Annotated in this window: 107 protein-coding genes, 1 tRNA gene, 6 pseudogenes and 1 riboswitch (2 of these 115 running past the window's edge); of the genes and pseudogenes, 78 read left to right on the top strand and 36 right to left on the bottom strand. The window is 67.1% G+C overall.

The genetic code is table 11. From position 1 onward, the window contains the following. The 5 genes and pseudogenes from Atro_RS11415 to Atro_RS11435 form a co-directional block, all read right to left on the bottom strand. A protein-coding gene (locus Atro_RS11415; RefSeq protein WP_497922371.1) for a 4Fe-4S dicluster domain-containing protein crosses the window boundary here: on the bottom strand, positions 1-1056 show its 5' portion. 99 nt of this gene lie to the left of the window's left edge; the window shows 1056 of its 1155 coding nt (coding positions 1-1056); the start codon lies at positions 1054-1056; its stop codon lies beyond the left edge, outside the window. Between the two features lie 25 nt (positions 1057-1081). Continuing rightward, positions 1082-1615, bottom strand: coding sequence for a DUF3617 domain-containing protein (locus Atro_RS11420; RefSeq protein WP_497922372.1), 534 nt, complete (start codon positions 1613-1615; stop codon positions 1082-1084). A 39-nt stretch (positions 1616-1654) separates the two neighbouring features. Further along, positions 1655-2569: a transglutaminase family protein gene (locus tag Atro_RS11425; RefSeq protein ID WP_497922374.1), complete on the bottom strand. Its 915-nt coding sequence runs from the start codon at positions 2567-2569 to the stop codon at positions 1655-1657. Beyond that, a pseudogene (locus tag Atro_RS11430) lies at positions 2566-5060 on the bottom strand (circularly permuted type 2 ATP-grasp protein). Before Atro_RS11430 ends, Atro_RS11425 begins: the two are co-directional and overlap by 4 nt. 117 nt (positions 5061-5177) lie before the next feature. Next, entirely contained in the window at positions 5178-8540 is a 3363-nt protein-coding gene (locus tag Atro_RS11435; RefSeq protein ID WP_497922376.1) for a transglutaminase family protein, read from the bottom strand. A gap of 309 nt (positions 8541-8849) precedes the next feature. On the opposite strand from Atro_RS11435, the gene Atro_RS11440 reads away from it, so the two are divergent. The 3 genes from Atro_RS11440 to Atro_RS11450 all read left to right on the top strand — a co-directional run bounded on the left by Atro_RS11440 (position 8850) and on the right by Atro_RS11450 (position 11343). Further along, positions 8850-10085, top strand: a complete 1236-nt coding sequence (locus tag Atro_RS11440) for a methyltransferase (protein WP_497922378.1) — start codon at positions 8850-8852, stop codon at positions 10083-10085. 266 nt (positions 10086-10351) lie between these two features. After that, a tRNA-Thr gene (locus Atro_RS11445) sits at positions 10352-10427 on the top strand. 625 nt (positions 10428-11052) lie between these two features. After that, entirely contained in the window at positions 11053-11343 is a 291-nt protein-coding gene (locus Atro_RS11450; RefSeq protein WP_497922380.1) for a hypothetical protein, read from the top strand. A gap of 331 nt (positions 11344-11674) precedes the next feature. Here Atro_RS11450 and Atro_RS11455 read toward each other — a convergent pair whose 3' ends face one another. From Atro_RS11455 to Atro_RS11465, 3 genes are all read right to left on the bottom strand, one after another. After that, positions 11675-13507 (bottom strand): AAA family ATPase, encoded by a 1833-nt coding sequence (locus tag Atro_RS11455; RefSeq protein ID WP_497922382.1) that lies wholly within the window; start codon positions 13505-13507, stop codon positions 11675-11677. Positions 13508-13742: 235 nt separating this feature from the next. After that, entirely contained in the window at positions 13743-14774 is a 1032-nt protein-coding gene (locus Atro_RS11460) for a phage portal protein (protein ID WP_497922383.1), read from the bottom strand. Next, the gene (locus Atro_RS11465) at positions 14774-16531 is read right to left on the bottom strand and encodes a terminase ATPase subunit family protein (protein WP_497922385.1); all 1758 of its coding nucleotides are present in this window, start codon (positions 16529-16531) and stop codon (positions 14774-14776) included. Before Atro_RS11465 ends, Atro_RS11460 begins: the two co-directional genes overlap by 1 nt. A 155-nt stretch (positions 16532-16686) precedes the next feature. On the opposite strand from Atro_RS11465, the gene Atro_RS11470 reads away from it, so the two are divergent. The 27 genes and pseudogenes from Atro_RS11470 (at position 16687) to Atro_RS11600 (ending at position 35713) form a co-directional block, all read left to right on the top strand. Further along, complete coding sequence (locus Atro_RS11470) at positions 16687-17523, top strand: GPO family capsid scaffolding protein (protein ID WP_497922387.1); 837 nt, start codon at positions 16687-16689, stop codon at positions 17521-17523. Between the two features lie 24 nt (positions 17524-17547). Then, positions 17548-18615, top strand: a complete 1068-nt coding sequence (locus Atro_RS11475; RefSeq protein WP_497922389.1) for a phage major capsid protein, P2 family — start codon at positions 17548-17550, stop codon at positions 18613-18615. An 8-nt stretch (positions 18616-18623) separates the two neighbouring features. Continuing rightward, positions 18624-19358: a phage terminase small subunit gene (gpM, locus tag Atro_RS11480; RefSeq protein ID WP_497922391.1), complete on the top strand. Its 735-nt coding sequence runs from the start codon at positions 18624-18626 to the stop codon at positions 19356-19358. A 95-nt stretch (positions 19359-19453) separates the two neighbouring features. Continuing rightward, on the top strand, positions 19454-19918 hold the full coding sequence (locus Atro_RS11485) for a head completion/stabilization protein (protein WP_497922393.1): 465 nt from the start codon (positions 19454-19456) through the stop codon (positions 19916-19918). Further along, a complete protein-coding gene (locus tag Atro_RS11490) occupies positions 19918-20127 on the top strand; it encodes a tail protein X (protein ID WP_497922395.1) in 210 nt (69 codons plus the stop codon). The genes Atro_RS11485 and Atro_RS11490 overlap by 1 nt, the downstream gene beginning before the upstream one ends. A gap of 17 nt (positions 20128-20144) precedes the next feature. After that, positions 20145-20468 carry a phage holin, lambda family gene (locus Atro_RS11495; RefSeq protein WP_497927667.1) on the top strand — a complete coding sequence of 108 codons (324 nt, stop codon included), beginning with the start codon at positions 20145-20147 and terminating at the stop codon, positions 20466-20468. Continuing rightward, positions 20465-21298 carry an N-acetylmuramidase domain-containing protein gene (locus tag Atro_RS11500; protein ID WP_497922397.1) on the top strand — a complete coding sequence of 278 codons (834 nt, stop codon included), beginning with the start codon at positions 20465-20467 and terminating at the stop codon, positions 21296-21298. The genes Atro_RS11495 and Atro_RS11500 overlap by 4 nt, the downstream gene beginning before the upstream one ends. Then, positions 21295-21639, top strand: a pseudogene (locus Atro_RS11505) (Rz-like lysis system protein LysB); the annotation flags it as partial. The gene Atro_RS11500 and the pseudogene Atro_RS11505, both read left to right, overlap by 4 nt. Continuing rightward, positions 21560-21817, top strand: coding sequence for an Rz1-like lysis system protein LysC (gene lysC / locus Atro_RS11510; RefSeq protein ID WP_497922398.1), 258 nt, complete (start codon positions 21560-21562; stop codon positions 21815-21817). The pseudogene Atro_RS11505 and the gene lysC, both read left to right, overlap by 80 nt. Before the next feature lie 10 nt (positions 21818-21827). After that, complete coding sequence (locus tag Atro_RS11515) at positions 21828-22013, top strand: hypothetical protein (RefSeq protein ID WP_497922400.1); 186 nt, start codon at positions 21828-21830, stop codon at positions 22011-22013. Next, positions 22010-22540, top strand: coding sequence for a phage tail protein (locus Atro_RS11520; RefSeq protein WP_497922401.1), 531 nt, complete (start codon positions 22010-22012; stop codon positions 22538-22540). Before Atro_RS11515 ends, Atro_RS11520 begins: the two co-directional genes overlap by 4 nt. Continuing rightward, positions 22533-22988, top strand: coding sequence for a phage virion morphogenesis protein (locus tag Atro_RS11525; RefSeq protein ID WP_497922403.1), 456 nt, complete (start codon positions 22533-22535; stop codon positions 22986-22988). Before Atro_RS11520 ends, Atro_RS11525 begins: the two co-directional genes overlap by 8 nt. A gap of 182 nt (positions 22989-23170) precedes the next feature. After that, complete coding sequence (locus Atro_RS11530; RefSeq protein WP_497922405.1) at positions 23171-23713, top strand: phage baseplate assembly protein V; 543 nt, start codon at positions 23171-23173, stop codon at positions 23711-23713. Continuing rightward, positions 23710-24063, top strand: coding sequence for a GPW/gp25 family protein (locus tag Atro_RS11535; protein WP_497922407.1), 354 nt, complete (start codon positions 23710-23712; stop codon positions 24061-24063). The genes Atro_RS11530 and Atro_RS11535 overlap by 4 nt, the downstream gene beginning before the upstream one ends. Continuing rightward, positions 24060-24977, top strand: a complete 918-nt coding sequence (locus Atro_RS11540) for a baseplate assembly protein (protein WP_497922409.1) — start codon at positions 24060-24062, stop codon at positions 24975-24977. The genes Atro_RS11535 and Atro_RS11540 overlap by 4 nt, the downstream gene beginning before the upstream one ends. Further along, positions 24970-25512, top strand: coding sequence for a phage tail protein I (locus tag Atro_RS11545; RefSeq protein ID WP_497922410.1), 543 nt, complete (start codon positions 24970-24972; stop codon positions 25510-25512). The genes Atro_RS11540 and Atro_RS11545 overlap by 8 nt, the downstream gene beginning before the upstream one ends. Position 25513: 1 nt before the next feature. Continuing rightward, positions 25514-27421 carry a phage tail-collar fiber domain-containing protein gene (locus Atro_RS11550; protein ID WP_497922411.1) on the top strand — a complete coding sequence of 636 codons (1908 nt, stop codon included), beginning with the start codon at positions 25514-25516 and terminating at the stop codon, positions 27419-27421. Further along, positions 27421-27894 (top strand): hypothetical protein, encoded by a 474-nt coding sequence (locus Atro_RS11555; RefSeq protein WP_497922412.1) that lies wholly within the window; start codon positions 27421-27423, stop codon positions 27892-27894. Before Atro_RS11550 ends, Atro_RS11555 begins: the two co-directional genes overlap by 1 nt. Then, on the top strand, positions 27884-28180 hold the full coding sequence (locus Atro_RS11560; RefSeq protein WP_497922413.1) for a hypothetical protein: 297 nt from the start codon (positions 27884-27886) through the stop codon (positions 28178-28180). The genes Atro_RS11555 and Atro_RS11560 overlap by 11 nt, the downstream gene beginning before the upstream one ends. Positions 28181-28282: 102 nt before the next feature. Then, the gene (locus Atro_RS11565) at positions 28283-29473 is read left to right on the top strand and encodes a phage tail sheath protein (RefSeq protein ID WP_497922414.1); all 1191 of its coding nucleotides are present in this window, start codon (positions 28283-28285) and stop codon (positions 29471-29473) included. Between the two features lie 2 nt (positions 29474-29475). Beyond that, the gene (locus Atro_RS11570) at positions 29476-30039 is read left to right on the top strand and encodes a phage major tail tube protein (protein ID WP_497927668.1); all 564 of its coding nucleotides are present in this window, start codon (positions 29476-29478) and stop codon (positions 30037-30039) included. A 54-nt stretch (positions 30040-30093) separates the two neighbouring features. Beyond that, complete coding sequence (locus Atro_RS11575; RefSeq protein WP_497922415.1) at positions 30094-30393, top strand: phage tail assembly protein; 300 nt, start codon at positions 30094-30096, stop codon at positions 30391-30393. 8 nt (positions 30394-30401) lie between these two features. After that, the gene (locus tag Atro_RS11580) at positions 30402-30536 is read left to right on the top strand and encodes a GpE family phage tail protein (RefSeq protein WP_497922417.1); all 135 of its coding nucleotides are present in this window, start codon (positions 30402-30404) and stop codon (positions 30534-30536) included. Next, entirely contained in the window at positions 30514-33144 is a 2631-nt protein-coding gene (locus Atro_RS11585; protein ID WP_497922419.1) for a phage tail tape measure protein, read from the top strand. Before Atro_RS11580 ends, Atro_RS11585 begins: the two co-directional genes overlap by 23 nt. Positions 33145-33150: 6 nt before the next feature. Beyond that, complete coding sequence (locus Atro_RS11590; RefSeq protein ID WP_497922421.1) at positions 33151-33594, top strand: phage tail protein; 444 nt, start codon at positions 33151-33153, stop codon at positions 33592-33594. Then, complete coding sequence (locus tag Atro_RS11595) at positions 33591-34796, top strand: phage late control D family protein (RefSeq protein WP_497922423.1); 1206 nt, start codon at positions 33591-33593, stop codon at positions 34794-34796. Before Atro_RS11590 ends, Atro_RS11595 begins: the two co-directional genes overlap by 4 nt. A 149-nt stretch (positions 34797-34945) precedes the next feature. Continuing rightward, positions 34946-35713, top strand: a complete 768-nt coding sequence (locus Atro_RS11600) for an HNH endonuclease signature motif containing protein (protein ID WP_497922424.1) — start codon at positions 34946-34948, stop codon at positions 35711-35713. Between the two features lie 203 nt (positions 35714-35916). Here Atro_RS11600 and Atro_RS11605 read toward each other — a convergent pair whose 3' ends face one another. The 4 genes from Atro_RS11605 to Atro_RS11620 form a co-directional block, all read right to left on the bottom strand. Next, positions 35917-36096 carry a hypothetical protein gene (locus tag Atro_RS11605; protein WP_497922426.1) on the bottom strand — a complete coding sequence of 60 codons (180 nt, stop codon included), beginning with the start codon at positions 36094-36096 and terminating at the stop codon, positions 35917-35919. A gap of 154 nt (positions 36097-36250) precedes the next feature. After that, positions 36251-36805 carry a thermonuclease family protein gene (locus Atro_RS11610; RefSeq protein WP_497922427.1) on the bottom strand — a complete coding sequence of 185 codons (555 nt, stop codon included), beginning with the start codon at positions 36803-36805 and terminating at the stop codon, positions 36251-36253. Positions 36806-36963: 158 nt separating this feature from the next. Beyond that, a complete protein-coding gene (locus Atro_RS11615) occupies positions 36964-37431 on the bottom strand; it encodes a hypothetical protein (RefSeq protein ID WP_497922429.1) in 468 nt (155 codons plus the stop codon). A gap of 40 nt (positions 37432-37471) precedes the next feature. Then, positions 37472-37828, bottom strand: coding sequence for a helix-turn-helix domain-containing protein (locus tag Atro_RS11620; protein WP_497927669.1), 357 nt, complete (start codon positions 37826-37828; stop codon positions 37472-37474). 96 nt (positions 37829-37924) lie between these two features. On the opposite strand from Atro_RS11620, the gene Atro_RS11625 reads away from it, so the two are divergent. The 16 genes from Atro_RS11625 to Atro_RS11700 all read left to right on the top strand — a co-directional run bounded on the left by Atro_RS11625 (position 37925) and on the right by Atro_RS11700 (position 46897). Continuing rightward, positions 37925-38194 (top strand): DNA-binding protein, encoded by a 270-nt coding sequence (locus Atro_RS11625; RefSeq protein WP_497922430.1) that lies wholly within the window; start codon positions 37925-37927, stop codon positions 38192-38194. After that, positions 38175-38648, top strand: coding sequence for a YmfL family putative regulatory protein (locus Atro_RS11630; protein ID WP_497922431.1), 474 nt, complete (start codon positions 38175-38177; stop codon positions 38646-38648). The genes Atro_RS11625 and Atro_RS11630 overlap by 20 nt, the downstream gene beginning before the upstream one ends. Before the next feature lies 1 nt (position 38649). After that, positions 38650-38991 carry an ogr/Delta-like zinc finger family protein gene (locus Atro_RS11635; RefSeq protein ID WP_497922433.1) on the top strand — a complete coding sequence of 114 codons (342 nt, stop codon included), beginning with the start codon at positions 38650-38652 and terminating at the stop codon, positions 38989-38991. Further along, positions 38988-39341, top strand: a complete 354-nt coding sequence (locus Atro_RS11640) for a hypothetical protein (RefSeq protein ID WP_497922435.1) — start codon at positions 38988-38990, stop codon at positions 39339-39341. Before Atro_RS11635 ends, Atro_RS11640 begins: the two co-directional genes overlap by 4 nt. Positions 39342-39420: 79 nt before the next feature. Further along, positions 39421-39654 carry a hypothetical protein gene (locus Atro_RS11645; protein ID WP_497922436.1) on the top strand — a complete coding sequence of 78 codons (234 nt, stop codon included), beginning with the start codon at positions 39421-39423 and terminating at the stop codon, positions 39652-39654. 10 nt (positions 39655-39664) lie between these two features. After that, on the top strand, positions 39665-42376 hold the full coding sequence (locus Atro_RS11650) for a toprim domain-containing protein (RefSeq protein ID WP_497922438.1): 2712 nt from the start codon (positions 39665-39667) through the stop codon (positions 42374-42376). A 23-nt stretch (positions 42377-42399) separates the two neighbouring features. Continuing rightward, complete coding sequence (locus tag Atro_RS11655) at positions 42400-42735, top strand: DUF7673 family protein (protein ID WP_497922440.1); 336 nt, start codon at positions 42400-42402, stop codon at positions 42733-42735. Next, on the top strand, positions 42735-42941 hold the full coding sequence (locus tag Atro_RS11660) for a TraR/DksA family transcriptional regulator (RefSeq protein ID WP_497922442.1): 207 nt from the start codon (positions 42735-42737) through the stop codon (positions 42939-42941). Before Atro_RS11655 ends, Atro_RS11660 begins: the two co-directional genes overlap by 1 nt. A gap of 57 nt (positions 42942-42998) precedes the next feature. Further along, positions 42999-43448 (top strand): DUF2528 family protein, encoded by a 450-nt coding sequence (locus Atro_RS11665; protein WP_497922444.1) that lies wholly within the window; start codon positions 42999-43001, stop codon positions 43446-43448. After that, a complete protein-coding gene (locus Atro_RS11670) occupies positions 43441-43704 on the top strand; it encodes a hypothetical protein (RefSeq protein ID WP_497922446.1) in 264 nt (87 codons plus the stop codon). Before Atro_RS11665 ends, Atro_RS11670 begins: the two co-directional genes overlap by 8 nt. Before the next feature lie 200 nt (positions 43705-43904). Then, the gene (locus Atro_RS11675; RefSeq protein WP_497922447.1) at positions 43905-44246 is read left to right on the top strand and encodes a hypothetical protein; all 342 of its coding nucleotides are present in this window, start codon (positions 43905-43907) and stop codon (positions 44244-44246) included. After that, positions 44243-44497, top strand: coding sequence for a hypothetical protein (locus Atro_RS11680; protein WP_497922448.1), 255 nt, complete (start codon positions 44243-44245; stop codon positions 44495-44497). The genes Atro_RS11675 and Atro_RS11680 overlap by 4 nt, the downstream gene beginning before the upstream one ends. Then, entirely contained in the window at positions 44494-44706 is a 213-nt protein-coding gene (locus Atro_RS11685; RefSeq protein ID WP_497922450.1) for a DUF7696 family protein, read from the top strand. The genes Atro_RS11680 and Atro_RS11685 overlap by 4 nt, the downstream gene beginning before the upstream one ends. Further along, entirely contained in the window at positions 44703-44909 is a 207-nt protein-coding gene (locus tag Atro_RS11690) for a DUF4224 domain-containing protein (RefSeq protein ID WP_497922452.1), read from the top strand. Before Atro_RS11685 ends, Atro_RS11690 begins: the two co-directional genes overlap by 4 nt. Beyond that, complete coding sequence (locus tag Atro_RS11695; protein WP_497922454.1) at positions 44906-46054, top strand: site-specific integrase; 1149 nt, start codon at positions 44906-44908, stop codon at positions 46052-46054. The genes Atro_RS11690 and Atro_RS11695 overlap by 4 nt, the downstream gene beginning before the upstream one ends. Positions 46055-46723: 669 nt before the next feature. Further along, positions 46724-46897, top strand: a complete 174-nt coding sequence (locus Atro_RS11700; protein ID WP_497922456.1) for a hypothetical protein — start codon at positions 46724-46726, stop codon at positions 46895-46897. A 338-nt stretch (positions 46898-47235) separates the two neighbouring features. Here Atro_RS11700 and Atro_RS11705 read toward each other — a convergent pair whose 3' ends face one another. After that, positions 47236-47538: a hypothetical protein gene (locus Atro_RS11705; RefSeq protein ID WP_497922458.1), complete on the bottom strand. Its 303-nt coding sequence runs from the start codon at positions 47536-47538 to the stop codon at positions 47236-47238. A 1779-nt stretch (positions 47539-49317) separates the two neighbouring features. Between Atro_RS11705 and Atro_RS11710 the strand changes: the two genes are divergently transcribed. Together Atro_RS11710 and Atro_RS11715 are read left to right on the top strand one after the other, a co-directional pair. After that, entirely contained in the window at positions 49318-50607 is a 1290-nt protein-coding gene (locus Atro_RS11710; RefSeq protein WP_497922460.1) for a sugar MFS transporter, read from the top strand. A 200-nt stretch (positions 50608-50807) separates the two neighbouring features. Beyond that, positions 50808-51779, top strand: a complete 972-nt coding sequence (locus tag Atro_RS11715; protein WP_497922462.1) for a glucokinase — start codon at positions 50808-50810, stop codon at positions 51777-51779. 49 nt (positions 51780-51828) lie between these two features. On the opposite strand, the gene Atro_RS11720 is transcribed toward Atro_RS11715, so the two are convergent. Further along, a complete protein-coding gene (locus Atro_RS11720; protein ID WP_497922464.1) occupies positions 51829-52404 on the bottom strand; it encodes a hypothetical protein in 576 nt (191 codons plus the stop codon). 650 nt (positions 52405-53054) lie between these two features. Between Atro_RS11720 and Atro_RS11725 the strand changes: the two genes are divergently transcribed. Continuing rightward, the gene (locus Atro_RS11725; RefSeq protein WP_497922466.1) at positions 53055-54659 is read left to right on the top strand and encodes a malate:quinone oxidoreductase; all 1605 of its coding nucleotides are present in this window, start codon (positions 53055-53057) and stop codon (positions 54657-54659) included. 126 nt (positions 54660-54785) lie between these two features. Further along, positions 54786-55559: a haloacid dehalogenase type II gene (locus tag Atro_RS11730; protein ID WP_497922468.1), complete on the top strand. Its 774-nt coding sequence runs from the start codon at positions 54786-54788 to the stop codon at positions 55557-55559. 23 nt (positions 55560-55582) lie between these two features. On the opposite strand, the gene Atro_RS11735 is transcribed toward Atro_RS11730, so the two are convergent. Next, on the bottom strand, positions 55583-56338 hold the full coding sequence (locus Atro_RS11735) for a metallophosphoesterase (RefSeq protein WP_497922470.1): 756 nt from the start codon (positions 56336-56338) through the stop codon (positions 55583-55585). Between the two features lie 183 nt (positions 56339-56521). On the opposite strand from Atro_RS11735, the gene Atro_RS11740 reads away from it, so the two are divergent. From Atro_RS11740 to Atro_RS11755, 4 genes are all read left to right on the top strand, one after another. Next, positions 56522-57244, top strand: a complete 723-nt coding sequence (locus Atro_RS11740; RefSeq protein ID WP_497922471.1) for a phosphatase domain-containing protein — start codon at positions 56522-56524, stop codon at positions 57242-57244. Between the two features lie 414 nt (positions 57245-57658). Then, the gene (locus Atro_RS11745) at positions 57659-59506 is read left to right on the top strand and encodes a CDP-glycerol glycerophosphotransferase family protein (protein ID WP_497922473.1); all 1848 of its coding nucleotides are present in this window, start codon (positions 57659-57661) and stop codon (positions 59504-59506) included. 359 nt (positions 59507-59865) lie between these two features. Further along, on the top strand, positions 59866-60873 hold the full coding sequence (locus Atro_RS11750; RefSeq protein WP_497922475.1) for a hypothetical protein: 1008 nt from the start codon (positions 59866-59868) through the stop codon (positions 60871-60873). 38 nt (positions 60874-60911) lie between these two features. Further along, on the top strand, positions 60912-61730 hold the full coding sequence (locus Atro_RS11755; protein ID WP_497922477.1) for a CDP-glycerol glycerophosphotransferase family protein: 819 nt from the start codon (positions 60912-60914) through the stop codon (positions 61728-61730). A 210-nt stretch (positions 61731-61940) separates the two neighbouring features. Here the strand turns inward: Atro_RS11755 and Atro_RS11760 are convergent, their stop codons facing one another. Beyond that, on the bottom strand, positions 61941-62798 hold the full coding sequence (locus tag Atro_RS11760; protein WP_497922479.1) for a restriction endonuclease: 858 nt from the start codon (positions 62796-62798) through the stop codon (positions 61941-61943). A gap of 239 nt (positions 62799-63037) precedes the next feature. Next, positions 63038-63298, bottom strand: coding sequence for a hypothetical protein (locus tag Atro_RS11765; protein WP_497922481.1), 261 nt, complete (start codon positions 63296-63298; stop codon positions 63038-63040). Between the two features lie 128 nt (positions 63299-63426). Here Atro_RS11765 and Atro_RS11770 point away from each other — a divergent pair, with 128 nt between their 5' ends. Both Atro_RS11770 and Atro_RS11775 read left to right on the top strand, forming a co-directional pair. After that, entirely contained in the window at positions 63427-64299 is an 873-nt protein-coding gene (locus tag Atro_RS11770; RefSeq protein WP_497922482.1) for a BrxR family helix-turn-helix transcriptional regulator, read from the top strand. A 587-nt stretch (positions 64300-64886) separates the two neighbouring features. After that, positions 64887-65888, top strand: a complete 1002-nt coding sequence (locus Atro_RS11775; RefSeq protein WP_497922484.1) for a substrate-binding domain-containing protein — start codon at positions 64887-64889, stop codon at positions 65886-65888. Here Atro_RS11775 and Atro_RS11780 read toward each other — a convergent pair. Continuing rightward, a complete protein-coding gene (locus tag Atro_RS11780; RefSeq protein ID WP_497922486.1) occupies positions 65855-66835 on the bottom strand; it encodes a LysR family transcriptional regulator in 981 nt (326 codons plus the stop codon). The two genes, Atro_RS11775 and Atro_RS11780, sit on opposite strands and share 34 nt — an antisense overlap. A 193-nt stretch (positions 66836-67028) precedes the next feature. Here Atro_RS11780 and Atro_RS11785 point away from each other — a divergent pair, with 193 nt between their 5' ends. From Atro_RS11785 to Atro_RS11815, 7 genes and pseudogenes are all read left to right on the top strand, one after another. Continuing rightward, positions 67029-68543, top strand: a complete 1515-nt coding sequence (locus Atro_RS11785) for an efflux transporter outer membrane subunit (RefSeq protein ID WP_497922488.1) — start codon at positions 67029-67031, stop codon at positions 68541-68543. A 9-nt stretch (positions 68544-68552) separates the two neighbouring features. Continuing rightward, positions 68553-70730, top strand: coding sequence for an FUSC family protein (locus tag Atro_RS11790; RefSeq protein WP_497922489.1), 2178 nt, complete (start codon positions 68553-68555; stop codon positions 70728-70730). Next, on the top strand, positions 70720-70920 hold the full coding sequence (locus Atro_RS11795) for a DUF1656 domain-containing protein (protein WP_497922491.1): 201 nt from the start codon (positions 70720-70722) through the stop codon (positions 70918-70920). The genes Atro_RS11790 and Atro_RS11795 overlap by 11 nt, the downstream gene beginning before the upstream one ends. A 24-nt stretch (positions 70921-70944) precedes the next feature. Then, positions 70945-71838: an efflux RND transporter periplasmic adaptor subunit gene (locus Atro_RS11800; RefSeq protein WP_497922492.1), complete on the top strand. Its 894-nt coding sequence runs from the start codon at positions 70945-70947 to the stop codon at positions 71836-71838. Between the two features lie 592 nt (positions 71839-72430). After that, positions 72431-72699: pseudogene (locus tag Atro_RS11805) on the top strand (DUF2790 domain-containing protein). Positions 72700-72923: 224 nt separating this feature from the next. Then, positions 72924-73193, top strand: a complete 270-nt coding sequence (locus tag Atro_RS11810) for a DUF2790 domain-containing protein (protein ID WP_497922494.1) — start codon at positions 72924-72926, stop codon at positions 73191-73193. 101 nt (positions 73194-73294) lie between these two features. After that, positions 73295-73783 (top strand): nucleoside 2-deoxyribosyltransferase, encoded by a 489-nt coding sequence (locus tag Atro_RS11815; RefSeq protein ID WP_497922496.1) that lies wholly within the window; start codon positions 73295-73297, stop codon positions 73781-73783. 93 nt (positions 73784-73876) lie between these two features. On the opposite strand, the gene phaP is transcribed toward Atro_RS11815, so the two are convergent. Beyond that, positions 73877-74410: a TIGR01841 family phasin gene (phaP, locus tag Atro_RS11820; protein ID WP_497922498.1), complete on the bottom strand. Its 534-nt coding sequence runs from the start codon at positions 74408-74410 to the stop codon at positions 73877-73879. 257 nt (positions 74411-74667) lie between these two features. Here phaP and Atro_RS11825 point away from each other — a divergent pair, with 257 nt between their 5' ends. Next, positions 74668-77481 (top strand): DUF3141 domain-containing protein, encoded by a 2814-nt coding sequence (locus tag Atro_RS11825; RefSeq protein ID WP_497922500.1) that lies wholly within the window; start codon positions 74668-74670, stop codon positions 77479-77481. A 71-nt stretch (positions 77482-77552) separates the two neighbouring features. Here the strand turns inward: Atro_RS11825 and moaA are convergent. The 6 genes and pseudogenes from moaA to fdhD form a co-directional block, all read right to left on the bottom strand. Then, a pseudogene (gene moaA / locus Atro_RS11830) lies at positions 77553-78539 on the bottom strand (GTP 3',8-cyclase MoaA); the annotation flags it as partial. A 39-nt stretch (positions 78540-78578) separates the two neighbouring features. Then, on the bottom strand, positions 78579-79490 hold the full coding sequence (gene fdhE / locus Atro_RS11835) for a formate dehydrogenase accessory protein FdhE (RefSeq protein ID WP_497922502.1): 912 nt from the start codon (positions 79488-79490) through the stop codon (positions 78579-78581). Then, positions 79487-80134, bottom strand: a complete 648-nt coding sequence (locus Atro_RS11840) for a formate dehydrogenase subunit gamma (protein WP_497922503.1) — start codon at positions 80132-80134, stop codon at positions 79487-79489. The genes fdhE and Atro_RS11840 overlap by 4 nt, the downstream gene beginning before the upstream one ends. After that, positions 80131-81006: a formate dehydrogenase subunit beta gene (gene fdxH, locus Atro_RS11845; RefSeq protein WP_497927670.1), complete on the bottom strand. Its 876-nt coding sequence runs from the start codon at positions 81004-81006 to the stop codon at positions 80131-80133. The genes Atro_RS11840 and fdxH overlap by 4 nt, the downstream gene beginning before the upstream one ends. Positions 81007-81025: 19 nt before the next feature. Next, a pseudogene (gene fdnG / locus Atro_RS11850) lies at positions 81026-84082 on the bottom strand (formate dehydrogenase-N subunit alpha). Positions 84083-84180: 98 nt separating this feature from the next. Then, a pseudogene (gene fdhD, locus Atro_RS11855) lies at positions 84181-85016 on the bottom strand (formate dehydrogenase accessory sulfurtransferase FdhD). Between the two features lie 331 nt (positions 85017-85347). Between fdhD and Atro_RS11860 the strand changes: the two are divergent. Together Atro_RS11860 and Atro_RS11865 are read left to right on the top strand one after the other, a co-directional pair. Next, positions 85348-86328, top strand: coding sequence for an ABC transporter substrate-binding protein (locus tag Atro_RS11860; protein WP_497922505.1), 981 nt, complete (start codon positions 85348-85350; stop codon positions 86326-86328). Between the two features lie 411 nt (positions 86329-86739). Continuing rightward, positions 86740-87132 carry a GFA family protein gene (locus Atro_RS11865; RefSeq protein WP_497922507.1) on the top strand — a complete coding sequence of 131 codons (393 nt, stop codon included), beginning with the start codon at positions 86740-86742 and terminating at the stop codon, positions 87130-87132. Positions 87133-87257: 125 nt separating this feature from the next. Here the strand turns inward: Atro_RS11865 and Atro_RS11870 are convergent, their stop codons facing one another. Both Atro_RS11870 and Atro_RS11875 read right to left on the bottom strand, forming a co-directional pair. Then, positions 87258-88205 (bottom strand): ketopantoate reductase family protein, encoded by a 948-nt coding sequence (locus tag Atro_RS11870; protein WP_497922509.1) that lies wholly within the window; start codon positions 88203-88205, stop codon positions 87258-87260. Between the two features lie 59 nt (positions 88206-88264). After that, the gene (locus Atro_RS11875; RefSeq protein ID WP_497922511.1) at positions 88265-89263 is read right to left on the bottom strand and encodes an LLM class flavin-dependent oxidoreductase; all 999 of its coding nucleotides are present in this window, start codon (positions 89261-89263) and stop codon (positions 88265-88267) included. Positions 89264-89482: 219 nt separating this feature from the next. On the opposite strand from Atro_RS11875, the gene Atro_RS11880 reads away from it, so the two are divergent. Next, on the top strand, positions 89483-90832 hold the full coding sequence (locus Atro_RS11880; RefSeq protein ID WP_497922513.1) for a cation:proton antiporter: 1350 nt from the start codon (positions 89483-89485) through the stop codon (positions 90830-90832). Positions 90833-90834: 2 nt separating this feature from the next. On the opposite strand, the gene Atro_RS11885 is transcribed toward Atro_RS11880, so the two are convergent. Continuing rightward, entirely contained in the window at positions 90835-91725 is an 891-nt protein-coding gene (locus Atro_RS11885; RefSeq protein WP_497922515.1) for a LysR family transcriptional regulator, read from the bottom strand. 202 nt (positions 91726-91927) lie between these two features. Here Atro_RS11885 and Atro_RS11890 point away from each other — a divergent pair, with 202 nt between their 5' ends. The 3 genes from Atro_RS11890 to Atro_RS11900 all read left to right on the top strand — a co-directional run bounded on the left by Atro_RS11890 (position 91928) and on the right by Atro_RS11900 (position 95644). Continuing rightward, complete coding sequence (locus Atro_RS11890) at positions 91928-93739, top strand: sensor histidine kinase (protein WP_497927671.1); 1812 nt, start codon at positions 91928-91930, stop codon at positions 93737-93739. Beyond that, positions 93736-95118: a sigma-54-dependent transcriptional regulator gene (locus tag Atro_RS11895; RefSeq protein WP_497922517.1), complete on the top strand. Its 1383-nt coding sequence runs from the start codon at positions 93736-93738 to the stop codon at positions 95116-95118. The genes Atro_RS11890 and Atro_RS11895 overlap by 4 nt, the downstream gene beginning before the upstream one ends. Positions 95119-95251: 133 nt before the next feature. Further along, positions 95252-95644 (top strand): bacteriocin, encoded by a 393-nt coding sequence (locus Atro_RS11900; RefSeq protein ID WP_497922518.1) that lies wholly within the window; start codon positions 95252-95254, stop codon positions 95642-95644. Between the two features lie 66 nt (positions 95645-95710). Here the strand turns inward: Atro_RS11900 and aroE are convergent, their stop codons facing one another. Continuing rightward, on the bottom strand, positions 95711-96562 hold the full coding sequence (gene aroE / locus Atro_RS11905) for a shikimate dehydrogenase (protein ID WP_497922520.1): 852 nt from the start codon (positions 96560-96562) through the stop codon (positions 95711-95713). 212 nt (positions 96563-96774) lie between these two features. Continuing rightward, the gene (locus tag Atro_RS11910; protein WP_497922521.1) at positions 96775-97977 is read right to left on the bottom strand and encodes an ROK family transcriptional regulator; all 1203 of its coding nucleotides are present in this window, start codon (positions 97975-97977) and stop codon (positions 96775-96777) included. A gap of 43 nt (positions 97978-98020) precedes the next feature. Here Atro_RS11910 and Atro_RS11915 point away from each other — a divergent pair, with 43 nt between their 5' ends. The 5 genes from Atro_RS11915 (at position 98021) to dctM (ending at position 102754) form a co-directional block, all read left to right on the top strand. Continuing rightward, positions 98021-98143 (top strand): hypothetical protein, encoded by a 123-nt coding sequence (locus Atro_RS11915; protein ID WP_497922524.1) that lies wholly within the window; start codon positions 98021-98023, stop codon positions 98141-98143. 129 nt (positions 98144-98272) lie between these two features. Then, complete coding sequence (fucP, locus tag Atro_RS11920) at positions 98273-99595, top strand: L-fucose:H+ symporter permease (protein ID WP_497922526.1); 1323 nt, start codon at positions 98273-98275, stop codon at positions 99593-99595. A 220-nt stretch (positions 99596-99815) separates the two neighbouring features. Continuing rightward, positions 99816-100808 carry a C4-dicarboxylate TRAP substrate-binding protein DctP gene (dctP, locus tag Atro_RS11925; protein ID WP_497922527.1) on the top strand — a complete coding sequence of 331 codons (993 nt, stop codon included), beginning with the start codon at positions 99816-99818 and terminating at the stop codon, positions 100806-100808. Between the two features lie 33 nt (positions 100809-100841). Continuing rightward, on the top strand, positions 100842-101474 hold the full coding sequence (locus Atro_RS11930) for a TRAP transporter small permease (RefSeq protein ID WP_497922529.1): 633 nt from the start codon (positions 100842-100844) through the stop codon (positions 101472-101474). Beyond that, a complete protein-coding gene (gene dctM, locus Atro_RS11935; RefSeq protein WP_497922531.1) occupies positions 101471-102754 on the top strand; it encodes a C4-dicarboxylate TRAP transporter large permease protein DctM in 1284 nt (427 codons plus the stop codon). The genes Atro_RS11930 and dctM overlap by 4 nt, the downstream gene beginning before the upstream one ends. Positions 102755-102908: 154 nt before the next feature. On the opposite strand, the gene Atro_RS11940 is transcribed toward dctM, so the two are convergent. The 5 genes from Atro_RS11940 to Atro_RS11960 form a co-directional block, all read right to left on the bottom strand. Beyond that, a complete protein-coding gene (locus tag Atro_RS11940; protein WP_497922532.1) occupies positions 102909-103847 on the bottom strand; it encodes a 2-hydroxyacid dehydrogenase in 939 nt (312 codons plus the stop codon). A 30-nt stretch (positions 103848-103877) separates the two neighbouring features. After that, on the bottom strand, positions 103878-105431 hold the full coding sequence (gene garD, locus Atro_RS11945) for a galactarate dehydratase (RefSeq protein WP_497922534.1): 1554 nt from the start codon (positions 105429-105431) through the stop codon (positions 103878-103880). A gap of 21 nt (positions 105432-105452) precedes the next feature. After that, complete coding sequence (locus Atro_RS11950) at positions 105453-106844, bottom strand: MFS transporter (RefSeq protein WP_497922536.1); 1392 nt, start codon at positions 106842-106844, stop codon at positions 105453-105455. A gap of 130 nt (positions 106845-106974) precedes the next feature. After that, positions 106975-107886 (bottom strand): 5-dehydro-4-deoxyglucarate dehydratase, encoded by a 912-nt coding sequence (kdgD, locus tag Atro_RS11955; protein WP_497922538.1) that lies wholly within the window; start codon positions 107884-107886, stop codon positions 106975-106977. A 549-nt stretch (positions 107887-108435) separates the two neighbouring features. Next, positions 108436-109197, bottom strand: coding sequence for a FadR/GntR family transcriptional regulator (locus Atro_RS11960; protein ID WP_497922540.1), 762 nt, complete (start codon positions 109195-109197; stop codon positions 108436-108438). Between the two features lie 275 nt (positions 109198-109472). On the opposite strand from Atro_RS11960, the gene ligB reads away from it, so the two are divergent. Beyond that, positions 109473-111116, top strand: a complete 1644-nt coding sequence (gene ligB / locus Atro_RS11965; RefSeq protein WP_497927672.1) for an NAD-dependent DNA ligase LigB — start codon at positions 109473-109475, stop codon at positions 111114-111116. 101 nt (positions 111117-111217) lie between these two features. On the opposite strand, the gene Atro_RS11970 is transcribed toward ligB, so the two are convergent. Beyond that, the gene (locus Atro_RS11970; RefSeq protein ID WP_497922542.1) at positions 111218-111661 is read right to left on the bottom strand and encodes a c-type cytochrome; all 444 of its coding nucleotides are present in this window, start codon (positions 111659-111661) and stop codon (positions 111218-111220) included. Between the two features lie 225 nt (positions 111662-111886). On the opposite strand from Atro_RS11970, the gene Atro_RS11975 reads away from it, so the two are divergent. Together Atro_RS11975 and ahcY are read left to right on the top strand one after the other, a co-directional pair. Further along, positions 111887-112237, top strand: coding sequence for a hypothetical protein (locus Atro_RS11975; protein ID WP_497922544.1), 351 nt, complete (start codon positions 111887-111889; stop codon positions 112235-112237). Positions 112238-112339: 102 nt separating this feature from the next. Beyond that, a riboswitch (S-adenosyl-L-homocysteine riboswitch) is annotated at positions 112340-112467 on the top strand. Positions 112468-112474: 7 nt separating this feature from the next. Beyond that, positions 112475-113151 carry the beginning of an adenosylhomocysteinase gene (gene ahcY, locus Atro_RS11980; protein ID WP_497922545.1) on the top strand. Its footprint extends 730 nt past the window's final position, so the window shows 677 of its 1407 coding nt (coding positions 1-677); it begins with the start codon at positions 112475-112477; the stop codon falls past the right edge of the window.

A 113151-nucleotide genomic window follows, 5' to 3' on the forward strand; every position in this document is an offset into this window, starting at 1 on the left:
GCGCCCGCAGCCGACGCAGCCGGAGCTGCCGAACTGGTCGAACCAGGTGGACAGCTTGTGGGTCATCCACTGGCGGTAGCGGCCCTTGTCGGTCTGCCGCACGCTGCCGCCGTGGATATAGGAAAAATCCAGGGTGAAACAGGAATCCCACAGGCGCACCCGCTCGGCGGAGCCGCCCGCCAGGTCGCTGTGGTCCTCCACCGTGGTGCAGAAACAGGTCGGGCAGACCATGGTGCAGTTGGCGCAGGTCAGGCAGCGCTCGGCGACTTCGTCCCAGCGCGGATGCTCCGGGTTGCTCTGCAAGAGAGCCTGCAGATCAGCAGTGTCCAGCTGGCGGCCCATGCACCCGGCGGTACGCGCGACGACCGCCGCGGCGGCCGCCCGGTCGGCATCCAGCGCCGCTCGCTGCGGCAGGCCGGCCAGCACCTCGGCGCCCGCCGCGCTGCCGACCTCGACCAGAAATTCGTGGCGGCGCTCGTCGAGCAGTTCGGTCAGCGCCAGATCGAAGGCGCCCTCAGCCTTGGGCCCACTGCCCATGGACACGCAGAAGCAGGTGTCGCCGGCCTCGGAGCAGTTCAGCGCGACGATGAAGGCGGCGCGCCGCCGCTGCTCGTAGGCGCTATCCCGATAATCGCCCGCGCAGAGCACCCGGTCCTGGATGGCGATGGCCTTGAGGTCGCAGGCGCGCACGCCGAGAAAGGCATAGCGGGGCGTCGCCTCGGCGGCAGTGCTGAAGAGCAGTCCGCCCTCCCCCTGCCGCACCCGCCAGAGGGTTTCGACCGGCGGATGCAGGAAGCGCTTCCACGACTGCGGCGCGGCGGCGAAGCCGAACAGCGCCTGATCGCCGCGCCGTTCCAGGCGGTACTGCCCGGGCGCCTGGCGGTCGGTCCAGCCGGCCGGCAGGTCGGCGACCCCGGCGATCTCGTCATGGACGATCGCCCCGTCGCGCACGACCGGCCCGAGCACCTGAAAGCCGCGGGCGGCCAGGGCCTCGATCAGGGCCTGCAGGCCGTCGCAATCGAGGACGGCGGTCGCAGTGGTCGGCAGAACCTCCATTTCTCCTGCCTCCTCGTAGGAGTGGCTAGCGGGCTCCCTGGCCGGGTTCGAGTCCGCCGCAGTCGCTGCCCACCCAGCGGGCATGGGATTCCATATGGGTGACGCCGCTCTTGCCGGCGGTGACGATGTTCACCACGGTGGTGAATTCGCGGTCGCTGGCGAAGCGGGTTTCGCCCTCGCCCTGGGAGTCCGGGCAGTGGAAGCGGAACTTCCAGCGCTGATCGCTGCGCTCGGTCACTTCCTGGGTGCAGCCGGGGCGGTCGTCCTGGAACGGCAGCGCCTGGGACTTGACCTGCGCCTCGCTCAGGCAGGCGCGCATGCCCTTGTCGCCCATCTGGACGCCCTGGCGGGTCATCATCTCCTCCATCGCCTGGCGCCGTTCGGGCGGCAGCTTCTGCATCTGCGCGCGGATTTCCTGCATGTCGGGCAGCGGCATGCCGCCTGCCACCACCCCCTTGGACTCGAATTCCCAGAGGCCGGGAAGGATTTCCAGCGCCTGCGCCGGCAACGCAGCGGCCGCCAAGGCGGTCGCCAGAAACAAGGATAGCGGGGATTTCATCGGAAACTCCTGTTCGAAGGGCCGGACGATGGCCCACAGTCAAAGCGCGTGCCGCTCGGCCTCGGCCAGGGGCATGACGGTGACGCTCACCTCCGGGTCGTGGCTGCCGCCGCCGAGGATCACCCCGCGCAGCGGCGAGACGTCGGCAAAATCGCGGCCCCAGGCCAGGGTGATGTGCTCCAGGGCCGGGCGCATGTTGTTGGTCGGATCGAAGTCGACCCAGCCCTGGCGCGGGCAGTAGACCGAGACCCAGGCGTGCGAGGCGTCGGCGCCGATCAGCCGCGGCTGGCCGGGCGGCGGGGTGGTCAGCAGGTAGCCGCTGACGTAGCGCGCCGCGAGGCCGCGCGAGCGCAGGCAGGCGAGCATCAGGTGGGCGAAGTCCTGGCAGACCCCGCGGCGCTCCTCGAGCACCTGCTTGAGCGGCGTGGCCACCTGGGTGGCGGAGGCATCGAAGGTGAACTCCTCGAAGATCTTCTCCATCAGCGCCTGCACCGCCAGCAGCAGCGGCCGCCCGGCGACGAAGCAGTCGTCGGCGTAGGCGGCGAAGCCCTGCTCGAGGAGCACGTAGGGCGAGTCGAAGCGAAAGCGCGCCGCCTCCAGTTGCTCGGCATCCAGCGGCCGACCGCTGTAGGCCAGGCCCAGGCAAGCCTCCTCCCAGGCCGGCGAGTCGGCCAGGTCGAAGAGCGGGCGCGGCAGCACCTCGACCTGCAGCCGGGCGCGCACCTCCAGCTCGTGGTGCGGGCACTCGAAGGCCATGCGGGTCAGCGGGTTGCCGAACGCATCGAGGTCGTCGACCCGCCAGGTCGGCGGCGGGCCGATGTGCAGCTCGCGGCTGCGGCAGCGCTGCCAGGGACAGTCGCGCGGCCACAGGTGGGCCAGCTGCTTGGCCAGGGACACCGGCGCCGAATAGCGGTAGCGGGTGGCGTGGACGATGCGGTAATGGGCAGAAGTCATCGCGACTGGGTCCGTTGGCTGGCGTCGACGTGAACGAAGAAGCGCAGGCCGAGGTGGTCGGAAAGCCGCCCCGCCTCCGCGGAGACCTCGCAGAGCAGGTCGGCCAGTTCGTTCGGCGCGGCAGGATTGTCGGGATAGGCGAAGGGGTTGTATTCCAGACGCCCGAGGTCGAAGGCGGCCAGCCGATCGTGCAGGGCCTGCAGGTCCACCCCCGGCGCCATCTCGAAGCTGGCGCCGAGGCGGCGCAGCGAGGTGCGCAGCACGTGCAGCTGGTAGAGCACCGCATGGGGGTTCTGCTCGTCGAGCAGGAGCAGGTCGAGCACCGGGATCAGCTGCGCGGTGGCCAGGTAGCGGGTGCGGTAGGTGATGCTGCTGTTGCCCAGCTCGAGCAGCCAGGCCAGCGCCGACTGGTCGTGCACGGCGCGGCCGCGCAGGAAGCCGGCGATGCTCTCGGCGAGGAACTGCAGGCGCTCGATGCGGCAGCCGATCAGCAGGAACAGCCAGCCGTGGTCGCGGGTCATGTCGTCGAGGACGAAGCCGGCGAGGGCCGCCATGGACACCAGCTGGCTGTCGAGGAAGTCCAGCAATTCGCCGAGGTCGGCCTCCTCGTTCTCCAGGCAGTGGGCCGCCCGCTGCAGCTCCAGCAGGGCCTGCCAGTTCTGCTGGGACAGCTTGCCGCGCACGCTGGCTGCAGCCATGTGCAGGGAGTGCAGGTTGTTGCGCAGGCTGGACGGCCAGTCCTTGCCCAGCACGGCACGGCGCAGCCGGGTTTCCAGGTCGCAGTCGCAGGACGGCATCGGCAGCAGGCCGAGGCCTTCGGCCACCGACAAGGCGGCCTGCTGGGCCTGCGGATCGTTGCCGTTGTCGACGTAGCCGGCCAGCATGATGCGCAGCAGGCGGGCGCCCTCCTCGCAACGCTCGCTGTAGCGGCCGAACCAGTAGAGGTTTTCCACCACCCGCGACGGCAGATAGGGGTCGCTGCGCACGATGTCGGCCACCCCCAGCGGGCGCACCCACTGCCAGGGCTCGCTGGCGGCGTGGCGGCCACCGAGCACCCAGGTGTCCTTGCTCGCTCCGCCGCGCTGCATCGACAGCATCTCGGCATTGGCATGCGCGGCGACCCGGGTCAGGCCGCCGGGCATCACCCGGTAGCCGTCGGCGCTGGCCACGGCGAACACCCGCATGCCGATCGGCCGCGCCTCCAGCTTGCCGTGTTCGCCCTGCCAGACCGGCGCCCGCGACAGCTGCGGACGCTCCAGGCCGACATAAGCGTAGGGCTGCTGGCGCAGACGCTCGGCCAGGGCCATGCGCTGCCTGGCGTCCAGTTCGGGGCCGAACAGCGGGTCGAAATGCCGCGACGGATAGGCCGAGCGGATCATCAGCTGCGGCAGCTTCTTCAGCACCTCCTGCAGCACCGGCGGCTCGCCGCACCACCAGCTGGCGATGGACGGCAGCAGCAGATCCTCGCCGAACAGCCGCTGGCTGATCGCCGGCAGGAAGCCCGGCAGCCCCGGCGACTCCAGCACGCCGCTGCCGAGGGCGTTGGCCACCAGCACGCGGCCCGCGCGCACCGCCTCGAGCAGGCCGGGCACGCCGAGGGCGGAATCGGTACGCAGCTCCAGCGGATCGCAGTAATCGTCGTCGAGACGGCGCAGCAGGGCGTGGACCCGTTTCAGGCCGTCGAGGGTCTTCAGGTAGACGGTGGCGTCGCGCACCGTCAGATCGCTGCCCTCGACCAGCGGGTAGCCGAGCTGGCGGGCCAGATAGAGGTGCTCGAAGTAGGTCTCGTTGAAGCGTCCGGGGTCAGCAGCACCACCAGCGGCGTCTCGCCATCGGTCGGCGCCTCGCGCGCCACGGTCTCGCGCAGGGTGTGGAAATAGCCGGCCACGTACTGCACGCGCAGGTCGCGGTACAGGTCGGGGAAGGCGCGCGAGACGAACTGGCGGTTCTCCAGCGCATAGCCGGCGCCGGACGGCGCCTGGGTGCGGTCGGCGGTGACCCACCAGCGGCCGTCCGGCGCGCGCGCCAGGTCCACCGCGTAGACGTGCAGCCAGGTGCCGCCCGGCGGCTCGATGCCCCGGCAGGCCCAGAGAAAGTTGCTGTGACCGAACACCAGATCGGTGGGCAACAGGCCTTCGGCGAGCAGCCGCTGCGGGCCGTAGATGTCGGCCAGCACGGCGTTCAGCAGAGCCGCGCGCTGCGCCACGCCCTCGGCGAGCTGCTGCCACTCCTCGGCGGGGATGATGTTGGGCAGCAGGTCCAGCTCCCAAGGCCGGTCGGCACCGTCGGGATCGGCGTAGACGTTGTAGGTCACCCCGTTTTCCTGAATCTGCCGGGTCAGCAGGGCCTGGCGCTGGCGCAGCTGCGCCGGCGTGAGGCGCCGCAGGAAATCGAACATCGCGCGCCAGTGGGGGCGAACCCTGCCGTTGGCGTCGAAGACTTCGTGGTAGGTCGCGCCGTCGCGCGGATAGTCGGCAAACAGATTGGACATGGGTGACTCGAAATCAGGGAGATTGCGCCTCGCGCTCCCCTCCCCGGCACAAGGGCCCGGGGAGGAGATCCGCGCGAATCAGTCCCTCCGGGCCACTGCGCCCGGACGGAATGGCGCTCAGCGGCGGCGCAGGTCCAGGGTCATCGGCATCTCCCTGTTCTCGACCGGCGCGGCAGGCAGCAGTTTGCCCGGTGTGTGGCCGATACGGAAGAAGCGCGCGAGACGCCGGCTTTCCGCCTCGTAGGCATTGACCGGCAGCGTCTCGTAATTGCGCCCGCCCGGATGGGCGACGTGGTACTGGCAACCGCCCAGCGAGCGCTGCATCCAGGTGTCGACCAGATCGAACACCAGCGGGGCGTGTACGCCGATGGTCGGGTGCAGGCTGGAAGCCGGCTGCCAGGCGCGATAGCGCACGCCGCCGACGAACTCGCCGACCGTGCCGGTCGGGCGCAGCGGCACCGGCTGGCCGTTGCAGGTCAGCACGTAGCGGTCCTGGGGCATGCCGCTGACGCTCACCTGCAAACGCTCCAGGGAGGAGTCGACGTAGCGCGCGGTACCGCCGGTGGCGCCCTCCTCGCCCATCACGTGCCAAGGCTCCAGCGCCTGGCGCACCTCGAGGGCCATGCCCTGCACGGCGAAGTCGCCGAGTTTCGGGAAGCGGAACTCGAAGTGCGGGGCGAACCACTCCGGACGCAGCGGATAGCCGTACTGGTCCATCTCGTAGATCACGTCGTGGAAGTCCTGGGCGACGAAGTGCGGCAGCAGGAAGCGGTCGTGCAGCTCGGTGCCCCAGCGCACCAGGCGCTGCGGCTGGTACGGCTCGTCCCAGAAGCGCGCGATCAGGGAACGCAGCAGCACTTGCTGGGCCAGGCTCATCTGCGCGTGCGGCGGCATCTCGAAGGCACGGAACTCGAGCAGACCGAGGCGACCGCTGGCGCTGTCCGGCGAGTACAGCTTGTCGATGCAGAACTCGGCGCGGTGGGTGTTGCCGGTGACGTCCACCAGGAGGTTGCGCAGCAGGCGGTCGACCAGCCACGGCGGGCAGGAGGCACCCGGCTCGGGCATCTGCTGGAAGGCGATCTCCAGCTCGTAGAGCGAGTCGTTGCGCGCCTCGTCCACCCGCGGCGCCTGCGAGGTCGGGCCGATGAACAGGCCGGAGAACAGGTAGGACAGCGACGGGTGGTTGTGCCAGTAGCTGATCAGGCTGCGCAAGAGGTCCGGACGGCGCAGGAACGGCGAGTCGGCCGGGGTCGCGCCGCCGAGGACGAAGTGGTTGCCGCCGCCGGTGCCGACGTGGCGGCCGTCGATCATGAACTTCTCGCTGCTCAGCCGCGACTGGCGCGCCGCCTCGTAGAGGAGCTCAGTGCGCTCGACCAACTCGTCCCAGTTCTCCGCCGGGTGGATGTTCACCTCGATCACGCCCGGGTCGGGGGTGACACGGAAATGCCGCAGGCGCGGGTCGGCCGGCGGCTCGTAGCCTTCCATCAGCACCGGGCAGTCCAGCTCGCGGGCGGTCGTCTCGATGGCGGCGACCAGCTCCAGGTAGTCCTCGAGCCGGCCCAGCGGCGGCATGAAGATGTACAGGCGGCCATCGCGCGGCTCGACGCAGAGCGCGGTGCGCACGATACCGTAGGCCGACTCGAAGGGCGCCGGCGCCGTTTCCAACGTCCGATGCACGCCCTCGCCCGGCCGCGTGTCGCCACGCCCGGCGGCGCCGAAGCCTGCGCCCTCGCCGACTGCGGCCGACCGGTTGAGCGGCGCGTTGCGCAGCTGCTGGAGGATGCGCTGGCGGCTCGGCAGCGGCGGGAACGGCTGATTGGGATCCGGCGCATGCACGTAGGGCTGGTCCATGTCGCGGGCCCAGGGCAGCGAATCCAGCGGCAGGCGCCAGCCCAGCGGCGAGTCGCCGGGGATCAGCCGGCAGTATTCGTCGCGCAGGAACCAAGCGCCGGTCAGCCAATGGCCGCCGTCAAGGCTGCGCGTCAGCGGCAGGACATGGCCGACCGCATGGTTCAGGCCCTGCTCGAAGACCCGGCGCAGGCGCTCGCGCTCCAGCGGATCGGCCAGCCGCGCGTCCTCCGGAGTGACGTTCTCCGGCAGGCGACGTTCGCGCCAGAGGTAGTACATCCAGTCCTCGTAGGCCGGGAAGAAATGCTCGCCGGAGATCCCGAGGTAGCCGCAGAGGGTGTCGAGGAAGCGTGCGCCCAGCTGCGCGTCGGCGCCGTAACGGCGGGTCTCGTCGGCATACAGCGCCGGATCCTGCCAGACCGGCTCGCCGTCCTTGCGCCAGAAGCAGTTGAGCGACCAGCGCGGCAGTTGCTCGCCCGGGTACCACTTACCCTGGCCGAAGTGCGCCAGGCCCTTGGGCGCGTAGTGGTGACGCAGGCGGTGGAACAGGTCGGCGGCCAGGCGGCGCTTGTTCGGGCCCATGGCCTCGGTGTTCCATTCGGGGTCGTCCGGGTAGTCGAGGGCGACGAAGGTCGGCTCGCCGCCCATGGTCAGGCGCACGTCGCCGCGCGTCAGGTCGGCATCGACCTGGCGGCCGAGCGCGAGGATCGCCTGCCACTGCTCCTCGCTGTAGGGCTTGGTCACCCGTGGCGCTTCCCAGATGCGCTCGACGCGCATGTCGTGGGAGAACTCGCACTCGCACTCGTCGACCAGGCCGCTGATCGGCGCCGCCGAGGACGGCTCGGGGCTGCACGCCAGCGGAATGTGGCCCTCGCCGGCGAACAGCCCGGACGTCGGATCGAGGCCGATCCAGCCGGCGCCCGGCAGGTACACCTCGCACCAGGCGTGCAGGTCGGTGAAGTCCACCTCGGTGCCGCTGGGGCCGTCGAGCGACTTCACGTCGGGCTTGAGCTGGATCAGGTAGCCGGAGACGAAGCGCGCCGCCAGGCCCAGGTGGCGCAGCAGCTGCACCAGCAGCCAGGCCGAGTCGCGGCAGGAGCCGGAGGCCTTCTCGAGGGTCTCCTCGGGGCTCTGCACCCCGGGCTCCATGCGGATCAGGTAGCGCACGTCGCGCGCCACGCGCTGGTTCAGGGCGACCAGAAAGTCCACGCTGCGGGTCGGCGCCAGGTCGATGCCGGCCAGGTAGCGGGCGAACAGCGGCGTCGCCGGCAACTTCACCCGGTACGGCGCCAGCTCGCGCTGCTCGCCTTCGGTGTAGTCGAAGGGAATGGTCTCGGCGTAGGGCTCGAGGAAGAAGTCGAAGGGGTTGAACACCGCCAGCTCGGCGACCAGATCGACCTCGATCTTCAGCTCGCGGGTCTTTTCCGGAAACACCAGACGCGCCAGGTAATTGCCCTGCGGGTCCTGCTGCCAGTTGATGAAATGCTCGCCCGGGACCACCTTCAACGCGTACGAGAGGATGCGGGTGCGGCTATGGGGTGCCGGACGCAGACGGACGATCTGCGGCCCCACGTTGACCAGCCGGTCGTAGCGATAGTGGGTGACATGGTGCAAAGCGACATGGATCGACAAGGCGGGCCTCCTGCGTGGCCAGAGCGATGACAGAGACAGAAGATGTTAGCAACTCTCATACCTACATCTTTGTGTCACCGCGCGGGGACTTTACGCCCCGTTTTGGGTCTGCGAATGACAAAACGGGGCTGCGCATGAGCCAAAAAAGTGCATGACTCCGCGTTCTGCCCGTTTGCCGAGGAAACCGGTCGGATTTTAGCAGGCGCTTCGAACCCCGCCTCGGTATCCCGACGAAGGTACGTGTCTGCCTGCTCCGTGCACTGCCAGTCCCCGCTATAATCGCCCGCCCGGCCGACCCTCTCACGAACCATGCCAGACGTCCTGCCTCTCAGCGGCCCGCAGCTGCTGGAACGCTTCCGCGCCCTCAACGACTTCCTGCTCGAGCACCAGGCATTCTGGCGACCCCGGCCCTTCAACCTCCTGCATCTGCCCTGGGAAGAACGGCATCCCGCACTGGCCGCCTGGCTGCGCCAGCGCTCCCTGGAGGACGCCGAGGCCGACCACAACCATCCCGAGCGCCTTGCCGCCCCGGCACCCTTCCCCGCACTGGCCGCGGCCTCATTTGCCCTGAGCGAGGCCGGCGAACTGCCCGCCAGGCGGCAGGAGCAGGCACCGGAGCGCTTTGCGGTCGACGTGCCGGGCCGCAAGTGGCAGCAGATCGGCCAGTTCGCCAGCCGCTTGCAGTTCGCCGCCCGCCCCCGCCACTGGCTCGACTGGTGCGCCGGCAAGGGCCACCTCGGCCGCGCCCTGGCCCACGACGGCACACCGCTGACCTGCCTGGAATACGACGCCGAGCTGGTCGCGGCCGGCCAGTCGCTCAGCGAGCGCCTGCAACTGGCGGCCCGGCACCGGCTGCAGGACGTGCTCGCCGCCGATGCCGCCGACCGGCTCGATGCCAGCCACACCCCGGTGGCGCTGCATGCCTGCGGCGAACTGCACGTGCGCCTGCTGCAACTGGCCAGCGCCGCCGGCTGCCGGCAGCTGGCGGTGGCGCCCTGCTGCTACAACCGCATCGACAGCGATGACTACCGACCGCTATCCGCCGCCGCCCGCGCCTCACCGCTGCGGCTGTCCCGCGACGACCTGCGTCTGCCGCTCAGCGAGACGGTCACCGCCAGCGCCCGGGTGCGCCGCCAGCGCGACCAGTCGATGGCCCGCCGCCTGGCCTTCGACCTGCTGCAGCGGGAACTGCGCGGCGTCGACGCCTATCTGCCGACCCCCTCGCTGCCCGTCGCCTGGCTGCAGAAGGACTTCGCCGACTACTGCCGCGACCTCGCCGCCCTCAAGGAGCTCCCCGCCCCCGCCCCGCGCGACTGGCAAGCCCTGGAAGCCCGCGGCTGGCAACGCCTGGCCGAGGTGCGCAACCTCGAACTGCCGCGCGCCCTGTTCCGCCGACCGCTGGAACTCTGGCTGCTGCTCGATCGCGCTCTGTACCTGGAGGAACAGGGCTACCAGGTCCGCCTCGGCCGTTTTTGCGACCATCGCCTGACCCCACGCAACCACCTGCTGCTGGCCGAACGGGTTACCCACACCTCCCGTGGATAACTTTGTTGATGATTTCCGGAAAAGTACGTCCGAAGCTCGGCACCGGCCCTGCCAGGCTCCTTGATCGTTTTTCGAGCAAAAAGTAAAAGTCCAGCAAAAACAGGTGGTTGTTAAGGCGACTAAAAGTCGCACGACAACCCTCTTCAAAGGACTTGCCAAGCCCCGTCAATGTGAATAAACGCAACGGCAAAGCCCGACCAGCACATCCCAACTGCAGCCAAGCGTTTACTCGGCAAGCCAAACGGCTATAATGGCGGCCCTTCCTCGCCGGTATAGCTCAGCAGGTAGAGCAACTGACTTGTAATCAGTAGGTCCCGGGTTCGATTCCTGGTGCCGGCACCAATTAAATCAACGGCTTGCGTGCGCTGAAGGTTCAGATCAGTGACGCGAACGTAAAAATAGACGTAAAAAGCGGTCATCCCCCTGAGCCTCCCGCCAGAAAACAAAGCGGGGGGTCAAAAAAAGAGTAACATCAGTAGCGCGCCCGCCTGACTTTCTGTAATACATTGATTTTCAATGGGTTTTTCGTAAGCGGCAAAAGTAACCTCTGAGTAACACGGAAGTAGTCTGGTTACTCTTTCTGAATGTAATTTCAAGCATAAAATTTTTCCTTTATTTTCAGGTACTTACCAAAAGATTACTTCTTTGGTTACGCCCGTGTTACTCGCTCCCGTAACCACAGCCCCTCCGTATTTACTGGGCTAGAGCCCTGTTTCTAGGGCCTGCTACTCAAGTTACTCTTTTCTCAGACCCACCCCCTCCCTAGAGCCAGACGACCTACCTATCGCCCCGCCACCGCTCTTTGCCCCCCTCCCTGTGAAGGGATTTGAAGGTTTTCCCCACCCCTGATAACTCCCGCACCGCCCCCAGCCTGCCTGCGCTGCACCGCTCCGAAGGTGTGAAGAAAAAGCGACCAATTTAGCCCGCAGGTGCCGTGGGGGACAACTGCGCGCGCCGGGTGGTGGCCATGTTCGCCCGCACCGATGTCGCCAAGGAGTTCCGCCGCTGGGTGCTTGATGTGTTGGAAGGCCGGGTCGAGATTCATGGCTCGCGCAAGCTCGCCTCCGAGTTGGACCTCAGCTACCCGGTCGAGCGCTGGCTGGGCAGCAACCCGCTGTATGCCCGCTATCACCTCGATCCGGGCAGCGTGTTCATCACCGCCGACATGTTCTTCGACCAGCGCTCGCCCACCCTCACGGTGCTGGCCGAGCTGAAGCGCGCCGGCTACGACGTCGAGGCTTGCTACTTGGAGGTGTAGGGCATGCGGCATCACCTGGAAGTGTCGCGGGACTTCATGCGCGCGCTGCACCAGCGTAGCGGGGAGGCCTTGAGTCAGGGGGCGCTGGTAGTGTCGTGGCGAGGCGGGGCGCACGCTTGGTGCGCCCTGGTCATCCATGAGGGCCCGGTTGTCAGCAACGAGCACTCCATCAGGGACGGATGATGGAATGCCAGATACTATCGAGAATTTTCTTGGATGGACTGGCTAAGCGGCTCAAAGTCGGCGAAGTTAAAGCTGCATGAAATAACACCGGCACGGGGCCGGTGTTGGGTAAGTATTTTTGTTGTAAAAAATATCAGAAGATATAGGTTTATGAGTTTTTTTGCTTTATATGTGCGAATATATATTCGCACATGCTTTTTATATCTTCTGTTAGCTCCCATTCGATTTTACTCATGACATCCAATGCGGTCCTGCAGAATTTTACCTTATCTTTAATTGTTCCGCTTTCATCAGCAAAAAACCTTCGCTCATTTTTACCTTTTCCTTTTAAACCCAGTGCGCGATCTAGATGATATCCAATGCCTTCTATTGATATTGCATAATCGGAGTAACGAACCGATCGTAAGTCATCCTTATTTAATTCGTCTTTCGTTGATCTCTTGCTGTCAAACATTCTAATTGCTGTTTCTATTAATATTTCTTCAGGAATTGTGTTTTCAATTTCTTTGCCTTCTAAGACTAAAAGACGATTGCCAAGCTGTTTTGAAAGATTTTCTAGTCTGTTGCCTTTGCTTTTTATATCGCCGTCGGCGATAAGTATTGCTTCTGTGCAAAGTCTAATTGCGCAAAGTTCATCGGTATCATCGTCATCGAAATTCCAATGACCTAGTGTTCCGCCTTGATACTCGACAAATGAATAGTGATAATTCTCAAGGAACCCCTGGAGTAACTTCTTGCCAGGCTCATCTGATAGGCTTTGTATATATTTCTCCATAAATGATCTAACATAAAGTCTATCGGTAATTCCCTCAACCCAAATTGAGGAATTCGAAAGATAAACAGATGAAGCATGTACTCCAAGATCCGAAAGTATCTCTCTGTCTTTTGAGCACTCACGAATATAGAAGATACTGCTTGAGCCTGATTGCTTTTTTGTTAACCTATGAACAAGTACCTGATTATTTAGCTCTGCCAAGTCTAATAGATGATTTGAGTGAGTTGTTACTAGGTATTGATGATTGGTGTGCTCAAGTAGAAACAGTGCAAGCTTGCGAAGTAGGCCAGGGTGTAGGCCTATTTCAGGCTCCTCAATAAAGTAAATAGATTTTTCGTTCTCAAGGAAGGCTGCAGAAGTAATGATGATTACTTGCTGGAGTCCGTCACCAAGGTCATAAATTGGAAATTGCTTATCTTCACCAATTTTTACTGATACGGTATCTTTCCCATATTCAGGGATAAGCGTTATATCAGCACCACCAAAAAACTCTTCACCGATTATTCTCTCGTAAGCACGAACTTTATCTCGCTCTTCTGGCTGCCCAAGCAAAAACCTGGCTAGCAGTTCGTACAGATTGAATCCGGTCACTATGTTGAAGTTTTCAGGTTTGAGTCCGTGGAAATAATCTTTAAGTGTCCGCTTTGCGAAGAGATCACATTCCTCATCAAGAGGTCTCATACCTCTTAAGATAGGTATATAGTGTCGCTTAGGAAATGAGGTTTCAGATATGAATTCTTTAACTCCTCGCCGCATTGAGTCATGGAGTGAGTGGTCTAATACCCTTCTTATTTTAGTAAAATTTGAGGCACCCGTACCGCCAGAAGCTTGATGGCTATAATTGAAGATTTTTGCTATAAATTCACTTAATTTCGATGAGTGCTCTTTCAGTTTATCATAACGCTGAACATTGGAGTCAACTAAGCAATATAGCTCTTCTCCAGTTATAAAGAATGCTTCTTGGTCTTTTGGAAGATTATCAAGTACTTGCTTAATTGATATTTTAAGTTTTTCTGATGGCTCTTTAAAGTTAACCAGTAATTCTTTTTCTGAACTCAGGAACAACTTTCTTAGAAGCCTGCTTTTTCCGGTATTGTTTGCGCCTATTATTAAGTTTAGTCGGCCAAGATTAATATACTTATTGCGAGCTGGGTTTTCGCTTGAAATATAATCATCAAGTTTGCTTGACCAAATGCTTGAAATCATAAATCCTCTTGCTGTGCTGGTTAGATATATAAGGTAGTAACATTGTGCAAGATTATTTAAAATTTTAACATAAGTTCTATGCGTAAATATTATAAGAATTCATTTATGGTATTAGTTTGATTAAGCTTAACGGAATCTGTAATACTTTTGGATTAGAGATTACATTTGGCTAGTCAGTGCGTATGTTTCATCGACCTGTTCAGGGTGAAGCTTTGTTTTCATTTCATCAGCTTGGTTAAGCCAACTCATAGGGCCTGAATCGAATCACCTCCTCCCCAACCCACTCATTCACCGCCAGCATCCGCGCCTGGATCGGCTCCAGCTCGTTGGCCGCGTAGACCAGCGCCGCATCCTTCACCGAACCGAACCCGCCGGCGTTCTGCGGTACCACGCCCATCAGCTGCGGCGGGATGCGCAGCCCGGCCAGCATGTCGTCACGGGTGATGTTCTTGATGTTGCTGAACTCGTCCTTGGCCGCCACCTCGCTGACCGGGATCACCTGGACGCCATCCTTCTTGCCGCCCGGCGAGTAGAGGAACAGGTTGCGGAAGTTGCCCGGCCCCTTGGCGCTGCGCAGCGCCTCGCGCAGGGCGTCGACGTCCTTCTCGTTCTGCGCCGCGTCGCTCATGTAGAGGATGAAGCCGGCGTGCGAGCCGTTCAGGTAGTAGCGCCGGCGGAACAGGGTGGCCGACTCGTTGAGCAACGCCGACTGCAGCGCCGCCAGCCACTCCGGCAGGCCGTACACCTCCTGGTGGATGTCCGCCTCGCGGATGTGGCAGATGGTTCCCTCCTCGAATTCGTGCTCCTCCTGCCAGCCGCGGACCATGAAGTAGCGGTCCAGGTCCTGGCCGCGGCGCATGTACTTGGCCAGCGCAGGCTGCAACGACAGCGTGCCGCCCAGCCGGTTGCGCCGCCGCTCCAGGTAGGCATTGCCGCACCACAGCCAGTCCAGGGCGAACTGCTCGAAGGCCTCCCGGCTGAGCAGGCGGTGGGGGACGAATGTGCGGCTGAGCATGTTGCGCTTGAAGGTCAGCCCGGACTGCAGGTAGACGCTCGCCCGGGTCGAGCGGGCCAGGCCGTCCAGGTCAATCGGCGGCTCGTACCAGCGGCCGTTGAACCAGCATTCCAGGTAGTCGAGGATCTCGTTGCCATCGAGGACCGGCGTCGGATCGCCGAAGGTGAAGGCCTCGACCCCGCCGGCCGGCGCGGCCGACTTGTGGAGCTCGGGCGCGCGGAATGCCTGAACCAGGCGGCTGAGTGCGTTCATCAGTAGATCTCCATCACGCTGGTATTGGCGGCGGTCTGCCCCTCCAGCGGCTCGTTGTACAGGGCGTGCATGAGGGCCCAGGCCAGGTCGGCGTGGCCGGTTTCTTCGGTGCGGCCGGCGACGTAGGTCATCTGCCGGCCGCTGGCGGTCATGGTCTTGCGGATCGCCATCATCGAGCTGGCGAGGTCGGTCCAGCCGGCGTCGAACTCCAACCGGCCGTTGTGGATCACGTCCCAAGTCTTCATCACCAGACGGGTCTTCACCTCCGGCGAGTAGCTGAAGGTGGTCAGGTTCGGGAAGAACTGGCGCACCAGCTGGGCCACGCCTGTGCCCATGCCGGTGGTGTCGAGGCCGATATAGGTCACCCAGTAGCGCCGCGTGACCTGGCGGATGAACTCGGCCTGCGCAGCGAAATCCATGCCGCGGAACTGATGCTTTTCCAAGACGCGAAACTTGCCGCCAGGTACCAGCGGCGGGGCGACCACCACCAGGCCGGCGCTGTCGCCGGTTTCGGCCGGGTCATAACCGACCCACACCTGCCGGTCGCCGAACGGGCGCATGGCGAACGGCTTGAAGTCCTCGGCCCACTCGACCCAGCTGTCGACCTGGCACGGCTGCAGCATGGCCAGCGGGAAGATGCTCGCCCCGTCGTCGACGAACTCGCACATCAGCAGATTGGCGAACTGCTCGGCGTTGTACTCGAAGCGTAAATCGTCCAGGTCGAACAGATCGCAGCCGCGGCCGCTGGCGTCGAGGATGGTCACGATCTGCCGCCAGATCTTGTCCTCGCACCGCCGGCCCTGGGCCAGGGCGTCGTGGCTGATGTCGAATTTGATGTGGTCGGCCGTCGGCTTGCCCTCGTTCAGCCGTTCGCCGGTCCACCAGCGGTAGGCCGGGTGCCCCTTACTCGACGGCGTCGAGAAGTAGGTCTTGCGCCACCGTTTCTGAGCGGCCATGCCCGAGGCGACCTTGTTCAGCTCGTCGAAGCCGTGAACCCAGAAGAACTCGTCGAAGTAGAAGTTGCCGGAGCGGCCCTGTGCGGTGCGGTAGTTGGTGCCGAGGAAGTGCAGCTCGGCGCCATTCCACAGCACGATGGGGTCGCCGCTCAGCTGCCGGCCGAGCACCTCCTGGACGAAGGCCTGCATGTAGTTCTTGAACTGGTGGGCCTGGGCCTTGCTGGCCGACAGGAAGATCTGGTTGCGGCCGGTGGTGATGGCGTCGATCAGCGCCTCGCGGGCGAAGTAGAACGTGGCGCCGATCTGCCGCGACTTGAGGATCATCCGCGACCGCTGGTTGCCGGCCCGGTACCAGTCGAGCTGGTACTCGAAGCAGCCGTCGACGAAGGCCTCGGTGAGCCGCTCGATCTCCTCCTCGCCGAACTCGTTGCGCTTGGGCGGCTTCTTCGGCGCCTCGTTGCGCTTGGCGAGGTTCGGATTCAGATCGGTTTCGCTGCCGCCGCCCTGGTAACGCTGGATGCGCGCCTGCCGCTCGAGCTGGCGGTGCAGCAGGTCGATTTCCTTGAAGTCCCCGCCGGTCTTGTTGTCCTTGAGGATCAGCTGGACCAGCCGTGCCTCCAGGGCACCGCCGATGCGCTCGACGCTGTCCGCGCGGTCCCAGTCGTCGCGCTTCTTCCAGGTGTGCAGGGTCTTTTCGTTCTCGCCGATGGCGTCGGCGATTTCGGACACACGCCAGCCCATCCAGTAGAGGAATTTGGCCTGGCGGCGGGTGTCGGTGGGCAGGAGTTCGATGGCAGTCATGGCGGCGATGCTGCCCGCTCGCGCGCGTCGGCGCTGTCGCCCGGCCCTGTAGCGCGCCGCGCTACAACCCCCGTCGTTGCCGCTCCGGTGGCGCCTCCCGACTATGCCCTCACTGCATCGCCACTATCTGGCCAACGCTTTGAGGACAGCCCTGCATGAAGAAGAAATTCCGCTCCAAATGGTTCCGCGTCGCCGTCGAGGGCGCGACCACCGATGGCCGCCAGATCGAGCGCAGCTGGCTGGTCGATGCCGCCGAAACCTACAACCCCAACACCTACGGCGCCCGCGTCTGGCTGGAGCACTTCCGCAGCCTGCTGGCCGACAGCCCGTTCAAGGCCTACGGCGACGTGGTCGCGCTGAAGACCGAGGAAGTCGACGTGGCCGGCGTCAAGAAGCTCGCCCTGTTCGCCCAGATCGAGCCGACCGCCGACCTGGTCGAGATGGTCAACAAGGCCAAGCAAAAGATTTTCACCAGCATCGAGATCACCCCGAAGTTTGCCGACAGCGGTCGTGCCTACCTGTCCGGCCTGGCCGTGACCGACACCCCGGCCAGCCTCGGCACCGAAATGCTCGCCTTCAGCGCCCAGAACCCGGACGCCTCGCCGCTCAAGGCGCGCAAACAGCATGCGGACAACCTGTTCACGGCTGCCGAGGAGGCCGCCCTCGAGTTCGAGGAGGTCGAGGACAAGCCCGGCGTCGGCGCCGCCCTGTTCGCCCGGGTGCAGGAGCTGCTGAAGGGCAAGCAGGCCAAGGACGACGGCGAGTTCAGCCAGATCGGCCAGGCCGTCGAGGCCATCGCCGATCACGTCAGGCAGCAGGCCGAGGCCTTCGCTACCGAACAGCGCACCACAGCCGAACTGCGCACCCAGCTGCAGCAGGTCAGCAGCGACCTGGCCGCCCTCAAGGCCCTGCTCGGCAACACCCAGGACCACAGCCAGCAGCAGCGCCCGACCGCCAACGGCGGCAACGGCCAGATCCTGGCCGACTTCTAAGCCGCCACCCCTACGGAGCACCCCATGCGTAAAGAAACCCGCCAAGCCTTCAACGGCTACCTGACCCAGGTGGCCAAGCTCAACGCCGTCGACTCGGCGGCCGAGAAGTTCACCGTCACCCCGTCCGTCCAGCAGCGCCTGGAAACCAAGATCCAGGAGTCGAGCGCCTTCCTGCGCCGGATCAACATCATTCCGGTGACCGAGCAAGAGGGCGAGGCCATCCTGCTGGGCGTCAACGGCCCCATCGCCAGTCGCACCAATACCGCGGCCGGCAACCGCCGCAGCCCGGCCGACCGCAGCGCCCTGAGCAAGGACAGCTACAACTGCAAGCAGACCAACTTCGATAGCGCCTTCCCCTACGCGCTGATCGACGCCTGGGCACGTTTCCCGGACTTCCAGGTCCGCCTGCAGAGCGCCATCGCCGAGCGTCAGGCCCTCGACCGCATCATGATCGGCTTCAACGGCACGTCTGCCGCCGTCGCGACCGACATCGGCACCAACCCGCTGTTGCAGGACGTCAACATCGGCTGGCTGCAGAAGATCCGCACCGGCGCCCCCGAGCGCGTCCTCGACGAGGTGGTCGAAGCCTCCGGCAAGGTCACCATCGGCGTCAAAAAGACCATCCCAATTGCCGGGACCGATACTGAGGTCAAGGGCGACTACGAGACCCTCGACGGCCTGGTCTACGACGCTGTGCAGATGCTCGATCCCTGGCACCGTGCCCGCCCGGACTTGGTCGTACTGGTTTCCCGCGACCTGCTGCACAGCAAACTGCTGGCTGCCGTCGAGAAAGGCGCCGCCTCCAACCAGGAGGAGAACGCCGCCACCGAGATCGTCACCAAGGCTCGCCTGGGCGGCCTGCCCATCGTCGATGCGCCGTTCTTTCCGGACGGCACCGTGATGGTCACCACCCTGAGCAACCTGTCGATCTACTACCAGGAAGGCGCGCGCCGCCGGCATATCAAGGACGAACCGGAGTTTGATCGCATCGCCGACTACCAGTCCTCCAACGATGCCTATGTCATCGAGGACTTCGGCCTGGTCGCCCTGGTCGAGAACATCGAGGCCTTCGTCTACCCGAACCCGAGCTGAGGTGACGCATGAGCCTGAGCCATGCCCAGCGCAACCAGCTGCGCAAGCGTGCCGCCCGTGAAGCGGCGGCCCCCGAACTCTCCATGGCCGGCGCGACCATCTACGAGCTGCAGCTGCTGCAGCTCGCCCAGGACCGCGCCCGGCTCAAGAACATCCAGTCCGAGCAGGGCAAGGCCGAGCTGAAGCGTGAGCTGCTGCCGGTCTACCAGCCCTACGTCGACGGCGTGCTGTCGGCCGGGCAGGGCGCCCAGGACGAGGTGCTGACCACGGTGATGGTCTGGCGCATGGATGCCGGCGACTACGCCGGCGCCCTGGACATCGCCGCCTATGTGCTCGAGCACGGGATGGTCATGCCCGACCGCTTCGCCCGCACCACCGGCTGCCTGGTCGCCGAGGAGATCGCCAACGCCGCCATCAAGGCACAGAAGGCCGGCGGCACCTTCGAGCTGGCGGTGCTGGAGCGTACTCAAAAACTCACCGCCGAGCAGGACATGCCAGACGAGGCCCGCGCCAAGCTGAACATGGCACTGGGCCGCAGCCACCTGGAGGCCGCCGAGAGCCATGTGCAGGCCGGTGAACTTGAGCATGTCGGTGGCCACACCGAAATGGCCCGCAGCTACCTCGCCGCGGCCATCGACCTGCACAGCAACTGCGGCGCGAAAAAGGATCTGGAGCGCGCCGAGCGCCTCCTCAAGAAACACGCGACCCCGGAAGCCTCCGAGGCATCCGGTGCCGCGGACTGAGCGTCCCCACGCGAACCCGGCGGCGCGGGGCTGATCCAGGCAGTTCTCTGTCCAGGTGACGTCCCGCCCACCGCCGAACCTGGAGAACACCCAGCATGAGCGGATTCATCGCCAACGGCGGCAGCGCCGAGCCCTTCGTCCTGGGCAACGACGGCTGGTTTCCTGACATCGATGCCGCGCACCTGCGCGAGTCCATGCGCCTGGACGGCAGCATCACCAATGCCCGCCTCGAGGCCGCCGCGGTCAACGCGATGATTGCCGTCAACCGCGAACTCGCCGCCTACCAGGCCCGGGAGCAGGCCAACGGCCATGCGGCCCTGGTCGACGTGCCGGCCGTGGCGATCAAGGGCGAAAGCGAACTCGTCCACCTCTACCGTCGCGCCGTCTACTGCAGCGCCGGTGCCGAGCTGGCCGAGCGTTACCGCAGCTACGACGCGACCGCCTACGGCAACCAGCGCGCTGACGACCTCGGACCCAGCGTCGACGAATACCGCCGCGACGCCCGCTGGGCGATCCGCGACCTGCTCGGCGCCGTGCGCACCACCGTGGAGCTGATCTGATGGCCGAGGTCATCGCCCACCAGGGCGACACCGTCGACGCCCTCTGCTGGCGGCACTACGGCCGCACCGCCGGCGTCGTCGAGGCCGTGCTCGAGGCTAACCCCGGCCTGGCCGACCTCGGCCCGATCCTGCCCCACGGCCAGCGCGTGGTCCTGCCCGAGCAGGCCCCGCAGCCGCAGCGGCAAGACCTCATCAACCTTTGGGACTGAGAGTCCCTATGAACAGGATGCACCGCATGCCCGACAAACCGGAAACCTGGGCCTGGCTCGCCGCCTGGGTCCAAAGCAACTGGCCGGGGATCTACGCGGGCGGGCTCGCCTTCGTCATCGCCGTCTTCCGCATCGCCTACACCGGCGGGCGCCTGCGACAGCTACTGCTCGAGGCCCCGCTGTGCGGCTTCATCGGCCTGGGCGTCAGCTACAGCACCGAGCTGCTCGGCGTCTCGCCCAGCGTCGCCCCGTTCTTCGGCTCGATGGTCGGCCTGATCGGCGTCGAAACCGTCCGGGCCACGGCCCGCCGCTTCCTGGAAAAGAAGGCGGACCCGGCATGAACAGCCTTCGTCCCGACGACCGCAGCCAGGCGGTCCTGATCCTTCAGAAGCAGCTCAACGCCCAGGGCGCTGGCCTCTATCCCGATGGCCACTACGGCGAGCGCACCGAGCAGGCCGTGCGCGATTTCCAGCAGCGCGCCGGCCTGGTCGCCGACGGCGTCGCCGGTCCCAAGACTCTGGCCGCCCTGGCCGGGCAGGACACCGGTCACCTGCTCAAGCAGCGCGACCTCGAGCGGGCCGCCGAGCGCCTCGGCGTGCCGCTGGCCTGCGTGCTGGCCGTCAACACGGTGGAGAGCCAGGGGGAGGGCTTCCTGGCCAACGGGCGCCCGGTGATCCTGTTCGAGCGGCACGTCATGCGCGAGCGCCTGCTCGAGCACCGCTACACGCTCCCCGGCCTCGCCAGCCCCGAGGCGACCGTCGAGGCCCTGGCCGCCCGCTATCCCGCCCTGGTCAACGTCCGCCCCGGCGGCTATGCCGGCGGCGTCGCCGAACACCCGCGCCTGGCCCAGGCCCGGCAGATCCACGACAGCGCCGCCCTGGAATCCGCGTCCTGGGGCCTGTTCCAGATCATGGGCCACCACTGGCAACGCCTCGGCTACGCCAGCGTCCAGGAATTCGCCCATGGCATGGCCGAAAGCGAGGCGCAGCAACTGGAGGCCTTCGTCCGCTTCGTCGAGGCCGATCCGGCGCTGCACAAGGCCCTCAAGGGCCGCAAGTGGGCCGAGTTCGCCAAGCGCTACAACGGCCCGGCCTACGCCCGGAACCTCTACGACGTGAAGCTCGCCCGGGCCTACGAACAGTTCGCCGGCGCAGCGGAGGAGGCCGCATGATCGCCCGTCCCCTGCAGCTCGCCGGCCTGGCCAGCCTCCTTGTCGTCGCCCTGCTGAGCTACGGAATCGTCCAGCAGCGCGACAGCGCCAAGGCCGCTGCCCGGCAGGCCACCGAGCAGCGCGACCAGCTCGCCCGCCAGGCCGACACCCTGGCCACCGAGCTGGCCGCCGAGCGCGGCGCCCAGGCCCGGCTGCGAACCACCCAGGACAGCCTGCGCGCCGAGCTGGCCCGCCGTCACTCCCAGATAGAGGACCTCAAGCATGAAAACCAGGAACTGCGCGACTGGGCTGCTCAGCCTTTGCCTGCTGCTGCCCGCCGGCTGCGCGAGCGACCGGCCCTCACCGGCGCCGATGCTTACCAGGATTGGCTGTCCGGCCGTGGTGCCGTGCCGCCTGCCGGCGACCGCGCCGGCGAATAACGGCGAGCTGCTCGACGACAGCGAACGCCTCGAGGCCGCCTGGGCCGAGTGCGCCGCCCAGGTCGACATGCTCTACCGCCACCAGCAGCACAACCAATGAGATGCCCGCCATGGACGAAATCGCCGAAAACATCGACCGCCTCGAGGACCTGATCGACGCCCTGCATACGCCGTCGATGCCGGTGCGCCTGCACATCAACAGCCTGCAGGAGGACCTGCCGAAGGTGGTCGAGGGGCTGCGCGCCGGCTACCTGGCCGCCGGCGGCGACAACTACTGGGATCCGGAGCGCCCATGAACAAGCCCTCCAGCCTGCGCGCCCACCTGCTCGCCGCCGTGCCCGAGCTGCGCCATAACCCCGACCGCCTGCTGATCGTCATCGACCAGGGCCGGCTGCGCGCCACGGCCGCGGGCGGGCTGTCCTTCGAGTACGCCTACACCCTGAATTTGCTCTTCACCGACTACGCCGGCCACCCGGACGCCATTGCCATTCCGCTGCTGGCCTGGCTGCGGGTCAACCAGTCGGAGCTGCTGGCCAACCCGGCGCGCAACGCCGATGCCATCCAGTTCGAGGTCGACCCGCTGGCCAACGACAAGGTCGATCTGGCGATTACCCTGCCGCTGACCGAGCGGGTCATCGTGAAAAAGCAGGCCGACGGCACCCTGCAGGTCACCCATGCCGGGGAGCCGCACTACACCGAGCACCTGGAGAGCACCCACCTCGAGGTCTACGCCGACGGCGAGCTGATCGCCGAATGGGACACAGCCGCCCCGACCGGCGTCGCCCTGGAAACCCCGCACCCAGGACCGACCCGCTATGTCTGACGACCTGCGCGCTATCGAAGACTGGGCCGGCGTCCTGCTGGCCCGGCTCGGCGCCGGCGAGCGCCGCAAGCTCAACCAGGACATCGCCCGCGACCTGCGCCGCAGCCAGCAGCAGCGCATCGCCGCGCAACGCAATCCGGACGGCAGCCCCTTCTTGCCGCGCAAACCCCGCAAGGACCTGCGCGGCAAGAAGGGCGGCGTGCGCCGGAAGATGTTCGCCAAGCTGCGCCAGGCCAGGCACCTCAAGCTGCAGAGCACGGCGGACCGCATCGCCCTCGGCTTCGTCGGCCGCACCGCGCGCCTGGCCCGCGTCCACCAGTATGGGCTGCGCGACCGAGCAGAGCGGGGCGCCCCCGACGTCCAGTACGAGCGCCGGCAGCTGCTCGGCCTGACCGACGCAGACCTAGAGCTGATCCGCGACCGCCTCCTCGAGCACCTGGCTGGATGACACTGCCAAGGCCAAAGAAACACAAGATATGGTATCGCTGACCAGCTGATCGGACACAGGATGTTGTGTTCGGACATCAGAAAGCGGCGCGCTGCGGCCTCGGCTCGATTCCTTGGCCGCGCCCTGTAGCGCGCCGCGCTACAACCCCCGCCACGCGACAGCCGCGCCTGCGCGGGGCCAGCATGGCGGCCATGAATACCGCCGACCTCATCCGCCGCCTCGAAAACCTGATCCGCTTCGGCACCGTCGCCGAGGTCGATCCGGCCAAGCCGCGCTGCCGCGTAAAGACCGGCGGCATCGTCACCGCCTGGCTGCCGTGCTTCACCCTGCGCGCCGGCGAGGACCGCACCTGGGACCCGCCCAGTATCGGCGAGCAGGGCATCGTCTTCTCGCCGTCGGGCGATCCGGCCACCGGCGCCGTGCTCGTCGGCCTGAATAGCGACGCCTTTCCGGCGCCGGACGACAACCCGAACCGCCACCGTCGGACCTACCGCGACGGCGCGGTGATCGAGTACGACACCGCCACCCACACCTTGCGCGCCACGCTGCCCGGCGGGGGCAAGGTCGACATCGTCGCTCCGGGCGGCGTGACCATCCTCGGCGACGTGACCATCACCGGTCGGGTCACCGTGAGCGAGGACGTGGTCGCCGCCGGTATCAGCCTGCTCCAGCACGTTCACGGCGGCGTCCTGTCGGGCGGCGCCACCACGGGAGGTCCGCAATGACCGGCATGTCCCGCAGTACAGGCCTGGCCATCGGCGACCTCGAGCACCTGCGCCAATCCATCGCCGACATCCTCACCACACCGCTCGGCTCGCGCGTCATGCGCCGCGAGTACGGCAGCCTGATCCCCGAGCTGATCGACCAGCCGCTCAACGGCGCGACCGTCACGCGCCTGTATGCCGCCACCGCCACGGCGCTGATCCGCTGGGAACCGCGCGTGCGCCTGTCCCGCGTGCAGCTCAGCCTGGGCAGCGCGCCGGGCAGCGCCGTCCTCGACCTCGAGGGCAGCCGCGTCGACGGCAATGCGCGATTCAGCCTGCGCGTGCCGCTTTCCATGGGAGCCACCGCATGAGCCAATTCGTCGCCATCGACCTGTCGCAGATCCCCGCGCCGAAGGTCGTCGAAACCCTGGATTTCGAGCAGATCCTCGCCGAGCGCAAGGCCGCCCTGGTCGGCTACTACCCTGCGGACGAGCAGGCCGCCGTCGCCGCCCAGCTGGAGCTGGAGTCCGATCCGCGCACCAAGATGCTGCAGGAGAGCGCCTACCGGGAAATCGTCCTGCGCGCCCGCATCAACGATGCCGCCCGTGCTGTCATGCTGGCCTATGCGGTCGAGGAGGACTTGGACAACCTGGGCGCCCTGTTCCGCGTGCAGCGCCTGGAGATCACGCCGGCAGACCCAACGGCCACCCCGCCGGTCGCCGCGGTCTACGAGAGCGACAGCGATTTCCGCTACCGCATCCAGCTGTCCCTTGAGGGGCTGAGCGTGGCCGGGCCGGAGGGCGCCTACATCTTCCACGCCCTGAGTGCCAGCGGCCTGGTGCTCGATGCCAGTGCCACCAGCCCGACCCCCGGCGAGGTGGTGGTCACCGTGCTGTCCCGCGAGGGCGACGGCACCGCCAGCGCCGAGCTGCTCGCCACTGTCGAAAGCGCGCTCAGCGACGAGAGCGTCCGCCCGCTGACCGACTTCGTCCAGGTCCAGGCCGCCACGGTCATTCCGTACCAGGTCGAAGCGACCCTGTACTTCCTGTCCGGCCCGGATCGCACCGTGGTCATGGCCAATGCCCAGGCCGCCATCGAGGCCTACACCGAGGGCCAGCACCGCCTCGGCCTCGACGTGACCCTGTCCGGCCTCTATGCCGCCCTGCACCAGCCCGGCGTGCAGCGCGTCGACCTGGCCAGCCCGACCGCCAACCTGGTGGTCGACCGGCAGAGCGCCTCCTACTGCACCGCCATCACCCTGACCGACGGAGGCCTGGATGAGTGACAACCTGCTGCCGCCCAACGCCACGCCCCTGGAGCGCGCCCTCGCGCAGGCCTCGGCCCCCCTTGGGGCGCTCCCGGTGCCGCTGCGCGAGCTGTGGAACCCGGACACCTGTCCCGAGCACCTGCTGCCCTGGCTGGCCTGGTCGCTGTCGCTGGACAGCTGGCAGCCCTACTGGCCGGAGGCGATCAAGCGCGAACGCATCCGCCAGGCGGTGGAGATCGCCCGCCGCAAGGGCACGGCCAAGTCCGTGCGCGACGTGGTCAGCTCCTTCGGCTCCTCGCTGGCCCTGCGCGAGTGGTGGCAGACCACGCCCAAGGGCACCCCGCACACCTTCGAGGTGGTGCTGACCCTGGGCGCCGGCGTGCCCAACACCGCCGCCTACCAGGACGACATCATCGGCGAGATCGAGCGCACCAAGCCGGTCCGCAGCCACTTCACCTTCACGCTCGGGCTGTCCGCCACCGGTGGTCTCGGCCTGCAGGGCGTCGCCCGCCCCATCGTTTACCGCAGAATCCAGGCTGTAGAGGCCCCCTGACATGGCACTGCAAATCACCATCACCGACGCCGGCCGGGCCGAGATCGTCAACGCCCAGAACACCGGCACCGGCCCGGTCGTCATCAGCCAGATCGGCGTCGGCACCGGCCAGTACGTCCCCAGCAAGAACCAGACGGCCCTGCAGGGCGAGATCAAGCGCCTCGGCACCATCGGCGGCCAGGTGGTTGCCGACGACACCATCCACGTCACCGTCAAGGACGAAGGCAGCGACGCCTACGACGTCGGCGAGTTCGGCCTGTTCAGTGCCAGCGGCACGCTGGTGGCGGTCTACTCGCAGACGGCGGCGTCTGGCTGGATCATCGAGAAGGCCGGCGCCTCGACCCTGCTGCTGGCCGTCGACATCGTCCTGGAGAGCCTCGACGCCACCAGCCTGACCTTCGGCGACGTGGTGTTCATCAACCCGCCGGCCACCACCGAGGTGGCGGGCGTGGTCAGGCTCAACAACACCCTGACCAGCTCGAGCACCGCCGAGGCCCTGACCGCGGCGATGGGCAAGAAGCTGCAGGACGAAAAGCAGCCGCTGCTCGGTTTCTCCCCGGTGCAGCAGGGCGGCGGTGCAGGGCAGTCGACCAGCAAGGTATACATTGGCTGGAGTGAGGGAGGGCTGCGCCTGCAGGTCGATATCACGGATTTTGGCCTGATCTGGCCGATTGGCGTGACCGGCAATGCCGCAACCGCCACCAAACTGAAGACGGCACGCACGATCAACGGCGTCGCCTTCGACGGTACGGCGAACATCACTATCGCCGACGACACAAAGGAGCCAGCCCTCGGCTTCACCCCGGTGCAGCAGGGCGGCGGCACCGGCATGCAGCCGAACAAGGTTTTAATTGGTTACGACGGCGCCGGAAATCTGATCTTCCAGGTCGATGCGACGGCCTTCGGCAAGCTGTGGGGCGAGAACAACCAACTGGGGCTCGGCACCACGGCGTTGTCTGCCCGGGCAGCGCTCCAGCTGGGCGACGCGGCCACCCTGAACGGCACCTCGCTGAATACCCCCGGGGCCATTGTCGTGCGCGACGGCAACGGCGATGTCGCCGTGCGCTACCTGTTCGGCGAATTGGTCGGGCTGGCCGAAAGAGCGACGAAGCTGAACACCGCGCGTACCATCAACGGCACCCCCTTCGACGGCACGGCGAACATCGTGATCTACGATGCCACCAAGGCGCCCTTGGTGAGCCCGGCGCTTTCCGGCACGCCGACGACCCCCACGGCGGCGGCAGGGACCAACACTACCCAGATCGCCAGCACCGCTTATGTCATGGCGGCCATCGCTGCCCTGGTGAACAGCTCGCCGGCGGCGCTGGACACGCTCAACGAGCTGGCGACTGCCCTGGGCAACGACCCCAATTTCGCCACGACCATGGCCAATGCCCTGGCCGGCAAGGTCGCTCGGGACAGCATTACTTTTGCCGGATTCGATAGCAATAACCCCGATCTTCCCTACTTCCGTCGCGAATCGGATGGAATTGTTTACCACCTGCAACGCGCCCTGGGCTTCACCCCGGTACGCCAGGGCGGCGGCGCTTACCAGCTGACCAACAACGTCTATCTGGGCTGGGACGGCTACGCCTTGCGCTTCCAGATCGACGCCACCGACTTTGGCCAGCTCTGGGGAGATAGCAACGGCGTCCAGAAAGTTATTGCTGCCATTGCCGCCATGGCAGTCGGCTCCGTAGCTTCCTATGCCCTCTGCGTCGTCGGGGGCGGCTCGGCCGGTGTCGCCGTTCCGGCCGGCACGCTCGTGGCCGGCAGCAACCTGCGCTATGCAGCGGCGTCCGGTGCCTATTCCGGCACTCCGGACGGGACATGGCGCGTCATGGGGCATCTGTTCGACGCAAACCTTGACGACACCAACTCCGTCACGCTGTGCCTGAGGATTTCCTGATGCAAGTTCGCAACCTGAGTTACAACGCGCGCGGCACCATCGACTGCGAGATCGAGCACCCGGCGCTCGGCTGGATACCGTTCACCGCCTCGCCAGACGATGTCGAGGAGCTGGGCCGCTCCATCCATGCGGCAGCCATGACAGGCGAGCACGGTGAGATCGCGCCCTATGCCGCGCCGGTGCCCACCGTCGAGGAACTGGCCAAGCAGTACGAGCGGGCGGTGCAGCAGCACCTGGACGCCACCGCCAAGGGCTACGGCTACGACGACATCCGCTCGGCCGTGACCTACGCCGACGAGCCGGCGGTGCCGCGCTTTCAGGCCGAGGGGCTGGCCTTCCGCGCCTGGCGGTCGCTGTGTTGGGACTACTGCTACAGCCTGCTCGATGCGGTCCAGGCCGGCACGACGCCGCTGCCCGCCCTCGAGGAGGTGCTCGCCGGCCTGCCAGCGCTGGAGGTCAGCTATGGCAACTAAACTGGACCTCTACCGGCCGAATCACCGGCGCCGGCCCTACTGGCTCGGCCTGCTGATCGGCCTGGACCAACTGGCCAACGCAGCGCTGCGCGGCTACGTCGACGAGACGTTGAGCAGCCGCGCGCACCGCGAGGGCTGGACCCTGGCCGAGCGCCTGATCGATGCCCTGTTCTGGTGGGACCGCCAGGGCGAGATCCGCCACTGCGAGCTGGCCTACTACGGCGAGCTGGTCCGCGAGCACTTCCCGCCGGCGGCAGAGCCCGAGCCGCTGCCCGCCGGCGCCTGACCTCATCCTGTAGCGCGCCGCGCTACAACCCCCGCCGCTACCCGATCCCCCGCACGCGCGCCACCCTGCGCAGGACTTACCCATCCTGCGCAGGAGCAGCCCATGCCCGCCGATTACCATCACGGGATACGCGTCGTCGAAGCCAGCGACGGCACGCGCCCGATCCGTACCGTATCCACCGCCGTCATCGGCGTCGTCTGCACCGGCAGCGATGCCGACGCCGCCGCGTTTCCACTCGACACCCCGGTGCTGGTGACCAACGTCCAAGCCTCGGCCGGCAAGGCCGGCGACCTGGGCACCCTGGCCCCGACCCTGGACGCCATCGCCGACCAGACCAACGCCATCACCGTCGTGGTGCGCGTGGCCGACGGCGAGGGCGTCGACGCCGCGGCGAAGGAGGCCGACCAGAACACCAAGATCGTCGGCACTACCACGGCCGGCGGTCAGATGACTGGCCTCAAGGCTTTGCTGGCCGCCCAGGCGCAGCTCGGCGTCAAGCCACGCATCCTCGGCGTACCGGGCCTCGACAGCCTGGCCGTGGCCACCGAGCTGGTCAGCATCGCTCAGAAGCTGCGCGGCTTCGCCTACGTCTCGGCCTGGGATTGCGCCACAAAGGAGGAGGCGGTGGCCTACCGCGACGGCCTCGGCGCCCGCGAAGTCATGGTCATCTGGCCCGATTTCCTGGCCTGGGACACCGCCAGTAGCAGCACCGAGACGGCCCCGGCCGTCGCCCGGGCGCTCGGCCTGCGCGCCCGGATCGACAACGAGGTGGGCTGGCACAAGACGCTCTCCAACGTCGTGGTCAACGGTGTCACCGGCATCAGCAAGGACGTGTTCTGGGACCTGCAGGACCCGGCCACCGACGCCGGCTACCTCAACGCGAACGAGGTCACCACCCTGATCCGCCGCGACGGCTTCCGCTTCTGGGGCTCGCGCACCTGCAGCGCCGACCCGCTGTTCGCCTTCGAGTCCGCGACCCGCACCGCCCAGGTGCTGGCCGACACCATCGCCGAAGGGCATCTGTGGGCCGCCGACAAGCCGCTGCACCCGAGCCTGGTGCGCGACATCCTGGAGGGCGTCAACGCCAAGTTCCGCGAGCTGAAGCGCCTGGGCTACATCATCGATGCCGAGGCCTGGTACGACCCGGCTCTCAACGAAGCCACCAGCCTCCAGGACGGCAAGCTCTGGATCGACTACGCCTACACCCCGGTCCCGCCGCTGGAAAACCTGAACTTCAACCAGCGCATCACCGACCGTTACTTGGCCGAATTCGCCAGCCGCATCAACGCCTGAGCCTGACCCCGGCGCCGAGCGCCGAGGCCTCACACGACAGAGGAGCCCGCCATGGGACTACCCGCAAACTAAAGAACATGAACCTGTTCAACGATGGCAACAGCTATCTGGGCGAGAGCAAGACCGTCACCCTTCCGGTGCTGGCCCGCAAGATGGAGAGCTACCGCGGCGGCGGCATGAATGGCCCGGTCAAGGTCGACCTCGGCATGAGCGACGACGGTTTGCAGCTGGAATGGACCCTCGGCGGCCTCGACCTGATCGTGCTGCGCCAGTTCGGAATCCCTCGCGTCGACGGCGTGCTGCTGCGCTGGGCCGGATCCTACCAGCGCGACGACACTGCCGAGGTCAGTGCCGTTGAAGTGGTAGTCCGCGGCCGCCACGAGGAAATCGACATGGGCGATTCCGAGCCGGGCGAGGACACCGAGCACAGCATCGTCACCACCTGCAGCTACTACAAGCTGATCGTCAACGGCGTCACCGAGATCGAGATCGACCTGCTCAACATGATCGAGATGGTCGGCGGCGTCGACCGCCTGGCCGAACACCGCCGCGCCATCGGCCTGTAACGCATGCCCGGCCACCACCCGCCGGCCCCACCCAGCACAACCAGGAACACAACCATGACCAGCACCACCAAAACCGTCACCCTCGACAATCCGATCGTCCGCGGCGAGCAGACCATCACCAGCATCGAACTGCGCAAGCCGGACTCCGGCAGCCTGCGCGGCGTCACCCTCACCGACGTGCTGCAGATGGACGTCAACGCGCTGTTCGTCGTCCTGCCGCGCATCAGCACGCCGGCGCTCACCAAGCCCGAGCTGTTGCAGATGGACCCGGCCGACCTGCTGCAGCTGGGCAGCGAGGTCACCGTTTTTTTGCTGCCGAAGTCGGCGAAGGTGGATGTCTCCCCCGCTGCGTAGAAGACGCCATGGCCGACCTGGCCATGGTCTTTCACTGGGGGCCGGCGGACCTGGATCCGCTGTCCCTCACCGAACTGATGGAGTGGCGCGAGCGCGCCCGGCAGCGCTGGGAGGGCCAGCATGGCACGCGATCTAAGGCTTGAAGTCATCCTGCAGGCGGTCGACCGCGCGACCCGCCCGATCCGCGCTGTCACCCAGGGCGGCAGCGAGCTGGCCCAGACGCTCAAGGCAAGCCGCGAGGCGCTCAAGGGCCTGCAGAACCAGCAGAAGGACGTGGAGTCCTTCCGCCGGCAGCAGGAGGCCGCCAAGCAGGCCGGCGAGGCCCTGCAGGCAAACCGCGAGCGCCTGCGGGCGCTGTCGGCGCAGATGGCGGCGACGGCCAACCCCACCCGACAGATGACCGCCGAATTCCAGCGGGCCATGCGTGAAGGCCACAAGCTCAAGGCCACCCACGGCGAGCAGCAGCGCAAATTGCAGGAGCTGCAGGGACGCCTGCAGTCGGCCGGCATCAGCACCAATCGCCTCGGCGCCGAGGAGCTGCGCCTGCGCCGGCGGATCGAGCAGAGCACCCGCAGCATCGACGAGCAGCAGGACAGCATGCGCCGCCTGGGCGAGCGGCAGGATCGGCTGGCCAAGGCCAAGGCGGCCTACGAGAAATCCAAGGAGGTCGCCGGAACGGTCGCCACCGGAGGGGCTGCGGCCCTCGCCGCCGGCGGCGGCGCCATGGCCTCGCTCGGTTCGCAGGCCTTCACCAACCAGCAGCTCGGCGCGAAGACCGCCGCTCAGTTCGGCCAGGGGGCCGCCGAGGCCAAGCAGTACCGGGCGATCATCAACAGCATCTACAGCGGCGGGACCGGCGAGAACCTGGAGCAGGTCGCCGAGGCGCTGTCGGCGGTCGGCGGGGGCTTCGGCGCGCTGGGCAAGCTCGGCGCCGGCCAGCTCGAAGCCCTGACCCGGCGCGCGGCCACGCTGGCCGGCACCTTCGACCTGGACGTGGCCGAGGCGGTGCAGGCCTCGGCGATCATGATCCAGAACGGGCTGGCCAGGGACGCCAGCGAGGCCTTCGACCTGATGAGCCGGGGCATGCAGAACATCTCCGTCAGCATGCGCCAGGAGCTGCCGGAGATCGTCCACGAGTACGCCACCAACTTCCGCGCCCTTGGCTTCAACGGCAAGGAGGCGATGAACCTGCTGGTGTCCGCTGCCGGCCAGGGCAAGTTCGCCCTGGACAAGACCGGCGACGCCCTGAAGGAATTCACGCTGCGTGGCTCGGACATGTCCAAGGGCAGCCAGGAGGCCTACAAGGAAATTGGCCTCAACGCGGCGAAGATGTCGACCGCCATCGCCAAGGGAGGCCCGGAGGCCCGTACCGCCCTGATGAAGACGGTCAAGGGCCTGCTGGCGATCAAGGACCCGGCGACCCGGGCCAACACCGCCATCGCGCTGTTCGGCACGCCGCTCGAGGACCTGTCGGTCGACCAGATCCCCCAGTTCCTCAAGGGGCTGGCCAGCGTCGAGGATCGCCTCGGCGATGTGAGCGGCGCGACCGACCGGATGGGCAACGCCCTCGGCGACAACGCGGGCAGCGCCCTGGTCAACCTGCAGCGGATGCTGGCCGGCGAGCTGATGACCGTGCTGGACGCCTTCGAGCAGGACATCCTCGCCGCGACCAAGGCCGTGACAGGCTGGTTCAAGGCCAATCCCGAGCTGGCCAGCACCCTGACCAAGGCGGCCGTCGCCGTGGCCGTGCTGGCGGCGGCCGGCGGCGGGCTGACCCTCGTCATTGCCGGTCTGATAGGGCCGTTTGCTCTGCTGCGGTACGGGATGTCGTTGTCCGCCACGGCCGCGCATGGGCTGTTCGCGGCGCTCTGGCGGCTCGCCCAGTCGGCGCTCGCCTTGCTCGGCAAGGCGATGCTGGCAACCGCCAATGCAGCCTTCTGGCTGGCTAGGGCGCTGATGACGGGGCTGTTGCGGGGCTTGATGGCGGCCGTGCAGGCCGCATTGTTCATGGCCAAGACGCTGGCCGTCGTTCTGGTTCGCGGGCTGATGATGGCCGCCAATGCCGTACTGATGCTCACCCGGGCGCTGCTGCTGAATCCCATCGGTCTGGCGATCACCGCCATTGCGCTGGGCGCCTACCTGATCTGGAAGAACTGGGCGACGTTGGGACCGAAGTTCGCTGCGCTGTGGGAAGGCATCAAGAGCCAGTTCGCCAGCCTGATGACATGGTTCGCCGGCCTGCCGGAGCGCTTCGTCCAGTTCGGCGCCGACATTCTCCAGGGCCTGGCCAGGGGCATCACCGGCGCGCTTGGAAGCGTCAAGGAGGCCATCACCGGCGCAGGGTCGGCGGTCGTCGGCTGGTTCAAGGAGAAGCTTGGTATCCACTCGCCCAGCCGCGTCTTCGCCCAGCTGGGCGGCTACACCATGCAGGGCCTCGAACAGGGGCTACTGAAGGGGCAAGGCGGTCCGCTGGCCGCGGTCGCCGGTCTGGGCAAGCAGCTCACCCAGGCCGGTGCGCTCGCCGTGGGTGTGGGTGCGGGCGGCAGCGCCCTGGCGATCGACAGCCGCCCGCCGCTGTCAGCTGGTGGCGCGGCGCCCATCGTCGTGCAGGGCGACACCATCACGATCACCATCCAGGCCGGCGCCGGCGGCAACCCGGGCGACCTCGCGCAACAGATCAACCGCATCCTCGACGAGCGCGAGCGGACCAAGGCGGCCCGCGTGCGCTCCCGCCTGCACGACCAGGAGTGACCCGCGATGATGATGGCCCTCGGGCAATTCGTGTTTTCCCTGTCGACCCTGGCCTACCAGGAGTTCCAGCGGCAGACCGACTGGCGGCACGGCTCGACCAGCCGCATCGGCGCCCGCCCGGCGCGGCAGTACCTGGGACCGGGGGACGACAGCATCACCCTGCCGGGCGTGCTGCTGCCCGAGTTGACCGGCGGCCTGCCCAGCCTCGACGAGATCCGCGAGATGGCCGACACCGGCAAGGCCTGGGTCCTGGTCGAGGGCACGGGGCGGATCTACGGGCTGTGGGTCATCGAGAGCCTGAGCGAGATGCACAGCCTGTTCTTCGCCGACGGCACCGCCCGGCGCATCGAGTTCAGCCTGGTGCTCAAGCGCATCGACGACGACCGGATCGACCTGCTCGGCACGCTGGTCAGCACGGCGGCCAATCAGCTCCTCAAGGAGCTGCTGTGAGCACCGGCGCCTACCCGTACCCGCTCTGCCGCGTGGTGGTGGACGGCCGCGACATCACCGCCGCCATCACCCGGCGGCTGATCGCCATCGGCCTCACCGACAACCGCGGCCTCGAGGCCGACACGCTGGACATCCAGCTCAGCGACCACGACGGGCAGCTCGCCATCCCGCCGCGCGGCGCCACGGTGCAGCTCTGGCTGGGCTGGAGCGATAGCGGCCTGGTCGACAAGGGGACCTACACCGTGGACGAAACCGAGCACAGCGGCGCCCCGGACGTGCTGTCCATCCGCGCCCGCTCGGCCGGCCTGCGCGAAGGCCTGAAGACCAAGCGGGAAAGGAGCTGGGACCAGAAGGCCCTAGGCGATGTCATCCAGGCCATCGCCACGAGCAACGGCCTCGGTGCCGTCATCGCGCCAAGCCTCGCGCAGATTCCGCTGGCCCATCTGGACCAGGCCAACGAGAGCGACGCCAACCTGCTGGCCCGGCTGGGCGAGCAGCACGATGCCATCGCCACCGTGAAGGCCGGCCGGCTGCTGTTCATGCCCGCCGGCAAGAGCACCACCGCCAGCGGCTTGCCACTGCCGCACATCGCCTTGAGCAGAGCGGACGGCGACCAGCACCGCTTCCTGCAGGCCGACCGCGACAGCTACAGCGGCGTGCGCGCCTACTACTACGACACCAACAGCGCCGAGAAGAAGGAGGCGATCGCCGGGGAAAAGGACAACCTCAAGGACCTGCGCCACGTCTACACCGACCAGACCAGCGCCCTGAACGCCGCCCGGGGCGAGTGGAGCCGCCTACAGCGTGGCACGGCGACGCTCAGCTACACACTGGCCAGGGGCCGGCCGGACCTGATCCCCGAGCTGACCTACACCCTGACCGGCATCAAGGGCGAGATCGCCGCCATCACCTGGCTGGGCGCCCATGTCGCACACAGCTTCACCGCCGACGCCTACACCACCAGCCTGGAGCTGGAGTCCAAGCTGCCGGATGGCGAGGAGATCCTCGACCTGGCCGAGCAGGCGACCGACTACACCGGCGTCCTGGCCTGGTACCGGGACGAGAAGACGGGTAAGGAGAGCAAGGTCACCGCAGGCGACCAGACCAAGGCCAAGCGGCTGACGCCGCTCTACACGAGCAAGGCGGCGGCGGAGCGGGCGGTGGAGCGGGAGTGGAAGAGGCTTCAGAAAGCTGACGCTTAGACAAATAAGCCCTGCAGAGAGAGCCGAAAAAGATTGCTTGGTTGTTGGGGCTGCGTGAAGATACAGAACCATAAACAGCATAATTAAAGCTACCAATATTTTGATTTAAACGGTTTTCTCCGAGTGCCTTAGATTTCTAGGGGGATCTAATGAATAGGACGCCGCCAATCGATGTTAGAAGGCAATTAAGAAAAGAGGTTTTTTTTGGCTGTCCCGTTCCAGGATGCGGAAGCCCATACCTAGAGTGGCACCATTTTGATCCCCCTTGGCATATCAAGAACCATCATTCTGTAAATGGAATGATTGCGCTCTGTCCTACCCATCACCGTCAAGCGGATGCTGGCGCATTCTCAGTTGAGCAGCTACATCAATTCAAGCGAGATGCAGCCAAGACATCACGCACAGTAGCGGAGCAATTTAGTTGGCGAAGAAATCGCTTGCTTGCGTATGTTGGCGGAAATCATTATTTAGATACATATGAGATTCTTAAAATTAAAGGCCATCTCATCATTTGGTTTAATCGAGATGAAGCTGGAAATCTTATGCTTAACATGCGCCCGATTTTAACAACAGGCGAGCCTCGATTTGTTATGGAGGAAAATTTTTGGGTGGCGCATGGCAATCAAGAGGATTTGGAGTGCCCGCCATCAGGTAAGCTTTTGCACGTAAAGTATCCTAATGGAGATGAATTTCGTGTTGAGTTTATTGAGATTCAAAGTACTCAAGAGCTTTTGGCGCGCTACCCAAAAGGAAATCGCGCACTTGCAACAGTTGAGATGCCCATAACTGTTGTTGAGGTTCAGTATCGCCTTCCTGGTACGCCCTTGGATTTCGGGCCGAGTTACTCTCTCGTTGGCCCATTTCAAGTTACTGGATCATTTGCCGAGTCATGCGGAACCGTCTTCAACATTAAATAAGGACCTTTATCTCTCCTGGCTTGGTACCGGAACGAGAAGGTGAACAAGGAAAGCAAGGTCACCGCTGACGACCAGACCAAGCCCAAGCGCCTGACACCGCTCTAACGAGTGGAACGGCGGCAGGGCGGGCAGTGGAGAAGAAGAGGATGAAAATGCAGGCGGTATTATTAAAGAAGGGCGCCACTAGGGCGCCCTTCTTTTTCCTATTTCTGCGTTTCTTTTGACTTAACTCCAGTGTCAGTGCGGGTCTTCGTGTTGACCAAGGCCTCGACGAAGCGCATCAGGCTGTGCTGGTCGGTCCTGGACATCTTGCGCCAGGCGACCAGCAGGGCCTGCTCGATGGTGCTGAGGGCTTCGGGTTTCTGGTCAAAGTCGCTATTCATCAGGCTACTCCGTTACGGATTTATGGCTAAACCCCAACGTAATGGCTTGAAAAAAATAGGGTTTTGCTTGAGGCCGCCTGTACGGCTGCTTGACTCAGTAAAGTCAGAAATGAAAAGCCCCGCACATGGCGAGGCTAGTCTTCTTGTGGGCCGATTATTTGCACAGGCTTTCGCACGGGATACCGTCATTGTCCCTGTCTAGCCTGCCGTTGCCGCATTCATTCAGGTGGTACTCAGCCTCGGCGCAGCTCGCCATCTGACCGCATGTTTTTCGCGTAGAGCAACTGTAGGAGGAACTGCTGGAACTGGCGGCAATCGGCGCGCTTGGGCGCTTCTCGGTGACAGACGCGGAGGAGGCCTCACGCTTCTCCTGGCGTTGATCACGGGCAGCCTTGCGCCATTCCCACGGCGGTATGCGCTCTGACTCCGGCAGGGCCCACAGGCCACGCTTGGCCTTGCGCGCCTGGTCCTCGAGCACTAGGAGGCTCTTGTCCTTGCTGTACTGGCGATAGACCCAAGCGGCCCCCTGGCTGACCAGTTGAGCATTGATGTCGACATCACCAACGTGGACGCGACCAACAGATCGTCCATAGCGGTCGGTCTCCTGCACATGCACTGCGACCTGCTTACCGAACACAAGGTCGCTCAGCACCTGCTTGGACTTGCTGCCGTAGGGCTGCTTGGACTCAGGAGTATCGATTTCGGCCATGCGGACCTTTACCTGTGTCTTCGCTGCGGTCAGGCAGGTAAATGTGTCACCGTCTGACACGCCGACCACCTTGCAAGTGATGTGATCGGCTGATGCGAGTGTGGCTACTATGGATAGCAGAAAAGCCGAAATTATCTTCGAACGCATATTCAATCTTCTTATTTATCTTGAATGACAAAGTTTTCTGCAAACTTTGTTCTTGATTCTTTGTTGTCGTATCTTTTAATGAATTCTTCGCGCCAAGCATCTGAATTCTCATTCATCGATTTAAAGTCTGTGTCGTAAAATTTTTCAATTTCTTGGCGTGATATATTGATCGAATATGTTTTGCTGTTAACTGGTATTTGGAGCTTCAAGCGCTCAAGCAATGGTAAGTCCCTGAAAAGTCTTGCAGATTCAATTGCGAAAACCTTGCTTGCTTTGTCGCTTGTTACAAAGTAAGAGGGCATGCTTTCAGGTGCTTTGAAAATAATTTCACCTGTGTTGTCATTATCATTTATTGACTGAATGATCGACGATGAAAATATTCTTTCGGCCTTCTCTTTGAACTCACTGCTTGCCCAAGCATAACTAAGAGCAAGAAACGTCGAAACTATAAAGGCTATTCCAACTTTCCTGTTGAGCATCACAAAACATCCCCACAACGATTAATAATATGGCAAAGGCTCATTCGGCCTTTTTTTCTGCCTTTGCGCTATATGCGCCTGCTGTCTCCGCCAACGCATCGACAAGCCTATCCAGTGAGGCCTGGTCGGCTTGGCCTAGGCTGCGGTACTTCTCGACCATTGTGCTTTCCTTCTCGGAAAGCGTTTCTGCAGGCATTGGCGTCCTCAGCCCTGTTACCACGTACAGGACATCAACCCCTGCATCGGCAGCAGCTGCCAGATACGCGGCATCCGGGCTGCGCTCACCCTTTTCGTAGTTGAACTGCGAATTTTTCGTCACGCCGGTTATGGCTGCGAAGTCCGTTTGGTTCATACCCAAACGGAGCCGCTCTTCTTTGAGGCGGTCACCGATTCCCACAATTTTCTCCAATGGCATGTTGACATGCCCACATTCGTGGGAAACAATCACTCCACGAATCACACGTTTTTACACACTTTCACACGGTTAGGAACTATGCCCAAGCCACCAGACCACGACAAGGCGACGAAGACCCCGGAAGAGGCTCGCAAGGCGCTCGATGCGATGGGCGTATCAGTCCAGGAGTTCGCCAAGGCGAACGGCCTTCATCCAAGCACGGTTTACGAAGTGCTGGCGGGGCGTCGCAAGGGACGCCGCGGCGAGGCACATCGCGCAGCGGTGCTGCTCGGTATCAAAAGTAGCGGCTCTCACACTAAGCACTGCTGCAGCGAGGAGAAACAGGAAGATGAAAAGCCCCGTCCTTGAGAGTCGCCGGCAGGTGATGAGCGCGGTGATCAATGCCTACCCGGGCGGTCGCGAATGCGCTGCAGCGCGCCTTGGCCTACCGCTGAAGAAGCTGGACAACCAGATGTACGAAAGCACCGGACACCGCCCGCTGAGCGACGAGCAGATCCTCCTGCTCGAGCAGCAGGCTGGAACCACCCACCTGCCGGACTATATCTGCGGCCTGTACGGCGGTGTGTTCGTGCCGATCGCTGATCCCGAGACGCTGGATAACCTGGATCTCTATAACAGATCGGTGAAAACCGCCGTCAAGCGTGGCCGGGTGGATCAGATCATCGCCGAGGCGCTGGAGGATGGGGTGATCGATGAGCGGGAGGTGGAAACCATCCTGGCCGCCCACCGCAAGCACATCGCAGCACGGCATGCCGAGGTGCATGCAGTGATTGTTTTGCACAGCCAGCAGCCAAAGGACTGATATGCGCAAGCCGAATGCAAATGGCCGAATCCCGAATTCTGGAGGCGGGTACATCAAGGAGTGCCCGGTGTGTGGGTCTCCAGTGAAAGTCCGCAACTCCGCACGCGTGACGCAGGTTACCTCGGAATACGTTGGCTCCTGCCAGGCCGCGGGCTGCGGCGCCCAGATAAAGGGGTTCTTTACCTGGGTCGCGTTTGTCAGTCCCTCAGGGCTTCCAAAACACGGGCTCGACCTGCCAGTCGTGCCGGAGGAAGAGCGCGTGCGCCTATGGCGAACGCACGTTAAGGGCTGCGAGAGCAGACAAATCGACCTGATCGATCAATTGGAGAGTGAAGAGCAATGAGCAGCGCAGAAGTTCTCCCGCAGGACTACCGGGAGCAGATGCAAGCGTGCGCCCTGGAGTTTCTGCGCCGCCATTACGGTGAGTACTTGGGTGATGAGCAGCGCCTGTTCGAGCGCACCTGCGACTACCTGGTGAACAGCCTGGAGGTGCCGGTCTTCATTGCCAACCGCCTGGCTTACCTGGCCATGACCCAGCTCGCCGAGCGCGCAGGGCGAGTCATTGTCGCCCGCGCTGCATCCGATGCCGAGCGCGCCTGCCTGGTCAACTCGCTCACCGGCGAGAGTGCCTTCGTCCCGCAGCGCTTGTTGCCCCAGCGCCTACAGAGCAGACCGGACTCCGCTCTGCGCTGATCCCCCTTAACCCCTGACGAATAACCAGCCCCACGACGAGAGGGGCGGGAAACGTGCGCCCGAAATCTGGGAGAGATCCATGGAAAACGCCGTTGTCATGCAGTTGTCGCTGGAGCCGAAACAGGCCGAGGCCTTGCTGTTGCACCTGCGCGAGCAGTTCCGCCAGGCCCTGCAAGAGCAGTGGTACGCCGACCGTTACCGGCTGATCCCGGACAGCATGCGCAGCGGCGCAATCCTCCGCGACTCCCCGCGGCTCGCCGCGCAGAAGAAAGCCCTCGGCGCCCTCCGGGCCGCCCTCGATCAGGCGCAGTAAGGCCAACACCATGAATCACGATTTGCAGCACCAGGTGCTCCAGCGGCTGACGGCCGAGTATGGCCTCAAGCCCGTCTCTGGAGATCGAAAGTGGATGCGCGGCGGAACCTGCCCGGCCTGCGGGAAGAAGGAGCTCTACACCCATGCCGAGCATCCCTGGCTGGTCCGTTGCGGCCGGCAGAGCAAGTGCGGTGTCGAGTACCACGTCAAGGATCTGTACGGTGATCTGTTCGACGACTGGAGCAAGCGCGCCCCGGCCAGCGAGCAGCAGCCGACAGCCAGCGCCCGGGCATACCTGGAGTTCGCCAGGGGCTTTCGTCTGGAGCTGATCGAGGGCTGGTTCACCCAGGAGAACTACTACGACCGCGAGGCGAACGCCGGCAGCGCGACCGTGCGCTTCCCCATGGAGGGCGACGGCTACTGGGAGCGGCTGATCGACCAGCCGCACCGCTTCGGCAAGAAGAAGGCGCGCTTCAAGCCCGGCTACAGCTACCGCGGCAAGTGGTGGTGCCCGCCGTGCGTGGATCTGCTCGAGGTCGACGAGCTGTGGCTGGTGGAGGGCATCTTCGATGCCATCGCTTTGCTGCACCACGGCATCGCCGCCGTGTCGGTGATGAGCAGCAACGGCTACCCGGAGGCGAAGCTGCGCGAGCTGAAGGCGCAGCGGGAGGCCGCCGGCGACAAGCTGCCGACGCTGGTCTGGGCCTTGGACAACGAGCCGGGTGCCCGCGCCTACACCCGTAAGCACGTCCGCAAGGCCCGCGAGCTGGGCTTCCGCTGCGAGGCGGCGCTGATCCCCCAGCGCAACGGCAAGAAGACCGACTGGAACGACCTGCATCAGCGCTGGATGTTCGAGCGGGACGAGGAGGCGCGAGACGAGCGGTGCGTGCAGGATCTAAAGGTGGCCCACTACCAGGGGGCGCTGCTGCTGGCCGAGAGTGCCTCGGAAAAGGGCGTACTCATGTACGACTGGGACGAGAGCAACGAATTCCACTTTGGATTCGATAATCGCTTGTACTGGTTCAAGATGGATCTGGAGAAGTTCCACAAGGCTATGCGCGACCTGGAGGATTCGGAGCGGCACGAAGACCGGCTGCTCAACGATCGCCAGCGACGCGACAAAGCGCTTCGCCAATGCGGCGCGGTGGTTAGGCTCGCCAACTGCTATCCGCAGGCGTTGTACTACATGCGCAACGAGGTGACGGACGAGTCCTGGTACTACTTCCGCATCGACTTCCCGCACGACGGCGGCAGCGTGAAGAACACCTTCACCGCTTCGCAGGTGGCCGCCGCCAACGAATTCAAGAAGCGTCTGCTCGGCATCGCTGCCGGTGCCATCTACACGGGCACCGGCCAGCAGCTGGACAAGATCATGGAGAGCCAACTGTTCCGGCTGAAGACGGTGAAGACTATCGACTTCATCGGCTACAGCAAGGAGCACGGCTGCTACGTATTCAACGACGTGTCGGTCAAGGATGGCCAGATCCACTCGTTGAACGAGGAGGACTTCTTCGACATGGGCCGGCTCAGCATCAAGAGCCAGAGCCAGTCGCCCGTCCTCAGCATCAATGCTGACCTGCATGCCTACCGCGAGGAATGGCTCGAGCTGCTGTGGCGCTGCTTCGGCGCCAAGGGGCTGGTGGTTCTGGCCTTCTGGTTCGGCTCGCTGTTCGCCGAGCAGATCCGCCAGCATCAGAAGAGCTACCCATTCCTCGAGGTGGTCGGCGAGGCCGGCGCGGGCAAGTCCACCCTAATCGAGTTTCTCTGGAAGCTGCTTGGCCGCCTGGAGTACGAGGGGTTCGACCCGACCAAGGGCACCGCCGTGTCCCGGGCGCGGAACTTCGCCCAGGTCGGCAACATGCCTGTCGTGCTGATCGAGTCGGATCGGGAGAAGGTCGACGGTGCGCCGACCAAGCAATTCGACTGGGACGAGCTGAAGACTGCCTACAACGGTCGAAGCGTGCGCTCGACCGGCGTGAAGAACAACGGCAACGACACCCGCGAGCCGCCGTTCCGTGGGGCCCTGGTGATCGGCCAGAACAACCCTGTCAATGCGTCCGAGCCCATCCTGCAGCGGATCGTGCACGTCAGCATGACCAAGCAGAGCCACACCCAAGCCAGCAAGGCGATGGCGGAGAAGCTCGAGCGCATGCCTGTTGGCCAGGTAAGCGGCTTCCTGCTCAAGGCCCTGGCCAAGGAGGCCAAGGTGCTTGAGATGGTGACCGATCGGGCTCCTGACTACGAGCAGCAGCTGCTCGGGCTGCCCGAGATCCGGACCGTACGGATAGCCAAGAACCACAGCCAGCTATATGCCCTGGTCGACGCCATGTCCGAGGTTCTGCCGCTGACCGGCGAGCAGATCGCAGCGACGCATGCCGAAATTCGCGCGATGGCGATAGCCAGGCAGCAAGCCATCAACGCAGACCATCCGCAGGTGGTCGAGTTCTGGGAGCTATACGACTTCCTCAACGGCCAGGACGAGAGGGGCGCCCTTAACCATTCCCGCCGCGAGGGAATGATCGCCGTGAACCTCAACGAGTTTGCGGAGATGGCGGCCAATAAGCGGCAGCAGGTGCCCCCGCTCACCGAACTCAAGCGCCTACTCAAGACCAGCAAACATCCCAAGTTCATCGAAGCCAACAAGGTCGTGAATTCGGCCCGGATGCTCGACGCCTTCGACAAGCCGAAGACGCTGCGCTGTTGGCTGTTTCAGGAAACGTGAGAACACCCGCCAAGGAGACATCCATGACACCGAAAGAGTATTTCACCCAGATCACCAAGGAGCGAGCCGAGCGCCCGGCGATCCGTGCAGCAGGCCTTGAGGCGCTGCAGCGCCTGGTGCCCATCGCTCAGCACGACAGCGGTCAGAGCCGCACCATCGGCCGCTTCCTGCTCGGCCTCTACAACGGGGTGGCGTACCCCTTCAACCTGGTCGAGCTGCGCGGCCTGGATACGCCGCTGTTCGAGGATTGCCTCGCCGTACTGCGCCTGGACCGCCGTCCGGAGCGTGAGGTGCATGAGTACTTCAAGAACGGCGACGCCATTTGGGCGGGCTTCCGCAAGCGCTGGGGGAGAGCGTGATGGCTGACGTGATCGACCAGGCCAACGAGCGGGCCGAGGAAATTCTGCAGAGCGCCATTGCCAGGCAGAGCTACCGGTCGGCAGCGCCAAGCGCGCTGTGGTGCGAGGACTGCGGCGAGCGCATTCCGGAGGCTCGCCGGGTGGCGGTGCCGGGCTGCGATTGCTGCGTGAGTTGCCAGGAAATCCGCGAGATCCGCGGGAATTGAGAGACGGCGCCGAGGAGTGGCAGCTCCCCGGCGCCCACCACTGCGAAGGAGAGAACCATGCAAGATCATCAACTATCGAGCGGCCTGGAAGAGGCTAGCGTATCGAACCCCATCAAGCGATACGTCGTGACGGATACCTGGGAAGACTACTCGGTCACCCTGGAGGTAGACCACGGCATCCTGACCGAGGAGCGCGCCCAGCAGATCAATGAGTTCTGGAGCGGGGACGACTACAGGCTGGATAAGGAGAACGGGGATGTTGTGCGGGCCGTCATCCGTCTGGCCGGCGCCACGCTGATCCGCGTGATGTTAGAACAGGGGGGGACTGACTTCGGTGAAAAGAACACAGATGCGCAACTCGCATGGACTGCCGACCTGCACGAGGAAGAGGGCTGGGGCGGCACTGACGAGACGATCTTCGGGTGGTGCGGAATCCGTTGTGTCGGTGCGTATGTCGATGTGCCCGGGTTCGACAACGTCGAACTGAAGGAGGTGGCCCATGGCTGACTACGTATCGACCGAAGAGGCGTGGGTTTTTGTATCGAGTGATGACATCGTCGAGAAATTCGACGAAGCGGCCATGCGCGCGTCCAGCTCACCTTTCGCACGCTGTTTTACCGCGCTCGTTGATCATGTTCGGGAACGGGAGGAGGCCACGGTGTCCGTGCCGGATGGGTGGAGGCTGGTTCCGATAGACGCAACGGGTGAGATGGTAAGCGCGCTCAAGGCCCGCATCGGCGTGACCCATCGCGGGGAATATTGAATGCCGGAAACGCACTGAACGATGCCATCGCCGCTGCGCCGACCCCGCCAGCGCAGCAGAGCCAGGCATGCGCCCACCAGTTCATGTACTTCGGAGATCAGAAGTTTCGCTGCTGTGCAGACTGCTGCAAGGTCGAGGGTAGAGACACCGCAGCGCCGGAGCATGACGCTGCAGAGGATCGCATAGCGGCTCAGGCTGAAATGCTGGTGCTGTTCGAGAAGGCCGCAAGCAGCGGGGGAGTATGGGACACGCTCGCAGGAATCGAGGCGCTATATACCGCAGGCTGCCGCATCAGCGAAAGGGGCGCAGCGCCGGGGCAGGCCGAGCAGCCAATGGTGGAGGTACCGCTGGAGCTACTGAAAGCGCTGTGGGACGTAAGCGCTAAGGCCCGCGCCTATTGGGAAGCATGCGAACAGCCGGGTGGGGCTGTAGACACAGCCGCAAGTGAGCTTGAGGCGGCCATGGGTAAGGCCGAATGGCAGTGCGGACGATTTAACGCATCAGGCGGAATCGAGGATCATCTGCTCGGATGTGACGTATGAGCACCGGCAAGAATTCCCACGTCACTGAACAGCAGGCCGCCGCCCTGGTCCGCTTTGCGGAACAGTATGGCCGCGGATGGAAGGAAGAGCTGCATTTCCAGTGGATGCGCTCCAATTACCCTCTCAGTCTCCAAGAGGATCGTCCCTTGCTGCAGCAGGTTCGTAACCATCTTGGAGGTAGGTGGTTGCTTCGCACGAGCCTTCCCACGTTGCGTGAGATCGCCAGCGGAAATCGGAGAACGCGAGCGTGAGCGATATTCCGGTACGCCAGCAGCTCCTCGAGGCCGAGGCGCACACCTGGTTGCGCAAGGGCTACACCTCGCCGGAGCGGATCGAGGAGCTGCGCGAGTTCGTCGGCAAGAAGCGTGGTGCGGCAGCGGTCGAGCGGTTGGTTGAGGAGATGCGCCGGCAGTTGGGGAGGCGGCGGGAGTGGCTTCCAGTAGGAGGTGACGGCGCATGACAGGCTCGAGCATCCTCACCTTCGAGGACCTGCAGCGCATCACCGGATACCAGCGCCGGGCGGATGTCGAGCGTACCCTCATCGAGCAGGGGGTGAGATTGTTCCGCGGCCGTACTGGCCCTTGGACTACCATAGCACTCATCAACCAGGCCGGCGGCGTCAAGCCAGCCACTCCGGAGCACTACAACGCCGATATTTTATGAGACGAGGCAGGAAGCGAAAGCACAATCCCAGGATACCCGCCCACATCGATCAGGCCGCCCTCCCGGCGGCCGTTTACTTCGATCACCGAGGATTGGGCGTCTGGTACACCCTTTATACCGACGAGGCCGGCAGTCAGCGCCGAACCAACCTTGCACCGCCATCCGTTACGCTTTCAGAGCTGCACCGGATCATGGAGGATCGCAACGGTGTAGATCGCGACAGCCTGCGCTACCTCTGCGAGCAATTCCACGACAGCCAGCAGCTGAAGCGTCTGAGTCTGAAGACCCAGGCCGACTACTGCTATTCCCGCGACGTCCTGCTGCAGATCCCAACTAAGATCGGCAAGCCGCTTGGCGAGCTGGACGTCCGCAAGTTCACCCCTGCCCTGGTCCAGCGCATCATTGACCGCATCGCCGACGAAGGGACGCCATCAAAAGCTGCCCACGCGCTGCGCTACCTGCGTCGGGTCATGCAGTGGGGGCGCAATCGGGGCTACCTCGAGAACAACCCCGCGCTGGGCATCGAGGCCCCGATCGAGCGCCGCCAGCGTCGTCTTCCCGACCAGGATGTCATGACGGTGCTGATCCAGCGTGCCCGGGAGCTGGGCAAGCTCAAGCGCGGCCAGCCAGGCGCTTGCCCAGCCTACCTCTGGTGCGTCATGGAGATCGGCTATCTCTGCCGACTGCGAGGCATCGAGACGGTGACCCTCACCGACGCAAACGAGCTCGAGGAAGGCGTGCTGACGAATCGCCGCAAGGGTAGCCGGGACAATATCGTGCGCTGGTCCCCTCGCCTGCGCGAGGCCTGGGATTCGGCAAAGGCGATCCGCAACGACATCTGGGCCAAGCGATCCTTTCCGGTCCCTATCTCCCCTGCCCTGCGCCGAGTCATCGTGGCCTCGCATGGCGGCGCTCTGCAGAAATCGAGCCTGGACACTGCCTGGCAGCGCTTCATCACCGAAGCGATCAAGGATGGCGTCATCACCCAGGAGCAGCGCTTCGGCCTGCACGACCTCAAGCGTCGCGGCATCACCGACACTGTCGGCACCCGTGCCGAAAAGCAGGAGGCCAGCGGCCACCGTGACGAATCCATGATGGACATCTACGACCTCAGCCTGCCCCTCGTAAACCCCTCATCCGACTGATTTCCCCACGTAAAACAAGGATCTGTGGCCGCATGGAAAGCGGCCTCAAGGGGCGCGCATGCGTAAAATTCTGATCGCTAACCTACTGATTTTTAATCAGTAAGTGGGTTCCTTGTAATCAGTAGGTCCCGGGTTCGATTCCTGGTGCCGGCACCACAAACATCCTTCCGCTTGCTCCCGAGCAACGCGGAAATCCAAAAAACCGGCTCTTGCAGCCGGTTTTTTGTTTGCGCCTGACCGTATCCGCCCTCGTCTGGATACTCCAACCTCGCGTCAAGGACGATCGGTTGTCCGACGCTCCGAGGCCTTACCTGCGAGCACTGTACCGAGTTGCCAGAGGAGCACTCGGGATTGTCGCTCGAACAGCTGTCCGAACCGCCGGGGCATATTCATGCCGATCCCTGGCCGGTTGGCTCGGCACTGCCTTTTCAAACGCCCCGGCTTTCCTGGTTCAGTGACCGGAGAATCGGCTCTGCCGTTTTGCCGCTTTTATAGAGGCCGGCCGAACAGAGAAAAGCAAACAAGTCCTGTGCCCGACGCGCAGCCGGACTCGACGTTTGCCAATTTCATCTTGGAGCCGAGTGCCTGCTCATCATCTCGATAGTTGCAATTTTCTTTGTCCGAGCTACGTTGAGATAAAAGATTTGCTTAAGGTAAGAGGGCTTCGTTTTGGATAAAGAAGTAGATAAGGAGATCGACATGATGCATAGCCTTTACCCGGTTGGCAGCGATGCAATCCCTGATGAAAAGTATGGACTAGGCTTAAAAGTCAAAGCAAAAGAGGAGCAAGAGGATAGTCCCTATCCCGATATCGATGAGGTGGCAAAACTAAGCGAAAACTAAGCGTGTAAATAGCCAACGGCGCAATCCTGTTTTTCTTCAGGAAACAGGATGCTGTAGCAACTTTTTATCCGCACCCCTATATATCGAAGTCCAGCCCGATATATAGGGTGTTCTGGCTGAACAGTAACTTCAGAAACGCTCCAATCTCTCTTTCGAAGAATAGACAGTGCCCCGGATAGCGTCCCGACCAGACGCTGTCGATCACGCCCGGGGACGGGCCACGGACTGCCGTGCTTTCCTCGACTCGCTCGCCTCATCGCCCTCAGTAGCTAGCGCCTCACGCCCCGGCGGAGCCGAAGCGAGCGCGTGTTCGTGCAGATCGCTCCGGCGACCACGCCTCACTCGTCGACGATCTCGGCATCTCCCCAGCGCCAGCGGGCGATGGCCAAGGCTTGCTTGCGGTTCATGAAAGGGCCGATCAGAGTGAGTCGATAGCCCGGCATCGCGACCGTCCAGACGTTGCGTCGTGGATGCTCCTTGGCGGCGTTCAGGATCTCGATGACCAGGGCCTTGTGGGCCTGCAGATCGGCCAACAGGTCAGGGGGCGGCAGATGCTCCGCCTGCAGATGCAGGCGCCGGCCTCTCGAGGTGAGGGTGACGCCTTCGTCTTTGGCTCGCTGAATGATTTCGAATGCATTCATAAGCGTTTCTCCAAGGCAACGAATCGGCTGCGCAGGAAAAAGAGACCACAAAACGCTCGAAAGAATTGAGCGTAGAACATCGTCTTCGTCGAAGCCAGACGGCGGAGCGCAGGGGCGGCCAACCGATATCGCAGGTTGGGTATGGACGCCGGAAGCGTATTTGCACAAGGATGGAAACGCGAGGGCAACTATCCATCATGCAGAGTTGCCAGCCGATCTTGCCTGAACGCCGCAGCCCTAACGTTTATGCAGTCGTTGCCACTATCCTCTCGATACCGGCCGAGCACAAACTTCAGACCTGTTTCAGATCGCGAAAATTTTCACGAAAAAATGATAAATATTAGCCCACACAATTATTGGGAGCATTATTCGCACGACAAATCACCATGACCGTTCGTCGCCAAGCTGCTCTACAGCGAGAGACAACGTCATTTCAATACTTAACTATAAAAGTCGAGCAGGCTCGACCAACTCTATAAAGCATTGGTTTCGGGAGTCATTTTGAAATGGACGGATTGACACGCTGCGCTTATCGGCGCTTTGAATTAGCTCATGTTTATCTCGATACCGCCAATGAGCTATGCGGCGAAAACAACAACAAGGCGTCAGCGAAGTTCTTCAGAAACAAAGCCTACTATGAGAGAGCCCGCGCCAACGCCCTCCTCGAAATGTTGGCGGAGACTTCCTGCAACAAGTCCGTCGAGTCCCAACCGGCCGCCAATAGGCACCTGGCGGACACTTCGCAAACCGAAGACCTCTTATGCTAGGCCGGCCGGAATAACATCAAGCAGTGCAGTTGTCTCGGGCCTTCGACCCAAGACGACCAAGTACTCTGCGCCTGGACAAGACGGCCTCCAGCCATGCCAGGCGACGATCGAGCGGACTTCGTGGTGCGGCCCGCCAGGGCCGGGTGCCACGCGCTCATTGAAGGCCAAAACGCGCCCTGACCGGGCCGAGCGTTGTTTGTCCAGCAAATTGCGATAGCGCACCTAGGAAAACGGACCAGCCACGGCCCCGGTGCCATTTTCCCCTGCACGCGCGCCGATACCGGTCGGTCTGGCGATCTTCGGTACGACTGCTTGCTCCGCCTTTCCCCGCCGAAAACACTGCCGGCAATCCGTGCCTCAACCTACAGACAAAAGAGTAGCAGGTAACGATAAAATACACTGGTGAAACGATTTACCAACGAATAAACTCCAGAAATCGGGCTGCTTGCCAAACTAAATCCGAGGCATTAAGGTAGCGCTGTCCAAGCAGTGCGCCCTTGGGTCCGGTGCGACTCCGCCCCGAACAGCCGCTCTGAGACAACGCCAAAGCGGCAATCGACAAGAACAACAAGCAGGATGGCAGCAACGCTGTCTGCCGTGGCAAGGGCTCCTCGCCACAGATAGCGCTACCCCTGCATCGAGGTGTCCTATGCGCTCATCCATCGCCATATCGAACAATCCAAGAGCTACCAGCCGTAGCCCGCTCCGCGCTCTCCAGCCGTTCGCCCGGTACGGCACGGCAGACGCCGAACCTCGAAGGCGCTCCCTCTCTCTCGTCGGCAGTCTCAGCACCCTCTTGCGCACCGCCTGACCGGCGAGCCAAGCCGAGTCGCGCCCGGCCGTGACAGCCAGAGGCTGAATCGTCCCCGAAAGACGCATACCGCAGGCGGCCGGCCAGGTTTCCGGCCGCCCCGGAACACCGATTCCCGATTTGAAACTCCTGCCGGGCAGCGCTCCGCGTGCTGGCAGAGGGCTCCTTGAAAGCAACAATCACAACAAGAGGAAACACGCGATGACGACTGTGGAAACGACCTTTAACGCAGCCGACACGGATAGCCCGGCAACAACCGAAACGCGGAAACTGAGCCTGTATGTCTTCGCCCTGTTCTTCATCTTCGGCGGCCTGACCAGTCTCAACGACGTGCTGGTGCCCAAGCTGAAAAGCCTGTTCAGCCTCAGCTATACCGAGGCCATGCTGGTGCAGTCGGCGTTCTTCTTCGCCTACTTCGTGGCGTCCATACCGGCCGGCCTGCTGATCGCGCGCATCGGCTACATGAAGGCCGCCGTGGTCGGCCTGCTGACCATGGCGCTCGGCTGTCTGATGTTCATACCGGCGACCTTGTCGACGCTGTTCCCGGTATTCCTCGGCGCCCTGTTCATCCTGGCGGTGGGCGTCACCACCGTTCAGGTGGTGGCCAACCCTCTGCTGTCGCTGCTCGGGCCGGGCTCGACCGCGCACAGCCGGCTGACCCTGGGCCAGGGCTTCAATTCGCTGGGCACCACCGTCGCCCCCTACATCGGCGCCATCCTGATCCTCGGCGCCCTGAACGAAGTGGACCCGGCGACCCTGTCGGCCTCCGAACTCACGGCGTTCCTGGCCCATGAGGCCAGCGTCATCAGCAACACCTATGCCGGCATCGCCCTGGTGATCTGCCTGATCGCCGCCATCGTCTGGCTGCAGCGCAACGCGCTGAAGTCCTCCGGCAAGCCCGAGCGCCTCAATCCGTTCTCCGCCCTCGACCTGCTCAAGCAGCCGCGCTTCGCCCTCGGCGCTTCCTGCATCTTCCTGTACGTCGGCGCCGAGGTGGCGATCGGCAGCCTGCTCACCGACTACCTGCGGCTCCCGACAACCCTGGGCCTGGCCGCGGAAGAGGCCGGCAAGCACGTGGCCTTCTACTGGGGTGGCGCCATGCTGGGCCGCTTCATCGGCGCGGCCCTGATGCGCCGCTACGCTCCCGGCAAGCTGCTGGCCTTCGCCGCCACCGCCGCGATCACCCTGATCGCCACGTCGGCCCTGTCGACCGGCGGCATCGCCGGCTGGACGCTGCTGGCGGTCGGGCTGTTCAACTCCATCATGTTCCCGACGATCTTCACCCTGGCCTCCGAAGGGCTCGGCAAGCGGGCCGCCGAAGGGTCGGGCCTGATCTGCTGCGCGATCGTCGGTGGCGCCATCGTGCCGCCGCTCACCGGCTTCGTCGCCGACCTGTCGGCACTCGCTCCGGCCCTGGCCGTTCCGGCCGTCTGCTACGCCGGCATCGCCGCCTATGGCTGGTATGCGCGTCGCCCCCACATGGCCGGCTGAACGCTGCCCGCGCCCGACGACACGCCGGCTCCTCCGCAGGAGCCGGCGTGTCGCCTTGCGCAGGCAGCGGCGGCACTCCCCCTATTTCATCAAAGCAACAAGAGCGCGAAATCCATGACTGTCGAAACCCACGTCCCAGCTCCTCGCTCGCTTTTGACCCTCATGCCCATGGCGTACTCCACGTTGCCGGAGGGCCTGCAATGAAACTGGCAATGGTCGGTGACATCGGGGGCACCAATGCGCGCTTCGCCCTCTGGAAGAACGGTCGGCTCGAGTCGGTACGCACGCTGGCCGCCGCCGAATTCGCCACTCCGGAGCGGGCCATCGAGGATTACCTGTCCGCCCTCGGGCTGGCGCTGGACAGCCTCTCCAGCCTGTGTCTGGGCTGCGCCGGGCCGGTGTCCGGCGAGGACTTCCGCTTCACCAACAACCACTGGACGCTCAACCGCACGGCGTTCCGCAAGGCACTGCAGCTGGACCACCTGCTGCTGATCAACGACTTCACCGCCATGGCGCTGGGCATGACGCGCCTGCGCGAGCACGAGCGCATCCAGATCTGCCCCGGCGCAGCCGAGCCGGACCGGCCGGCGCTGGTGATCGGCCCGGGCACCGGGCTCGGCGTCAGCACCCTGCTGCCCGACCGCGGCCAGGGCTGGCAGGTGCTGCCCGGCGAGGGCGGGCACGTCGACCTGCCGATCGGCAGCCTGCGCGAAGCGGCCCTGTGGCAGCAGCTGTTCGCCGAACTCGGTCACGTGCGCGCCGAGGACATCCTCAGCGGTAGCGGCCTGGTGCGCCTCTACCGCTCGATCTGCACCCTGGACAACCAGGTGCCGCGCCTGACCTCGCCCGCCGAGATCAGCAGCGCCGCGCTGGCCGGCGACCCGATCGCCGAAGAGGTGCTGAGCCTGTTCTGCGTCTGGCTCGGCCGCGTCGCCGGCAACGGCGTGCTGACCCTCGGCGCGCGCGGCGGGGTGTACATCGTCGGCGGGGTGATCCCGCGCTTCTCCGCCTTCTTCCAGTCCAGCGGCTTCGCCAAGAGCCTGTGCAGCAAGGGTTGCATGAGCCATTACGTCGAGGGCGTGCCGGTCTGGCTGGTGACCGCCGAGTATCCGGGCCTGGAAGGCGCCGGCGTGGCCCTGCAGCAACTGCTGGACGCCGGCGCCGCCGCTTGAGATTCCCCTTCCCCTCTCCCCCGCCGGGGAGAGGGCACTCCAAAAGCGCCTAACCGCCCTTCACCAACCGCAGCTTCGGCGCCGCGGGCGGCCGCCGCGCGACGGCATTCGCGCGGACGAACTCCACGAGGGCGTAGTGGCAGGCGTTGAACAGCGGACCGTCCTTCCAGGCGCCGCCCCGGTGTGCGGCGCTGTCTTCCAGGGCCTCGACGAAGACGATCTCCAGCAGCTTGACCGGCCCCTGACGGCGGACCTCGCTGCGGTGCGCCGGATTCACGTTCAGCAGGTCGCACAGGCCGTCGAAGCCCAGGGACTCGGCGATCCCCCCGCGATCCAGCAGCAGAGGGCGTCCGAAGCTCGCCAGGGCCCGGTACAGATCGCCCATGGCATCGCTCCGGTGGCTGGAAGCCTGTCGCTCCAGGTCGGCCACGGCGAGCCCGGTGAACGGCAGGAAGGGCCGCAGCTTGCCGGCCTGGCGGCGCAGGGCGCGGCGTTCGGCGCGGATGCTGTCCAGCTCCCGGGCGAAGACCCGGCAAAGGCGGCGGGCCGCGATCAGCCGGGTGCGCACGGTAGCCGTCGGACAGACGGAAAGATCGGCGAGAAGGTGCAGGTGCTCGGCTTTCATAGGAACGACTCCATCCTGAATGCAGGTCCGCGGACGCGCCTCGTCGGCGGGCTCCATGTCCTGCGCAGCGACTAGCGCAAGGCCATACCCGTTCAGTCTTGTACCTCGTTCCGCTTTCGGCCAGTGCCGGCACCTGCAGTCCGTCGCTTCGCTGGTTCCCGCAACGCCCGCTCAGCTTCGCCAGCCAGTCCCGGGCGGAATTCCGCCTTCCGCGGCGGGTTCAACACCCCAGCGATGGCGACATTTCGCCACAGGCCCACCGGAAAACACCCGATTCTTGCTCCAGAGCATGGATTTTCGGCGCTTTCACACGAATGGCATACATCCTGCTCCTTGCACCTTCGTGCATGCAGGCCAGCCCTGCATCCACCGACGAAAGCCTTTCGGAAACGAAAGGCCAGCGCATCGACGGGTGTGCGCCCGACCGAGTCGGGCGCCGCCCTCCAGGAGAAGCAGGTTCAGACGGCCTTGCGCGAGCGCGCGGCCGGCCCGGACGTGCCGAACAAGAACAACAGTTGATCCGGATGCGACAGCTTCATCGCCAGTAGCGGCAGGCCCCGTCGGCGATCCCGACCGGCCGTCGGCAGCGCGCCACCCCGTGCTCGCCGGAGCCTTGCGAAACCTACTCACACCTTCAACAGGTCCGTCTTATGAAAAAACTGTTACTGACTTTCCTGTGCGCCAGCATCGTCGGCTGTGCCAAACAGGACGACGCGGAGAAGACCGTGGACGTTCTGCTGATCGGCGGCGGCATCATGAGTGCCAGCCTCGGCACCTACCTCAAGGAGCTGGAGCCCGCCTGGACGATCGACATCTACGAGCGCCTCGACCAGGTCGCCGCGGAAAGCTCCAACCCCTGGAACAACGCCGGCACCGGCCACTCGGCGTTCTGCGAGCTGAACTACACCCCCGAGAAACCCGACGGCCACGTCGACATCAGCAAGGCGCTGGCGGTCACCGAATCCTTCGAGATCTCCCGGCAGTTCTGGGCCCACCAGGTCGAGAAGGGCGTGCTGAGCGATCCGCACTCCTTCATCAACGACGTGCCGCACATCAGCTTCGTCTGGGGCGACGAGAACGTCGCCTTCCTGAAGAAGCGCCATGAGGCGATGCAGCACAGCACGCTGTACCGCGGCATGGAGTACAGCGAGGACCACGCGACCATCGAGCAATGGGCGCCGCTGGTGATGGAAGGCCGCCCGGCCGACCAGAAGGTCGCCGCGACGCGCATGCCGATCGGCACCGACGTCAACTTCGGCGAAATCACCCGCCAGCTGATGGGCGCGCTGACCAAGCACGACGACGTCAAGCTGAACCTCAAGCACGAAGTGCGCGACTTCAAGCACAACGACGACGGCACCTGGAGCGTGACGGTCGCCGACCTGGCCAAGGGCGGCGAGGAAAAGACCGTCAAGGCCAGGTTCGTGTTCATCGGCGCCGGCGGCGGCGCGCTGCCGCTGCTGCAGAAGACCGGCATCCCCGAGGCCGACGGCTACGCCGGTTTCCCGGTGGGCGGCCAGTTCCTCTACACCAGCAACCCCGAGGTCGTCGAGCGTCACCTGGCCAAGGTCTACGGCAAGGCCTCCGTCGGCGCCCCGCCGATGTCCGTGCCGCACCTGGACACCCGCCTGATCGACGGCAAGCGCGCGCTGCTCTTCGGGCCCTTCGCCACCTTCTCCACCAAGTTCCTGAAGAACGGCTCGCTGCTGGACATGCCGCGCTCGCTGAGCACGGACAACTTCATGCCGATCATGCACGCCGGCCTCGACAACCTGCCGCTCAGCACCTACCTGATCGGCCAGCTGATGCTCAGCCAGGAAGAACGCATCGAGGAACTGCGCGAGTACTTCCCGGAAGCCAAGGCCGAGGACTGGAAACTGCTCAACGCCGGCCAGCGCGTCCAGGTCATCAAGAAGGATCCGGAGAAAGGCGGCGTCCTGCAGTTCGGCACCGAGGTGGTGGCCGCCGCGGACGGCAGCATCGCCGCGCTGCTGGGTGCTTCGCCGGGCGCTTCCACCGCCGCGCCGATCATGCTCACCGTGCTGGAGAAGACCTTCAAGGACAAGGTCAAGACCCCCGAGTGGCAGGCTAAGCTGAAGGAGATCATTCCCTCCTACGGCCAGAAGCTCAACGACAACCTCGAGCTGACCAACAGCGTCCGCGCCATGACCAGCGAGCGCCTGCAGCTGAACTTCATGCCGGTCGCCCCGGAAGCCGCCGAGGCCCCGCCCCAGCCCACCCAGGCGGCCCTGTAAGCCGTCCCGCCCCGACCTCCCCCTCGCCCCGAGGGGATTTTCTTTCGGCCTCCCGCAACGGCTGCCGTCCGCTGGCCGGACGGCCCCGCCGGGAAAGCCCTTGAGTCCATCGTCAAGGAATCCCCGATGCGTCCCCTTCATGCGCTCCTGACGTTGCTGCTGACCTTCCTCATGGCCGGTCCGCAACCCGCCCTTGCCGAGCCCGCGCCAGGGCAGACCGACCGAAAACCCAAGGTCATCTTCTTCGATGTGAACGAAACCCTGCTCGACCTGGCGTCCATGCGCCAATCGGTCGGCGCCGCCCTGGGTGGCCGGCAGGACCTGCTGCCGCTGTGGTTCTCGACCATGCTGCATCACTCGCTGGTCGAAAGCGCCACCGGGCAGTACCACGACTTCGGCACGGTCGGCACCGCCGCGCTGCTGATGGTGGCGAAGAACAACGGCATCGCGCTGACCGAACAACAGGCCCGCAGCGCGATCGTCACGCCCCTGCTCAGGCTGCCGGCCCACCCTGAAGTGCGCGAAGGCCTGCAGGCCCTGAAAAGCCAGGGCTACACCCTGGTCACCCTGACCAACTCGACCCGCCGCGGCGTGCAGACCCAGCTCGAGAACGCCGGACTGGCGGACCTGTTCGCCGACAACCTGAGCATCGAGGAACTCAAGCTCTACAAGCCGCACCTGCGCACCTACCGCTGGGCCGCCGAACGGCTGGGCGTCAAGCCGGAAGAGGCACTGCTGGTGGCGGCCCACGGCTGGGATGTCGCCGGTGCCAAGGCCGCCGGCATGCCGGCGATCTTCGTCGCCCGCCCCGGCCAGAGCCTTTATCCGCTGGCCGCCGAACCCGACCGCACGGTCCGGGACATCCGCGAACTGGCCGAGGTGCTCGGCAAGCGTCCCTGAACGGATCGGAGCGGGCGCAATCCTCAGGCCACCCCGCTCTCCTCCACCGTCACCACGCAGCCCGGCTCGAAGGCGATCCGCTCGCCTTCGTAGCCGCGCGGATTGGAGATCACCCGGGTGCCGCCGATCTGGTAGTCGACCGCGTAATGGGTATGGCCGTGAATCCACAGATCCAGGCCCTCGCCCATCAGCTCGTCCCAGGCGTTGACGAAGGCCGCGTCGAGGGGCGTGCCGGCGTAGGGATGGCCGGCGATCGAGCGGCGCGATGGCGCATGATGGCTGATCACCACCGTCGGCCCGGCGAAGGGCTGCGCCAGCGCCTCGCGCAGCCAGGCGCGGGCGCGGCCGGCCAGGGCGGCGAAATCCTCGGGCACGGGCGCGCGCGCCTGCGTGCCCCAGCGGATCTGCCGGAAGTCGGCGACCCGCCGCTGCGCCACCTGCCGCGCCAGCTCCTCCTCGCCGGTCGCCCGGTAATCCGTCCAGGCGGTGACGCCGAGAAAACGCACCCCGCCCAGCACCACCTCGTCGAAATCCAGCACCTGCACGCGCTCGTCGGCCGCCTCGCGCATCCGCTGCAAGGTTTCCTGCAGGACGCCGCCGTAGTACTCGTGATTGCCCGGCACATAGAGCACCGGACAGTCGAACGCCTGCCGCGCCCAGGCCACGCCGCGCGCCGAAACGTCGATATCGCCGGCCAGCACCACCACGTCCGCCGCCACCGGCGCCGGGGTGAAGGGGGACAGTTCGTTGTGCAGGTCGGAGAGGATATGGATACGCATGGGACTGCTCCTTGACGTCTCAGAGGACTATAGCCGGGCGCTGTTGCGGGAAGATGGAGCGGCGACGGGCAGGTCCGGCCGCGGCGTTCCCGGACGGCTTTTCGCTTTCTTCACACGCCCCTTACGAATCCCTGACCCCCGGTACGTTAATTCTTCTCGGCAACGGAACAAGAGCGCGCGTTCATGCACGGCAAGCCGATCATCGAGAAACGATCCGGAGCGGAAGGCTGGTACTTCATCGGCACGCTCGTCCTCCTCTGCCTCTATCTGGGCCTGGCCCACGGCAAGGCGTCCGTGAGCCAGGCGCCGGCCGGGAACGGCATCGCCCGGCGGACCTGGGCGACGCCCGTCGAGCCGTCCTTCAACCTCTTCGCGATGTCGCCGACCCTGTACCGCAGCGCCCTGCCCGCGCGCGAACATCTCGCCCTGCTGCAGCAACTGAAGATTCGTACCGTGATCAGCTTCATCCAGGACGACGACCGGCAATGGCTGGGCGATGCGCCGATCCGTACCGTCAGCCTGCCGCTGCACGCCGACCGCGTCGATGACGACGACGTGCTCCACGCCTTGCGCAGCATCCGCGAGGCCGAGGCCCTGGGAGCGGTGCTGATCCATTGCAAGCACGGCAGCAACCGTACCGGCCTGGTGGCGGCCATGTACCGCATCGTCATCCAGGGCTGGAGCCGGGAGAAAGCCCTCGACGAACTGTACAACGGCGGCTTCGGCGCGGCGCAGGACCTGCAGGAGGCGGCGGACTACGTGCGACACGCCGATAGCGGCGCGATCCGCGCGGCCCTGGCCCAGGGCGAGGCATGCACGACGGCGCTGTCGAGCTGCCAGGTCGGCAACTGGCTCCGGCAGCTCCTCGACGGTCCGGCGCAGGCCGGGAGAGCGCCGGGCCGGTAAGCCGCCGCCGACCAGGGCTCGCGTCCGGCAGCCGTTTCCGTTTCGCGCCGGCTACCGGATGAAAAACTCCTTCTTGATGCTTTTTTGATCTTTGCCCAGCGGAACGTTGATACCCTGCGGTCAGTGGCCTTCGCGGTCGAAGGATGCGACGACGGGTTTCGAGGCAGCCGCCACGGCGCCTCATCGTCGAGCCTCGGGCGTCCCCCTCGCGTCGACCGGACAGGCCACCGGCATGGCCGGCAATCCCCGGCGAAGCCTTCGCCATGCCGGGAGCCCTCATACGGCTCCCACCCCCCTTTTCGTGCTGCCATGGACGGGACGATGCGGCCCTGCACGCCGCCAAGCCTCGCGCTGGCCCGGCCTGCCACTGGCCGCGGTCAGCCAAGTAATCGCATGCTCAAAAGAGGACTTGCAATGACCCACCTGAAAGATCGCCGCCACTGGTGGTTACCGTCGCCGGCATACTGGCTGCTGGCCGGAACGGCACTTTATGCGCTGGCGACGCTGATGGCGCAGCTGTTCTGGTCCCCGCCGACGCGGCACGGGGTTTCGCCCGTGGAACTGTCGAGCAACCTGGCCGTGTCGCTGGGACTGGCGCTCGCCGTCCTCCAGGCCATCTCCACCCGCAACAACCCTCTGGTCCGCCGCCATTGGCTCATGGCCAGCGCCGGCATGCTGCTGATCTGGACCGGCGAGATCGCCGCCGGCGCGCTCAAGCACCCCGATTACCGGATCATCGTCTGCGTCTGGGCGATCGGCGCCCCCCTGCTGTTCCGCTGCCTGCTGCCCTACCTCGCCGTCGGCCTCATCGAGAAGCTGCTGTGGGCCGGCGTGGCCGCCCAGGTCGCGGCCCATGCGGTCTGGATCGTCAAGGATGGCCTGCTCGACGGCCCGCAGGTCGCCTATCCCGCACTGCAGGCGGTCATCGACGGCGGCGAGCTGCTCGCCCTGCTCGGCTACGGCCTGGCCATGCTCCTCGCGCGCCTGTCGCGCCAGGACGAACACGCCATCTGCCACGACCGCCTGCAGCGCTGGGCGCAGGCGGCGGGCACGCCCGGGGAGCGCGCGGTTCGCCCGCGGATCTGCTTTCCCTACAACGCCCAGGTCCACCAGATCTTCCACTCCCTGCCGATCGCCGTCGCCCTGGCGCAGCGCTACCCGGACCTGGAGGTGCACATCGCCGGCTCGCGGCACAACCTGCGCTTCGCCCGCCGCCTGATCCGCGACCGGGTCGGCCCGGTGCCCCTGCACTTCGATTGTCTGTATCACCCCTGGTCGGCCTGGATTCGCCACCGCGACGGCGCCGTCGGCAGCAAGAAGCGGGTCCTGCGGGCGAACCGCCTGTACTATTCCGGGTTCGACGCCATCGTCACCCCCGAGCGCACCTCGACCTACCTGCGCAAGCTCTGCCCGGCGAGCCTGAAGCTGATCGGCACCGAGCACGGCGCCGGCGATCGTGAAGTCAGCTTCGCACCAGCCTTGGCGCAATTCGACTTCCTGCTGCTGGCCGGGGAAAAACAGGCCAGTCGCCTGCTAGAACTAGGCTACACGGCGCCCGGCCGCTTCGTCGCCGGCATCTACGCCAAGCTCGACTGGATCGTCCAGCGCAACGGCGAGCGGCCCCGGCTGTTCGACAACGACCGGCCGACCGTGCTCTACAACCCGCACTTCGAGGAGGACCTGTCCTCCTGGCCGCTGGTCGGCCGCCAGGTGCTCGACCATTTCGCCCGCAGCACCGCCTACAACCTGATCTTCGCCCCGCACATCCGCATGTTCGATGCGCCGACCCCGGAAAAGTACCAAGCCTTCCGCGACTACCAGCACCACCCGCACATGCTCATCGACCTGGGCAGCGACCGCTGCGTCGACATGACCTACACCCTGGCCGCCGACCTCTACCTGGGCGACGTCAGCAGCCAGGTGGTCGAGTTCCTCACCGAACCCCGGCCCTGCCTGTTCCTCAACCCGCGCCGGGTCGCCTGGCAGGAGGACCTGCACTACCGCTTCTGGCAGCTCGGTCCGGTGCTCGACGACATCGACGGCCTGGAGGCGGCCCTCGACGCCGCGCTGCGCACCCACCCGGACTTCGCGCAGCGCCAGCGCGACTACCTGCGCGACACCCTCGGCCGGGTCGAGCCGGGCCAGAGCGGCGTGCGCGGCGCCGCGGCGATCGTCGCCTATCTGCGCGGCGAGGGCCTGCGCACGCTGACGGCACACCCCGAAGCAGGCCGCCGCGGCACGCGCGCCCGCTACCGGGCCTGAACCTTCCGAGCCGGCGTGTCCGCCGCTCGGACGCGCCGGCTGCGGATGCCGTCGCCCGCCCTGCGCCGCCGCATTGCCCTCGGCTTCTGCATCCTCCCGTTTTGCTTTACCCTCGCGCGCAGATTGCCACCCGTCTCGCTGGCACCCCGCGGGCCGCTGTCCCGCGGCGCCGCGATCCGGCCTGGCAACACCCTATCGGCGCCGGGGCGCCGAAACTGCCCGTCGAATCAACCAGACAGATTGCCGGCATGGCCGGCAACTCCCGGTGCAGTCTCCGCCCTGCCAGCCCCCAGCTCCCGATAGTCGAACGCGCCGACTCGACCGACGAGACGGCAGTCCATTGCAGTTCCGAGGACCCCATGACGAGCATGAAGGATTATCGCGGCTACTGGCCGCTAACGCCGGGACACTGGCTGCTGGCCGGCGCCGCGCTCTATGCGCTGGCGACGCTGATGGCGCAGCTGTTCTGGAGCGCACCGCCGCAGCCCGGCGCCTCCCCCCTGGAAATCTCGAGCACCCTGGTCGCCTCGCTGGGGCTGGCGTTCACCGCTCTCCAGGCGATCAACAAGCGGCGCAACCGGCTGGTACGCGACCAGTGGCTCATGGGCTGCGCCGGCATGCTGCTGATCTGGACCGGCGAAACCGCCGCCGACACGCTCGATCACGCGCCCTTCTGGGCCGTCATCGGCCTCTGGGCGGCCGCCGCCGCCCTGCTGTTCCGCGCCAGCTTGCCCTATCTGGCCGGGGCCTTCATCGAACGGCTGATGTGGGCCGCCGCGGCCGCCCAGGTCGTCGCCCATGTGCTGTGGATCGTCAAGGACGGCCTGCTCGACGGCCCGCAGGTCGCCTATCCCGCACTGCAGGCGGTCATCGACGGAGGCGAGCTGCTCGCCCTGCTCGGCTACGGCCTGGCCCTGCTCCTCGCGCACCTGTCGCGCCAGGATGACCACGCCATCCGCCACGACCGCCTGCAGCGCTGGGCGCAGGCGGCGGGCACGCCCGGGGAACGCGCGCCTCGCCCGCGGATCTGCTTCCCCTACAACGCCCAGGTCCACCAGATCTTCCACTCCCTGCCGATCGCCGTCGCCCTGGCGCAGCGCTACCCGGACCTGGAGGTGCACATCGCCGGCTCGCGGCACAACCTGCGCTTCGCCCGCCGCCTGATCCGCGACCGGGTCGGCCCGGTGCCCCTGCACTTCGACTGCCTGTATTACCCCTGGTCGGCCTGGATTCGCCACCGCGACGGCGCCGTCGGCAGCAAGAAGCGGGTCCTGCAGGCGAACCAGCTGTACTATTCCGGGTTCGACGCCATCGTCACCCCGAGCGCACCTCGCTCTACCTGCGCAAGCTCTGCCCCGCCAGCCTGAAGCTGATCGGCACCAAGCACGGCGCCGGCGACCGTGCCGTGGCCTTCTCTCCGGAACTGGCGAATTTCGACTTCTTGCTGCTGCCCGGCGAAAAGGAGGCGCGCCGCCTGCTCGAACTGGGCTACGCGAAGCCCGGCCGCTTCGTCGCCGGCATCTACGCCAAGCTCGACTGGATCGTCCGGCGCAACGGCGAGCGGCCCCGGCTGTTCGACAACGACCGGCCGACCGTGCTCTACAACCCGCACTTCGAGGAGGACCTGTCCTCCTGGCCGCTGGTCGGCCGCCAGGTGCTCGACCATTTCGCCCGCAGCACCGCCTACAACCTGATCTTCGCCCCGCACATCCGCATGTTCGATGCGCCGACCCCGGAAAAGTACCAAGCCTTCCGCGACTACCAGCACCACCCGCACATGCTCATCGACCTGGGCAGCGACCGCTGCGTCGACATGACCTACACCCTGGCCGCCGACCTCTACCTGGGCGACGTCAGCAGCCAGGTGGTCGAGTTCCTCACCGAACCCCGGCCCTGCCTGTTCCTCAACCCGCGCCGGGTCGCCTGGCAGGAGGACCTGCACTACCGCTTCTGGCAGCTCGGTCCGGTGCTCGACGACATCGACGGCCTGGAGGCGGCCCTCGACGCCGCGCTGCGCACCCACCCGGACTTCGCGCAGCGCCAGCGCGACTACCTGCGCGACACCCTCGGCCGGGTCGAGCCGGGCCAGAGCGGCGTGCGCGGCGCCGACGCGATCGCCGCCTATCTCAAGGAGGCAGGCCGCACCCCGGATCTCCCGACGCAGGCGCCATCTGGAAAAGGCTCGCAGGAAGCGCCGGAAACCGGCGCGGAACCGCAGGCCTGAGCATCCGTCCGGCCCAAGCCGTCCCGAACTGGCTCCCGCGCGCGGCCCGGCCACTGCTCCGGACGGCCCGCGGCGCTGGCGCCGGTTGTCGTGCCAGGGACAGCGTCGCGGATAGGGTACCCGCCGGGAATCGCGCCGAGAAAGCGCCGCTGGAGCGCACCTCTATCCAGCGTCACGGTTACGGCGAAGAATTGTCGGGCATTGGCCTCGTCATGCCCGCGTACCCCGGCACTCCGGGTAGTTCGAGCAGCTCCAGAACTGGGTGCCGGCCTTGCTGCCGCGCTTGATGGTGCGCCGCACCATGGGCGAGCGGCAGAGCGGGCAATGGCGCACCGAGGCTTCCGGGGCCGAGCGGCCGGCCGCTCCGGCGATCCAGTAGTCGAGGGTTTCGCCATCGATCAAGGTCAGCTTGCAGCTGGCGGCGAACTGCCGGGCGTCTTCGGTGAAACTCCCGGAGGTCACCACGAAGCCGCCGGCGGCGCCCTGCGCCGCGACCACCCCGTAGAGTTCGCGGACCACCTTGACGCCGACCTTGAGGGCGCGCCACTGCTTGCACTGCACCAGAAACCGCTTGCGGCCCTTGCGCACGATGAGGTCGACACCGCCGTCCGGACCGGCGTTGCCGGTTTCCTCGACGGCATAGCCCTGGCGGCGGAACACCTCGCCGACCAGGCGTTCGAACTGCTGCCAGTCGATCCCGTCGGAAACGGCTGCCGGGTTGTTCAGCGCCTTGCGAAACAGCCAGCCGCGCTTCATTTGCCGGCCGATCGACAACAGCGCGCCGAGGCCCAGCAGGCCGGGCAGCAGGTACTGGCCAGCCCAGGCGGCGAGCGGCACGAGCGGCTCCAAGGCCTGCTGCGGATCGCGGCGCAGGTCCTGCACGAGCTTTTCCAGCTCCGCCAGGCTGTCGGGCAGGGACAGGCTGTCCAGCGCGGCCTGCGCGCCCTGCCCGGCGAGCGGATGCAAATACCACCAGGCGCCGAAACCGGCGGGCAGGCTCAGCCACCAGGGCAAGAGGGCGCAGAGCCGGATCAGGCCGAAGACGGGCGAGCATTTTTTGCGGGACAACGAGGAGCTCCTGTCGGGCTGTGGTGCGCCGCTGTTCAGGAGCCTTGCCAGGAGAACATGCGGATCGGCGGACGGCATTGCGGCCGTCCATCCTGCTGCCGGTTCCCTGGCAGACGAGGCAAGCGCTGGACTGAAACACGGTCCGCGGAGAGAAGTGGGTCTGGCCGCAAGATTACTGCAATATCACGGCCATTGACCACAAACCCCGGGTTCGCCCAGGCCGGCCACGGCGTTTTGCCCTATTCCACCGACCATTGGCGCAGCAGCCTCAGCTGTATTTCCAGCCGCTCGCAGCGCGCCCGTTCGGCGCGCAGCATCGAGCGCAGATCGCGGCAGGCCTGCTGCAGCTCCAGTTCCGCGTCGCGCAGGTGACCCAGGGCGGCCCAGGCCTCGGCAAGCGCATCCTCCTGGTGGACGATCCGCAGCCCCTGCGCCAGCAGACCCAGCACGGACAGGCCGCCCAGCAGCAGCAGGCCGTCCACCTCGCACAGTTGACCCATGACTTCCATTCCTTCTCCTCTTGATCTGGCAGCACGTCCCGAGTGACCGCGGCAGGATATGTAGCCTCAAAAGACATATCCAGAATGTGGACTTGTACAGGTAAAGTTTTCGTACGGATGGAGAGGCCATGAAACGGGACCAATCGATTGCCCAGGTGCGCTGGGACCTGGCATTGCGCTATCGGCTGATCGAGACGATCGCCTGGTGGGAAGGGCGGCTGACCACGCAGCACCTGATGCAGAGCTTCGGCATCAGCCGGCAGCAGGCGTCCAAGGACATCAACACCTACATCAGCGAGCATGCGCCCAAAAACCTTACATATGACCGGCGCCTCAAGGGCTACGTGCCCAGCCCGAAGTTCCGCCCGCTGTTCATCGACGACAGCGCCAGCGCCTACCTGCACCTGCTGAACCAGAGCCACGAGCGCGCACCGCACATCGAGGGCCTGGCCCTGGCCTATGCGCACACCGAGGTGCTGCGGGTGCCCGATCGCACGGTGCGCGCCGAGGTGCTGCGGCCACTGCTCAAGGCCTGCCGCGAGGGGCTGCGTCTGGAAACCGAGTACGTGTCCCTGGCCAACCCGCTGCCGGAGGTGCGCCTTATCGCGCCCCATACGCTGGTCTACACCGGCATGCGCTGGCACGCGCGCGCCTACTGCGAGAAGAACCGCGCCTACCGGGACTTCGTGCTGAGCCGCCTGCGCGGCGCGCCGGAACTGCTGGATGCCTCGAACCATGGCCGGGACGGGGACGAAGGCTGGAATACCGAAGTGACCATCCGCATCGAACCGGACCCGCGCCTCAGCGCCGAGCAGAAGGCGATCATCGAAACCGACTACGGCATGCGCGACGGGCACCTGGCGGTCGCCAGCCGCGGCGCCCTGGTGCAGTACGTGTTGCAGCGCTTCCAGATCGATACCACCAAGATCGAACCGAAAGCCGCCGCCCAGCAGATCGTGGTGGCCAATCTGGAGGAACTCGCACGCTGGCTGTACCGATAAGGCGTTTCCTTCCGCTTTCTGCCGCGCCTTGTAAGCCATTGACTACACATGAGGTCAGCAAAAAGGGATGGATACACCTTCCGCACAATACTGGCCAAATGCCAAATTGTTGAATCGCCGGGGCTGCTTTGCTGCACCGCAACATGCACGTCGGGCAAGCGGAGATTTTTCGCTCGCTTGTCCCGTCCGGCCGAAGGACTAGTATCACTCTCAGGTCGACGGAACGACGCAGGCTGGCAAGGATGGCAGCCAGGGACATCGCAGGACGGCGATTCACCAGGATGGTGAACCAGGGAAGAGCGAAACAGACCAAGGAGGCGGGGCGACCCGCCTCCTTTGTTTTGCGCCTGCAAAACGCCTCCGTCCGCCAGGCATGGCGGCTGGAGCGCGCAGCCCCGTTCCGCTCCCGCTGCTTCCCTCCCGGCGCGCCACGATCAGCGGCTTGCGCCAATCTCGCCTAAACTACATCGTCGTTTCGCCAATGCCCGCCTCGGCAGGAGATAGGATCCGCCCAAGGGGCTCCCAGGCACGAAAAACCCTGAAAGCATGGGCGGCGCGCCGGGATGCAGTCGCCCCAAGGACCCGGCTTGAACAGACCGTCTCTCCGCCGCCCGTTCCTTGCCGGCCTGCTCGGTGCGCTGCTGCTCGCGCCCCTCGCCAGCGCCGAGGCCCTGCAGTTCGCCCTGCTCGCCAAGCGGACCGACCAGCACTTCTTCATCCAGGCCGGCGAAGGCTGCGCCGAAGCCGCGGCGGCCGAGGGCGACACCTGCCTGCTGCTGGGCGCGGCGGGGCCGGCGCATTTCCGCCGGCAGAACCACGCCCTGGAGCAGGCCCTCGAGCGCGGCTTCGACGGTATCGCCCTGTCGGTGACCGACTCCCGCTGGCTGGCCGAGCACGCGCTGAAACGCTTGGGGCGGACGCCGCTGATCACCTTCGATTCGGACTTCGCGCCGGCCGAGCGGCATCTGCGCCACGGCTACGTCGGTATCGACAATCCGGCCTTCGGCCGGCAGCTCGGCCAGATCGCCCAGCGCCTGAGGCCGCAGGGCGGCAGACTGTGCGTGCTGACCAGCAGCCCGCAGGACACCAACCTGCGCGAACGCCTCGCGGGCCTGCGTCAGCAGCTGCGCGGCGTCAATGGCGCGGCGGGGGGCGGGCCGCTGGGCGGCGAGAACGGCTGGCACGAGGTCAGGCGCTGCCCGCTGTATGGTGCCGACAATCAGCAGAACGCGCTGCTGCAACTGGACACCCTGCTGCAAACCCTGCCGGTCGACATGATCGTCAGCCTCGGCAGTTGGCCGCTCTACGAGCCGCGGGCATTTCGCCAGCAGATCGGCCCGCTGCTCGCCGCGCTCGACGCCGAAAACCGGCGCCCGGCCATCGTCATGACCGTCAGCGAACCCGGCGAGCAGCTGCTCGCGCTGCTCGAGGACGGACTGGTGCAGGCCTATCTGAGCCTGGACAGCCGCGAGATCGGCCGGCAGAGCTACCGCATGCTCAAGCGCCTGGCGCAAGGCCAGCCGGTCGCCACGCCGGTGCTGCTCGACAGCCGCACCTACCTGCCCGGCAAGGCGTCGGCGACCCCCTGAGGCACCGGCCCGGACCGGCTGCACTCGCCCAGGCTGCGCAGATCGGCCTCCAGATGGCGCGGGATGTAGTCGCGCAGGAACTCCACCCAGGTGCGGATCTTCGCATCCAGGTACTGCCGCGACGGGTACAGCGCATAGACGCCGAGCGGATAGAGCGTGTACTCGGGCAGCACGCGCACCAGGCTGCCGTTCTGCAGGCTCTCCAGCGCCGAGTAGACCGGCAGGGCGCCGATCCCCATGCCGGCCTTGAGCGCCACGGTCATGGCATCGACGGTGTTGACCTGGAAATGGGTCTGGCTGATGGTCACCAGCTCCTCGCCGGCCGGGCCGTCGAGCAGCCACCGGTCCAGGCTCATCACCGGATAGACCAGGCGCAGGCAGCGGTGCGCGGCGAGGTCGCCCGGCGCGCGGGGCAGGCCGCGGCGGGCGAGGTAGGCCGGCGAGGCGCAGAGCACGCTGTAGATCTTGCCGAGCTGCTTGGAGATGAAGCCCGAGTCCGGCAGTTCCGGCGCGGTCACCACCGAGACGTCGTAGCCTTCCTCGAGAATGTCGGTGGTGCGGTTGGCCAGGGTCAGGTCGAAGCTGACCTCCGGATACTGCTCGCAGTACTCGGCGACGGCCTTGATCAGGTAGTGGTGGCCGATGCCGGTCACTGCATGGACCTTCAGGTTGCCGGCGGGGCGCGCATGGGCCTGGCTGGCCTCGGCCTCGGCTTCCTCGATGTAGCCGAGGATCTGCTCGCAGCGCTGCAGGTAGCGCTGCCCGGCCTCGGTGAGGGCGATGCGCCGGGTGGTGCGGTGCAGCAGGCGGGTGCGCAGGTGGCTCTCCAGGGAGGCGACCGCCCGCGAGACGTAGGAGGTGGTCAGGTCGAGGCGGGTCGCGGCGGCGGTGAAGCTGCCGGTCTCCGCCACGCAGACGAAGATGCGCATGTGGGAAAGGATGTCCATGGATCACTGTTCTGCTGGATGACGGAAGCCGGGCGCATCACGGGCTGATGCTGGCAGGAAGTCTGCCAAGTATTATGGCCTTTTAGTACAAAATTCATCATCAAACTGTTGCCTTATTCTGGCTCCTGCAGCCTCTTAGAATTGATCTGTCGCAAGACCTTTTGCCCTCCTCCCGTATATCAGGATCACTACAGTGTCTCGCAATCTGTGGTCGGGCCTTTGCCTGTCCAGTCTGCTCGCTGTGTTCTCGACACTCTCCGGCTGCATCAACAGCAAAGGCATCATCCCCCAAGCGCTGCGTCTGAACGACGCCGAGCTGCTGACCGACAAGACGATCGACAAGGCCGCCAGGGAGGCGGAATGGCCTGACGAGCGTTGGTGGGAAGCCTATGGAGACCCGCAACTGAACGCCTGGGTCGAGATGGCCCTGGCCGACAGCCCCGACCTGGCCGTGGCCACCGCACGCGTGCGCCAGGCGCGGGCGATGGCCGGGGTCGCCGAGTCGGAGCATGCGCCGCAAGTGAAGTTCGACGCCTCGGTGCAGCGCAAGCACTGGCCGGCCGACCGCTATTTCTACGGTCCCGGCCTGCTCGGCGACACCACCGGCTGGAACAACACCTCGTCGCTGGGCATGAACTACGACCTCGACCTGTGGGGCCGCCTGCGCAGCGACACCGAACGGGCCCTGAGCCTGGCCGAGGTGGCCGCGACCGAGGAGCGCGCCGCAGCGCTGGAGCTGCAGAACAGCGTGGTGAGCGCCTACATTCAGCTGGCCCTGCACCATGCCCGGCTGGACATCGCCGAGGCCGAACTCAAGCAGAACGAAAAACTCCTGACCCTGGCCCGCAAGCGCCTGGCGATCGGCATCGGCACCCAGCTGGAGGTCAGCGAGGCCGAGTCGCCGCTGCCGGAGGCCCATCGTCAGGTCGACCTGATCCACGAGGCCATCGCCCTGACCCGCAACCAGCTGGCCGCCCTGGCCGGCAAGGGGCCGGGCGAGGGCGAACGGCTCCAGCGCCCGAAGCTGTCGCTGCATGGCGAACCCGCCCTGCCGTCGAACCTGCCGCTGGAGCTGCTCGGCCACCGTCCGGACGTGGTCGCACGGCGCTGGCAGGTGGCCGCCGAGGCGCGCGGCATCGAGGTGGCCAAGGCGGACTTCTATCCCAACGTCAACCTGGTCGCCTTCCTCGGCTCGGGCTCGACGACCGGCGACGTGCTGAACTTCCTGACCAACGGCAGCAAGCTGACCTACGGCATCGGCCCGACCCTGAGCCTGCCGGTGTTCGACGGCGGCCGCCGGCGCGGCAAGCTCGGCGAGGCCACCGCCGCCTACGACATGGCCGTCGAGCAGTACAACCAGACCCTGGTGGAGGCGCTCAAGGGCGTGTCCGACCAGTTGATCCGCCTGCACTCGCTGCACGAGCAGGAGGTCTTCGTCGGTCATGGCCTGGAAACCGCCGAGCGCCGCTACCAGTTGGCCGAGGAAGCCTACCGCCGCGGTCTGACCGACTACCGCTCGGTGCTCGAGGCGCAGACCCAGCTGTTCGACCAGCAATTCCTCGAACAGCAGGTGCACGCCGAGCACCTGACCGCACAGGCCGGTCTCTGGGTGGAGCTCGGCGGTGGCATACTGGCACAGAACGGCGGCCCCGCCCCCGAGCAACTGGACGCTCGCGAGATTTCCCTGCACATTCCCGGCCGCCACTGAGGAATCCCCATGAAAACCGTGGCTGACGCGCCGGTCGGCGCCTTCCGTCGCGCCCTGGGCGACTGGGCGCTGAGCGAGGGGCTGACCTGGGTGTTCGTGTTCAAGGCCCTGCTCACCGCCTTCGTCGCCCTCTGGCTGGCCTATCGCCTGGAACTGCCGCAACCGAGCACCGTGCTGGCCACGGTGTTCATCGTCATGCAGCGGCAGAGCGGCGAAGTCCTGGCCAAGAGCTTCTACCGCATCATCGGCACCCTGCTGGGGCTGGCGGTGATGGTCACCCTGATCGCCCTGTTCAACCAGGAGCGCGTGCTGTTTTTGCTCTGCCTGGCGATCTGGGTCGGCCTGTGCACCGCCGGCGCGGCACGCTACCGGGACTTTCGCGGCTATGCCTGCGTGCTCGCCGGCTACACCGCGGTGATGATCGGCCTGCCGGCCACCTTCGACCCGGACGGCGCCTTCATGCAGGCCCTCTGGCGGGTGCTGGAAATCACCGTGGGGATTCTCTGCACCGGCCTGGTGATGGGCCTGATCCTCCCGCAGACCAGCGGCGCCACCCTGCGCAGCACCCTCGCCACGCGCTTTCGCGACTTCGCCGGGTTCGCCTGCGAAGGCCTCGCCGGCGGGCTGGAGCCGCAACGCATGGAACAGCTCAGCGCGCGCTTCGCCGCCCAGGCCGTGGCCCTGGAGAACCTGCGCAACGCCAGCGCCTTCGAAGACCCCAACATCCGTCTGCGCAGCGGTCGCCTGGCGCGCCTGAACAACGAGTTCATGGTCCTCTCGACCCGCTTCCATGCCCTCTACCAGCTGCTGCAGCGCCTGCAGGGCGAGCGCGGCGCCCGCGTCCTCGCGGCCCTGCAGCCATGCCTGGCGCAGGTCGGCTCGGAGCTCGCGCCGCTCGCCGAACGCCTGTACAACGAGCAGGACGCGGCGAACCTGGCCCGCGGCCTGCAAATCAGCAAGCAGGCGCTGATGCAGCGCATCCGCGACGGCCGCCAGCAACTGCTCGAGCAGCAGGCCGACGAGGCGCAGCTGACCGACTTCAACACCGCCGCCGAACTGCTGTTCCGCTTCGCCGACGACCTGCACGGCTACGCCCAGACCCACGCCTCGCTGGCCGACCAGCATCACGCCCGGGAGAACTGGAAGGGCAGCTTCACCCCGCGCGCCAACGGCATGGCCGCGGCGGTGGCGGGCATCCGCTGCGCCCTGCTGATCCTCGCGCTCAGCGCCTTCTGGCTGGCCAGCTCCTGGCCCAGCGGCAGCACCTTCGTGCTCACCGCCGGGCTGGTCTCGGCGCTCAGCTCGACCTCGGCCAACCCCGCGCGCCTGAGCCGCCAGCTGCTGGTCGGCGCAAGCGGCAGCGCGGTGGTCGGCTTCGTCCTGCAGTTCTGGGTCTTCCCCTGGCTGGACGGCTTCGCCCTGCTCTATGCCTCGCTGGTGCCGGTGATCGCCTTCGGCGCCTTCCTGCTCGCCCGCCCGCAGACCCTCGGCTACGGCGTCGGCCTGCTGATCTGGTTCTGCATGCTCGCCCTGCCGGCCAACCAGACCCACTACCTGCCCTACCGCTTCTTCAACGAGTACCTGGCGGTCATCGCCTCCATGGGCATGGTGGTGGCTTCCATGCTGATCCTGCCGCCCGACCGTCCCTGGCTGTGGCGGCGCCTGGAGCGGGACCTGCGGATGCGCGTGGTGTTCGCCGTCAGCGGCAAGCTCAAGGGCCTGGTCGACGGTTTCGAGAGCGGCACCCGCGACCTGCTCAACCAGGCCTACGGCCTGGCGGCGCGCCGCCCGGACGTGCAGCGCCAGCTGCTGCGCTGGATGTTCGCAGTGCTGGAGATCGGCCATGCGGTGATCGAGCTGCGCCAGGAGCAGGCCGGCCTGCCGGACGAGCCCTGCTATGCAGCAGACATGCCCTGGCAGCAGGGCGTGCGGGCCATGGGCCGCGCCCTGGTGCGCCTGTTCATCCAGCCCGACGAGGCCAACCGCCAGCGCGCCCTGGCCGCGGTCGAGCAGGCCATCCAGGCGGTGCGCGAAACCCCCGAGCCGCGCCCGCCGCAATTCGACTCCTCGCCGCTGCGCCGGGTCCTCAGCTACCTGCACTTCATCCGCAGCTCGCTGCTCGACCCCCGCTCGCCGCTGGCCGAGGGCTCCGCCAACGCTGCCGGGAGACTCGCCAATGCCCCGTGAAATCGCCCTGTTCGGCGTCTACATGCCGAGCCTGACCCTGCTGTTCCTGGCCACCCTGGCCGGCGGCTGGGCCCTGGACCGGCTGGCCGCCTGGTTCGGCCTGTACCGCCACGCCTGGCACCCCACGCTGCTGCGCATGAGCCTGTTCACCTGCCTGTACGGGCTGATCACCCTGTACATCTACCGCTGAATCGCCCCCCACATAGGCCCGGATATGTCCTGGAAAAGAGTCATCAGTGTCGTCTTCACCCTGCTGGTGTTCGCCGCCGCCGCCTACATCGTGCGTACGTTGTGGGTGCATTACATGGATTCGCCCTGGACCCGCGACGGCCGGGTACGCGCCGACGTGGTCAACATCGCCCCCGACGTCGCCGGCCTGGTGGTCAAGGTGGCGGTGAAGGACAACCAGCAGGTCAGGAAGGGCGACCTGCTGCTGCGCATCGACGACGAACACTACCGCCTGGCGCTGAAGCAGGCCGAGGCCCTGGTAGCCGCGCGCAAGGCCCAGTTGCAGATGAACCAGGAGAACGCCGAGCGGCGGACCGACCTGGACTCGATGGTGGTCTCGAGGGAAAGCCGCACCAACGCCACCCACCTGGCCAACGCCTCCCAGGCCGACTACCAGGAGGCGCTGGCGCAGCTCGAGGTGGCCAAGCTCAACCTGAGCCGCACCGAGGTGCGCGCCCCGGTGGACGGCTACGTCACCAACCTCAACGTCTTCGAGGGCGACTTCGCCAACCGCGGCGAGGCGGCCATGGCCCTGGTCGACAGCCACTCCTTCTACGTCTACGGCTACTTCGAGGAAACCCGCCTGCCGCTGATCCGCGTCGGCGACAAGGCCGACCTGCGCCTGATGAGCGGCGAGCGCCTGACCGGCCGGGTCGACAGCATCGCCCGCGGCATCTACGATCGCGACAACCCGGAAAGCCGCGATCTGGTCGCCGACGTCAACCCGACCTTCAACTGGGTGCGCCTGGCGCGGCGGATTCCGGTGCGCATCCAGCTCGACGAGGTGCCGGAGGGCGTGACCCTGGCGGCCGGCCTGACCTGCACGGTGATCGTCACGCCGCCCGCTGACCGGCCGCGTCCGCTGCCGGATCGCTGGTAGACGCCGGAAGCGGCCGGGGCATCGGGTCCCGGCCGCGAGCCGACCGGCCACCCGGTCGAGCAGAGAACCGCTCCGGGAACTTCGAACTTCCGCATAACTTGCAGAGCGCCTCCCAAGTTCGCCCGGCGCCGGCAGTCGAAACAACAGCTTTCTTTTTCCGCCTGTTCTTCTTCTCTTGCCGGGCAACTTCTCCGGCAAACTTTCCTGCACCTCTTTTCTCTCTGGCGTGTATATCCGACGCAACTTCGCGGCAACTTCTCGGACTTGCCGCCTCGCCAGGAAGAGCCACCTGCATTGTGACGTGCAATGCACAGAGCTCTCTCTATGCCGACACCTTGTCGAGCCGACGGTCCCTGCGTACCGCGCCTGCCGCGGGCATTGTTGCTTATCTACGCAACAGTCCTTGTGGTTATTGCCTATGTAACGGCTTTTTCACAAATTTTAAAATGAACTCACCTTCCGGAAAGAAGTTGCCGAACCGGAAGCAACCGATTGCCCAACCGCTATATCCACACGTTGGACAAGTACTTGGCCCGGCTCACGCGAGGCCGGGCAAGTTCTCGATAAAGTTTCGCTCTACAGGTAATTTTCGATGAAAGCGTTGGCCTTGCTGGCTTTGGCTGGGATTTCGTGCGCGGTGGCTGCCGAGGAGGAGCCGACGATCCCGCGAATACCCAGGAATCGTTGGAAGTGGAACGCTATACGTATGGAATGAACCTGGACATCGACCGAGTCATCGAGAGTCCCGCCATTCCAGAGGTCTGCGGTGTTGTGCCGGTGCAGATGACCTACGAGGACAGCCGGGGCAAGCGCCACGTCCTCGAATACCTGGTCACGGGCCGCGGCTGCCAGAGCGGTTAAACGGCAGCATTGTTGCCGATCCGCTCAACGCTCCTTGTCGCAATCGGCCCTGTAATCCGCCCGGCGTACTCATTACAGTGCTCGGGCCTTCCGGGAGCGATTGACGACGCAGGAAGGTCCTTTGCCCAGCGGCCGCTTCTCTCCGCCTGTTGAGCACCAGCGCCGGCCGGCTCCTTCGGGAGACCGGCCGGCGCCCCCCGATGCGGCCCCCACAGATAATGCCAATGAAAACTCTGACCTTGTCGCTGGCGCTGGCCGGCTTTTCGTGCTTGGCCGTCGCGGAAGGACAAGCCGTGCCTGCCAGCGGCCCGGACTCGCCCGATGCCAGGCGCTACGATTACTCGATGGACCTGGATATCGCCAAGGTCATCCGCACCGACGAGATTCCCGACGTCTGCGCAGTGGTGCCGATTCAGATGGTCTACGAAGACAGCCACGGCGAGCGGCACACCATCGAATACAGCGTCATGGGTCGCGGCTGCGGCGGTTTCTGACGCCGCCCGGCTTGCCCTTTCCCCGCCTGCGAGCGAACCTCAGCGCAGGGACGGACCGGCGCCCTGCCGGCCCCGCCCGGAAACGCAGCGAGGGAAACGCCATGCCGAAGATCTATCTGGCCGGACCGGACGTATTCCGCCCCGACGCCGTCGAACGCGGCGAGCATCTCAAGCGGCTGTGCGCCTGGCACGGCCTGCAAGGCCTCTACCCCCTGGACAATACCCTGCCCGCAGGCCTTGCACCGGCCGCGGCGGCGCAGTGGATCTTCGCGGCGAATTTGGCCCTGCTGCGCAGCGCCGATGCCGTGCTGGCCAATCTCGAACCCTTCCGCGGCGCGGAGCCGGACTCCGGCACGGTGTTCGAGGCGGGCCTGGCCGTGGCTCTCGGCAAGCCGGTGTGGGCCTGCTTCGCGCCGGCCGGCGACCTGCGCGCCCAGGTGCCCCACGGGGCAGACGGACGCGATGCGCAGGGCTGGTTGGTGGAAGACTTCGGCCTGCCGCGCAACCTGATGCTCGCCTGCAGCTGGGCGGGGCACAGCGCGACAGCGGAAACGGCGATCGCCGATCTGGCCCGGCATCTCGGCGCCTGAGGCGGGAGGCCGGGGCGGTCGCCGGAAGGCCAACCGCCAGGGGAGCGGCCCGGCCGCGATGAGTGCGCTCGAGGCCGCTCCTCCGACGTCCGCTCAGCCCTTGGGACGGCCGGTGGCCGCGCGACCGGCCTCGCGGCTCAGGCGGATCACGTTGTCGGCCAGCACCACGCCCTGGCCGGCCGCTTTCAGGCTGCGCCCGTACAGGCAGTCGACGCCCTTCGCCGCGGCCGTCAGGACGTCCACCAGCGGCTCGGCGTCGGCCGGGGCGTTCCGTGCCACTTCCTCGACCATGCCACGCAGCTGCCGGGCGCCGGTATCCATCTGCTGGCGGGCCAGATCGAGAAGGACCTTCTGGCCCTCTGCCGCCAGCGCCTGGACCTGCTGCCCGTACTCCAGCAGCCGCTCCGCCTGGGTCGCCGGCGACAGCTCGGCGGCCTGCGCCGGCCCGCGCACCGAGAGCAGCCGCCGCCAGCCGGCGAAGAAGCTGTCGCTGGCCATGTGCAGCGCCTGGAACTGCAGCCGGACGAGCCGCTCGCTGCTGTCGATCATTCCCTCGCCAAGGCGCTGCGCGGCCTCTAGCCCGGACGGCGGGCCGCTCAGGAATGCGTTCGGATCAAAGATGGACATGTCTGGATCTCCCAAAGGCAACGACCGGATCGGCCAGGCGCGCCGGATCGCGGCGGACCGTCTGCCGCATTATTACTTTGCTGCATGCCTTGCTGCATGGAATTTTTGCATCGCAAAAAAAGTTTGCTCGCCGCTGTACCCTCCGCTATAAGAAACGGGCCATTGTCCCCGAGCCTCCACGCCCCACGAATCCACATCCGCTGGCTTCCCTGGAGGAGCGCGCTGCTTGGCCTTACTCCGACACGAAGAGGGTGATCATGAGCCAGGAGACCTTTTTTGCGCAGCAGGAAGACTGCTTCTCCTCTTTCCACAACTACCTCCAGCATATCGGCAAGCTGCAGAAGTTGCAGGCAAGCAACCTGCAGGACAGCCTCCAGCGGCGCCGGGAGGCGTCCCTGCAGCGGCTGGCCGAATGCCCCCCGCAGCCGCCCGGCGCCGCCGACTGGCTCGACTACCTGGGCGACCTCAACCAGCGCACCCTGCTGTTCTGGGACACCCTGCGCCAGCGCGCCGACAACACCCTGCACCACCGCCAGGCCGGCTACCCGGTGCTGCTCAAGTTCGACCACGAACTGCTGCTCGACGGCCGCGACCTGCCGGCCCCGGTGAACTACTCGCTGCTGCACATCCTGCCCGGTCCGGGCCAGACGACCGACCCGTCCCTGCCGCCGGTGATCGTCATCGACCCGCGCGGCGGCCACGGCGCCGGCATCGGCGGCTTCAAGGAGGAGTCGGAGATCGGCGAAAGCCTGCGCGCCGGACACCCGACCTACTTCATCTCCTTCAGCCACAGCTCGGAACCGGGTCAGACGCTGGGCGACATCGCCCTCGCCCAGGCGCGCTTCATCGAACTGGTCAGCGAGCGCCATGCCCAGGCCGGCAAGCCGGTGCTGATCGGCAACTGCCAGGCCGGCTGGGCGCTCATGGGGCTGGCGGCGCTGCGTCCCGAGCTGCCGGGCCTGCTGGTGGTGGTCGGCGCCCCGCTGTCCTACTGGGCCGGGGTCAACGGCCGCAACCCGATGCGCTACGCCGGCGGCCTGCTCGGCGGCGCCTGGATGACCCGCCTGGGCAGCGACCTCGGCAACGGCCGCTTCGACGGCACCTGGCTGGTCAGCAACTTCGAGAACCTCGACCCGGCCCACACCTGGTGGGACAAGTACTACGAGCTTTTCTCCAGCATAGACAGCGAAGCGCCTCGCTTCCTCGATTTCGAGCGCTGGTGGGGCAGCCCCAACCTGTTCAACAGCGAGGAAATCGAGACCATCGTCGACGAGATGTTCATCGGCAACCGCCTGAGCGGCGGCCAGGGCACCCTCACCGACCTGCGCCAGATCGAGGCGCCGGTGGTGGTGTTCTGCTCCTACGGCGACAACATCACCCCGCCGCAGCAGGCCCTGAACTGGATCGCCGACCTCTACCCCTCCGACCTGGCGCTGCACTCCTCGGGGCGCACCATCATCTACCTCAAGCACGCCAGCGCCGGCCACCTGGGCATCTTCGTCTCCGGCCAGGTGGCGCGCCGCGAGCACCGCCAGCTGCTCGGCGCCATCGACGCGATCAAGGCCCTGCCACCCGGCCTGTTCGAGCTGATCATCGACGACGTGCCGCATCCGGATGGCGGCCCGCAGTCCTACCAGGTGCATTTCGAGTCGCGGCGGATCGCCGACATCATCGCCGAGGACGACGGCCGCGACGACGAGCGCGAGTTCGAATTGGTCGACCGTGTCTCGGCGATCAACAGCACCCTCTACGACTGGACGGTACGCCCCTGGCTGAGCCGGGCGATCAACGAGCCGGTCGCCGACCAGTTGCGCCAGAGCCACCCCTTCCACCTGCAGCGGCTGGCCTGGAGCAGCCTGAACCCGGCACTCTGGTGGCTGCCCGGCAGCGCCGGGCTGGTCCGCCAGCAGCGCCGCCCGGCGCGCCCCGACAATCCGCTGCTGGCCTGGCAGGCGTTCTTCTCCGGCTGCGTCGAGAACGCCCTGGACACCTGCCGGGACCTGCGCGATGCCGGCCAGGAGATGGCCTTCCACATGCTCTACGGCGGGCTCAGCACCCTCACCGGCGGCCAGCGGACGCGAGCGCTCGAGGCATTCGCCAGCGAACGGGACCGGGCCCTGCTCGCGCGCCTGTACAAAACCCTGCCGAAGGGCGGCGCGCGGGAGGCGGCGATCCGCATCCTGCTGCTGCTCGCCCGGGCCAGCGGCCGGCTGGACAAGTCCATGCTGGAAAGCATCGTCAAGGACTACCGCCGCCGGGCCAGCGCCGACCCGCACATCCCGGACGTCGCCAGCCTGCGGGAAATCACCCGCCAGCAGAACCTGCTGGTGTTCGCCTATCCCGAAGAGAGCCTGCAGACGCTGCCCGAGATGCTGCCCGAAGCCGCCGTGCGCCGGCAGATCCTCGCCGAGGTGATGGACATCGAGCCCGGCTGGCTGCGCAGCGACGGCGCGCTGGGGGCACTCTGGCGTCAGCTGTTCGAGGTGCTCGAACTGCCGCCGGCGGACTTCGCCCGGCCGCGCCTGGAAGGACCGGAGGCGGTCGCGAAGGTGCCCGCCGAGGCGAGCGCGGCCGCTTCGGCCGCCGCTCCGGAAAGCGCACCGCCGGCCGCCGCGCCGAAGGTGCACATCGCCGCCGAAACCGCCGTGCCGGCGCCCCGCCAGGATGCGCTGATCGAGCCGGTCCCGGCGGTCGCGCCGGAAACCACCGCCCGCGCTCCCGAGCCCGAAGCGGTCGAACCGGCCGCGGCACCCACGCCGGCCGAGCCGGCTGCCGAAGTGCCGGCCGAGGCCCCGCTGGCCGCCGCGCCCAAGCCGCACATCCGCATCCGCGCCAACACGGTGATCGCGGAGCCGGTGGAAGCGCCGCCCGCCGCCGAAGCCGCACCGCTCGGCACGGAGGCCTCTGCGGCTCCGATCGAGGCCGCTCCGGCTCCGGTCGAAGCCACGCCGGCCACGACGGAGATCCCTCCGGCCGCAGCCGCGCCGACCAGTGCGAAAACCACCCCGGCCTCGGCCCCGGCGCAGAAGACCGCCAAGCCGCGTCGGCCGCGCAAGCCCGGCAGCAAGTAGCGCACCACGTCGGTAGGAGCCGGCTTGCCGGCTCCTACCGCTTCCCCGCCCCGCGCACGTCTCCCGCTATCCCCGCTGGCATTCATGAAGCGCAGCAGCTGAACCTCTCCGCTCGCGGCGAAGTCGTGCTGCTGCGGCTTGTGCAGCAGGGCGCGGTCGATGGCGTCCACCAGCGGCCGGTCGTCGGTCGGGTGGCGGCGCAGCAGGGCGCGCAGATCCAGCGACTGCTCGTGGCCGAGGCAGAGCAGCAGGCGGCCCTCGACGGTCAGCCGCAGGCGGTTGCAGTTGGCGCAGAAGTTGTGGCTGTGCGGCGAGATGAAGCCGATGCGGCTGGCCGGATGCGCCGGCAGACGCACGTAGCGCGCCGGCCCGCCGCTCTGCTCGGCGCAGTCGAGCAGCGCGTAGCGGCTGGCGATCCGCGCCCTCACCTCGTCGCTGGAACAGAAGGCCTCGCCGCGCGCACGGCCGACCTCGCCCAGCGGCATCTCCTCGATGAAGCTGATGTCCAGCCCGCGCGCCACGGCGTAGTCGACCAGCTCGAGCACCTCGTCGGCGTTGCGCCCCTGCATCACCACGGCATTCAGCTTGATCCGCTCGAAGCCGGCGGCGCAGGCCGTCTCGATGCCGTCGAGCACCCGCGCCAGCTCGCCGGTGCGGGTGATGGCGCGAAAGCGCGCCGGGTCCAGGCTGTCCAGGCTGATGTTGAGGCGCGTCACCCCGGCCTCGGCCAGCGGGCGGGCCAGCCTGACCAGCTGCGAGCCGTTGGTGGTCATCACCAGTTCGCGCAGGCCGGGCAAGGCGGCGATCCGCTCGCACAGACCGAGGATGCCCCGGCGCACCAGCGGCTCGCCGCCGGTGAGGCGGATCTTCTTCACTCCGCGGCCGACGAACAGCCGAGCCAGGCGGTACAGCTCCTCGAGGCCGAGGATCTGCTGGCGCGGCAGGAAGCGCATGTCCTCGGCCATGCAGTAGACGCAGCGGAAGTCGCAGCGGTCGGTCACCGACAGCCGCAGGTAGTCGATGGTGCGTCCGAAGCCGTCTTGCAGTGCACTGGCCATGGGGATTCTCGTCAAAGGGATTCGGTGCCTCGCCCCCGCTCAGCCGGGGAAAAGGAACGGATTGAGGCCGCTGCGGTAGAAGCCCTGGCGCTCCACCTCGGCGTCCAGCGCCAGGGAGGCCAGGTCGTCGGCGATCACCTCCAGCTGCGGGTCGCGGTCCTCGTGGAGGACCTTGAGGTAGCTGTTGCAGTCGCCGCAGCTTTCCGAGCGGATCGCCGCCTGCTCGCTGTCCAGCGACCAGTAGTCGAGCCGGCCGCCCTCCTCGCAGTGGCTGCACTTGGTGCGCACCATGTGCCAGCGGCTCTCGCACAGCCCGCACTGGAGGTAGCGCAGGCCGCTCTGGGCGCCGCCGCGGATCACGCTGGCCACCGGCGCGCCACCACACACCGGGCAGCACTGGCGCCCCTCGCCGACGCCGGCCTGGCCGGCGGCCGACAGCTGTGCGGCCATCTGCGTCCAGTACAGCGACAGCGCGGCCCAGAGGAAGGGCGCACGGTCGCTGCCGACCGTGGCGTAGTCGCCGGCCAGCAGGGCGTCGGCCAGCTTCTCCAGGGCGATCCCGTCGCAGCCGCGCAGCCCGGCGAGGGTCTGCGCCACGGCCGAATTCGCCGCGGCCGGCAGACGTTCGAGCAGGCCCTGCAGCAGTTCGCGCCAGTGCCGCTCACGCGGCAGGCCGGTGGCCTCCAGCGGCGGCAGCGGCCCGCCCAGACGGGCGGACAGCGTGGCGGCCAGCGCCGCGGGCAGCGGCAGCGCCAGGGCGACCTGCTGCTGCGCCCCGGCGATGCCGGCGGCGAAGCGCAGGTAGTCGGCCATCGGGTGCCCCTCGGCGAGCTGACGCAGGCGCGCGGCGCGGCGGCCGTAGCGGTTTTCCAGCGTAGGCAGAATCAGCGGCACGATGGCACCGACGCCACCGCTCGGCTTCTCGTCGGCAACCAGACGGATGCTGTTCATTCGCTGCCCTCGCTCTTGGCCGGCTTGCTGGAGATCTGCCGATACCAGCGGTCGTGGTGGCTCCTAGCCCAGGCGCGCGAGACGTAGCCGGTGACCATCCCGGAAATCGAGCCCTTGACCCAGAAGGCCAGGTAGGCGTGGCCGAGGATCAAGAGGATCAGCGCGATGCCGGCGGCGGCGTGCAGGAACAGGCCGAGGCGGATCAGCGGGATGGGGAAGGCCGGGGCGAAGTACGGCCGCCAGATCACCAGGCCGCTGAGCAGCAGCACGCTGATCAGGCTCATGATCCCCCAGAACAGGATCTTCTGGCCGGCGTTGTACTTGCCGATCTGCAAGGGCTTGTCGTGGTTGCCGAGCAGCACGTCCTTGAGGTTGGCGAACCAGGCGAGGTCCTCGCGCTCCGGCAGGTTGTACTTAACGAAGCGGACGAACAGATAGACCAGGGCGAGGAACACCACGACGCCGAGGAAGGGGTGCAGGATGCGCGCCATCTGCGGCGTGCCGAGCACGGCGCCGAGACCGCTGAGGGTCGGGAAGAACCAGGACAGCCCGGAGAGCGCGGCGAGGAAGAAGCAGATCACCATCACCCAGTGGCAGGCACGCTCGGGGAAGCGGGTGCGCAGGATCATGTCGCGCTTGTTCATACCTCGGTCTCCTCATGCTCGTCGACCTGGTTCGGGCCGACGCCGACGTAGTGGAACAGGGTGCCGGCCAGGGTGGCGAAGAAGGCCACGGCGGCGGCCGGCTTCATCCAGCCCTTCCAGCCGTGGATCGCGCTGCTGATGCGCGGGTCTTTGGGCAGGTTGTGGTACAGCTCGGGTTTGTCGGCATGGTGCAGCACGTACATCACGTGGGTACCGCCGACGCCCTGCGGATCGTAGAGGCCGGCGTTGGCGTAGCCGCGGCCGTGCAGTTCCTCGACGCGCTGGCCGGCCAGGTGCTGCATGTCGGTCTTGCTGCCGAAGCTGATCGCCCCGGTCGGGCAGGTCTTGGCGCAGGCTGGCTCCTGGCCCACCGCCACGCGGTCGGAGCACAGGGTGCACTTGTAGGCCTTGTTGTCCTCCTGGCTGATGCGCGGCACGTTGAACGGACAGCCGGCGACGCAGTAGCCGCAGCCGATGCAGTGCTCGGACTGGAAGTCGACGATGCCGTTGGCGTACTGGACGATGGCGCCCGGGCTCGGGCAGGCCTTGAGGCAGCCGGGGTCCGTGCAGTGCATGCAGCCGTCCTTGCGGATCAGCCATTCGAGCCTGCCGTTCTCCTGCTGCACCTCGTCGAAGCGCATCACCGTCCAGCTCTTGGCGCTGAGGTCGATGGGATTGTCATAGACGCCGACGTTCTGGCCGACCTCGTCGCGCAGGTCGTTCCACTCCGAGCAGGCCACCTGGCAGGCCTTGCAGCCGATGCAGATGCTCACGTCGATCAGCTTGGCGACCTCCGCTTTGTGGTCGCGGACCTGGGTCGGCGGGGTCAGCGCGCTGGTCGCCGAGCGCTTGAGGATGTCTTGGGATTGCATGGACATGGAAAGCCCTCCATCAGACCTTTTCAATGTTCACGAGGAAGGCCTTGTACTCCGGCGTCTGCGAGTTGGCGTCGCCAACCGCAGGCGTCAGGGTGTTGGCCAGGAAACCCTTGCGGGTGGTGCCCTCGAATCCCCAGTGGCAGGGGATACCGACGGTGTCGACCAGCTTGCCGTCGATCTCCAGGGTGGCGATGCGCTTGGTCACCACCGCCTTGGCCTTGATGAAGCCGCGCATCGAGCTGACCTTGACCGTGTCGCCGGCACGGATGCCCTTCTGCGCCGCCAACTGCTCGCCGATCTCGACGAACTGCTCGGGCTGGACGATGGCGTTGAGCCGCGAGGCCTTGGTCCAGTGGCGGAACATCTCGGTGATCGAGTAGGTGGTGGCGACGTAGGGGAAGTCCGCCGCGCTGCCCATGCGCTGGCGGTCGTTGTCGAACAGCCGGGTGGTCGGGTTGAAGGTGACCTTCGGGTGCAGCGGGTTTTTCCGCCAGCGGCGACTCGATCGGCTCGTAGTGCTCGGGGAAGGGCCCGTCGCCCAGCGCGCCGACCGCGAACAGCCGGCCGAGGCCCTCGGGCAGCATGATGAAGGGGTTGGCCTCGCTGCCCGGCGCCACGCTGGCGGCGAAGTCGGCGACGTCGATGCCGCTCCAGCGCTGGCCGTTCCACTCGATCAGCTTGCGTTTCGGGTCCCAGGGCCGGCCCTGCGGGTCGACCGAGGCGCGGTTGTAGAGGATGCGGCGGTTCTGCGGCCAGGCCCAGGCCCAGCCCGGCGTGCTGCCGAGGCCCTGGCCGTCGCTGGCGTTGTCGCGCCGCGCCATCTGGTTGCCGGCCTCGGTCCAGGAGCCGGCGAAGATCCAGCAGAAGCTGGCGGTGCTGCCGTCGGCGCGCAGCAGCGAGAAGTCGCGCAACAGCTCGCCCTTTTTCGCCAGCAGGTTGCCCTGCGGATCGTGGAGGTCGGCCAGGGCGTAGCCGTTGGCCTCCCGGGCGACCTCCTCGGGCGCCGGGTCCTCCGGGTCGCTGTAGTTCCAGGCCATATTGAACAGCGGCGCGGGGTTGGCGCCGCCCTCCTTCGCGTACAGCTCGCGCAGGCGGAGGAACAGGTGGCCGAGGATCTTGCCGTCGTGCCAGGCCTCGGCCGGCGGCGCCGCCCCCGCCCAGTGCCACTGCAGCCAGCGCCCGGAGTTGGCGATCGAGCCGTTCTCCTCGGCGAAGCAGGACGACGGCAGGCGGAACACCTCGGTCCGGATCTCGGCGGGGTTCACGTCGTTGGCTTCGCCGTGGTTCTGCCAGAAGTTCGAGCTCTCGGTGACCAGCGGGTCGATCACCACCAGGTACTTGAGCCTGGACAGGGCGGCGACCGCCTTGTTCTTGTCCGGGAAGGCGGCGATCGGGTTGAAGCCCTGGGCGATGTAGCCGTTGACCTTGCCCTCGTACATCAGCTCCAGGTAGCGCAGCACGTCGTACTCGACGTCCCACTTGGGCAGCCAGTCGAAGCCCCAGTCGTTGTCCTTGGTCGCCTTGTCGCCCCAGACGCTCTTCATCAGGCTGACGAAGAACTTCTCGGTGTTCTGCCAGTAGTTGACCTGGCCGGGCAGCAGCGCCTTGGGCGTGCTCTGCGCCAGGTAGGTGGCCAGGTCGGGCTGGCGCTCCGAGGGCAGGTTCAGGTAGCCCGGCATGCGCACCGAGAGCAGGCCGAGGTCGGTGTAGCCCTGGATGTTCGAGTGGCCGCGCAGGGCGTTGATGCCGCCGCCGGGCATGCCGATGTTGCCGAGCAGCAGCTGGATCATCACCGCGCCGCGGATGATCTGCACGCCGCTGGTGTGGTGGGTCCAGCCGAGGGCGTAGAGGAAGGTCGCGGTCTTGTCCGGCGCGCTGGTGTCGCCGAGCAGCCGGCAGATCTCCAGGAAGTCCTCCTTGGGCGTGCCGCACAGGCGCGTGACCATCTCCGGGGTGTAGCGGCTGACGTGCTGCTTCAGCAGGTTCCACACGCAGCGCGGGTGGCTGAGGGTCGGGTCGCGCCGGGCGTGGCCGTTCTCGTCCAGCTGGTAGGCCCAGGAGCTGCGGTCGTACTGCTTCTTCGCCTCGTCGTAGCCGCTGAACAGGCCCTCGTCGAAGGCGAAGTCGTCGCGCACCAGCAGGCTCGCGTTGGTGTAGGCGCGCACGTACTCGTGCTGGATCCGGTCGTGGGCGATCAGGTAGTTGACCACGCCCATCAGGAAGGTCACGTCGGAGCCGGCGCGGATCGGCGCGTAGAGGTCGGCGACCGCGGCGCTGCGGTTGAAGCGCGGGTCGACCACGATCAGCTTGGCGCCGTTGCGGATCTTCGCCTCGATGGCCCACTTGAAGCCCACCGGGTGGGCCTCGGCGGGGTTGCCGCCCATGACCAGGACAACGTTGGCGTTCTTGATGTCCACCCAGTTGTTGGTCATCGCGCCGCGGCCGAAGCTGGGCGCCAGGGCGGCCACGGTCGGGCCATGGCAGAGCCGCGCCTGGCAGTCCATGCCGAGGATGCCGAGAGCTCGGGTAAAGCGCCAGTCGAGAGCGCCGGTCTCGTTGCTGGCCGCCGAGGAGCAGAGCATGCCAGTGGTCAGCCAGCGGTTCACGGTGACGCCGGCGGCGTTCTTCTCGACGAAGTTGGCGTCGCGGTCGTCCTTCATCAGCCGGGCGATGCGCTCGATGGCCTCCTCCCAGCTGATCCGCTGCCACTGGTCCGAGCCCGGCGCGCGGTACTCGGGGTACTGCAGGCGCTGCTCGCTGTGGATGAAGTCGACCAGGCCGGCGCCCTTCGGGCACAGCGAGCCGCGGCTGACCGGATGGTCCGGATCGCCCTCGATGTGGAAGATGCGCGGCTTGGCGTTCTTCGCGCCGTCGCCCAGGCTGTACATCAGCACCCCGCAGCCCACCGAGCAGTAGGTGCAGTTGTTGCGGGTCTCCCTGGCGCGCAGCAGCTTGTACTGGCGCGGCTGGGTGGCGTGGGCGACGCCGGGGGCGAAGCCGAGGGTGGCGGCGGTGGCACCGGCCACCCGACGGTACAGAGCTTGAAGAACTGTCTTCTGCCAAGTTCCATGACGATCTCCTGAAAAGAGGGACGAGCGCGGTCCGCGCTTCGCGGCGGGAAACGCTCGGGACTTTCGATTGGGTGTGCAGGCGGCGGCGGGCAGGCCCTTACGGGGCGCGGGGAACCGGGCTGTAGACCCGCGCCGCGCTGTGGTGCGGCAGATGGATCAGGTTGAGGCGGTGCCGGCGCGCCCAGTCCACGGTCAGCGCGGTGGGCGCCGACAGCCCGACCAGGGTGCCGATGCCGGCGCGCACCGCCTTGTGCAGGAGCTCGACGCCGCAGCGGCTGGTGACCACGGCGAAGCCCCGGCCGGCCTCCAGGCGTTCGCGTGCGAGGGCGCCGATCAGCTTGTCGAGGGCGTTGTGCCGGCCGATGTCCTCGCGGCACAGGCGGATCCCGCCGTCCCGTCGACGAACAATGCGGCATGCAGGGCGCCGCTGTGGCGGGCCAGGCGCTGCTCGGCGGCGATGCGCTCGCGCAGATCCTCAAGGTGTCCGGCCGGCGGCAGCGGCACCGGCTCGAGCGCCGGCAGCTGCGGCAACGCCTGCTCCAGCGCCTCCACCCCGCAGATGCCGCAGCCGCTGCTGCCGGCGAGTTGGCGGCGCTGCCGCTTGAGCCGCCAGAAGGCGCGGCTGGCGATCTGTACCTCGGCCTGCCAGGCCTCGGCGCCTTCGACGAGCTGCAGGTCGTAGATTTCATCGGCACTATCGATGATGCCGGCAGTCAGAGTGAAGCCGTGGACGAAGTCCTCCAGCGCCTCGGGCGTGACCATCATCACCGCATGACTGAGGCCGTTGTAGCTGATCGCCAGCGCGCATTCGCTGGCCAGCGGCGTCTCGCCGCCCCGCTCCGCCTGTCCCAGCTCGGCATAGCGGTAGGTGCCCGTGACGGTCGGGGGGGCTCCTGGACAGGGGGATTGGCGTGATGCGGCATGGCAGCGCACTCGGTGATCAATTGACACAAGTCAAGTCTATTCTTGGCCCAATCGTCCGACCAATCGCTAATGCCGATTCGTTGATCGACCACGTCTATCGACCCTGTCGTCACATGCGGCATCCTGCCGCGCAGGCCGCGCCGTTTCGCTGTCCGTTGCCCCGACGCCAACGCCGGCCTTCCCGGAGCGGATGCGCGCGCCTTAGCCTTTGGTCTATCCCTGCTCGCGCCTGTAAATGCACAAAACTCATATAAATATAGAATTATTATTCACTTAATGAATTAAAAGCACAGCGCTAGCATCCCTCTCCAGCATGGACACTCACTGAGAGGGAACACCGATGTCGCAACACTCGGGCGGCCTGTCGCGCCGCCGCTTTCTCGCCGGCAGCGCCGGCGCCCTGGCCCTGGCGCCCCTGCTGCTGCACGGCGCGCCGGCCGAGCCGGGCCGGCTGCGCGTCGCCCAGTACAAGGGTGGCGACAGGCTGCTGCTGGAGGCCGCCGGCCTCGCCGACACGCCCTACCCCATCGACTGGGCGGAATTCGCCTCGGGCAACCTGATGGTCGAGGCGATGAACGGCGGCTCGCTCGACCTCGCCTACGGCAGCGAGATCCCGCCGCTGTTCGGCTTCATCAAGGGTGCGCGCATCCGCGTGGTCGGGGTGATCAAGGGCGACGTCAACGAGCAGACGGTGCTGGTGCCGAAGGACTCGCCGATCCGCTCGATCGCCGACCTGAAGGGCAAGCGCGTCGGCTACGTGCGCGCCACCACCACCCAGTACTACCTGACCAAGATGCTCGCCGAGGTCGGGCTGAGCTTCGCCGACATCGAGGCGATCAACCTCACGGTGCCCGACGGCGCCGCCGCCTTCCGCACCGGCCAGCTCGACGCCTGGGCGATCTACGGCTATTCGGTGCCGCTGGCGCAGACCTCGGTCGGCGCCCGGGTGCTCAAGCGCGCCAACGGCTACCTGTCGGGCAACTACCTGTTCTTCGCCGCCCCGGAGGCCATCGCCGACCCGCAGCGCCACGCGGCGATCGCCGACTTCTTCGCACGCCTGCAGAAGGCCTTCGCCTGGCGCCAGGCCAATCCCGAACGCTACGCCACGGCGCTCGCCGCGGAGATCGGCGTGCCGGTCGAGGCGGTGCTCACCCTGCTGCGCAACGAAAGCCAGGTGCGCCGCCTGGTACCGGTGGACGACGCGGCGATCCGCAGCCAGCAGGACGTGGCCGACACCTTCCTCAAGGCCGGGGTGATCGAGCGGCCGGTGGACGTGCGGCCGCTGTGGGACCGCAGTTTCGCGGCCGCGCTGGGCGGCTGAGGCCGCGAAAGCGCAGCGCTCCTTTCTCCACCTGACCTGCACGGAAACCGGCCATGACGCATTGTTCCCGACGGCGTTTTCTCACTCTGGCGGGCGGCGCGCTGCTCGGCCGGCCGGTGGTGGTCGGGAACCGTCCCGGCGCGACGCCGGCCCCGATCGTCCACCCGGCTACGCGAGGCCCTGGCCGCCGCCGTCCGCAGCGAGGCCTTTCGCAAGGTCGCCGAGGGCCAGGACAACCGGGCGATCTTCCAGGCCGGCGAGGAAACCAGCGCCCGCCTGTACCGGAAGCCGGGCAGCCGCCGGCGCTTCCAGGCGCAGATCGCGCAGGCTGCTCCGGCGGCCTGAGCAAGGGCCGGCGAGCGGCCCTATGCCCCTATAAGCAAACGGCCAGCAACTCGGGCACGGACGACGATGACCCTCTACACCGGCGCTTGCCACTGCGGTGCAGTCCGCTTCGAGGTCGAAGCCGAGATCGACCACGTGCGCGTATGTGATTGTTCGATCTGCTCGATGCGCGGGGCACTCAACGTTCGGGTTCCGAAGGAGAACCTGCGTCTGCTGACGCCCTGGGAGAATTTGTCGCTCTATCAGTGGGGGTCCCGGACGGCGAAAGACTACTTCTGCCCGCAATGCGGCATCCTGCCGTTCAGGCGCCCCAGCGATCCGACACCCCGAGAGCTTGGCGAAGGCGTGCTGCCCTTCGATGGCTGGGCAGTGAATGTTCGTTGCCTGAAAGGGATCGATTTCCACTCGCTTCCGGTCAGGCGGATTCACGGAAGTCGAATCCGCCTAGAACCGACCTGAGCAAGCAGCCCGGCCATCCGCGCTACGCGCCGCACGGAAGGCTGTCGTGACGAATTTTCCGCCATCCCATGGCCCGCAATGCCTATCCGCTCAAGCGAACGGCATTGCAGAGCGGCGGCCGGCCATCAGGCCGGTTGCCGCTGCGCCCTGTCGTTCTCCAGCGCCAGGCAGCCGAGCAGGGTCCTGAGCACCGGCACCGGCTCGCCGTAGCGCTCGGCGATGGCGATCGGCGCGGCGAGCAGCGCCTCGGTTTCCAGGCGGCGCCCGGCCAGGCGGTCCTGCAGCATCGAGGTGCGCGTGCCACCCACCTCCTCGGCGCGCTTCACCCGCTGTTCGGGGGTCAGGCTCGGCGGGTGGCCGTCGCGTTCGGCCAGCCGGTAGATTTCCGCCATGCCGGCGAGCAGCACCGCGCGGGTGCGCGGCGTGCGCGCCATCTCGCCGACCGTCGCCCCGGTGATCGCGCTCAGCGGGTTGAGGGTGGCGTTGCTCATCAGCTTGGTCCACACCTCGCGGCGGATGTCCGCCGAACTCTCGGCGGGAATCCCGGCCGCCTGCCACTCGGCCACCAGCGCCAGCAGCGGCGCGTCCGGCTCGCCCTGCACCCGCGCGCAGATGTAACGATCGCTGCCGGTGCGGCGCACGCGGATGCGCCCGGGCGCGGTGCGCTCCACCGCATGCTGGACGACCAGCGCCACGCTGCGCGCCAGCAGCAGCGCACCGGCGATCTCGCCGTCGCGGTGCGACCACCACCAGGGAATGCCGTTCTGCAGGAAGACGTATTCGGTGGCGGCGTCGCCGAGGGCCGTCAGGCGCGGCAGCAGTTCGCCCAGATCGTGGGACTTCACCGCGACGATGACCTGGGCGAAGGGCCCGCGCAGCGCCTCGAGCGGCACATAGCGTACCGCCGGGGCCTGCCAGGTCTCGTCGCCCTCGGCGGCGATTCCGTCCGCCTGCGCGCCGGCGCCCGGACGCAGCGCCACCGTCACGCGGTGCCCGGCCCGGCTCAGAAGGCCGGCGAGGTACAGGCCCAGACTGCCACCGCCGATGACGGCGATGGGTTTTCCTATCGACATGCTGTGTTCTCCTTGGAAGGGGCCGGCGGCGCGCGAACGGCGGCTGCCGGCCGCGGGATTCAGAACGGCGCGAAAGCCTCGGCCGGGATGCGCAGGGGTACCCGCTCGTGCACCCGCGGCAGCAGCTCGCGGCCGAAGGCGATGGCGTCGGCGAGCGGGTCGAAGCCGCGCACCAGGAAGCGCTCGACGCCGAGCCGGTGGTAGGCGGCGAAGGCTTCGGCGACCTGCTCCGGGGTGCCGACCAGGGTCGCGGACTCGCCGTCGAGGCCGGACCACAGGCAGTCGTCGAACACCTGGCCGCGCGAGGCGAAGGGCAGCAGCTGCCCGGCCCGCTCCCAGGCCTCGGCCTCGCTGGCGCCGAGCACCACGCGCAGCGAGAGCCCGAAGCGCACCGCGCCGGCGCGCCCCTCGCGGGCGGCGGCGGCGCGCACCATGCCGATGCGCACGGCGACGGTGGCGAGCGGCTCGCCGGCCATCGCGTAGACGTCGGCATGCCGGCCGGCGAGCCTGGCCGCGGCCGGCGTGGCGCCGCCGCAATGGATCGGCAGGCGCGCCTGCAGGGGGCGCAGCGCCGCCTGGTGGCCCTGCACCCGGTAGTGGCGGCCCTCGAAGTCGAAGGGCCGGGGGCTGCTCCAGGCCTGGCGCAGCAGGCCCAGGTATTCGTCGCCGCGCGCCGGCCAGTCGCCGCGCTCGAGGAAATCGCCGTCGCGCTGCGGCACGCCGTCCTCGACCAAGAACAGCGCCGCGCGGCCGTCGCTGAAGTGGTCGAGGCTGGCGAACTGGCGGGCCGCCTCGGTCGGTGCCAGCAGGCCCGCCCGGTGCGCCACCAGCAGGCCGAGCCGGCGGGTCTGCTGGGCGACGTGGGCGGCCACCTGCAGCGCGTCCACCGCGGCGTCGCGCCAGCCGATCAGCGCCGCGTCGAAGCCGCCATGCTCCAGGGCGCGGGCACAGGCGCCCAGATAGGCCTTGTCCAGCGGCACGGCGCCGGACGGCAGGGGTTCGCGGATCTCCCGCGCGGGAAGAACGCCGATGAATTCGACGCGGCTGGCGCTGAGCATGCTGCGGCTCCGAAGGGGCGGATGGGCGGACGGAATGCTGGACAGGAGCCTACCGAGCCGGCCTTCTAATATCCAAAAACCATTTTTTATATGTTTATAAATATCTCTACGTTCTAAGAATTTGCTGTCCACAGGCCAGCCGGATGGCACCGGACGCTGAACCGTCCCCCCGCCCGCCACTCGAATGAAGTACGCCTGCCGTCACGGGGCCGCCATCCCATGAGCTTCCTCGACTGGACCGCCGTACTCAGCTCGCTTCTGCTCATCCTGGCGCTGGGCTCGGCGTTCCTGCGCTGGCTGCCGGTGACCACCTCGGTGGTCTGCCTCGGCTTCGGCCTGGCGATCGGCCCGCAGGGGCTCGGCCTGTGGCACGAACGGTTCCAGGAAGTCGCGCCCTGGATGGAGCACCTGACCGAGGTCGCCGTGCTGGTGTCGCTGTTCGTCACCGGCCTCAAGCTGCGCCTGCCGCTGCTCGACCCGGCCTGGCGCAATGCGTACCGGCTGGCCGGGCCGATCATGCTGGTGTGCATCGCCGGCACGGCCCTGGCCTGCCGTCTCCTGTTCGGTCTGGACTGGGGCGCCGCGCTGCTGATCGGCGCCGTGCTGGCGCCGACCGACCCGGTGCTCGCCGGCCTGGTCCAGGTGGTCCATGCCCGGGACTTCGACCGGGTGCGCTATGCCCTGTCGGGCGAGGCCGGACTCAACGACGGCACGGCCTTCCCCTTCGTGGTGTTCGCCCTGGCGTTCATGCAGCACGGCGGTGTCGACACCGGCTGGCTGGGCGGCTGGGCGCTGCACCGGCTGGTCTGGGCGGTCCCGGCCGGCCTGGCGATCGGCTATTACCTCGGCCGGCTGATCGGCCGTCTGTCCATCCACCTGCGCGCCAAGCACAGCGACAGCACCCTCTCGCCCAACGACTTCCTCGAACTGGCGCTGATCGGCATGGCCTACGTGCTGGCCGACCTGGCTGGCGCCTGGGGCTTCCTCGCGGTCTTCGCCGCCGGTGTCGGCCTGCGCCGCGCCGAAGTCTCCACCACCCGTCACGCGCCGATTCCCGCCGAGGAAAAGGCCCAGCGAATGATCGGCCACCTGGGCGGCCCGGCGACGCCGACCGCCCGGCCGGACCCGCGCCGGTTGGCCAATCCGACCGTCGCGGCGGGGGTCCTGATGCGCGACATGCTGACCTTCGGCAACCTGCTCGAACGCTCGCTGGAGGTGCTGCTGGTGACCCTGCTCGGCGTCCTGCTGGCCGCGCACTGGGACATGCGGGCGCTCGGCCTGGGCCTGGCGCTGTTCTGCGTGATCCGCCCGCTGAGCACGCGCCTGCTGCTCGACCACCGCGGGCTCAGCCCGGCCCAGGGCCGGCTGATCGGCTGGTTCGGCATCCGCGGCATCGGCAGCCTCTACTACCTGAGCTATGCCGTGAACCACGGCCCCGCGCCGGCGGCGCTGGACGGCTGCGTCGACCTCATCCTCTCGGTGGTCGCTCTGAGCATCCTGATCCACGGCGTCACCACCCAGCCGCTGCTCGATCATTACGAGCGCCAGCGCTCGGAGGAAGCAGGCTGAACTCAGCGCGGCGCGCGCAGGAACGCCCGGGCCTCGCGGAAACAGGCCTCCGCCAGCGGCGAGCGCGGCGCGGCGCGGCGGATGATCAGGCCCAGCGGGGCGAGGGTGCGGGCGTCCTCGATAGGGATCAGCCGCAGCTGCTCGGCCTCGCGCTCGAAGCCGCCCTCCAGCGGGACGATGCCGCAGCACAGCCCGGCGCCGACCGCACGCACCAGCAGGTAGACGGCGTCGGTCTCCAGGCGCAGGTCGGGGGTCAGGCCGTGGCGGCGGAAACCGTGGTCGATCGACTGGCGAAAGTGCATGCCGGTCGACAGCAGGCCCAGCGGCAGCTCGGCCAGCGCCGCCCAGCCGAGCACCGGCGCGGCGAACGCGAAGCGCCGCGGGTCGTACAGCAGGCCCATGTGCACCTCGGTCAGCGGGTGGGCGTCGAACAGCACCCGGTCGAGCCGTTCGAGATAGGAGATGCCCAGGTCGAGCTGGTTGCGCCCGAGCTGTTCGAAGATCTGCTCGCTGCTGAGCACGCCGATCTGGAAGCGCAGGCTCGGGTGCAGCTCGGCGAACAGCGTGACCAGGCTCATCGGATCGAAGCCGGCCAGCGGCACCACGCCCAGGCGCAGGGTGCCGACCAGTTGGCCGCGGCAGGCGGCGGCCTCGGCGTGCAGGCCCTCCTCCGCCGCCAGCAGGCTGCGCGCCCAGGCCAGTACGCGCAGGCCGGCCTCGGTGAAGCCCTCGAAGCGGTGGCTGCGGCGGATCAGCTCCAGGCCCAGCTCCGCCTCCAGGTCGCGGATGCGCATCGACAGGGTCGGCTGGGTCACGTGGCAGCGCGCGGCGGCCTGGCCGAAGTGCCGGGTCTGTTCGAGGGCGACGAGGAATTTGAGCTGCTTGATGTCCACACGACGGCCTGTGCCAGAGAAATCAGCGCCCAGCTTGCCGGCAATCGTCCCGGGAGAAAAGCACGATGGGCCGGGGGCTTGCACGATTCCTGCAAGGATTTCGGCCCGAAAACCGCCGGCCGCGGGCCGGTTATCCATTTCCGCCGCCTTGCGAAATAATGAAGGGATGACCGGTCCCCGCCCATCCGTCGAGCGCATCGCCATGCAACTGCCCTCCTTCCTCCGCCGCCCGCGCTGGCGCAGCCTGGCGCTGCTCGCCCTGCTGCTGGCGCCGCTGCTCTGGCCGCTGCAGCAGCTGGCCGAGCGCTACTACCTCGGCGAGCTGCTGCAGCAGAACCGCCAGACCCTCGACCTCTACGTCGCCAACCTGCTCGGCACCTTGCGCCGCTACGAGGTGCTGCCGCAGATCCTCGGCGACCTGCCGGCGCTGCACAACGTGCTGCGCCAGCCCCAGCAGCCCGAGGCGGCGGACGAGGCCAACCGGCTGCTCAAGAAGATCCTCGAACGCACCGGCGCCGACTCGCTGTACCTGATGGACGCGACCGGCCGCACCCTGGCCACCTCCAACTGGGACCAGCCGGACAGCTTCATCGGCCGCAACTTCGCCTTCCGCCCCTATTTCAGCGAGGCCATGGCCGGCCGCCAGGGGCAGTTCTTCGGCCTCGGCACCACCTCCGGCAAGCGCGGCTACTACTTCGCCGCGCCGGTGCGCGACGGCGGCGAAGCCCTCGGCGTGCTGGTGATCAAGGTCGACCTGGACCGTACCGAGCAGCTCTGGGGCAACACCCCCGAGCGCCTCCTGACCACCGACAAGCACGGCGTGGTGATCCTCACCTCCCACCCCGACTGGCGCTTTCGCGCCACCCGGCCGCTGGAGGCCGGCGAGCTGGCCGAGATCGCCGCCAACCTGCCCTACCCGACCCGCAACCCGCAGCCGCTGCAGCTGAACCCCAGGGACTGGCTGGTCCAGCAGCAGCACATCGAGGAGACCGGCTGGACGGTGCAGATCCTCGCCCCGCGCAGCCTGCTGGAGCGCCCGGTGCGCGCCGTGCTGGTCAGCGGCGGCGCCGGGCTGCTGGTGCTGATGCTGCTGCTCGGCCTCCTGCTGCAGCGCCGCCGCCACTACCTCGAGCGCATCGCCCTGGACAGCCGCACCCGCCAGGAACTGGAGCGCCGCGTGCAGGAGCGCACCCAGGACCTGGAAGACCTCAACCAGCGCCTCAAGCGCGAGGTGCTGGAGCGCGAGCAGGCCCAGCAGGAGCTGGTCCGCGCCCAGGACGACCTGGTCCAGGCCGGCAAGCTCTCGGCCCTCGGCACCATGAGCGCGAGCATCAGCCACGAACTCAGCCAGCCGCTGGCGGCGATCCGCAGCTACGCCGACAACGCCGGCGTGCTGCTCGACCACCAGCGCTACCCCGAAGCCCGCGACAACCTGCAGCAGATCAGCCAGCTGACCAAGCGCATGGCGCTGATCATCGCCCACCTCAAGGCCTTCGCCCGCCGCGACCGCCAGGCGCCGGAAAGCGTCGCCCTGCAGCCGGCGCTGGAGGACGCCCTGGCCCTGCTCGCCAACCGCCGGCGCAGCCTGGAGGTGGAACTGATCCGCGACCTGCCGGACGCCACCCTCTGGGTCCAGGCCGGCGAGACGCGCCTGCGCCAGGTGCTCGGCAACCTGCTGGCCAACGCCCTCGACTCGCTGGCCGACCGGGCGCCGCCGCGGCGCCTGTGGCTGAGCACGCAGCTGCTCGACGACGGGCGGATCAGCCTGAGCCTGCGCGACAACGGCCCGGGCTTTTCCGCCGAGGCCCTGGAGCGCGCCCGCGAACCCTTCTACACCACCAAGACCACCGCCCGCGGCCTGGGCCTGGGCCTGGCCATCTGCGACAGCCTGGTCAACGCCCTCGGCGGCGAGCTGCTGCTGGCCAACCAGCCGGGCGGCGGCGCGCTGGTCACCCTCAACCTGCTGCCGGCCACCAGCGCCGTCGGCGCCCAGACCGTGGAGGACTACCCATGACCGTCGATGCCGCCACCCAGGTGCTGCTGGTCGACGACGATCCGCACCTGCGCCAGGCCCTCAGCCAGACCCTCGACCTGGCCGGCCTCAAGGTCCGCGCCTTGGCCGACGCCCGCGGCCTGGCCGAGCGCCTCGACCGTGACTGGCCGGGGGTGGTGGTCAGCGACATCCGCATGCCCGGCATCGACGGCCTGGAGCTGCTCGGCCAGCTCAAGGCGCTCGATGCCGAGCTGCCGGTGCTGCTGATCACCGGCCACGGCGACGTGCCGCTGGCGGTGCAGGCGATGCGCGCCGGCGCCTACGACTTCCTGGAAAAACCCTTCGCCAGCGAGGACCTGCTGGACAGCGTGCGCCGCGCCCTCGACCTGCGCCGCCTGGTGCTCGACAACCGCAGTCTGCGCCTGGCGCTGGCCGACCGCCAGGCACTGGCCACCCGCCTGCTCGGCCAGTCGCCGGCCATCGCCCGCCTGCGCGAGCAGATCGGCGCCCTGGCGGCGACCAATGCCGACGTGCTGATCCTCGGCGAGACCGGCAGCGGCAAGGAGGTGGTGGCGCGCGCCCTGCACGACCTGTCGAGCCGCCGCGCCGGGCCCTTCGTGGCGATCAACGCCGGCGCCCTGGCCGAGTCGGTGGTCGAGAGCGAGCTGTTCGGCCACGAGGCCGGCGCCTTCACCGGCGCGCAGAAGCGCCGCATCGGCAAGTTCGAGTTCGCCAACGGCGGCACCCTGTTCCTCGACGAGATCGAGAGCATGAGCCTCGACGTGCAGGTCAAGCTGCTGCGCCTGCTGCAGGAGCGGACGGTCGAGCGGGTCGGCTCGAACCAGCTGATCCCGCTGGACATCCGCGTCGTCGCGGCGACCAAGGAGGACCTGCGCCAGGCCGCCGACCAGGGCCGCTTCCGCGCCGACCTCTACTACCGGCTGAACGTCGCGCCGCTGCGCATCCCGCCGCTGCGCGAGCGCGGCGAGGACATCCTGTTGCTGTTCCAGCATTACGCCGACGCCGCCAGCGCCCGCCACGGCCTGCCGCCGCGCGCGCTGCAGCCGGAGCAGCGCGCCCAACTGATGCTGCACCCCTGGCCGGGCAACGTGCGCGAGCTGCAGAACGCCGCCGAGCGCTTCGCCCTCGGCCTGGAGCTGGGCCTCGGCCCGACGCCGGGGCAGACCGCCATGGAACCGCCGGCGGCCGGCGGCCGGCTCACCGAGCAGGTGGAAGCCTTCGAGCGCGCGCTGATCGCCGCCGAGCTGAGCCGCCCGCACGGCTCGCTGCGCAGCCTGGCCGAGGCCCTCGGCGTGCCGCGCAAGACCCTCCACGACAAGCTGCGCAAGCACGGCCTGAACTTCGCCGACGGCGGAAATCCGCCGGACGATGCCGCCTGAAGGGCGGCCCGCCGCCAGCGACCGTCCTTGAAGCCGGTCTCAACTGGCAGACAGGCGGCTATCTGAGTGTTTGCCCAACACCGAGCCGCCCGCCACAATGCGCTGCCTTTTCCCTGCATCAGAGGTTCGCACTATGCGTAAAACGCTCTCCATCCTGACCCTGAGCCTGCTCTGCGCCCAGGCTGCCCTGGCCGCCGAAGGCACCACCCAGGCCGCCGTCGGCGGCGGCGTCGGTGGCGCCCTGGGCAGCGTGCTCGGCCAGAGCATCGGCGGCAGCACCGGCGCGGCGGTCGGCGCCGGCCTGGGTGGCGCGGCCGGCGGCGCCGTGGCCGCCAAGGACGGCAAGAAGACCAAGGCGGCCATCGGCGGCGGCCTGGGCGCCGCAGGCGGCTCGCTGCTCGGCAACAAGCTCGGCGGCACCGCCGGCGCCGCCATCGGCGCCGGCCTGGGTGGCGCGGCCGGCGGCGCCATCGCCAACGGCATCGGCGACGGCAAGAAGCACAAGCACCATCACCACGACGACTGATTCCCCTCGCCGTGCCACGCGGCCCGCGCCCCGCGGGCTTTCCGGCGGCAGCCCCGGCGGCTGCCGCTAGGCGTAGAAGATTCCCTCCAGGGTCCGGCGCATCACCGCGGCATCGACATCGACGCCGGTCCAGTACTTGATGCCGATGACCCCCTGATTGACCAGCATGCCCAGTCCGTCGAGCACCCGGCAGCCGCGCGCCTCGGCGCTGCGGATCAGATGGGTGCGCGGCGGATTGTGGATGCCGTCGGCGACCACCATGCCCGGATGCAGCGACGCCAGGTCGAGGTCGAGGCGCTGGTCGACGTTCGGGTACAGGCCGATGGAGGTGGCGTTGATCACGATGTCGGTGTCGCGCGGCACCGCCACAGTGCCGTCCCACAGGCGCAGCTCGGCGCAGGTCGGGGTCTTCGCGTTGAGCAGATCGACCAGCGTCCGGCCGTGATCGCGGCTGCGGTTGACCACGGCGATGCTACTGGCGCCGGCCAGGGCGAGTTCCACGCTCACCGCGCGCGCCGCACCGCCCGCGCCGAAGATCATCACCGACTTGCCGCGCGGGTCGACGACCTCGCGCATGGCCTGGACGAAGCCCTTGCCGTCGGTGTTCTCGCCGATGAACGCCTCGCCGCGCCGGACGATGGTGTTGACCGCGCCGATGATCTCCGCCGACTGCCCGAGCCCGTCGAGATGCTCGATGACCGCGACCTTGTGGGGAATGGAGCAGTTGAAGCCGGCCCAGCCCATGGCCTTGGCGCCCCGCACGGCATCGCCGAGGAACTGCGGCGCCACTTCGCAGTTGATGTAGCGCCAGTCGAGGCCGTGATGGCGGTAGGCGGCTTCGACCATCGCCACCGTCGGGTTCTCGGCGGCCGGCATGGCGAAGGATCCGGTCAGCGTGCTCAGGAAGTTCGGCTCCATGGGGTACTCCCGCGACAGTCTGTCGATTGAGGGGTGAAGGGGGTCCGCGCGGCAGTACGCTACAGTGCTTCCTCGCGATTAATTCACGATGAATGAATTATTAAGCCGACGCAAGCCCGGCGACGAACGGCGCACGCGCCGCTCGGCAACGGGAAAGACCGGCAGGCTCGGAAAAGGCGAAGGGGGACAGGCTGGCCGGAACGCCCGGCGCCTCAGTCGGCGCCGGCCGAGGCGAAGGCCTGCAGGTCGAGCAGGAAACGGGCCGACAGCGGCAGGCTGGCCGCGCCGAGCGAGCGGGCATGGGCGCCGATGCTGCCCGTCTCGATCCGCGGCAGGCCGATGCCGCTGGCCGGGAGCGTCGCCAGATGGGTGCGCACCCGCTCGACCAGCAGGCTGCGCACCTGGGCGGGCATCCAGCCGTCGACGAGACAGGCCTCGAAGTCGTAGACCGCCACCGCCGCCGCGGACGCCGCGGCGATCGCCCGCGCCGCCGCATCGACCCAGGCCTCGACCAAAGCCTGCGGGAAATGCCACTCCGACGGCGTGTCCCACAAACGGTCGGAGGCCTCGCCCGCGGCGCCCAGCATCCGTTCCAGCACCGACAGCGAGGCGATGTCGAGCAGTACGGCCTGGCCGCCTCGCCCGTCCGGCACCGGCATGGAGCCGATCGCTCCGGCGTTGCCGGTGCGCCCCGGCACCAGGCTGCCGTTCAGGACGATGCCGCCGCCGATGAAATAACCGAGGTAGAAATACAGGAAGTCCCGCGGACTGCCCCCCTGGCCGAAGAGCAATTCGGCGCCGCAGGCGGCCGTGGCGTCGTTCTGGACATGGACCGGCAGGCCGGTCGCCGCGCCGATCTCGGCGCCGATATTGCGCTCGCGCCAGTCGAGCAGCGCCTCCTCCGGCACCCCCAGGGTGCGCCACCACTGCCAGGTATGGAACGGCATGGCGATCCCCAGTCCGGCGATCCGCTCGCGTTCGCCGGCGCCGATCTGGCCGAGGATGTCGGCGACCGCGGTGACGGCGAAACGCACCACGGCATCGGGCGTCGGATAGCGGTGCCGCTCGGTGACCCGCATGCGGATACCGCCGAGAAAGTCCACCAGCACTAGGTCGAGGCTGCGCTGGCCGACCTTCAGGCCGAGGCTGAACGCCCCGTCGCGGGCCAGCCCGAGCGGCACCGACGGCTGGCCGACCCGGCCGCGCAGCGGCTGGCCGCGACGGATCAGCCCGTCCTCTTCCAGCGCGCGCATGATGACCGAAACCGTCTGCGCCGAGAGGCCGGTGAGCCGGGTGAGGTCGGCCTTGCTCATCTCGCCGCGGTTGCGCAGCAGCGACAGCACCAGGCGTTCGTTGTGCGCCCGCACGCCGCGCAGGTTCGAGCCGCGCAGGCCCCCTATCGCGCAATCGTTCAAGACATCACCTCCGCCTGTTTCGTGCGACGCACCGCCGGAGCGCATGCCCGACGAATCCAGGGGGTATTTCAGCAGAATCGCCGGTCTTTTTCAGGAGATCTTCGCAAAAGTGGCCGCCCGCCTGCCCGGCCGAAATCGCCATCCGGACGAAAAACCATTGACATGAATCGTTTCAGCAAGCATTTTTCACCGCAATCCGACGATCATGGCCCATGAACCTCTCCTCCGGAGAGGCGTCGGACGACGGCACTTCAATAAAATAATTCACAAGAGTTGAATTTCTGGAGGCACAGCTATGCCGACGCGCCGAGAATTCGTACACCGGGACAAACTCCTGCCCTTCATCCTGCTGGTCTGCTGCTTCGCCGCCTGGGGCGTGGTCGCGACCATGACCGACCCGCTCGTGCAGGTGTTCAGCACCGTCTTCAGCATGAGCACCCTGCAGGCCTCCCTGGTCCAGTTCGCCTACTACGGGGCGTATTTCCTGCTGGCCCTGCCGGCCGCGTTCATCAACCAGCGCTACTCCTACAAGACCGGCGTGCTGGTCGGTCTGGGCATGGCCATCGTCGGGGCGCTGCTCTTCTACCCGGCCAGCCTGGCGATGACCTACGGCCTGTTCCTGCTCGCGCTGTTCACCCTCGCCGGCGGGCTGGCGATCCTGGAAACCTCGGCGAACCCCTTCGTCATCTCGATGGGCCCCGAGGGCAACGCGACCCGCCGGCTGAACCTCGCGCAGGCCTTCAACCCGGTGGGCACCAACATCGGCGTCCTGCTGGCCGCCACCCTGATCCTGCCGAACCTGCATTCCGCCGGCTCCGCCGAGCGGGCGGCGATGAGCCAGGCGGAACTGCTCGCCATCCGCTCCGGCGAACTGCAGGCGGTCATGCTGCCCTACGTCGGTTTCGCCTTCGTGCTGCTGGCGATCTGGATCGGCATCGCCCTGACCCGCATGCCGGCCAAGGAGAAAGCGCAGGAGGCGGAGCCGCTCGACGGCGGGTTCGCCGCCGTCTTCCGGCGCCTGATGCGCAACGCGCACTACCGCTGGGGGGTCGTGGCACTGTTCTTCTACATCGCCGCGCAGACCTGCACCTGGACCTTCACCATCCAGTACGCGCAGCAGGCCACCGGCGCCAGCCACACCGAGGCCGGCTACTACCTGCAATACAGCATGATCGTCTTCCTCGTCGCGCGCTTCGTGGCGACCTGGGCGATGGGCTACGTGCGCCCCTCGGTGCTGCTGGTGCTGCTCGGCGCGGCGGCCACCGGCCTGTGCCTGTATGCCGCTTTCAATCCCGGCCTTTCCGGCGTCTGGGCGCTGGTGGCGGTCTCCGCCTGCCTCTCGCTGATGTTCCCGACCATCTACGGCATCGCCCTGATGGGCCTGGGCGAGGATGCCAAGTTCGCCGCGGGCGGGCTGGTCATGACGCTCCTCGGTGGCGCGCTGATGCCGATGGTCCAGGGCGCGGCGATCGACGCCTTCGGCGCGGCGGCCTCCTTCGCGGTGCCGGGGATCTGCTTCCTGGCGGTGGTGGCCTACGGCCTGTTCCACCTGAGCACCTCGTCGGCCGGCCTGTTCGACTTCCGCTCCACCGCCCGCAAGGTGGCCGAACCGGCCTGACCGCCCGGCGCCTTCCCGAGCGGAACCGGGCCGGCCGGAGGGCAACCCCCGCGGCCGGCCCGCTGCCTTTACCCCCGGCGCGTTTCGACGCGCCCCTCCCGCCCCTTCGCCCGCCCCGCCGCCAGACCGCTCCAGCGCTAAATGCCGCCTAGACTTGTGCTGATCGCTTCGCAGACCCCGCGCCGGGCCGCCAAGACCAACAAGAAAAAGGAAGCCCCTCATGCTCAAGCCGACCGTCAAGGTACTGCTCTGCGCCCTCGCTCTCGGCCTTGCCGGCCTGGCCCGGGCAGCCGACCCGGTGGTCATCAAGTTCTCCCACGTGGTGGCGGAGAACACCCCCAAGGGCCAGGGCGCCCTGCTGTTCAAGAAGCTCGCCGAGGAGCGCCTGCCTGGCAAGGTGCGGGTCGAGGTCTACCCGAACTCCTCGCTGTTCGGCGACGGCAAGGAGATGGAGGCGCTGCTGCTCGGCGACGTGCAGATCATCGCCCCCTCGCTGGCCAAGTTCGAGCAGTACGCCAAGCCGATCCAGATCTTCGACCTGCCCTTCCTGTTCGACGACATGGCCGCGGTCGACCGCTTCCAGGCCAGCCCGGCCGGGCGCAGCCTCTTGCACGCGATGGAGGACAAGGGCATCACCGGCCTCGGCTACTGGCACAACGGCATGAAGCAGCTGTCGGCCAACAAGCCGCTGCGCGAGCCGCAGGACGCCCGCGGCCTGAAGTTCCGCGTGCAGGCTTCGGCCGTGCTCGAGGAGCAGTTCAAGGCGGTACGCGCCAACCCGCGCAAGATGAGCTTCGCCGAGGTTTACCAGGGCCTGCAGACCGGCGTGGTCAACGGCGCCGAGAACCCCTACTCGAACATCTACAGCCAGAAGATGCACGAGGTGCAGAAGTACATCACCGAGTCCAACCACGGCGTGCTCGACTACATGGTGATCACCAACACCAAGTTCTGGGACGGCCTGCCGGAGGACGTGCGCAACGAGCTGCGCAAGATCGTCGACGAGGTCAGCGCCGAGGTGAACAAGCAGGCCGACGCCCTCAACCAGGGCGACAAGCAGCGCATCCTCGCCGCCGGCACCACCGAGATCATCGAGCTGACCCCGGAGCAGCGCGCCCACTGGCGCGAGGCCATGCAGCCGGTGTGGAAGAAGTTCGAGGGCGAGATCGGCACCGACCTGATCAAGGCTGCCCAGGCCGCCAACCAGCCCTGACCTGCCTGCCGCCCCTGCGCCGGAGACCCTGCCATGCACGCCCTGCGTCGGCTCTGGGACCGCTTCGAGGAAGGCTTCATCGCCTTCCTGCTGGCGGCCATGACCCTGGTGACCTTCGTCTACGTCCTGCTCAACAACCTCTATGCGTTCTTCTACGCCCTGGGCGACCGCTTCACCTTCGCCAGCGCCTTCTTCTACGCCCTCGGCGATCCGCTTCTCGACTGGGCGCAGGCGATGACCTGGAGCAACGCCCTGACCAAAGCGCTGTTCGCCTGGCTGATCTTCTTCGGCCTGGCCTACGGCGTGCGCACCGCCGGGCACATCGGCGTCGACGCGCTGGTCAAGCTGGCCAGCCGGCCGGTGCAGCGCCTCCTCGGCCTGATCGGCTGCGTCGCCTGCCTGGCCTACGCCGGCCTGCTCGGCGTGGCCAGCTTCGAGTGGGTCGCGACCCTGTTCCACGCCGCCATCGGCGCCGAGGACCTCGGCCACTTCGGTATCCAGCAGTGGCACATCGGCCTGATCGTGCCGCTCGGCTTCGCCCTGGTCTTCGTCCGCTTCCTGGAGATCTTCGTGCGCATCCTGAAAGGCCAGCAGACCGGCCTGGGCCTGGCCGACGAGGCCGCTGAAGTCGCCAAGCTGACCGACCACGAGGAGTTGCGGCCATGACCATCGCCTTCCTGTTCCTCGTCCTCTTCGTGCTGATGTTCATCGGCGTGCCGATCGCCATCGCCCTGGGCCTGTCCGGCTCGCTGACCATCATGCTGTTCAGCCCCGACTCGGTGCGCTCGCTGGCGATCAAGCTGTTCGAGACCTCCGAGCACTACACCCTGCTGGCGATCCCCTTCTTCCTGCTCGCCGGCGCCTTCATGACCACCGGCGGGGTGGCCAAGCGCCTGATCGACTTCGCCAACGCCTGCGTCGGGCACATCCGCGGCGGCCTGGCGATCGGCGCGGTGCTGGCCTGCATGCTGTTCGCCGCGCTGTCCGGCTCCTCGCCGGCCACGGTGGCGGCGGTCGGCTCGATCGCCATCGCCGGCATGGTGCGCTCGGGCTACCCGCAGGCGTTCGGCGCCGGCATCGTCTGCAACGCCGGGACCCTCGGCATCCTGATCCCGCCGTCGGTGGTGATGGTGGTCTACGCCGCCGCTACGGAAAGCTCGGTCGGCAAGCTGTTCATGGCCGGGGTGGTGCCGGGCATCCTGCTCGGCGTGGTGCTGATGGCGACCATCTACCTGGTTGCCCGCAAGCGGCACCTGCCGGCGCTGCCGCGGGCGAGCTTTCGCGAATGGCTGGCCGCCGCGCGCCGGGCGCTCTGGGGCCTGCTGTTGATGGTGATCATCCTCGGCGGCATCTACTCGGGGATGTTCACCCCCACCGAGGCGGCGGCGGTGGCGGCGGTCTACGCGGCCTTCGTCGCGCTGTTCGTCTACAAGGACATGCGCCTGCGCGAGGCGCCCAAGGTGCTGCTGGAGTCGGGCAAGCTGTCGATCATGCTGATGTTCATCATCGCCAACGCCATGCTCTTCGCCCACGTGCTGACCACCGAGCAGATCCCGCAGACCATCACCGCCTGGGTGATCGAGATGGGCCTGTCGCCGTGGATGTTCCTGCTGGTGGTGAACCTGGTGCTGCTGGTGGCCGGCGCCTTCATGGAACCCTCGGCGATCATCCTGATCCTCGCGCCGATCCTCTTCCCCATCGCCATGCGCCTGGGCATCGACCCGATCCACCTGGGCATCGTCATGGTGGTGAACATGGAGATCGGCCTGATCACCCCGCCGGTGGGGCTGAACCTGTTCGTCACCTCGGCGGTGACCGGCATGAGCGTCGGCCAGGTGATCCACGCCGCGCTGCCCTGGCTGCTGCTGCTGCTCGGCTTCCTACTGGTCATCACCTACGTGCCGGCTATTTCCCTGGCCCTGCCCAACTGGCTGGGCATGAACTGAAACGCGGCGCGCAGCGCCATAAAAAAGGCGCACTCATGGTGCGCCCTACTGCAAGAACCAGCCAATGTGCGAGGGTCGCGCCGCGCCGCTTGTGGCAGCGCCGCGCCTTATGGCGCCGCCGCCCAGAGCGGCGCCATAACCGGGCAGGGAGGCGTCAGACCGGGGTCAGCAGCTCTCCCTTGTCGAGGAACGCCTGCAGGTTGGCGATGACCAGCTCCTCCATCTGCAGGCGGGTTTCCTCGGTGCCGCTGCCGACGTGCGGCAGCAGCACCACGTTGGGCATGTCCAGCAAGGCCGCCGGCACCAGCGGCTCCTTTTCGAAGACGTCGAGGGCCGCGGCGCCGAGCCGGCCTTCGGCGAGCGCGGCGACCAGCGCCGCCTCGTCGACCACCGAGCCGCGCGCCACGTTGACCAAGAGGCCCTTCGGCCCCAAGGCCGCGAGCACCTCGGCATTCACCAGGTGATGGGTCGCCGGTCCTCCCGGGCAGGTCAGCACCAGGAAGTCGGCCCACTGCGCCAGCTCCACCAGGGAGGCCGCGTAGCCGTAGGGGCTGCCGGCCACCGGCCGGCGGTTGTGGTAGCGCACCTGCATGTCGAAGCCGGCGGAGCGCCGCGCCACCGCCTGGCCGATGCGGCCCAGGCCGACGATGCCCAGGCGCTTGCCGCTGACCCGGGTGGCCAGCGGGAAGTTGCCGATCCGCCAGTTGCCGGCGCGGACGAAGCGGTCGGCCTCGGCGATCCGCCGCGCGCCGTCGATCAGCAGGCCCATGGCCAGATCGGCGACGCACTCGTTGAGCACGTCCGGCGTGTTGCTGAGCGGGATGCCGCGCTGGCGCAACGGGCCCAGCGGGATCGCGTCGTAGCCCACGCCGAAGCTGCAGACGGCGCGCAGGTTGGGCAGCGCCGCGAGCATCGCCTCCGTGCAGCCGAAGCGCGCCGAGGTGACCAGCACCTCGAACTCGGCGCCGTGGCCGGCCAGAAAGGCCACGCCGTCGGCCTGTTTCCAGTACGGCTCGGCGCCGTATTCCTCGGCCATGCGCCGGTTGAAGCGCTCGCTCAAGGCGCCGACCTGCAGCACTCTCGGTCCATTCATCGAAAACTCCTCAGCTGGATTGATCCGGCTTCAGGTTACCGGCGCCGGATTGAACAGCACCAGATCGTTGTGCAGGCGATGCTGCTCGGCCCAGGTCCGCGTGCGGCCGCTGGCCACGTCCAGGTAGAGGCGGAAGATCTCCCAGCCCAGCTCCTCCAGCGACAGCCGCCCGGAGGTCACCTGCCCGGCGTCCACGTCGATCAGGTCCGGCCAGCGCTCGGCCAGTTCGGTGCGGGTGGCCACCTTGATCACCGGCACCATCGCCAGACCGTAGGGCGTGCCGCGCCCGGTGGTGAAGATGTGCAGGTTCATCCCGGCGGCCAGCTGCAGGGTGCCGCAGATGAAGTCGCTGGCCGGGGTGGCGCAGAACTGCAGGCCCTTGCCCCTGACCTTCTCGCCCGGCGGGACCACGCCGGCGATGGGGCTGGAGCCGGACTTGGCGATCGAGCCCATGGCCTTCTCGACGATGTTGTTCAGCCCGCCCTTCTTGTTGCCGGGGGTGGTGTTGGCGCTGCGGTCGGCCATTCCCCGCTCCAGGTAGCGGTCGTACCAGTCCATCTCGCGGATCAGCGCGTCGGCCACCTCGGGGGTCGCCGCCCGCGGGGTGAGCAGGTGGATGCCGTCGCGCACCTCGGTGTTCTCCGAGAACATCACGGTGGCGCCGGCGCGCACCAAGAGGTCCGCGGCGACGCCCAGTGCCGGGTTGGCGGTGATCCCGGAGAAGGCGTCGCTGCCGCCGCACTGCATGCCGACCACCAGCTCGGAGGCCGGGCAGGTCTCGCGGCGCCGCGCATCGAGCACCTTGAGGCGCGCCTCGATCAGGCCGAGGATCTGGTCGACCATCCCGGCGAAACCGTTGCCCGACTCCTGCAGGCGGTACAGCCATTGCGGCTCGCTCATCCCACTGGTCAGTTCGTCGCCCGGCATCAGTTGGACCGGCTGCAGCTTCTCGCAGCCGAGGCCGATGACCAGCGCCTGGCCGCCGAGGTTGGGGTTGCGGGCCAGGTTGAACAGGGTGCGGATCGGGATCACCGCGTCCGGCGCGTTGATCGCCACGCCACAGCCGTAGCTGTGGCTCAGGGCGATCACGTCGTCGACGTTGGGGTACTTGGGCAGCAGCTCCTTGCGCGCCCGCTCGACGCAATGCTCGAGCACCCCGGCCACGCACTGCACGGTGGTGCTGACACCGAGCAGGTTGCGTGTGCCGACGCTGCCGTCGGGGTTGCGGAAGCCCTCGAAGGTGAAGCCCTCCAGCGGCTCGACCGGCGCGGCGGCCTGGGTCGCCCGCGGCAGGTTGTCCAGCGCCGGCGGCTCGGGCATGCGCAGGTGCGCCTCGGTCACCCAGCTGCCGCGGGGGATCGGCTGCAGGGCGTAGCCGATGACCTGGCCGTAGCGCACCACCTCGGCGCCTTCGGCGAGGTCCGCCAGCGCCACCTTGTGGCTCTGCGGGATGTGCTCGATGGCCTGCAGACCGTCGGTGAAGCGGCTGCCGGCCGCCACGCCCTGGTCGTTGACCACCACGCCGACGTTATCGTCCGCGTGCAGGCGGATGTAGCGCGGCGAATCCTGATGTTCGATCAACATGACACTATCCTCGTACAGATTTCAGGCGGACGCCGCGCTGCCCTGCGGGCCGAGCGGAACGGCCGACGCCTCTTCCCGGCGGGCCGAGCCGCCCTGGGTCGGGCCGTCCTTGAGCTCGACGCGCTGGATGCGGCCGACGATCACCAGGTAGCTGAACACCGCCACCAGCGCGTTGGCGCCGACGTACACCAGCGCCCACTTGAAGGAGCCGGTGGCGCTGATGATGTAGCCGATGACGATCGGCGTGGTGATCGAGGCGATGTTGCCGAAGGTGTTGAACAGCCCGCCCGACAGGCCGGCGATCTGCTTCGGCGAGGTGTCCGCCACCACCGCCCAGCCCAGCGCGCCGAGGCCCTTGCCGAAGAACGCCAGGGTCATGAAGCCGACCACCATCCATTCCGCCTGGACGTAGTTGCAGAACACCATGCTGGTGGAGAGCAGCAGGCCGGTGACGATCGGCAGCTTGCGCGCCAGGGTCAGCGAGTGGCCGCGGCGCAGCAGGGCGTCGGAGATCACCCCGCCGAGCACGCCGCCGATGAAGCCGCAGAGCGCCGGCAGCGAGGCGATGAAGCCGGCCTTGAGGATCGACATGCCGCGCTCCTGCACCAGGTACACCGGGAACCAGGTGAGGAAGAAGTAGGTGATGCCGTTGATGCAGTACTGGCCGAGGTAGACGCCGACCAGCATGCGGTTGGTCAGCAGCTGGCGGATGTAGTCCCAGCGCGGCCCCTGGCTGCCCGACTTGCGGGCGCTGTCCATGTCGACCAGACCGCCGTTCTGCTCGATGTGCTCCAGCTCGGCGCGGTTGATGCGCGGGTGTTCCTTGGGGTTGTAGATGGTCTTCAGCCAGACCCCGGAGAAGACGATGCCCAGCGCGCCCATCATGACGAACACGTGTTCCCAGCCGAACTTGTGGACGATCCAGCCCATCAGCGGGGCGAACAGCGCGGTGGCGAAATACTGTGCGGAGTTGAACACCGCCGAGGCCGTGCCGCGCTCGGCGGTGGGGAACCAGGCGGCGACGATGCGCGCGTTGCCGGGGAACGACGGCGCTTCGGCGAAACCGACCAGAAAGCGCAGCATGAACATGGTGGTCACCGCCCAGGCCACCGGCATGCCGCCGACGAAGCCCTGCAGCAGGGTGAACAGCGACCAGGTGAAGATGCTCACCGCATAGACGCGCTTGGAGCCGAAGCGGTCGAGCAGCCAGCCGCCGGGGATCTGCCCCAGGACGTAGGCCCAGCCGAAGGCGGAGAAGATGTAGCCGAGGGTCACGGCATCGAAGCCGAGATCCTTCTGCATGCTGGATCCGGCGATGGAAATGGTGGCGCGGTCGGCGTAGTTGATCGTCGTCACCAGGAACAGCATGAGCAGGATCAGGTAACGCACGCGGGTTTGCTTGATGGCTTGCATGGCGTTGGCTTCCACGAAATTGTTGTCTTGTTGCGTGGAGTGCCCTGCTCGCGCAGGGCGGCGGACTCGCGACCGGCCGCTCGCCAGAGGGTCGAGACGGCCGGACGAAGCAGCTGCGAAGCGCTCCGGCTTACTGCGGGCCGAGCTTCCTGATCAGCGCGGCGAGGCGTTCGTACTCGTCGGGCAGCAGGTCGGTCAGCGGCGCGCGCACGGGACCGGCGTCGTGGCCGACGATCTTCACCCCGGCCTTGACCATGCTCACCGCGTAACCGGCACGGCGGTTGCGGATCTCCAGCAGCGGCAGGAAGAAGTTGTCGATGATCTTGCTGACGGTGACGTGGTCGTCGGCGGCGACGGCCTTGTAGAACTCCATTGCGGTACGCGGAATGAAGTTGAACACCGCCGAGGAGTAGACCGGCACGCCCAGCGCCTTGTAGGCCGCGGCGAAGACCTCGGCGGTCGGCAGGCCGCCCAGGTAGGTGAAGCGCTCGCCCAGGCGGCGGCGGATCGACACCATCAGCTCGATGTCGCCCAGGCCGTCCTTGTAGCCGATCAGGTTCGGGCAGCGCTCGGCCAGCTGCTCGAGCAGCGTCGGGGTCAGCCGGCAGACGTTGCGGTTGTAGACCACCACGCCGATCTTCACCGCCTTGCAGACCGCCTCGACGTGGGCGGCGACGCCTTCCTGGCTGGCTTCGGTCAGGTAGTGCGGCAGCAGCAGCAGGCCCTTGGCGCCCAGGCGCTCGGCCTCCTGGGCCATGTGGATGGCCTGGCGGGTCGGGCCACCGACGCCGGCGAGGATCGGCACGCTGCCGGCGCAGGTGTCGACCGCGGTCTTGATGATCTGCGGGTACTCGTCGAGGTCCAGCGAGAAGAACTCGCCGGTGCCGCCGGCGGCGAACAGCGCGCTGGCGCCGTAGGGCGCCAGCCACTCCAGGCGGCGGGCGTAGGATTCGGCGTTGAAGTTGCCGGCGGCATCGAAATCGGTGACCGGGAAGGACAGCAGCCCGGAGGAGAGGATGGACTTGAGTTCTTGCGGAGTCATTGGTCGAGCACCCTGCTTGATGAAGTGGAAGTCTCCGGTCGGCGACCGGGCTTGGAAATAAGTTATCGTATGACTTCCGTAAAAACTAGTCCCTCTGCGTGCCTTTTCCAGCACCTCCGGCGCCTGGCAGCGTCTCTAGAAACACCAAAAAACCACTGCGTTTCGATAAATTTATTTATAAATCATCGATTTACTGAGTGATTTCGGCAGCTGCACGGAACAACCCAGCCTCTCGAATCCGACAAGCAGTCATCGTATCTTTTCGCAAGGAATGCCGTGAGCAGGAGCGAAAGCACGGCGGCGCGCGGCCATGTCCGCCTGAGCGGGAGCGGATACTCGCGGCATCGCAGGCCGATGCCGGGGATTTCCGCGATGCACGGCGGGAAGCCGGGGCCGGCGCGACCGGCGAGCAGTCGCGAAAACAGGTCAGCGCAGACGATGGAGGCTTGCACACGCCACGCCGGCTTCGGCCGGGCGCTCGGCGCTGCAAGGGGAGGACGGCGAAGGACCAGGCCGGCGCGGACCGCGATCCGTACGCTGGGGCGGGAATCAGGCCGGCTCGGAACCGGCCTGCTGGGATTCGGCCTCTTCGTGGGCCTGGCGCAGACGTTCGCGGCTGTTGGTCAGGTGCAGGCGCATGGCGGCGCGGGCCGCGTCGGCATCCTGGCGGGCGATCGCCTCGTAGATCTCCTCGTGCTCGCGTCGCAACCGCGCGTGGTACTGCTGCTGGTCGGCATGGGCGATGTGCGCCGAATCCAGGCGGGTGCGCGGAATGATGCTGGTGCCGAAGTGGCTCATGATGTCGGTGAAATAGCGGTTGCCGGTGGCCAGGGCGATCTGCATGTGGAACTGGAAGTCGCTGGCGATCGCATCGCTGGCCTGGCTGGCGCGGTTGAAGGTGTCCAGCGCCGCGCGCATGGCGGCCAGCTGCTCGGCGCTGCGCCGGCGCGCGGCCAGGCCGGCGCACTCCACCTCGAGGCTGACGCGCAGCTCGAGGATGGCCATCACGTCGCGCAGGGTGACGATGGTCGCCGGGTCGATGCGAAAGCCACTGGTGCTCGGCGTGTCCAGCACGAAGGTGCCGATACCGTGGCGCGTCTCGACCGTGCCGGAAGCCTGCAGGCGCGAGATGGCCTCGCGCACCACGGTGCGGCTGACGCCGTGGGCCTCCATGATTTCCGACTCGGTGGGCAACTTCTCGCCGCACTTGATCTGCCCCTCGCGAATCTGCCGGGTCAGCTCGGCCACCAGGTCCTGGGCAAGGCTGCGGCTCTTGCGCCGCGGGCGCGGCAATGTGCTGTCGTTGCTCATCTCGATGCTCGGTATCGGTTGCGGTCCGGGAGTCCATCATACCCCCTCGCCGTTGTACGACAACAGCGACGATTGTCGGAGCGCGGGCAAACGGTGCGCTTCCGCCCTGCCCGGCCGTGACGGCCGTCAAGACTTCGCCGGCCGCGCCTTCGGGCAACGGGCCCCGCCGCCTAGACTGGAGCGCTCCGCCCGCCGGCGGCCACGCGCCACGGCGGCGATCGCCCACTACCGAGCAAGGATGCCTCGATGCCCCGCCGGATCGCCCTTTCCGTTGTCTGTCTGTTCGCCCTCCCGCGCTCGCCGCGCCCTGCCCCGACTGGCCGAAGCCCCGCGCCGGCGCCGAGCTGGCGGCGCTCGCCGAGCGCCTGCGCCAGTGGGACGACGCCTACCACCGCGAGGGCCGCAGCCCCGTGGCGGACGAGCTCTACGACCAGGCCCGCGCCCGCCTCGCCTTGTGGCGCCAGTGCTTCCCCGCGCAGGCCGGCGCCGCGCCCGAACCGCTCGCCGACAGCGCCGGTCCGCTGGCCCATCCGCTGCCGCATACCGGCCTCGCCAAGCTCGACGAGGCGGCGGTGCGCGACTGGATGGCCCGCCGCGAGGACCTCTGGATCCAGCCCAAGGTCGACGGCGTGGCGGTCACCCTAGAATACCGGGACGGCCGCCTGCTGCGCGCCATCAGCCGCGGCGACGGCCGCCACGGCCAGGACTGGACGGCCCACGCGAAACGCCTGCCGGCGGTGCCGCAGGAGGTGCCGGAAAGGCGGCAGCTGATCCTGCAGGGCGAACTCTACTGGCGGCTGCCCGGCCACGTGCAGGCCGCGGCCGGCGGCCGCGGCGCGCGAAGCCGGATCGCCGGCCTGCTGGCGCGCCAGACGCTGGACGACACGGAGGCCGCCGGGATCGGCCTGTTCGTCTGGGACTGGCCGAACGGCCCGACGGAGATGCCCGGGCGGCTGGACGGCCTGGAGCGGTTCGGCTTCGCCGAGGCGCGCCTTTACAGCCAGCCGGTGGCGGACTTCGCCGCGGCGCGGCAGTGGCGCGAGCGCTGGTACCGCGAAGCGCTGCCCTTCGCCAGCGACGGCGTGGTGCTGCGCCAGGGCCGCCGTCCGCCGGGCGAGCGCTGGCAGGCCGAGCCGCCGCATTGGGCAGTGGCCTGGAAATATCCGTTCGCCCAGGCGCTGGCCGAAGTGCGGGCGGTGCGCTTTCGGATCGGCCGCAGCGGGCGCATCACCCCGCTCGTGGAGCTGCAGCCGGTGCGCCTGGACGACCGGCAGATCCGCCGGGTCGCCCTCGGCTCGCTGCGCCGCTGGCGGGAACTGGACATCCGCCCCGGCGACCAGCTGGCGATCCGCCTGGCCGGGCTGAGCATCCCGCAGGTCGAGGGCGTGCTCTGGCGCGCCGCCGAACGTCCGGCGCTGGCGGCGCCCGATCCGGCGGCCTACCACGCGCTGAGCTGCTGGCGACCGACGGCGGGCTGCGAGGAGCAGTTCCTCGCCCGCCTCGACTGGCTGGGCGGCAAGCACGGCCTGGGCCTCGCCGGGATCGGCCGCGGCACCTGGGAAACCCTGCTGGAGAACCGCCGGCTCGACGACCTGCTCGGCTGGCTGGAGCTGAGCGAGGCGCAGCTGGCCGGCCTGCCCGGCTTCGGCGAGCGCAGCGCCGGCCAGCTCGCCGAGCGTTTCCGCACGGCGCGGCAACGGCCCTTCCCGGTCTGGCTGCGGGCCCTCGGCCTGCCGCCGAGCGGCGGGGCGCGGCTGCCGTCCTCCTGGGACGAGCTGGCCGGACGCGACCTGGAGCAGTGGCAGCACGAACCGGGCATCGGCCCCGGCCGCGCCCGCCGGTTGCTGGCCTTCTTCCGGCACCCCGAGGTGCAGGCGCTGCGCCAGCGGCTGCAGGCGGCGGGTGTCGCGGGCTTCTGAAGCGACGCGCGGGGAAACGCTGCGCGGTCGGCCACGCTACCAGGGCGAGCTACGGATAACGGCACCGCCTTATCCAGCAGACACGCTTTCCCCATGCCGCCTCAATAGACGCGGAATTCCTGGTGGCAGGTTTCGCAGGCGTCCTCCACGCGCTGCAGGTACGGCACCAGGGCCTTGGGCTCCAGCGGCCGGGCGGCGGTCGCCGCGACCAGCGCCGCGGTGCTCCGCTCCAGGTCGGCGGCCAGTTGGCGGAAGCGCTCCTGGCGCTGCCAGACCTCGTCGCGGGCGCTGCTGTCCTCTTCCTTGACCTGCGGGAAGTGCTGCCAGGGCTGACGCGACAACTGGTCGAGACGCAGCGCGCCGGCGGCGAAACGCTGCTCGTCGAAGCTCAGCCGGCCGCGCAGCATGCCGCCGAGGTCCTCGCTGGTCTTGAGCATGTCCTTGAAGATCGCCTGGCGTTTGCCCAGCGGCGAATCGGGGTCGACGCCGCCGCAGGCGCTCACGCCCAGGACAGCGAACAGAAGCATCAGTGTTTTGGGGTTCATCGTCGACATCGCGGCAGTTCACGGCGGCGCCAGTATCCGCAAGTGGCGGGCAAACACCAAGCCCGGCCCGGCAATGTAAAGGAAAGGCAAAGAGTGTAAGGGGCCGGGCGGAACGTCCGTGCCAAGGGGTAGCATCCGCTCCGACCGCCGCAGCCTGCCCTCCTCCTCCTCGCGGCGGGCTGCGGTCGGTCGCCATGCCGAACCGAGTCCAATCCGGAGCGATCGATGAAAGCCTTCTCCACGCTATGTGCCCTGTCCCTCGCCGCCCTGATCGCCGCCCCGCAGGCCGCCCTGGCGGCGGACGGCTGCACTGCCGACGATCACGCGCAGCACCCAAAAGCCAGCCAGACCGACTGCGGCCAGCACCGGGAACACCCGCGCCAGCCGGACCCGCAGGCGAAGCCGGGCGAAACGCGCCAGGAGCGGATCGGCGACGGCAAGGGCCAGGCGGCGGCGAAGCGGGACACGGCCCGGGAGCAGAACGCCGCCCGGCGCGCTTCCGGCGCGACGCCGCAGCAGCAAGCGGACGCCCGCGGCCAGGCGCAGCAGACCGGCCACGACCGCCCGGAAGAATGATCCCAGGCCGCTGCCTGGCAGACCGGGCAGCGAGGGCCTTGGGCTCCCCCGTCCGGCTGGCTATAATCGCCCCTTCTCGCGGCCACGCGCCGCACCCGCCTCCCGTCCGAGGGGCGCTGCAGCAGGACACCCGGTCACGCACCGGGCGCACCTGTCAGGCTCGGACGGTTGTCGCCACGGCCGATCGCTCCCGCGGTCGCCGTTCCTGACTTCAACGGCGCCCATTCGACATCACGAATGGAGAGACGCATGAGCGCTGCTTTTGCCGATTACAAAGTTGCCGACATCGCCCTGGCCGACTGGGGCCGCAAGGAAATCATCATCGCCGAATCCGAGATGCCGGCGCTGATGGGCCTGCGCCGCAAGTACGCCGCCAGCCAGCCGCTGAAAGGCGCGAAGATCCTCGGCTGCATCCACATGACCATCCAGACCGCGGTGCTGATCGAGACGCTGATCGCCCTCGGCGCCGAAGTGCGCTGGTCGAGCTGCAACATCTTCTCGACCCAGGACCAGGCCGCCGCGGCCATCGCCGCCGCCGGCATCCCGGTGTTCGCCTGGAAGGGCGAGACCGAGGAAGAGTACGAGTGGTGCATCGAGCAGACCATCCTCAAGGACGGCCAGCCGTGGGACGCCAACATGGTGCTCGACGACGGCGGCGACCTGACCCAGGTCCTGCACGCCAAGTATCCGCAGATGCTGGACAAGATCCACGGCATCACCGAGGAAACCACCACCGGCGTGCATCGCCTGCTCGACATGCTCAAGGCCGGCACCCTCAAGGTCCCGGCGATCAACGTCAACGACTCGGTGACCAAGAGCAAGAACGACAACAAGTACGGCTGCCGCCACAGCCTCAACGACGCCATCAAGCGCGGTACCGACCACCTGCTGTCCGGCAAGCAGGCGCTGGTGAT

The sequence above is a fragment of the Azotobacter tropicalis genome (assembly GCF_059739045.1).

Coding starts and splice junctions, on each gene's coding strand:
- Atro_RS11520 (WP_497922401.1), top strand. CDS start 22,010: ATGAACAAGCCCTCCAGCCTGCGCGCCCACCTGCTCGCCGCCGTGCCC.
- lysC (WP_497922398.1), top strand. CDS start 21,560: ATGAAAACCAGGAACTGCGCGACTGGGCTGCTCAGCCTTTGCCTGCTG.
- Atro_RS11930 (WP_497922529.1), top strand. CDS start 100,842: ATGCACGCCCTGCGTCGGCTCTGGGACCGCTTCGAGGAAGGCTTCATC.
- Atro_RS11575 (WP_497922415.1), top strand. CDS start 30,094: ATGACCAGCACCACCAAAACCGTCACCCTCGACAATCCGATCGTCCGC.
- Atro_RS11890 (WP_497927671.1), top strand. CDS start 91,928: ATGCAACTGCCCTCCTTCCTCCGCCGCCCGCGCTGGCGCAGCCTGGCG.
- Atro_RS11515 (WP_497922400.1), top strand. CDS start 21,828: ATGGACGAAATCGCCGAAAACATCGACCGCCTCGAGGACCTGATCGAC.
- Atro_RS11625 (WP_497922430.1), top strand. CDS start 37,925: ATGCCCAAGCCACCAGACCACGACAAGGCGACGAAGACCCCGGAAGAG.
- Atro_RS11860 (WP_497922505.1), top strand. CDS start 85,348: ATGTCGCAACACTCGGGCGGCCTGTCGCGCCGCCGCTTTCTCGCCGGC.
- garD (WP_497922534.1), bottom strand. CDS start 105,431: ATGTTGATCGAACATCAGGATTCGCCGCGCTACATCCGCCTGCACGCG.
- Atro_RS11540 (WP_497922409.1), top strand. CDS start 24,060: ATGAGCCAATTCGTCGCCATCGACCTGTCGCAGATCCCCGCGCCGAAG.
- Atro_RS11670 (WP_497922446.1), top strand. CDS start 43,441: ATGGCTGACTACGTATCGACCGAAGAGGCGTGGGTTTTTGTATCGAGT.
- Atro_RS11870 (WP_497922509.1), bottom strand. CDS start 88,205: ATGTCGATAGGAAAACCCATCGCCGTCATCGGCGGTGGCAGTCTGGGC.
- Atro_RS11660 (WP_497922442.1), top strand. CDS start 42,735: ATGGCTGACGTGATCGACCAGGCCAACGAGCGGGCCGAGGAAATTCTG.
- Atro_RS11610 (WP_497922427.1), bottom strand. CDS start 36,805: ATGGCCGAAATCGATACTCCTGAGTCCAAGCAGCCCTACGGCAGCAAG.
- Atro_RS11565 (WP_497922414.1), top strand. CDS start 28,283: ATGCCCGCCGATTACCATCACGGGATACGCGTCGTCGAAGCCAGCGAC.
- Atro_RS11665 (WP_497922444.1), top strand. CDS start 42,999: ATGCAAGATCATCAACTATCGAGCGGCCTGGAAGAGGCTAGCGTATCG.
- Atro_RS11880 (WP_497922513.1), top strand. CDS start 89,483: ATGAGCTTCCTCGACTGGACCGCCGTACTCAGCTCGCTTCTGCTCATC.
- Atro_RS11720 (WP_497922464.1), bottom strand. CDS start 52,404: ATGAAAGCCGAGCACCTGCACCTTCTCGCCGATCTTTCCGTCTGTCCG.
- Atro_RS11790 (WP_497922489.1), top strand. CDS start 68,553: ATGAAAACCGTGGCTGACGCGCCGGTCGGCGCCTTCCGTCGCGCCCTG.
- Atro_RS11680 (WP_497922448.1), top strand. CDS start 44,243: ATGAGCACCGGCAAGAATTCCCACGTCACTGAACAGCAGGCCGCCGCC.
- Atro_RS11530 (WP_497922405.1), top strand. CDS start 23,171: ATGGCGGCCATGAATACCGCCGACCTCATCCGCCGCCTCGAAAACCTG.
- Atro_RS11940 (WP_497922532.1), bottom strand. CDS start 103,847: ATGAATGGACCGAGAGTGCTGCAGGTCGGCGCCTTGAGCGAGCGCTTC.
- Atro_RS11585 (WP_497922419.1), top strand. CDS start 30,514: ATGGCACGCGATCTAAGGCTTGAAGTCATCCTGCAGGCGGTCGACCGC.
- Atro_RS11750 (WP_497922475.1), top strand. CDS start 59,866: ATGACGAGCATGAAGGATTATCGCGGCTACTGGCCGCTAACGCCGGGA.
- Atro_RS11900 (WP_497922518.1), top strand. CDS start 95,252: ATGCGTAAAACGCTCTCCATCCTGACCCTGAGCCTGCTCTGCGCCCAG.
- Atro_RS11960 (WP_497922540.1), bottom strand. CDS start 109,197: ATGAGCAACGACAGCACATTGCCGCGCCCGCGGCGCAAGAGCCGCAGC.
- fdxH (WP_497927670.1), bottom strand. CDS start 81,006: ATGCAATCCCAAGACATCCTCAAGCGCTCGGCGACCAGCGCGCTGACC.
- fucP (WP_497922526.1), top strand. CDS start 98,273: ATGCCGACGCGCCGAGAATTCGTACACCGGGACAAACTCCTGCCCTTC.
- Atro_RS11635 (WP_497922433.1), top strand. CDS start 38,650: ATGCGCAAGCCGAATGCAAATGGCCGAATCCCGAATTCTGGAGGCGGG.
- Atro_RS11690 (WP_497922452.1), top strand. CDS start 44,703: ATGACAGGCTCGAGCATCCTCACCTTCGAGGACCTGCAGCGCATCACC.
- Atro_RS11440 (WP_497922378.1), top strand. CDS start 8,850: ATGCCAGACGTCCTGCCTCTCAGCGGCCCGCAGCTGCTGGAACGCTTC.
- kdgD (WP_497922538.1), bottom strand. CDS start 107,886: ATGACTCCGCAAGAACTCAAGTCCATCCTCTCCTCCGGGCTGCTGTCC.
- Atro_RS11715 (WP_497922462.1), top strand. CDS start 50,808: ATGAAACTGGCAATGGTCGGTGACATCGGGGGCACCAATGCGCGCTTC.
- Atro_RS11725 (WP_497922466.1), top strand. CDS start 53,055: ATGAAAAAACTGTTACTGACTTTCCTGTGCGCCAGCATCGTCGGCTGT.
- Atro_RS11630 (WP_497922431.1), top strand. CDS start 38,175: ATGAAAAGCCCCGTCCTTGAGAGTCGCCGGCAGGTGATGAGCGCGGTG.
- Atro_RS11465 (WP_497922385.1), bottom strand. CDS start 16,531: ATGACTGCCATCGAACTCCTGCCCACCGACACCCGCCGCCAGGCCAAA.
- Atro_RS11615 (WP_497922429.1), bottom strand. CDS start 37,431: ATGCTCAACAGGAAAGTTGGAATAGCCTTTATAGTTTCGACGTTTCTT.
- Atro_RS11550 (WP_497922411.1), top strand. CDS start 25,514: ATGGCACTGCAAATCACCATCACCGACGCCGGCCGGGCCGAGATCGTC.
- Atro_RS11710 (WP_497922460.1), top strand. CDS start 49,318: ATGACGACTGTGGAAACGACCTTTAACGCAGCCGACACGGATAGCCCG.
- Atro_RS11970 (WP_497922542.1), bottom strand. CDS start 111,661: ATGAACCCCAAAACACTGATGCTTCTGTTCGCTGTCCTGGGCGTGAGC.
- Atro_RS11455 (WP_497922382.1), bottom strand. CDS start 13,507: ATGATTTCAAGCATTTGGTCAAGCAAACTTGATGATTATATTTCAAGC.
- Atro_RS11535 (WP_497922407.1), top strand. CDS start 23,710: ATGACCGGCATGTCCCGCAGTACAGGCCTGGCCATCGGCGACCTCGAG.
- Atro_RS11495 (WP_497927667.1), top strand. CDS start 20,145: ATGCACCGCATGCCCGACAAACCGGAAACCTGGGCCTGGCTCGCCGCC.
- Atro_RS11655 (WP_497922440.1), top strand. CDS start 42,400: ATGACACCGAAAGAGTATTTCACCCAGATCACCAAGGAGCGAGCCGAG.
- Atro_RS11470 (WP_497922387.1), top strand. CDS start 16,687: ATGAAGAAGAAATTCCGCTCCAAATGGTTCCGCGTCGCCGTCGAGGGC.
- Atro_RS11975 (WP_497922544.1), top strand. CDS start 111,887: ATGAAAGCCTTCTCCACGCTATGTGCCCTGTCCCTCGCCGCCCTGATC.
- Atro_RS11560 (WP_497922413.1), top strand. CDS start 27,884: ATGGCAACTAAACTGGACCTCTACCGGCCGAATCACCGGCGCCGGCCC.
- Atro_RS11875 (WP_497922511.1), bottom strand. CDS start 89,263: ATGCTCAGCGCCAGCCGCGTCGAATTCATCGGCGTTCTTCCCGCGCGG.
- Atro_RS11950 (WP_497922536.1), bottom strand. CDS start 106,844: ATGCAAGCCATCAAGCAAACCCGCGTGCGTTACCTGATCCTGCTCATG.
- aroE (WP_497922520.1), bottom strand. CDS start 96,562: ATGGAGCCGAACTTCCTGAGCACGCTGACCGGATCCTTCGCCATGCCG.
- Atro_RS11810 (WP_497922494.1), top strand. CDS start 72,924: ATGAAAACTCTGACCTTGTCGCTGGCGCTGGCCGGCTTTTCGTGCTTG.
- Atro_RS11745 (WP_497922473.1), top strand. CDS start 57,659: ATGACCCACCTGAAAGATCGCCGCCACTGGTGGTTACCGTCGCCGGCA.
- Atro_RS11420 (WP_497922372.1), bottom strand. CDS start 1,615: ATGAAATCCCCGCTATCCTTGTTTCTGGCGACCGCCTTGGCGGCCGCT.
- dctP (WP_497922527.1), top strand. CDS start 99,816: ATGCTCAAGCCGACCGTCAAGGTACTGCTCTGCGCCCTCGCTCTCGGC.
- Atro_RS11675 (WP_497922447.1), top strand. CDS start 43,905: ATGCTGGTGCTGTTCGAGAAGGCCGCAAGCAGCGGGGGAGTATGGGAC.
- Atro_RS11485 (WP_497922393.1), top strand. CDS start 19,454: ATGAGCGGATTCATCGCCAACGGCGGCAGCGCCGAGCCCTTCGTCCTG.
- Atro_RS11645 (WP_497922436.1), top strand. CDS start 39,421: ATGGAAAACGCCGTTGTCATGCAGTTGTCGCTGGAGCCGAAACAGGCC.
- Atro_RS11770 (WP_497922482.1), top strand. CDS start 63,427: ATGAAACGGGACCAATCGATTGCCCAGGTGCGCTGGGACCTGGCATTG.
- Atro_RS11425 (WP_497922374.1), bottom strand. CDS start 2,569: ATGACTTCTGCCCATTACCGCATCGTCCACGCCACCCGCTACCGCTAT.
- Atro_RS11475 (WP_497922389.1), top strand. CDS start 17,548: ATGCGTAAAGAAACCCGCCAAGCCTTCAACGGCTACCTGACCCAGGTG.
- Atro_RS11460 (WP_497922383.1), bottom strand. CDS start 14,774: ATGAACGCACTCAGCCGCCTGGTTCAGGCATTCCGCGCGCCCGAGCTC.
- Atro_RS11780 (WP_497922486.1), bottom strand. CDS start 66,835: ATGGACATCCTTTCCCACATGCGCATCTTCGTCTGCGTGGCGGAGACC.
- fdhE (WP_497922502.1), bottom strand. CDS start 79,490: ATGAACAGCATCCGTCTGGTTGCCGACGAGAAGCCGAGCGGTGGCGTC.
- Atro_RS11695 (WP_497922454.1), top strand. CDS start 44,906: ATGAGACGAGGCAGGAAGCGAAAGCACAATCCCAGGATACCCGCCCAC.
- Atro_RS11735 (WP_497922470.1), bottom strand. CDS start 56,338: ATGCGTATCCATATCCTCTCCGACCTGCACAACGAACTGTCCCCCTTC.
- Atro_RS11865 (WP_497922507.1), top strand. CDS start 86,740: ATGACCCTCTACACCGGCGCTTGCCACTGCGGTGCAGTCCGCTTCGAG.
- Atro_RS11490 (WP_497922395.1), top strand. CDS start 19,918: ATGGCCGAGGTCATCGCCCACCAGGGCGACACCGTCGACGCCCTCTGC.
- Atro_RS11600 (WP_497922424.1), top strand. CDS start 34,946: ATGAATAGGACGCCGCCAATCGATGTTAGAAGGCAATTAAGAAAAGAG.
- Atro_RS11730 (WP_497922468.1), top strand. CDS start 54,786: ATGCGTCCCCTTCATGCGCTCCTGACGTTGCTGCTGACCTTCCTCATG.
- Atro_RS11555 (WP_497922412.1), top strand. CDS start 27,421: ATGCAAGTTCGCAACCTGAGTTACAACGCGCGCGGCACCATCGACTGC.
- Atro_RS11705 (WP_497922458.1), bottom strand. CDS start 47,538: ATGAATGCATTCGAAATCATTCAGCGAGCCAAAGACGAAGGCGTCACC.
- Atro_RS11740 (WP_497922471.1), top strand. CDS start 56,522: ATGCACGGCAAGCCGATCATCGAGAAACGATCCGGAGCGGAAGGCTGG.
- dctM (WP_497922531.1), top strand. CDS start 101,471: ATGACCATCGCCTTCCTGTTCCTCGTCCTCTTCGTGCTGATGTTCATC.
- Atro_RS11650 (WP_497922438.1), top strand. CDS start 39,665: ATGAATCACGATTTGCAGCACCAGGTGCTCCAGCGGCTGACGGCCGAG.
- Atro_RS11545 (WP_497922410.1), top strand. CDS start 24,970: ATGAGTGACAACCTGCTGCCGCCCAACGCCACGCCCCTGGAGCGCGCC.
- Atro_RS11840 (WP_497922503.1), bottom strand. CDS start 80,134: ATGAACAAGCGCGACATGATCCTGCGCACCCGCTTCCCCGAGCGTGCC.
- Atro_RS11915 (WP_497922524.1), top strand. CDS start 98,021: ATGCCCGACGAATCCAGGGGGTATTTCAGCAGAATCGCCGGTCTTTTT.
- Atro_RS11580 (WP_497922417.1), top strand. CDS start 30,402: ATGGCCGACCTGGCCATGGTCTTTCACTGGGGGCCGGCGGACCTGGAT.
- Atro_RS11765 (WP_497922481.1), bottom strand. CDS start 63,298: ATGGGTCAACTGTGCGAGGTGGACGGCCTGCTGCTGCTGGGCGGCCTG.
- Atro_RS11815 (WP_497922496.1), top strand. CDS start 73,295: ATGCCGAAGATCTATCTGGCCGGACCGGACGTATTCCGCCCCGACGCC.
- Atro_RS11825 (WP_497922500.1), top strand. CDS start 74,668: ATGAGCCAGGAGACCTTTTTTGCGCAGCAGGAAGACTGCTTCTCCTCT.
- gpM (WP_497922391.1), top strand. CDS start 18,624: ATGAGCCTGAGCCATGCCCAGCGCAACCAGCTGCGCAAGCGTGCCGCC.
- Atro_RS11895 (WP_497922517.1), top strand. CDS start 93,736: ATGACCGTCGATGCCGCCACCCAGGTGCTGCTGGTCGACGACGATCCG.
- Atro_RS11500 (WP_497922397.1), top strand. CDS start 20,465: ATGAACAGCCTTCGTCCCGACGACCGCAGCCAGGCGGTCCTGATCCTT.
- Atro_RS11525 (WP_497922403.1), top strand. CDS start 22,533: ATGTCTGACGACCTGCGCGCTATCGAAGACTGGGCCGGCGTCCTGCTG.
- Atro_RS11450 (WP_497922380.1), top strand. CDS start 11,053: ATGTTCGCCCGCACCGATGTCGCCAAGGAGTTCCGCCGCTGGGTGCTT.
- phaP (WP_497922498.1), bottom strand. CDS start 74,410: ATGTCCATCTTTGATCCGAACGCATTCCTGAGCGGCCCGCCGTCCGGG.
- Atro_RS11605 (WP_497922426.1), bottom strand. CDS start 36,096: ATGAATAGCGACTTTGACCAGAAACCCGAAGCCCTCAGCACCATCGAG.
- Atro_RS11795 (WP_497922491.1), top strand. CDS start 70,720: ATGCCCCGTGAAATCGCCCTGTTCGGCGTCTACATGCCGAGCCTGACC.
- Atro_RS11640 (WP_497922435.1), top strand. CDS start 38,988: ATGAGCAGCGCAGAAGTTCTCCCGCAGGACTACCGGGAGCAGATGCAA.
- Atro_RS11590 (WP_497922421.1), top strand. CDS start 33,151: ATGATGATGGCCCTCGGGCAATTCGTGTTTTCCCTGTCGACCCTGGCC.
- Atro_RS11800 (WP_497922492.1), top strand. CDS start 70,945: ATGTCCTGGAAAAGAGTCATCAGTGTCGTCTTCACCCTGCTGGTGTTC.